This window comes from Pseudomonas sp. NFACC08-1 (genome assembly GCF_900106735.1).
Lineage (GTDB): Bacteria > Pseudomonadota > Gammaproteobacteria > Pseudomonadales > Pseudomonadaceae > Aquipseudomonas > Aquipseudomonas fluorescens_Q.
In genome coordinates, this window is record NZ_FNNL01000004.1 from 283,632 (window position 1) to 395,894 (window position 112,263).

At 60.0% G+C, this 112,263-nt stretch carries 110 protein-coding genes and 4 pseudogenes (2 of these 114 running past the window's edge); 56 read left to right on the forward strand and 58 right to left on the reverse strand.

The features are described from left to right. From BLU76_RS11030 to BLU76_RS11040, 3 genes are all read right to left on the reverse strand, one after another. Positions 1 to 1,379, reverse strand: the 5' portion of a protein-coding gene (locus BLU76_RS11030; RefSeq protein WP_063320512.1) for a TRAP transporter permease. The gene continues 649 nt to the left of window position 1, outside the view; 1,379 of the gene's 2,028 nt are visible here — the first part of the coding sequence; the start codon lies at positions 1,377 to 1,379; the stop codon falls past the left edge of the window. A gap of 81 nt (positions 1,380 to 1,460) precedes the next feature. After that, on the reverse strand, positions 1,461 to 2,411 hold the full coding sequence (locus tag BLU76_RS11035) for a TAXI family TRAP transporter solute-binding subunit (protein WP_092222719.1): 951 nt from the start codon (positions 2,409 to 2,411) through the stop codon (positions 1,461 to 1,463). A gap of 234 nt (positions 2,412 to 2,645) precedes the next feature. Further along, entirely contained in the window at positions 2,646 to 3,644 is a 999-nt protein-coding gene (locus BLU76_RS11040; protein WP_092144511.1) for a LacI family DNA-binding transcriptional regulator, read from the reverse strand. A gap of 166 nt (positions 3,645 to 3,810) precedes the next feature. Between BLU76_RS11040 and BLU76_RS11045 the strand changes: the two genes are divergently transcribed. The 3 genes from BLU76_RS11045 (at position 3,811) to BLU76_RS11055 (ending at position 7,534) form a co-directional block, all read left to right on the forward strand. Further along, positions 3,811 to 4,986, forward strand: a complete 1,176-nt coding sequence (locus BLU76_RS11045; protein WP_092222723.1) for a Gfo/Idh/MocA family protein — start codon at positions 3,811 to 3,813, stop codon at positions 4,984 to 4,986. Continuing rightward, complete coding sequence (locus tag BLU76_RS11050) at positions 4,983 to 6,062, forward strand: sugar phosphate isomerase/epimerase family protein (protein WP_092222725.1); 1,080 nt, start codon at positions 4,983 to 4,985, stop codon at positions 6,060 to 6,062. Before BLU76_RS11045 ends, BLU76_RS11050 begins: the two co-directional genes overlap by 4 nt. A 239-nt stretch (positions 6,063 to 6,301) precedes the next feature. Next, positions 6,302 to 7,534, forward strand: a complete 1,233-nt coding sequence (locus BLU76_RS11055) for a nucleoside permease (protein WP_092222727.1) — start codon at positions 6,302 to 6,304, stop codon at positions 7,532 to 7,534. 18 nt (positions 7,535 to 7,552) lie between these two features. Here the strand turns inward: BLU76_RS11055 and BLU76_RS11060 are convergent, their stop codons facing one another. Continuing rightward, entirely contained in the window at positions 7,553 to 8,209 is a 657-nt protein-coding gene (locus BLU76_RS11060) for a polysaccharide lyase family 7 protein (RefSeq protein ID WP_092222729.1), read from the reverse strand. Between the two features lie 246 nt (positions 8,210 to 8,455). Here BLU76_RS11060 and BLU76_RS11065 point away from each other — a divergent pair, with 246 nt between their 5' ends. Next, positions 8,456 to 8,791: a hypothetical protein gene (locus BLU76_RS11065; protein ID WP_063320519.1), complete on the forward strand. Its 336-nt coding sequence runs from the start codon at positions 8,456 to 8,458 to the stop codon at positions 8,789 to 8,791. Positions 8,792 to 8,952: 161 nt separating this feature from the next. On the opposite strand, the gene BLU76_RS11070 is transcribed toward BLU76_RS11065, so the two are convergent. From BLU76_RS11070 to BLU76_RS11095, 6 genes are all read right to left on the reverse strand, one after another. Beyond that, complete coding sequence (locus tag BLU76_RS11070; protein WP_092222731.1) at positions 8,953 to 10,716, reverse strand: L-lactate permease; 1,764 nt, start codon at positions 10,714 to 10,716, stop codon at positions 8,953 to 8,955. A 239-nt stretch (positions 10,717 to 10,955) separates the two neighbouring features. Then, positions 10,956 to 11,507 carry a thioesterase family protein gene (locus tag BLU76_RS11075; RefSeq protein ID WP_092144521.1) on the reverse strand — a complete coding sequence of 184 codons (552 nt, stop codon included), beginning with the start codon at positions 11,505 to 11,507 and terminating at the stop codon, positions 10,956 to 10,958. 265 nt (positions 11,508 to 11,772) lie between these two features. Further along, positions 11,773 to 12,153, reverse strand: coding sequence for a RidA family protein (locus BLU76_RS11080; protein WP_079301342.1), 381 nt, complete (start codon positions 12,151 to 12,153; stop codon positions 11,773 to 11,775). Positions 12,154 to 12,227: 74 nt separating this feature from the next. Next, a complete protein-coding gene (locus BLU76_RS11085; protein WP_092222733.1) occupies positions 12,228 to 13,106 on the reverse strand; it encodes an NmrA family NAD(P)-binding protein in 879 nt (292 codons plus the stop codon). Positions 13,107 to 13,123: 17 nt separating this feature from the next. Further along, the gene (locus BLU76_RS11090) at positions 13,124 to 13,807 is read right to left on the reverse strand and encodes an SOS response-associated peptidase family protein (RefSeq protein ID WP_092222735.1); all 684 of its coding nucleotides are present in this window, start codon (positions 13,805 to 13,807) and stop codon (positions 13,124 to 13,126) included. Between the two features lie 167 nt (positions 13,808 to 13,974). Further along, positions 13,975 to 14,928, reverse strand: a complete 954-nt coding sequence (locus BLU76_RS11095; RefSeq protein WP_092222737.1) for a LysR family transcriptional regulator — start codon at positions 14,926 to 14,928, stop codon at positions 13,975 to 13,977. Positions 14,929 to 15,028: 100 nt separating this feature from the next. On the opposite strand from BLU76_RS11095, the gene BLU76_RS11100 reads away from it, so the two are divergent. Continuing rightward, positions 15,029 to 15,892, forward strand: coding sequence for an aldo/keto reductase family oxidoreductase (locus tag BLU76_RS11100; protein WP_092222739.1), 864 nt, complete (start codon positions 15,029 to 15,031; stop codon positions 15,890 to 15,892). On the opposite strand, the gene BLU76_RS11105 is transcribed toward BLU76_RS11100, so the two are convergent. Then, the gene (locus tag BLU76_RS11105; RefSeq protein ID WP_092222741.1) at positions 15,889 to 16,671 is read right to left on the reverse strand and encodes an MBL fold metallo-hydrolase; all 783 of its coding nucleotides are present in this window, start codon (positions 16,669 to 16,671) and stop codon (positions 15,889 to 15,891) included. The genes BLU76_RS11100 and BLU76_RS11105 overlap by 4 nt on opposite strands. A 91-nt stretch (positions 16,672 to 16,762) precedes the next feature. On the opposite strand from BLU76_RS11105, the gene BLU76_RS11110 reads away from it, so the two are divergent. Next, positions 16,763 to 17,731 carry a GlxA family transcriptional regulator gene (locus tag BLU76_RS11110; RefSeq protein WP_092144724.1) on the forward strand — a complete coding sequence of 323 codons (969 nt, stop codon included), beginning with the start codon at positions 16,763 to 16,765 and terminating at the stop codon, positions 17,729 to 17,731. Between the two features lie 6 nt (positions 17,732 to 17,737). Here the strand turns inward: BLU76_RS11110 and kefC are convergent, their stop codons facing one another. The 4 genes from kefC to BLU76_RS11130 all read right to left on the reverse strand — a co-directional run bounded on the left by kefC (position 17,738) and on the right by BLU76_RS11130 (position 22,318). Next, positions 17,738 to 19,564, reverse strand: a complete 1,827-nt coding sequence (kefC, locus tag BLU76_RS11115; protein ID WP_092222743.1) for a glutathione-regulated potassium-efflux system protein KefC — start codon at positions 19,562 to 19,564, stop codon at positions 17,738 to 17,740. Position 19,565: 1 nt separating this feature from the next. Continuing rightward, positions 19,566 to 20,087, reverse strand: coding sequence for a glutathione-regulated potassium-efflux system oxidoreductase KefF (gene kefF / locus BLU76_RS11120; protein ID WP_092144533.1), 522 nt, complete (start codon positions 20,085 to 20,087; stop codon positions 19,566 to 19,568). 177 nt (positions 20,088 to 20,264) lie between these two features. Continuing rightward, positions 20,265 to 21,611, reverse strand: a complete 1,347-nt coding sequence (locus BLU76_RS11125; protein WP_092222745.1) for an ATP-binding protein — start codon at positions 21,609 to 21,611, stop codon at positions 20,265 to 20,267. Further along, on the reverse strand, positions 21,608 to 22,318 hold the full coding sequence (locus tag BLU76_RS11130; protein WP_092144537.1) for a response regulator: 711 nt from the start codon (positions 22,316 to 22,318) through the stop codon (positions 21,608 to 21,610). The genes BLU76_RS11125 and BLU76_RS11130 overlap by 4 nt, the downstream gene beginning before the upstream one ends. A gap of 223 nt (positions 22,319 to 22,541) precedes the next feature. Between BLU76_RS11130 and BLU76_RS11135 the strand changes: the two genes are divergently transcribed. From BLU76_RS11135 to BLU76_RS11150, 4 genes are all read left to right on the forward strand, one after another. After that, positions 22,542 to 23,330 carry an MlaA family lipoprotein gene (locus BLU76_RS11135; protein WP_092222747.1) on the forward strand — a complete coding sequence of 263 codons (789 nt, stop codon included), beginning with the start codon at positions 22,542 to 22,544 and terminating at the stop codon, positions 23,328 to 23,330. Further along, positions 23,323 to 23,559, forward strand: coding sequence for a hypothetical protein (locus tag BLU76_RS11140; RefSeq protein WP_063320533.1), 237 nt, complete (start codon positions 23,323 to 23,325; stop codon positions 23,557 to 23,559). The genes BLU76_RS11135 and BLU76_RS11140 overlap by 8 nt, the downstream gene beginning before the upstream one ends. Before the next feature lie 153 nt (positions 23,560 to 23,712). Then, complete coding sequence (locus BLU76_RS11145) at positions 23,713 to 25,014, forward strand: Nramp family divalent metal transporter (protein ID WP_063320534.1); 1,302 nt, start codon at positions 23,713 to 23,715, stop codon at positions 25,012 to 25,014. 69 nt (positions 25,015 to 25,083) lie between these two features. Next, positions 25,084 to 25,563, forward strand: a complete 480-nt coding sequence (locus tag BLU76_RS11150; RefSeq protein WP_092144542.1) for a VOC family protein — start codon at positions 25,084 to 25,086, stop codon at positions 25,561 to 25,563. 120 nt (positions 25,564 to 25,683) lie between these two features. Here the strand turns inward: BLU76_RS11150 and BLU76_RS11155 are convergent, their stop codons facing one another. Then, complete coding sequence (locus BLU76_RS11155) at positions 25,684 to 26,085, reverse strand: RidA family protein (RefSeq protein ID WP_092144544.1); 402 nt, start codon at positions 26,083 to 26,085, stop codon at positions 25,684 to 25,686. Positions 26,086 to 26,217: 132 nt separating this feature from the next. Here BLU76_RS11155 and BLU76_RS11160 point away from each other — a divergent pair, with 132 nt between their 5' ends. The 3 genes from BLU76_RS11160 (at position 26,218) to BLU76_RS11170 (ending at position 28,336) form a co-directional block, all read left to right on the forward strand. Next, positions 26,218 to 27,147, forward strand: a complete 930-nt coding sequence (locus BLU76_RS11160; protein WP_063320537.1) for a LysR family transcriptional regulator — start codon at positions 26,218 to 26,220, stop codon at positions 27,145 to 27,147. Continuing rightward, on the forward strand, positions 27,144 to 27,878 hold the full coding sequence (locus BLU76_RS11165) for a CPBP family intramembrane glutamic endopeptidase (RefSeq protein ID WP_092144546.1): 735 nt from the start codon (positions 27,144 to 27,146) through the stop codon (positions 27,876 to 27,878). The genes BLU76_RS11160 and BLU76_RS11165 overlap by 4 nt, the downstream gene beginning before the upstream one ends. Before the next feature lie 65 nt (positions 27,879 to 27,943). Further along, positions 27,944 to 28,336: a GFA family protein gene (locus tag BLU76_RS11170; RefSeq protein WP_092144548.1), complete on the forward strand. Its 393-nt coding sequence runs from the start codon at positions 27,944 to 27,946 to the stop codon at positions 28,334 to 28,336. 5 nt (positions 28,337 to 28,341) lie between these two features. Here BLU76_RS11170 and BLU76_RS11175 read toward each other — a convergent pair whose 3' ends face one another. The 4 genes from BLU76_RS11175 to BLU76_RS11190 form a co-directional block, all read right to left on the reverse strand. Next, a complete protein-coding gene (locus tag BLU76_RS11175) occupies positions 28,342 to 29,790 on the reverse strand; it encodes an aldehyde dehydrogenase family protein (RefSeq protein ID WP_092144550.1) in 1,449 nt (482 codons plus the stop codon). 203 nt (positions 29,791 to 29,993) lie between these two features. Then, positions 29,994 to 31,175: an NAD(P)/FAD-dependent oxidoreductase gene (locus BLU76_RS11180; RefSeq protein ID WP_092144552.1), complete on the reverse strand. Its 1,182-nt coding sequence runs from the start codon at positions 31,173 to 31,175 to the stop codon at positions 29,994 to 29,996. A gap of 164 nt (positions 31,176 to 31,339) precedes the next feature. Next, complete coding sequence (locus BLU76_RS11185) at positions 31,340 to 31,744, reverse strand: RidA family protein (RefSeq protein ID WP_092222749.1); 405 nt, start codon at positions 31,742 to 31,744, stop codon at positions 31,340 to 31,342. Then, positions 31,734 to 32,870, reverse strand: a complete 1,137-nt coding sequence (locus BLU76_RS11190) for a DSD1 family PLP-dependent enzyme (RefSeq protein WP_092222751.1) — start codon at positions 32,868 to 32,870, stop codon at positions 31,734 to 31,736. Before BLU76_RS11190 ends, BLU76_RS11185 begins: the two co-directional genes overlap by 11 nt. A 95-nt stretch (positions 32,871 to 32,965) precedes the next feature. On the opposite strand from BLU76_RS11190, the gene BLU76_RS11195 reads away from it, so the two are divergent. The 13 genes from BLU76_RS11195 to BLU76_RS11255 all read left to right on the forward strand — a co-directional run bounded on the left by BLU76_RS11195 (position 32,966) and on the right by BLU76_RS11255 (position 48,462). Further along, positions 32,966 to 33,850: a LysR family transcriptional regulator gene (locus tag BLU76_RS11195; protein WP_092222753.1), complete on the forward strand. Its 885-nt coding sequence runs from the start codon at positions 32,966 to 32,968 to the stop codon at positions 33,848 to 33,850. Between the two features lie 360 nt (positions 33,851 to 34,210). Next, positions 34,211 to 34,879, forward strand: a complete 669-nt coding sequence (locus BLU76_RS11200) for a haloacid dehalogenase type II (RefSeq protein ID WP_092222755.1) — start codon at positions 34,211 to 34,213, stop codon at positions 34,877 to 34,879. A gap of 36 nt (positions 34,880 to 34,915) precedes the next feature. Then, positions 34,916 to 36,190 (forward strand): NAD(P)/FAD-dependent oxidoreductase, encoded by a 1,275-nt coding sequence (locus tag BLU76_RS11205; RefSeq protein WP_092222757.1) that lies wholly within the window; start codon positions 34,916 to 34,918, stop codon positions 36,188 to 36,190. A gap of 86 nt (positions 36,191 to 36,276) precedes the next feature. Next, positions 36,277 to 37,920, forward strand: coding sequence for an ABC transporter substrate-binding protein (locus BLU76_RS11210; protein ID WP_092144564.1), 1,644 nt, complete (start codon positions 36,277 to 36,279; stop codon positions 37,918 to 37,920). Between the two features lie 43 nt (positions 37,921 to 37,963). Continuing rightward, entirely contained in the window at positions 37,964 to 38,920 is a 957-nt protein-coding gene (locus BLU76_RS11215) for an ABC transporter permease (RefSeq protein ID WP_014337747.1), read from the forward strand. Next, on the forward strand, positions 38,917 to 39,792 hold the full coding sequence (locus BLU76_RS11220; protein WP_063320549.1) for an ABC transporter permease: 876 nt from the start codon (positions 38,917 to 38,919) through the stop codon (positions 39,790 to 39,792). Before BLU76_RS11215 ends, BLU76_RS11220 begins: the two co-directional genes overlap by 4 nt. A gap of 1 nt (position 39,793) precedes the next feature. Continuing rightward, positions 39,794 to 41,638 (forward strand): ABC transporter ATP-binding protein, encoded by a 1,845-nt coding sequence (locus BLU76_RS11225; protein ID WP_092222759.1) that lies wholly within the window; start codon positions 39,794 to 39,796, stop codon positions 41,636 to 41,638. Further along, positions 41,635 to 41,943, forward strand: a complete 309-nt coding sequence (locus BLU76_RS11230; protein WP_072339509.1) for a (2Fe-2S)-binding protein — start codon at positions 41,635 to 41,637, stop codon at positions 41,941 to 41,943. Before BLU76_RS11225 ends, BLU76_RS11230 begins: the two co-directional genes overlap by 4 nt. Beyond that, entirely contained in the window at positions 41,925 to 43,316 is a 1,392-nt protein-coding gene (locus BLU76_RS11235; RefSeq protein WP_092222761.1) for an FAD/NAD(P)-dependent oxidoreductase, read from the forward strand. The genes BLU76_RS11230 and BLU76_RS11235 overlap by 19 nt, the downstream gene beginning before the upstream one ends. Next, positions 43,313 to 44,467: an NAD(P)/FAD-dependent oxidoreductase gene (locus BLU76_RS11240; protein ID WP_092222763.1), complete on the forward strand. Its 1,155-nt coding sequence runs from the start codon at positions 43,313 to 43,315 to the stop codon at positions 44,465 to 44,467. Before BLU76_RS11235 ends, BLU76_RS11240 begins: the two co-directional genes overlap by 4 nt. Continuing rightward, positions 44,464 to 45,621, forward strand: coding sequence for an acetylornithine deacetylase (gene argE / locus BLU76_RS11245; protein WP_092144570.1), 1,158 nt, complete (start codon positions 44,464 to 44,466; stop codon positions 45,619 to 45,621). The genes BLU76_RS11240 and argE overlap by 4 nt, the downstream gene beginning before the upstream one ends. A 263-nt stretch (positions 45,622 to 45,884) precedes the next feature. Next, entirely contained in the window at positions 45,885 to 47,342 is a 1,458-nt protein-coding gene (locus BLU76_RS11250) for an NAD-dependent succinate-semialdehyde dehydrogenase (protein ID WP_092222765.1), read from the forward strand. A gap of 40 nt (positions 47,343 to 47,382) precedes the next feature. Continuing rightward, positions 47,383 to 48,462, forward strand: coding sequence for a tartrate dehydrogenase (locus tag BLU76_RS11255; protein WP_092222767.1), 1,080 nt, complete (start codon positions 47,383 to 47,385; stop codon positions 48,460 to 48,462). Positions 48,463 to 48,606: 144 nt separating this feature from the next. Here BLU76_RS11255 and BLU76_RS11260 read toward each other — a convergent pair whose 3' ends face one another. From BLU76_RS11260 to BLU76_RS11270, 3 genes are all read right to left on the reverse strand, one after another. Next, positions 48,607 to 49,314, reverse strand: a complete 708-nt coding sequence (locus BLU76_RS11260; protein ID WP_092144574.1) for a cupin domain-containing protein — start codon at positions 49,312 to 49,314, stop codon at positions 48,607 to 48,609. A 41-nt stretch (positions 49,315 to 49,355) separates the two neighbouring features. Further along, complete coding sequence (locus tag BLU76_RS11265) at positions 49,356 to 50,213, reverse strand: GNAT family N-acetyltransferase (RefSeq protein WP_092144576.1); 858 nt, start codon at positions 50,211 to 50,213, stop codon at positions 49,356 to 49,358. Between the two features lie 225 nt (positions 50,214 to 50,438). After that, the gene (locus BLU76_RS11270) at positions 50,439 to 51,365 is read right to left on the reverse strand and encodes a 2-hydroxyacid dehydrogenase (RefSeq protein WP_092144578.1); all 927 of its coding nucleotides are present in this window, start codon (positions 51,363 to 51,365) and stop codon (positions 50,439 to 50,441) included. Positions 51,366 to 51,653: 288 nt separating this feature from the next. Here BLU76_RS11270 and gabT point away from each other — a divergent pair, with 288 nt between their 5' ends. The 3 genes from gabT to BLU76_RS11285 all read left to right on the forward strand — a co-directional run bounded on the left by gabT (position 51,654) and on the right by BLU76_RS11285 (position 54,224). Beyond that, positions 51,654 to 52,946 (forward strand): 4-aminobutyrate--2-oxoglutarate transaminase, encoded by a 1,293-nt coding sequence (gene gabT, locus BLU76_RS11275; protein ID WP_063320560.1) that lies wholly within the window; start codon positions 51,654 to 51,656, stop codon positions 52,944 to 52,946. A gap of 87 nt (positions 52,947 to 53,033) precedes the next feature. Continuing rightward, entirely contained in the window at positions 53,034 to 53,690 is a 657-nt protein-coding gene (locus BLU76_RS11280; RefSeq protein WP_092144580.1) for an HAD family hydrolase, read from the forward strand. Between the two features lie 45 nt (positions 53,691 to 53,735). Beyond that, positions 53,736 to 54,224, forward strand: coding sequence for an Lrp/AsnC family transcriptional regulator (locus tag BLU76_RS11285; RefSeq protein ID WP_003203167.1), 489 nt, complete (start codon positions 53,736 to 53,738; stop codon positions 54,222 to 54,224). Between the two features lie 128 nt (positions 54,225 to 54,352). Here the strand turns inward: BLU76_RS11285 and BLU76_RS11290 are convergent, their stop codons facing one another. The 4 genes from BLU76_RS11290 to BLU76_RS11300 all read right to left on the reverse strand — a co-directional run bounded on the left by BLU76_RS11290 (position 54,353) and on the right by BLU76_RS11300 (position 57,320). Then, entirely contained in the window at positions 54,353 to 55,306 is a 954-nt protein-coding gene (locus tag BLU76_RS11290; RefSeq protein ID WP_092144582.1) for an alpha/beta fold hydrolase, read from the reverse strand. A 212-nt stretch (positions 55,307 to 55,518) separates the two neighbouring features. Beyond that, positions 55,519 to 56,166: a VOC family protein gene (locus BLU76_RS11295; protein ID WP_092144584.1), complete on the reverse strand. Its 648-nt coding sequence runs from the start codon at positions 56,164 to 56,166 to the stop codon at positions 55,519 to 55,521. Between the two features lie 39 nt (positions 56,167 to 56,205). Further along, the gene (locus BLU76_RS31490; protein ID WP_158265810.1) at positions 56,206 to 56,358 is read right to left on the reverse strand and encodes a hypothetical protein; all 153 of its coding nucleotides are present in this window, start codon (positions 56,356 to 56,358) and stop codon (positions 56,206 to 56,208) included. A 161-nt stretch (positions 56,359 to 56,519) separates the two neighbouring features. Beyond that, complete coding sequence (locus tag BLU76_RS11300; RefSeq protein WP_092144586.1) at positions 56,520 to 57,320, reverse strand: DUF6630 family protein; 801 nt, start codon at positions 57,318 to 57,320, stop codon at positions 56,520 to 56,522. A gap of 215 nt (positions 57,321 to 57,535) precedes the next feature. On the opposite strand from BLU76_RS11300, the gene BLU76_RS11305 reads away from it, so the two are divergent. Next, positions 57,536 to 58,285 (forward strand): substrate-binding periplasmic protein, encoded by a 750-nt coding sequence (locus tag BLU76_RS11305; RefSeq protein WP_063320565.1) that lies wholly within the window; start codon positions 57,536 to 57,538, stop codon positions 58,283 to 58,285. A 40-nt stretch (positions 58,286 to 58,325) separates the two neighbouring features. Here the strand turns inward: BLU76_RS11305 and BLU76_RS11310 are convergent, their stop codons facing one another. From BLU76_RS11310 to BLU76_RS11325, 4 genes are all read right to left on the reverse strand, one after another. After that, entirely contained in the window at positions 58,326 to 59,735 is a 1,410-nt protein-coding gene (locus BLU76_RS11310) for a surface-adhesin E family protein (protein WP_256572670.1), read from the reverse strand. 229 nt (positions 59,736 to 59,964) lie between these two features. Then, a complete protein-coding gene (locus BLU76_RS11315; protein ID WP_086936753.1) occupies positions 59,965 to 60,531 on the reverse strand; it encodes an RNA 2'-phosphotransferase in 567 nt (188 codons plus the stop codon). A gap of 236 nt (positions 60,532 to 60,767) precedes the next feature. After that, a complete protein-coding gene (locus tag BLU76_RS11320) occupies positions 60,768 to 61,019 on the reverse strand; it encodes a hypothetical protein (protein WP_072339944.1) in 252 nt (83 codons plus the stop codon). Between the two features lie 132 nt (positions 61,020 to 61,151). Next, positions 61,152 to 63,314 carry a TonB-dependent siderophore receptor gene (locus BLU76_RS11325; protein WP_092144591.1) on the reverse strand — a complete coding sequence of 721 codons (2,163 nt, stop codon included), beginning with the start codon at positions 63,312 to 63,314 and terminating at the stop codon, positions 61,152 to 61,154. Between the two features lie 348 nt (positions 63,315 to 63,662). On the opposite strand from BLU76_RS11325, the gene BLU76_RS11330 reads away from it, so the two are divergent. Further along, positions 63,663 to 64,337, forward strand: coding sequence for a hypothetical protein (locus BLU76_RS11330; RefSeq protein ID WP_092144593.1), 675 nt, complete (start codon positions 63,663 to 63,665; stop codon positions 64,335 to 64,337). 149 nt (positions 64,338 to 64,486) lie between these two features. On the opposite strand, the pseudogene BLU76_RS31845 reads toward BLU76_RS11330, so the two are convergent. From BLU76_RS31845 to BLU76_RS31495, 3 genes and pseudogenes are all read right to left on the reverse strand, one after another. Continuing rightward, positions 64,487 to 64,564, reverse strand: a pseudogene (locus BLU76_RS31845) (tautomerase family protein); the annotation flags it as partial. Beyond that, on the reverse strand, positions 64,540 to 64,713 hold the full coding sequence (locus BLU76_RS31680) for a hypothetical protein (protein ID WP_158265809.1): 174 nt from the start codon (positions 64,711 to 64,713) through the stop codon (positions 64,540 to 64,542). The pseudogene BLU76_RS31845 and the gene BLU76_RS31680, both read right to left, overlap by 25 nt. After that, positions 64,667 to 64,807 carry a hypothetical protein gene (locus tag BLU76_RS31495; protein ID WP_158265808.1) on the reverse strand — a complete coding sequence of 47 codons (141 nt, stop codon included), beginning with the start codon at positions 64,805 to 64,807 and terminating at the stop codon, positions 64,667 to 64,669. Before BLU76_RS31495 ends, BLU76_RS31680 begins: the two co-directional genes overlap by 47 nt. A 294-nt stretch (positions 64,808 to 65,101) precedes the next feature. On the opposite strand from BLU76_RS31495, the gene BLU76_RS11340 reads away from it, so the two are divergent. Then, complete coding sequence (locus BLU76_RS11340) at positions 65,102 to 65,869, forward strand: SDR family NAD(P)-dependent oxidoreductase (protein WP_063320570.1); 768 nt, start codon at positions 65,102 to 65,104, stop codon at positions 65,867 to 65,869. 58 nt (positions 65,870 to 65,927) lie between these two features. Here the strand turns inward: BLU76_RS11340 and BLU76_RS11345 are convergent, their stop codons facing one another. After that, positions 65,928 to 66,806 (reverse strand): LysR substrate-binding domain-containing protein, encoded by an 879-nt coding sequence (locus BLU76_RS11345; protein ID WP_092144595.1) that lies wholly within the window; start codon positions 66,804 to 66,806, stop codon positions 65,928 to 65,930. 191 nt (positions 66,807 to 66,997) lie between these two features. Here BLU76_RS11345 and BLU76_RS11350 point away from each other — a divergent pair, with 191 nt between their 5' ends. The 3 genes from BLU76_RS11350 to BLU76_RS11360 are packed head-to-tail and all read left to right on the forward strand — an operon-like array spanning position 66,998 to position 71,070. Then, on the forward strand, positions 66,998 to 68,275 hold the full coding sequence (locus BLU76_RS11350) for a ribulose-bisphosphate carboxylase large subunit family protein (protein WP_063320572.1): 1,278 nt from the start codon (positions 66,998 to 67,000) through the stop codon (positions 68,273 to 68,275). A 3-nt stretch (positions 68,276 to 68,278) separates the two neighbouring features. Beyond that, positions 68,279 to 69,670: a four-carbon acid sugar kinase family protein gene (locus tag BLU76_RS11355; RefSeq protein WP_092144597.1), complete on the forward strand. Its 1,392-nt coding sequence runs from the start codon at positions 68,279 to 68,281 to the stop codon at positions 69,668 to 69,670. Positions 69,671 to 69,726: 56 nt separating this feature from the next. Continuing rightward, entirely contained in the window at positions 69,727 to 71,070 is a 1,344-nt protein-coding gene (locus BLU76_RS11360; RefSeq protein WP_092144599.1) for an MFS transporter, read from the forward strand. 216 nt (positions 71,071 to 71,286) lie between these two features. On the opposite strand, the gene BLU76_RS11365 is transcribed toward BLU76_RS11360, so the two are convergent. After that, the gene (locus BLU76_RS11365; RefSeq protein ID WP_092144601.1) at positions 71,287 to 72,852 is read right to left on the reverse strand and encodes a GMC family oxidoreductase; all 1,566 of its coding nucleotides are present in this window, start codon (positions 72,850 to 72,852) and stop codon (positions 71,287 to 71,289) included. A gap of 59 nt (positions 72,853 to 72,911) precedes the next feature. Beyond that, positions 72,912 to 73,685 (reverse strand): alpha/beta hydrolase, encoded by a 774-nt coding sequence (locus BLU76_RS11370; RefSeq protein WP_092144603.1) that lies wholly within the window; start codon positions 73,683 to 73,685, stop codon positions 72,912 to 72,914. 87 nt (positions 73,686 to 73,772) lie between these two features. On the opposite strand from BLU76_RS11370, the gene BLU76_RS11375 reads away from it, so the two are divergent. Beyond that, on the forward strand, positions 73,773 to 75,212 hold the full coding sequence (locus tag BLU76_RS11375; protein ID WP_092144605.1) for an HD domain-containing phosphohydrolase: 1,440 nt from the start codon (positions 73,773 to 73,775) through the stop codon (positions 75,210 to 75,212). A gap of 21 nt (positions 75,213 to 75,233) precedes the next feature. Here the strand turns inward: BLU76_RS11375 and BLU76_RS11380 are convergent, their stop codons facing one another. Further along, positions 75,234 to 76,142, reverse strand: a complete 909-nt coding sequence (locus tag BLU76_RS11380; protein ID WP_063320578.1) for a LysR family transcriptional regulator — start codon at positions 76,140 to 76,142, stop codon at positions 75,234 to 75,236. A gap of 105 nt (positions 76,143 to 76,247) precedes the next feature. On the opposite strand from BLU76_RS11380, the gene BLU76_RS11385 reads away from it, so the two are divergent. The 3 genes from BLU76_RS11385 (at position 76,248) to BLU76_RS31850 (ending at position 77,693) form a co-directional block, all read left to right on the forward strand. Further along, a complete protein-coding gene (locus BLU76_RS11385; RefSeq protein WP_092144609.1) occupies positions 76,248 to 76,580 on the forward strand; it encodes a nuclear transport factor 2 family protein in 333 nt (110 codons plus the stop codon). Next, positions 76,574 to 77,350, forward strand: a complete 777-nt coding sequence (locus tag BLU76_RS11390; protein WP_092144611.1) for an SDR family oxidoreductase — start codon at positions 76,574 to 76,576, stop codon at positions 77,348 to 77,350. Before BLU76_RS11385 ends, BLU76_RS11390 begins: the two co-directional genes overlap by 7 nt. Before the next feature lie 217 nt (positions 77,351 to 77,567). Further along, complete coding sequence (locus BLU76_RS31850; protein WP_256572671.1) at positions 77,568 to 77,693, forward strand: hypothetical protein; 126 nt, start codon at positions 77,568 to 77,570, stop codon at positions 77,691 to 77,693. On the opposite strand, the gene BLU76_RS11400 is transcribed toward BLU76_RS31850, so the two are convergent. Continuing rightward, entirely contained in the window at positions 77,687 to 78,298 is a 612-nt protein-coding gene (locus BLU76_RS11400; protein ID WP_092144612.1) for a glutathione S-transferase family protein, read from the reverse strand. The genes BLU76_RS31850 and BLU76_RS11400 overlap by 7 nt on opposite strands. Positions 78,299 to 78,418: 120 nt before the next feature. Here BLU76_RS11400 and BLU76_RS11405 point away from each other — a divergent pair, with 120 nt between their 5' ends. After that, on the forward strand, positions 78,419 to 79,210 hold the full coding sequence (locus tag BLU76_RS11405) for an MmyB family transcriptional regulator (RefSeq protein WP_092144615.1): 792 nt from the start codon (positions 78,419 to 78,421) through the stop codon (positions 79,208 to 79,210). 162 nt (positions 79,211 to 79,372) lie between these two features. Here BLU76_RS11405 and BLU76_RS11410 read toward each other — a convergent pair whose 3' ends face one another. Then, on the reverse strand, positions 79,373 to 81,358 hold the full coding sequence (locus BLU76_RS11410; RefSeq protein ID WP_092144617.1) for a M10 family metallopeptidase C-terminal domain-containing protein: 1,986 nt from the start codon (positions 81,356 to 81,358) through the stop codon (positions 79,373 to 79,375). A 198-nt stretch (positions 81,359 to 81,556) separates the two neighbouring features. Between BLU76_RS11410 and BLU76_RS11415 the strand changes: the two genes are divergently transcribed. The 3 genes from BLU76_RS11415 to BLU76_RS11425 all read left to right on the forward strand — a co-directional run bounded on the left by BLU76_RS11415 (position 81,557) and on the right by BLU76_RS11425 (position 85,512). Further along, positions 81,557 to 82,063 carry an RNA polymerase sigma factor gene (locus tag BLU76_RS11415; protein WP_092144619.1) on the forward strand — a complete coding sequence of 169 codons (507 nt, stop codon included), beginning with the start codon at positions 81,557 to 81,559 and terminating at the stop codon, positions 82,061 to 82,063. Next, positions 82,060 to 82,983, forward strand: a complete 924-nt coding sequence (locus tag BLU76_RS11420) for a FecR family protein (RefSeq protein WP_092144621.1) — start codon at positions 82,060 to 82,062, stop codon at positions 82,981 to 82,983. The genes BLU76_RS11415 and BLU76_RS11420 overlap by 4 nt, the downstream gene beginning before the upstream one ends. A gap of 129 nt (positions 82,984 to 83,112) precedes the next feature. Continuing rightward, positions 83,113 to 85,512, forward strand: coding sequence for a TonB-dependent receptor (locus BLU76_RS11425; RefSeq protein ID WP_092144623.1), 2,400 nt, complete (start codon positions 83,113 to 83,115; stop codon positions 85,510 to 85,512). 287 nt (positions 85,513 to 85,799) lie between these two features. On the opposite strand, the gene BLU76_RS11430 is transcribed toward BLU76_RS11425, so the two are convergent. Continuing rightward, complete coding sequence (locus tag BLU76_RS11430; protein WP_092222768.1) at positions 85,800 to 87,122, reverse strand: PIN domain-containing protein; 1,323 nt, start codon at positions 87,120 to 87,122, stop codon at positions 85,800 to 85,802. Between the two features lie 471 nt (positions 87,123 to 87,593). Further along, the gene (locus tag BLU76_RS11435; RefSeq protein WP_092144627.1) at positions 87,594 to 88,571 is read right to left on the reverse strand and encodes a hypothetical protein; all 978 of its coding nucleotides are present in this window, start codon (positions 88,569 to 88,571) and stop codon (positions 87,594 to 87,596) included. A gap of 285 nt (positions 88,572 to 88,856) precedes the next feature. Between BLU76_RS11435 and BLU76_RS32300 the strand changes: the two genes are divergently transcribed. The 7 genes from BLU76_RS32300 (at position 88,857) to BLU76_RS31500 (ending at position 94,815) form a co-directional block, all read left to right on the forward strand. Then, positions 88,857 to 89,093 (forward strand): GNAT family N-acetyltransferase, encoded by a 237-nt coding sequence (locus tag BLU76_RS32300; protein WP_371856943.1) that lies wholly within the window; start codon positions 88,857 to 88,859, stop codon positions 89,091 to 89,093. Between the two features lie 179 nt (positions 89,094 to 89,272). Beyond that, the gene (locus BLU76_RS11445; protein ID WP_092144631.1) at positions 89,273 to 90,823 is read left to right on the forward strand and encodes a TIGR04141 family sporadically distributed protein; all 1,551 of its coding nucleotides are present in this window, start codon (positions 89,273 to 89,275) and stop codon (positions 90,821 to 90,823) included. A 439-nt stretch (positions 90,824 to 91,262) separates the two neighbouring features. Then, on the forward strand, positions 91,263 to 91,574 hold the full coding sequence (locus BLU76_RS30665) for a hypothetical protein (protein ID WP_139199609.1): 312 nt from the start codon (positions 91,263 to 91,265) through the stop codon (positions 91,572 to 91,574). 264 nt (positions 91,575 to 91,838) lie between these two features. After that, entirely contained in the window at positions 91,839 to 92,276 is a 438-nt protein-coding gene (locus BLU76_RS30670; RefSeq protein ID WP_139199610.1) for a hypothetical protein, read from the forward strand. A gap of 490 nt (positions 92,277 to 92,766) precedes the next feature. Beyond that, positions 92,767 to 93,276, forward strand: coding sequence for a hypothetical protein (locus tag BLU76_RS30675; protein ID WP_139199611.1), 510 nt, complete (start codon positions 92,767 to 92,769; stop codon positions 93,274 to 93,276). Positions 93,277 to 93,810: 534 nt separating this feature from the next. Then, the gene (locus BLU76_RS11465) at positions 93,811 to 94,395 is read left to right on the forward strand and encodes a DUF805 domain-containing protein (RefSeq protein WP_092144635.1); all 585 of its coding nucleotides are present in this window, start codon (positions 93,811 to 93,813) and stop codon (positions 94,393 to 94,395) included. Positions 94,396 to 94,632: 237 nt separating this feature from the next. Further along, entirely contained in the window at positions 94,633 to 94,815 is a 183-nt protein-coding gene (locus BLU76_RS31500) for a hypothetical protein (protein WP_158265806.1), read from the forward strand. A 168-nt stretch (positions 94,816 to 94,983) separates the two neighbouring features. Here the strand turns inward: BLU76_RS31500 and cynR are convergent, their stop codons facing one another. Next, positions 94,984 to 95,871: a transcriptional regulator CynR gene (gene cynR / locus BLU76_RS11470; protein ID WP_092144730.1), complete on the reverse strand. Its 888-nt coding sequence runs from the start codon at positions 95,869 to 95,871 to the stop codon at positions 94,984 to 94,986. Positions 95,872 to 95,980: 109 nt separating this feature from the next. Here cynR and BLU76_RS11475 point away from each other — a divergent pair, with 109 nt between their 5' ends. From BLU76_RS11475 to BLU76_RS11485, 3 genes are all read left to right on the forward strand, one after another. Continuing rightward, entirely contained in the window at positions 95,981 to 96,640 is a 660-nt protein-coding gene (locus BLU76_RS11475) for a carbonic anhydrase (protein ID WP_092144637.1), read from the forward strand. Positions 96,641 to 96,679: 39 nt separating this feature from the next. Next, positions 96,680 to 97,150 (forward strand): cyanase, encoded by a 471-nt coding sequence (gene cynS / locus BLU76_RS11480; RefSeq protein ID WP_092144639.1) that lies wholly within the window; start codon positions 96,680 to 96,682, stop codon positions 97,148 to 97,150. Between the two features lie 111 nt (positions 97,151 to 97,261). Next, positions 97,262 to 97,516, forward strand: coding sequence for a DUF2790 domain-containing protein (locus BLU76_RS11485; protein WP_092144641.1), 255 nt, complete (start codon positions 97,262 to 97,264; stop codon positions 97,514 to 97,516). A 363-nt stretch (positions 97,517 to 97,879) separates the two neighbouring features. Here the strand turns inward: BLU76_RS11485 and BLU76_RS11490 are convergent, their stop codons facing one another. From BLU76_RS11490 to BLU76_RS11510, 5 genes are all read right to left on the reverse strand, one after another. Beyond that, on the reverse strand, positions 97,880 to 98,500 hold the full coding sequence (locus BLU76_RS11490) for a hypothetical protein (RefSeq protein ID WP_092144643.1): 621 nt from the start codon (positions 98,498 to 98,500) through the stop codon (positions 97,880 to 97,882). A gap of 135 nt (positions 98,501 to 98,635) precedes the next feature. Then, positions 98,636 to 99,085, reverse strand: coding sequence for a GNAT family N-acetyltransferase (locus BLU76_RS11495; RefSeq protein WP_092144645.1), 450 nt, complete (start codon positions 99,083 to 99,085; stop codon positions 98,636 to 98,638). 237 nt (positions 99,086 to 99,322) lie between these two features. Beyond that, positions 99,323 to 99,841 (reverse strand): addiction module antidote protein, encoded by a 519-nt coding sequence (locus BLU76_RS32070; protein WP_092144647.1) that lies wholly within the window; start codon positions 99,839 to 99,841, stop codon positions 99,323 to 99,325. 1 nt (position 99,842) lies between these two features. Next, positions 99,843 to 100,157: a type II toxin-antitoxin system RelE/ParE family toxin gene (locus tag BLU76_RS11505; RefSeq protein WP_092144732.1), complete on the reverse strand. Its 315-nt coding sequence runs from the start codon at positions 100,155 to 100,157 to the stop codon at positions 99,843 to 99,845. Between the two features lie 169 nt (positions 100,158 to 100,326). Continuing rightward, complete coding sequence (locus BLU76_RS11510) at positions 100,327 to 100,599, reverse strand: hypothetical protein (RefSeq protein ID WP_063320592.1); 273 nt, start codon at positions 100,597 to 100,599, stop codon at positions 100,327 to 100,329. Positions 100,600 to 100,940: 341 nt separating this feature from the next. Between BLU76_RS11510 and BLU76_RS11515 the strand changes: the two genes are divergently transcribed. Next, positions 100,941 to 101,900: a hypothetical protein gene (locus tag BLU76_RS11515; RefSeq protein WP_092144649.1), complete on the forward strand. Its 960-nt coding sequence runs from the start codon at positions 100,941 to 100,943 to the stop codon at positions 101,898 to 101,900. 91 nt (positions 101,901 to 101,991) lie between these two features. Beyond that, a pseudogene (locus BLU76_RS11520) lies at positions 101,992 to 102,255 on the forward strand (pyridoxamine 5'-phosphate oxidase family protein); the annotation flags it as partial. Here the strand turns inward: BLU76_RS11520 and BLU76_RS31865 are convergent. Both BLU76_RS31865 and BLU76_RS11530 read right to left on the reverse strand, forming a co-directional pair. Further along, positions 102,251 to 102,409, reverse strand: a pseudogene (locus tag BLU76_RS31865) (HIT family protein); the annotation flags it as partial. The pseudogenes BLU76_RS11520 and BLU76_RS31865 sit on opposite strands and share 5 nt — an antisense overlap. A gap of 384 nt (positions 102,410 to 102,793) precedes the next feature. Continuing rightward, complete coding sequence (locus BLU76_RS11530; protein WP_092144651.1) at positions 102,794 to 103,660, reverse strand: LysR family transcriptional regulator; 867 nt, start codon at positions 103,658 to 103,660, stop codon at positions 102,794 to 102,796. Positions 103,661 to 103,770: 110 nt separating this feature from the next. On the opposite strand from BLU76_RS11530, the gene BLU76_RS11535 reads away from it, so the two are divergent. Further along, the gene (locus tag BLU76_RS11535; protein ID WP_092144653.1) at positions 103,771 to 104,697 is read left to right on the forward strand and encodes a DMT family transporter; all 927 of its coding nucleotides are present in this window, start codon (positions 103,771 to 103,773) and stop codon (positions 104,695 to 104,697) included. A 175-nt stretch (positions 104,698 to 104,872) separates the two neighbouring features. Here BLU76_RS11535 and BLU76_RS11540 read toward each other — a convergent pair whose 3' ends face one another. The 8 genes and pseudogenes from BLU76_RS11540 to BLU76_RS11575 all read right to left on the reverse strand — a co-directional run. After that, entirely contained in the window at positions 104,873 to 105,415 is a 543-nt protein-coding gene (locus BLU76_RS11540) for a hypothetical protein (RefSeq protein WP_072406658.1), read from the reverse strand. A 77-nt stretch (positions 105,416 to 105,492) separates the two neighbouring features. Beyond that, positions 105,493 to 105,675, reverse strand: a pseudogene (locus BLU76_RS11545) (LuxR C-terminal-related transcriptional regulator); the annotation flags it as partial. A gap of 450 nt (positions 105,676 to 106,125) precedes the next feature. Continuing rightward, positions 106,126 to 107,199 (reverse strand): protein-glutamate methylesterase/protein-glutamine glutaminase, encoded by a 1,074-nt coding sequence (locus tag BLU76_RS11550; protein ID WP_003203057.1) that lies wholly within the window; start codon positions 107,197 to 107,199, stop codon positions 106,126 to 106,128. A gap of 2 nt (positions 107,200 to 107,201) precedes the next feature. After that, positions 107,202 to 107,699 (reverse strand): chemoreceptor glutamine deamidase CheD, encoded by a 498-nt coding sequence (cheD, locus tag BLU76_RS11555; protein WP_063320598.1) that lies wholly within the window; start codon positions 107,697 to 107,699, stop codon positions 107,202 to 107,204. After that, positions 107,696 to 108,532, reverse strand: a complete 837-nt coding sequence (locus BLU76_RS11560; RefSeq protein ID WP_063320599.1) for a CheR family methyltransferase — start codon at positions 108,530 to 108,532, stop codon at positions 107,696 to 107,698. The genes cheD and BLU76_RS11560 overlap by 4 nt, the downstream gene beginning before the upstream one ends. Next, positions 108,529 to 109,065 carry a chemotaxis protein CheW gene (locus BLU76_RS11565; protein WP_092144655.1) on the reverse strand — a complete coding sequence of 179 codons (537 nt, stop codon included), beginning with the start codon at positions 109,063 to 109,065 and terminating at the stop codon, positions 108,529 to 108,531. Before BLU76_RS11565 ends, BLU76_RS11560 begins: the two co-directional genes overlap by 4 nt. A gap of 39 nt (positions 109,066 to 109,104) precedes the next feature. Continuing rightward, positions 109,105 to 110,763, reverse strand: coding sequence for a methyl-accepting chemotaxis protein (locus BLU76_RS11570; RefSeq protein ID WP_092144657.1), 1,659 nt, complete (start codon positions 110,761 to 110,763; stop codon positions 109,105 to 109,107). A gap of 33 nt (positions 110,764 to 110,796) precedes the next feature. Further along, a protein-coding gene (locus BLU76_RS11575; protein WP_092144734.1) for a chemotaxis protein CheA crosses the window boundary here: on the reverse strand, positions 110,797 to 112,263 show its 3' portion. Its footprint extends 636 nt past the window's final position; only the last 1,467 of its 2,103 coding nucleotides appear in the window; its start codon lies off the right edge, out of view; the stop codon is at positions 110,797 to 110,799.

The window sequence follows — 112,263 nt, forward strand, 5'->3', positions numbered from 1 at the left end:
CTGCCCACCAAGGCGCAGGCGATCCCCACTGGAACGGCATGACGCGCGCCATCTACCAACGCATGCAAGCAGATGACGAGGGTTTCCCGAGTGCCTTGCATGAACCAGCAGGCCACCACCAACACGCCGATCACCGCAAACACGACACCGATGCCCAAGCGGAAAAAACCGACGCAAAGCAGCCCCAAGGCGATCCAGAAGGCGCAGCGCAACGCGTAGTTCGAGACTTTGAGAATGATCGCCGAGCCGAGAATCACGATGGCTGTCAATGCCAGGCCCACCATGCCGGAAAACAGGGGGGTGCGTCCGGAAAACAACAGGTAGACCAACACCCCGAGCGGGATCAGCAGGAACCAGCTGTCCTTGACCGCGCCCCAGGCGCTGGGGCATTGGTCCTTGGGCAAGCCCTTGAGGTCGGAGCGCTTGGCCTCCAGGTGAACCATCCAGAACACCGAGCCGAAGTACAGGCAGGCGGGTATCAATGCGGCCTTGGCGATTTCAACGAACGGCACATTGATGGTTTCGGCCATGATGAAGGCCACCGCGCCCATCACCGGCGGCATGATCTGGCTGCCCATGCTGGACGTGGCTTCCACACCACCGGCAAACGCGGCCTTGTAGCCGAAGCGCTTCATCAACGGGATGGTGAATTGCCCGGTGGTGACCACGTTGGCGATGCCAGAACCGGTGATGGTGCCCATCAGCGCCGATGACACCACGGCCACCTTGGCCGGGCCACCGAGCTTGTGACCGAACAGGCCCATGGCGAAATCGGTGAAGAGCTTGATCATGCCGGCCTTTTCCAGGAAGGCGCCGAACAGGATGAACAGGAAAATATAGGTGGCCGACACGTAGGTTGGCGTGCCGTACAGCCCTTCGGTGCCGAACGACAGCTGGTTGATGATTTGATCGAGGCCATAGCCGCGATGGGCCAAGTCGCCCGGTAAGTATTCGCCGAACAGGCCATAGGCCAGGAACAGGCCGCAAATGATCGGTAGTGCGATGCCCATCACTCGCCGCGCGGCTTCGAACACCAGCACGACCAGGACGATCCCCATGATCATGTCCGTGGTGGTCAAGTCGCCGGAGCGTTGGATCAGGTCCGACTCAAACACCCATTGATAAAGCGCCGTCGCCACGCCCCCCAGGCTCAAGACCCAGGCCAAGGGTTGCCAAGGGCGCTGCCTGCCATGCGCGGGGTAGCTGAGGAACACCACCCACAACAGAAAGCCGACATGTACCGCCCTCAGCACAATGCTGGAGACCGGAGAAAACGCGGCGGTGACGATCTGAAATATTGAAAACAGCAAGGCCACGTAGAACAGGGTCTTGGGCCAGTCTCGCGGGTCCGTGGCGATGCCGTGCTGGTCTTCACTCATGAGGTGCCTGCCTTCTGTTCACATTCAAGGGGCGAAAACACGACGGATCAACGGCGATGGGCGCCGTTGATACGCAGGGTGTTACAGCGCGCCCACTTCCTTGTAGTAGCGCTCGGCACCGGGGTGGAGTGCGATCGGCAGGTTCTTCGCGGCGTTTTTCAGGGTGATGTCCTTGGCCGCTGAATGGGAGGTGCCCAGGCGAGTGAGGTTCTCGAAGAGCAGCTTGGTCATCTGGTACGCCACCTCATCCGGGACATCCTCGCGGGTGACCAGGATGTTGGTGATGGCCACCGTCGGTACGGCCTCCGCCTGACCATCGTAGGTATTGGCCGGAATCATTGCGCTCTGATACGCCGGGTTGCCGATTTTCTCCACCACATCGGTGGGCACCGCTACGTAGCTCAGCGCCATGGTCGAGGCCAGGTCGCGAATGGCCGCCATTCCCAGGCCCGAGGACTGCAGTGTGGCGTCCAGTTGGCGGTTCTTGATCAAGTCCACCGACTCGGCGAACGGCAAGTACTGGACCTTCATGTCCTGGTAGGTCAGCCCCGCAGCCTTGAATATCGCCCGGGCATTGAGTTCGGTACCGGATTTTGCCGCGCCGACGGAAACGGTCTTGCCCTTGAGGTCGGCCAATGTCTTGATGCCGGACTCCTGGCTGGCGACGATCTGGATGTAGTTGGGATAGGCGCCAGCGATGGCGCGCAATTTGGTCAACGGCGCCTTGAAACCGGCGTCTTCCACGCCGTTCTTGGCATCCGCCACCGAGTCGCCCAGGGCCAGGGCCAGCTCACCACGACCGGCTTGCAGCAGGTTGAGGTTTTCCACCGAAGCCTTGGTGGCTTGCACCGATGTCTTGGCGTCCTGGATGCCGTTGCTGTAGATCTGTGAAAGCCCGACCCCGATCGGGTAATAAACCCCGCTGGTGCCGCCCGTGAGGATGTTGATGTACACCGGGGCGGCCTGGGCCGTGGTGCTGACCACCAGGGCTGCCGCGGCGGCCAGGAGGGTGAAGTGCTTGTTGACTCGCATGGGGACCTCTCCGTCTTGTTATGGCTTATGCAGAGTCTTTCCACTGTAGTTCAAGCGCGGGTGATGGCGAGTCGAGTGGCCGTAAAGGCTTCTGTGGCGAGGGAGCTTGCTCCCGCTCGGCGGCGCAGCCGTCGTAAAACCGACAAGCACGGTCTGCCTGAAAAATTGCGTCAGCCTCTTTCGGGGCTGCTGCGCAACCCAGCGGGAGCAAGCTCCCTCGCCACTGGTCCCTTGTTAGGCCTGGGGCGCCGTACTGCCTCGCACCGTCAACTCGAACGGCAACACCACATGCCGCTCGGCAATCGGCTTCTTCTCGATCAGAGCAATCAGCATCTGCACCGCTTTTTCCCCAAAGATTTCGGCAGGCTGTGAAATGGTGGTCAGGGGCGGGTCGCAGTAGGCGGCGAACGGGATGTCATCAAAACCCACCAGGGAAATATCCTCGGGCACCCGCAGGCCCATTTGCTTGATGCGCCTGAGCGCGCCGATGGCCATCTCGTCGTTTTCACAGAACAGTGCGCTGGGGCGGTCGGCCAGCGCCAACATCGCGCCGGCCCCGTCATCACCGGCCTTCAAGGTGAAGTCGCCATGGCAGATCAGGCTGGGGTCGACGGCGATACCGGCCTGGCTCAGGGCATCCTGGTAGCCGGCCACGCGATCCAGGGTCAGGGGGCTGCTGCGTGGCCCCTTGATGATGCCGATGCGGCGGTGGCCGAGGCCGATCAGGTGCTCGGTCATGGCCTGGGCGGCGGCGCGGTTGTCGAGGCTGATGGTCGGGTAGGGGGCGTTCTTGACCACTTCGCAGGCGTTGACCAGCGGCAGGCTTTCGATGCCTGCCGGCATCGATTCGAAAGGATCGCTGGCGCGCAACTGGATCACCCCGTCGGCCTGGTGGGCGTAGACCAGGGCGGCGAATTCCCGCTCGATCTGCGTCCGACCCTGGGTGTCGCACAACAGCAATCGATAACCCGCCGCCTGCGCGGCCTGCTGCGCGCCGCTGATGACCCGGGCGAAAAACGTGTTGGCGATGGCCGGCACCAGGATCACCAGGTTGCCGGTGCGCCGGGAGCGAAATTGCACCGCCATCAGGTTGGGCCGATAGCCGGCCTGTTCCACCGCCGCGTTGACCTTGTCCCGTGTTTCGGGGAGTACCCGCTCGGGCGATTTCAGGGTTCTGGACACCGTGGCCACCGAAACACCCGCCAGCCGGGCCACCTCACGAATGTTGGACAAAATCACCTCGGGGAACAGGGGGTACGGTGGGGAGCTTACCGCAGGTTGAGCGCCTCACAAATATTCCACGGTGAACCCTGTGGGTTTGACACGCGGGGAAACTGAGCCTAGATTTTCGCCATGATGTAACCGGTTACATCATCATCCTGACAGGAAGACAAACACGATGAATCCTGTAGCACCAAAAATAAGAATGGGCTTCGTCGGCGGTGGAGAGGGCGCGTTCATCGGCCAGGCCCACCGTCAGGCCGCGGGCCTGGATGGCGGTTTCGAACTGGTCTGCGGCGCATTCAGCCGCGACCCTCGCAACACTCGGCAGACCGGCGCGGCCCTGGGCCTGGCCGCGTCCCGTTGCTACCACGACTGGCAGCAGATGCTCGACACCGAAGCGCTGCTGCCGCTTGATCAGCGCATGGAATTGCTGGTCATTGTTACCCCCAATCATCTTCATGCACCCATCGCCAGCGAGGCCTTGAAAGCCGGTTTCCATGTGTTCAGCGAGAAACCCGCCGCGCTGGACCTCAACGAGTTGCTGGCCCTCAGGGAAGTGCTGCAAGGCAGCCGTTGCCTCTACGGGCTGGCCCATACCTACCTGGGTTATCCCATGGTGTGGCAGGCCCGGGAGATGGTGCGCTCGGGCGCGATCGGCCAGGTGCGCAAAGTGCTGGTCGAGTACCCCCAAGGCTGGCTCTGCCAGGATGTCGCCGCCCAGGGCAATAAACAGGCCGAATGGCGCGACGACCCCGGGCAGTCCGGCCTGGGCGGTTGCATCGGCGACATCGGCACCCACGCGTTTTCCCTCGCCGAGTTCGTCGCAGACCAGCCTATCCAGCAGCTATGCGCCACGTTGGGCACCCATGTGCCGGGCCGGCAATTGGATGACGACGTCGCGATGCTGTTCAAGATGGCGGGCGGTGCCAGCGGCGTGTTGATCGCCAGCCAGGTCTGCACCGGCGAAGAGAACCCGCTGAAGATTCGCGTCTACGGCGATAAGGGCGCCTTGGAGTGGCGCCAGGAAGAACCGGCGAGCCTGATCCATCGCGCCTTCGACCAGCCTTTGCGCATCCTGCGTAGCGGCGTCGGCCAGCCGTGGCTGTGCGCGGCGGCCACGCGGCGCATGCGCCTGCCGGCCGGGCATCCCGAGGGCTACCTGGAAGCCATGGCCAACCTCTACGGCGATTTCGCCCACGCTATTCGCAGCCATGTCGAAGGCCCCGACGCCCCAGGCGTACCCGGCATCGAGACCGGCTTGCGTGGCATGGCATTCATCGAGGCCGCCATCCTCAACCACCGTGGCGACGCGAAGTGGACCACCGTGCAAACCGGAGCATCCCTGTTGTGAATACCCTCGACACACCACCGAGCGGCCTGCGTGGCCCAGGTATTTTCCTGGCGCAATTCATGTCCGCCGAAGCGCCGTTCGATACCCTGGCCAACATCGCCCAGTGGGCGGCGTCGCAAGGCTACAAGGCCATTCAGCTGCCGACATCGGGCACCCAATACATTGACCTGGCCCGGGCCGCCGAGAGCCAGGCCTATTGCGATGAGCTCAAGGCCACCTGTGCCCAGGCCGGTGTCGAGATCAGCGAGTTATCGACGCACCTGCAAGGCCAGTTGGTGGCAGTGCACCCGGCGTTCGACGCGCTGTTCGATGACTTCGCCCCGGCCCATTTGCGCGGCCAGCCCCAGGCGCGGACCGAGTGGGCGATCGAGCAACTCAAGCTGGCCGCCCGTGCCAGCCAGCGGCTGGGTCTCAAGGCCCATGCGACGTTTTCCGGCGCGCTGCTGTGGCCGTATCTCTACCCTTGGCCGCAGCGGCCGGCGGGTCTGGTGGAGCAGGGGTTCGCCGAACTGGCCCGGCGCTGGTTGCCGATTCTCGATGCCTTCGACGTGGCGGGGGTGGACCTGTGCTACGAAATCCACCCCGGCGAAGACCTCCATGACGGCGCATCGTTCGAGCGCTTTTTGGAGGCGGTCGATCATCACCCACGGGCGGCGATCCTCTACGACCCCAGCCATTTGCTGCTGCAACAGATGGACTACCTGGGCTTCATCGACCGCTACCACGCGCGCATCCGCATGTTCCACGTCAAGGACGCCGAATTCCGCCCCGATGCCCGTTCCGGGGTATACGGCGGCTACCAGGGCTGGGTCGATCGGCCCGGGCGGTTCCGTTCGTTGGGCGATGGCCAGATCGATTTCAAATCGATCTTCAGCAAACTGACCCAATACGATTTCAGCGGTTGGGCGGTCCTGGAATGGGAATGCTGCTTGAAGGATTCACAACAGGGCGCCGCAGAAGGGGCAGCGTTCATCCAGCGGCACATGATCAGCAAGACCGGCAAGGCGTTCGATGATTTTGCCAGCGTCACGGCGGATGAGGATTCCAACCGGCGGTTGTTGGGCCTGTTGAGGTAACCGCTCCACCCCAAGACCCTGTGGCGAGGGAGCTTGCTCCCGCTGGGCTGCGAAGCAGCCCCTAAAACCTGACAACTCGGTGGATCAGGTAGATGTAGGCCGAGGTGACTGTTTTGAGGGCTGCTGCGCAGCCCAGCGGGAGCAAGCTCCCTCGCCACAAAAGCAGGCCACAAAAGCAAGCCACAAAAGCTGTGCAAGGCTTTTTTCTTCACAAGAACAACAATAAAACGGTGACGCTCATGACCACGATGAATGCACGCCTCAGCGTGATGATGTTCCTGCAGTTCTTTATCTGGGGTGGCTGGTTCGTCACCCTCGGCACCTTCCTCTCCAGCACCCTGGGCGCCAGCGGTGGGCAGATCGGCATGGCGTTCTCCACGCAATCGTGGGGAGCGATCATTGCGCCGTTCGTCATCGGCCTGATCGCCGACCGCTTCTTCAACGCCGAACGGATCCTGGCGGTGTTGCACCTGCTCGGCGCGGTGTTGCTGTATCAGCTGTATTCGGCGGCGGATTTCAGTGTGTTCTACCCGTACGTGCTGGTGTACATGGTGGTCTACATGCCGACGCTGGCCCTGGTCAATTCAGTGGCCTTCCGGCAGATGCGCGATCCGGCGCTGGAGTTCTCCCGTATCCGGGTGTGGGGCACGATTGGCTGGATCGTCGCGGGCGTGGTGATCAGTTTTGTGTTCGCCTGGGATTCGCGCGAAGCGATCTCGGCAGGCGGCTTGCGCAATACGTTCCTGATGGCGGCCATCGCGTCCCTGGCCCTGGGGCTCTACAGCTTCACGCTGCCGGCCACGGCGCCGCTCAAGGAACAGGCCCGGGCGGGCGGCGTCAGGCAGCTGCTGGGGCTGGACGCGTTGGGGCTGTTGAAGGATCGCAGCTATCTGGTGTTCTTCATCGCCTCGATCCTGATCTGCATTCCCCTGGCGTTCTATTACCAGAATGCCAACCCGTTCCTGGCCGAAACCGGGATGACCAACCCAACGGCGAAGATGGCCATCGGGCAGGTCTCGGAAGTGTTGTTCATGCTGCTGTTGCCACTGTTCATCCAGCGCTTCGGCATCAAGCTGGCGCTGTTGGTGGGGATGTTGGCGTGGGCGTTGCGCTACCTGTTGTTCGCCTACGGCAATAACGGCGACCTGGCGTTCATGCTGTTCACCGGCATTGCCCTGCATGGCATCTGCTACGACTTCTTTTTTGTCTCGGGGCAGATCTACACCGATGCCAAGGCACCGGAGCGCTTTCGCAGCTCGGCCCAGGGGCTGATTACCCTGGCGACCTACGGTGTGGGGATGCTGATCGGCTTCTGGGTGGCGGGGCAGGTGACCGATCACTTTGTCGTGGCGGGCGGTCATGACTGGCAGAGCATCTGGCTGTTCCCGGCCGGTTTCGCGCTGCTGGTGTTGCTCTGCTTCCTGTTTACCTTCCGCGGCCAGCAAGCGCTCGCTGCGTCGTCAAAGGCTTGAAGCAGGGCTGGGCGTCAGTCATTTGTGACTGACGTCCAGCTTGGTGTAGGTCACTTTCCCGCCTTCGTTGGAATAACCCTTGTTGTCCAAGGTGTAGACACCGGCCTTGAAATAGAAGTTATAGCCGTACCAGGACGGGTCCAACTTCACCTGTTTACCCGCGTTGCCGATCAGCACCGAGAGCTTGCCTTGCTTGTCCATTTGCAGCGAATAGGAGAAGGCCTTGTTCAGCGGCACGTTGGGCACGGTGTAGATCACCGGGCTCTTCTTGTCCTTGGGCTTGACCCGGTATTCCACGTCGATATTGCCGGTGCCCTTGGCGTAGCGGTACACCAGTTTCAACAACGGCGTAGGGGCGTCCTTGGCGTGGATCTGCGCCACTACCACCCGGCCTTCGGAAGGCACCTGGTTCACCGCCAGGGTGCCCTTGAGGGTATTGGTGCCGCTGTTGTAGCGCCAGTTGCGCAGCTTGCCGTCCTTGCTGGTTTCCCGCAGCTCGGAGCGCGGGTATTCGCTTTTACCGGTATGGGAACCGGTGACCGGCGCCCAGAAGACGATCCGCTGGCCGTTATTGTCGAAATACTTGTTTTTCAGGGTTGGCATGGCTTTGGTCGCCACGACCTGCGCCGGCGTTTGCACGGGCAGGGTAATGTTCCAGACAGTCAGGTCAATCATGATAAAACCCTCCAACGGGACCGGCCGTTACCTGGCGGCCGTCAAGACAGAAACTGCCTTCCGTGGCGCAGTTTTCATGTTATCGACGATGGGCTGTTTCGCTGGAGGTGCACCTGACGGATGGCTCTGCGATGAGCCTTTCAGGCACTGAATTGGGCGGATTATCGTGTGTCAATTTGTTGCTGATCGGTTAGAGTACGCGCCGCCCGAGAGACGGATCCCGGGCGTCTTTCCATGGAGCGTCAAATGAATCAAATCAGCAAAGTTGTCGCCTGCGCACTGTTCGGCCTGGCCCTGGCGGGTTGCACCGGCACCCCGATGAAAACCCAGCAATACGACAGCAGCCAATACACCGTTGTCGGCCACAGTGAAGCCAAGGCCACCGGCCTGTTGCTGTTCGGCGTGATCCCGATTCGCCAGAACAACCGTTTCGTACGCGCCCAGACCGCGGCGATCAAGGCCAAGGGCGGCGACGCCATGATCAACACCCAAGTCCAGGAAAACTGGTTCTGGGCCTGGGTCCTGACCGGTTACACCACCTCGGTGTCCGGTGACGTGGTCAAGCTGAAAAGCGTTCAGTGACACCCTGCTTTAGAGTAGGTGAGCGCCGGTTGTAAGGGCGCTTGCCTGTGGCGAGGGAGCTTGCTCCCGCTCGATCGCGCAGCGATCGCAAAAGGGCCGCTTCGCCGCCCAGCGGGAGCAAGCTCCCTCGCCACAACAGCCCGATCATGCCCGATCCTCTGTCACTGTCCTCCCACCACCATATGCGTGAACGGCGCCACATACGCCTGCAACGTCACCAGCCCGCCCACCAGAATCGCCAGCACCACCGAGTGGAAAAACACGTAGCGCAGGATTTCGCCTTCGTGACCGTACCAACGGGTCGCGGTGGAGGCGACCACGATCGACTGCGCGTCGACCATCTTGCCCATCACCCCACCGGAACTGTTGGCCGCGGCCATCAACACCGGGCTGATGCCCAGTTGCTCGGACGTGACTCGTTGCAAGCCGCCAAACAACACGTTGGAGGCGGTGTCCGAACCGGTCAGCGCCACGCCGAGCCAGCCCAGCAAGGTGCCGAACATGGGGTAGAAAATGCCCGTGGCGGCGAAGGCCAGGCCCATGGTCGCGTCCAGGCCTGAGTAGCGCGTGAGAAACCCCAGGGCCAACATTGCTACGATGGTAATCAGCGAGTAGCGCACCACCCAGAGCGTTCGCAGGTAGTGGTGCAGCAGTTGCGGGATGGAATAGCCCATCAGCAAGCCACCGAGAATCGCCGCCAGGAAGATGCCGCTGCCCGTGGCAGTGAACCAGTTGAACTTGTAGACCGCTTCCTCGGTTTTAGGCTGGGGCACCACGGGCGGGACTTTTTCGATCTGCTGGTGGATGGTGCCGAAGGTCAGCAGGGGCGAGAAGATCGGATTGGCCTCGCGCATCGGCTTGCCTTGGGGATCCAGTCGGGCCGATTGGGTCTGGGGGTCGATGGCCGGACGGGTGTCGAACAGGTTCTTGAAGCCTTGGGTGCCCCAGGCGAACACGAACACTGTGAGGATGATCCAGGGCATCCAGGCCCGTCCCACGGCGGAGCGGGTGTCGCTGGAAAATGCCGCGCTGGCGACGGGTTTTTCATCCTCGCTGGCGTCGATCTTCGAGTTGTCGACCCGCCCTGACAGCGCGGCGGAGGTGTGCACCGTGGCCGGTTTCCAGACCTTGAGGAAACCGGTGAGGCAGGCCATGGAAATCAGCGCGGCAATCACATCCACCAGCATCGGCCCGTGGTAGTTCGACACCAGGAACTGCGGGATGGCGAAGCTGACACCGGCCACCAGGATCGCCGGCCAGACCTCCAGCATCTTGCGCCACCCGGCAAACGCCCAGATCAACCAGAACGGCACCAGCACCGAGAAAAATGGCAACTGCCGACCGACCATCATCGACAGCTCCATTTCATCCAGCCCGGTGACTTTGGCCAGGGTGATGATCGGCGTGCCCAGGGCGCCGAAGGCCACGGGCGCGGTGTTGGCGATCAGCGCCAGGCCCGAGGCGGCCAAGGGGGAGAAGCCCAGCCCGATCAGGATCGCCCCGGTCACCGCCACCGGCGTCCCGAAACCCGCGGCGCCCTCGAAGAACGCACCGAAGCAAAAGGCGATCAACAGCAATTGCAGGCGTCGGTCGTCGGTGATGCGGGCGAGGGAATCCTGCAGGACCTTGAACGAGCCGTTTTCGGTGGTCAGGCGGTGCAAGAAGATGATGTTGAGGACAATCCAGCCAATGGGCAACAGGCCGTTGGCCGCGCCGTAAAGTGCCGCTGACCCGGCCATGCCGGCGGGCATGCCGAAGGCGAAGATGGCGATCAGCAAGGCCGAGGCCAAGGCCATCAACGCCGCCAGGTGCGCCTTGACATGAAAGAACGCCAGGGACGCCAGCATCACCACCACTGGAACCGCCGCCAGGAGCGTCGACAGCACCGCATTACCGAAGGGATCGTAGACTTGTTGCCAGACCATGTTCCACCTCTGCTTTTTATTGTTGGAAGTGCAGGCCCCGGGGGGATTGGCAGAGAAGTATAGGCGGGGATTGGCGAGGGGAATGGCGCAGAGGCCTGGGGTAAGCCCCTGTGGCGAGGGAGCTTGCTCCCGCTGGACTGCGCAGCAGGCCCAAGTTTTTTGTTTAAGCACAAATTCTTGGGGCGGCTTCGCCACCCAGCGGGAGCAAGCTCCCTCGCCACAGGTAAGTGGTGTGCTGGCTAGCGTGGGGGCTCACCTTCCTCCTGGCGAAGCTCGAGGCTCAAGCCGTCGCAGCTTTGCGACCAGGCGACCAGCCAGTCGGGCACGGCGGGCGATTGTTCGGCCAGGCCCAACTCGCGGATGAACTCAGCCGGTGCAATCGTGCCTTTGGCCGAGCGGAACAGGCCGCGCATGATCACCACCCCGACCACACGTCCCTGGCTGATGAAACGGTGCTCCATGAACGTCCATTTTTCGTCCCAACCGAGCAGGCGGGTGTGCACCTCGAACGCCTCGAACAGTTTCAATTCCCGCCTGAACTTGCCCCAGACATCCCCCACGATCGGCACCGCCCGGTTGCGCAACGCCACTTTGTAGGCGCCGCTGCGCAGCACGTAATCCATGCGTCCCACATCGGCCAACGTGAAGTAGCGTCCGTTGGTGACGTGGCGATTGAGGTCCAGGTCCAGCGGCCATACCCGCATGCGCACCACCGTGGTGTCCAGGGGCGCCGCCGGCTTGCGCCACGGGCGGCGGAACAGCATCAGCAACAGTCGAAACCAGAGATTCATAAGGAGGCCGTGAAGAGGGAAAACGGCGCACTTTAGACCCCGTGCAGGAAGCGGGCTAGGTGCGAAAGTGACGATTTGCGTGGCAATCGCGCATTTGGGGCATGTTCGAGCGGCTGTTGTGGCCAGGAGCTTGGGCCCGCTGTATGGCGAGCCGCTCCAAGAGTTTGGGTCGAAACAAAAGAACTGGGCCTGCTGCGCAGTCCAGCGGGAGCAAGCTCCCTCGCCACAAAAGCAGTGCAGCGCTACAAAGGTGCAAGGCGCTCGTTCAGCCCTTCGCCGCCATCGCCGTCACTTCCACTTTCATGCCTTCAACCGCCAGCGCTGCCACACCCACCGCCGCACGAACCGGCCAAGGCTTGGCGAAGAAGCGTTTGTAGACCTCGTTGAACGCGGCGCGGTCGGCCATGTCGGTCAGGTAGATGGTCAGGTGCAGGACCCGGTCCATGGAGCTGCCGGCGCCTTCCAAGGCAGTCTTGAGGGCTTGCAGCGTGCATTCGCTCTGCAGGGTGATGTCGCCCAGCTCCAGGCTGCCATCGGCGTGGGTGGGGATTTGCGTGGAAACCAGCAGGCCGCCGAAACCGGCGACGTCGGAGGAAATGGAGTCCGCATCCGGATCTGGAATAAACGTGATGTCTGGGTTGCTCATGCAAAACCTCATGCTGGAAAAGAAAAAGGAGCGCCGCAGTTTACCGTTCATTGCCGCGCCGTTCCTGCATTCCTTTATCCGTGCGCTCCCAGCCTGTTGTTTTGCACCAGTGCCTGGATGTAGGCCTCAAGCGTCATGGTGCCGTGCAAGGCGTCGTCGCCCACGTCGAAGCCGCTGTCTAGGCTGACGGCGCTCATGCGCCCATAGGATTGCGCCGCAGCGGGGCTGAAGCCGAGGCTCTGGAAGGTGCTTTCCCATCGGTCCCTGGGTATCACCTGTACCTCGACCGGTCGGTCGAGCGCCTGGGAAAAAGCCTGCGCCACATCGTTGGGCGAGTACAGGCCAGGCCCCTGCACGTTACGCACGCCAATGTCATCCACCGACGATAGCAATCGCGCGGCCGCCACTTCGCCCAGGTCCCGAGGCGCAACCATGGGGAAGGCCAGGTCGGCTGGAAACAGCGTCGGCAGCTTGCCGGTCTCGCGGACGGTATCGAGCAGGCTGTCCCAGTTGCTCATGTAATAAGCGCCGCGATTGATCGCCGCCGGGATCGACTGGTTGCGCAGCCCTTCTTCCAATTCCCACAAGACGCTGAGATCGCCGATACGCCTGCCAGGCTGGGCGCCGGCGGTGGATTGCACGACGATTTTCTCAAGACCCGATCCGTCGAGGGCGGCCAGGATGTTGGCGACCGTGCGCCGTTCCACCGCATCGGTATCGGTACTGGGAGCCGCTGGCGGGTTGAGAATGAATGCCCTGCGCCCGAGCCGAAACGCTGCGCGCAACGACTCGACGTTTTCGGCGTCCGCTTCGACGATTTGAGCGCCCCTGGCCCGCCATTCAGTGGCGTGGGTGGCGTTGCGGGTCATGATAATCACGGCATGCCCTGGCGCCAGCAAGGCGCGGCCTGTGGCCGAGCCAACGTGACCTGTGGCGCCCATGATCACGTACATGGCTTTATCTCCCGAAGTCAAAGTCCGCCCTGGGCCGGACGGTGGGTTGTCATTGCCGGTTCAAGGTGCGGTTGCGCGCCGTTCAGGCGTGCGGCCAGCTGTTGTGCCTGTTCCCATCCCAGCGCGGGCTCCAGCCATTCGAGCGCATCTTCGGCACTGAAGGCCAGTACCCGCTGCTGCTGGCTGGCGATGTCGCCATACGTCACCAGGGTCAGGCCGTCACAGCCAAACGGGGTCTCGCTGGCCTGGGCCAGGGCAGCCAGGAAAATCGGGACCGACTGCCGGGCGGTCGTGTAGGTGAGGCGTTGCGCCTGGGAGGGCGAGGCGGGGGCTTGTGACTCATACCAACCCTCCACGGGAACCAATACGCGGCCTTCGTGCTTGATGGGGTCGAAGACCTTGGAGCGCATCACCAGATGCAAGGGTAGATGGGTCAGGGGCGGCATCGTCCCGACCGACCAGATTGGCGACCAACCCCAGCGAACCTTGATGCACTCCAAGTGCCCACCGCGACGACGAATGGCGCTGACCTGCATGTTTGGCTTGATCAGACTCTGGCGCTCCTGGACCTTGGGCGGCGTTGTCACGTACAGGTCCAAGGGCGTCACGCTTGCACCGAAACGGCTGCCGGGCGTGTCTCGCTGGGCGAAATACGCCAGGGAGTCTTTTGAAGAAACGTGTTGAACAAGACCGTCACACATAACGAAAACTCCCGGCAGTGAACGCAAAGAAGCCTTGATCCACCCGCTGTTCAAGCCGTGACGTCGAAGCGCGTCAGCATGGCTTTCAGCGGTGTCATGTAGGTCCGAGCCGTGGCGAATGGCTTGGTTCGAAAATCCTTGCGGCGGGGAGACGAGCGGGCGGTGTGTCAGTTTGCAGAGAGGTTGGCTGTGCCGACGCCTTCGCGAGCAGGCTCGCTCCCACACTGTTGTGCGTTGATGTAGTCCACGAAAGCCCTCAATGGCGAGGGCAGGTAGCGGCGGCCGGGGTAGTAGAGAAATGGGCCGGTAAAGCGCTGCCACCAGGGTTCGAGTACCGGTTCGAGGGCGCCGCTGTCCAGGTACGGTCGTAACCAGTCTTCGAACAGGTAGACGATGCCCAGACCGTCTACAGCGGCTTGCACCGACAGGTCCACCGCACCGCCAATGCGCGTGATCAACGGGCCGCTCGGGTCGACGCTGATGGTTTCGCCGCCGCGCTCATACTCCCACAGCGGCATGGCACCGCTGGGGAACTTGCCCCGCAGGCACGCGTGTTCCAGCAGGTCTCTGGGATGTTCCGGCCTGCCCCGGGCATCGAGGTATGCCGGGGCGGCGGCCGTGGCGAAGCGCTGGAACCGTGGGCCGATGGGGATGGCGATCATGTCCTGCTCCAGGCGCTCGTCGTAGCGAATGCCAGCGTCACACCCGGCCGCCAGCATGTCGACGAAGCTTTCTTCGGTGACCACTTCCAGGCGGATGTCGGGATAGCTTTTCAGGAACGGCGTGATAATCGCCGGCAACACCAGCCGGGCCGCGCTGACTGGCACGTTCAGCCTGAGGGTGCCCGAAGGACGGTCGCGAAAGTCGTTGACCACGTCCATGGCCGCCTCGACCTCGCCCAGGGCCGGGACGATGCGTTCCATCAACCGGGCACCGGCCTCGGTCGGTACCACGCTGCGGGTAGTGCGATTGAGCAGGCGTACGCCGAGCCGGCTCTCCATCCGGCGTACGGCGTCGCTCAGGCTTGAGGCAGACTTGCCGCTCAGCCGCGCGCCTTCACGAAAGCCCTTCGCGTTGACCACGGCCACGAAGGCCAGCAAGTCTTGAATATCCGTCGCCATTGTTCTCTCTGCCGTACAACCTGTGCTGATTGCACCTGATTATCATGAGAATGGTCAACGTCTATAGTCGGCCCACGCACATTGATCCGAGGGCTACGAGATGAACATTGCAGGCAAGGCAGGCAGCTTTTTACTGGGCGATCGCACGGTCAATCGCATGGGTTACGGCGCGATGCAGTTGGCGGGGCCCCAGGTCTTCGGACCGCCGAAAGACCCGGCGGTGGCCGTCGCTGTGCTGCGCGAAGCATTGGCGAGCGGGGTCAACCACATCGACACCGCCGATTTCTATGGGCCCCATGTCACCAACCAACTGATCCGTGAAGCGCTGCACCCTTATGCCCAGGACCTGGTCATCGTGACCAAGGTCGGTGCCGTGCGCGGTGCCGATGCGTCCTGGAACCCGGCCCACAGCCCCGCCGAGCTGACCCGGGCGGTCCACGACAATCTGCGCAACCTGGATGTGGAGGTATTGGACGTGGTCAACCTGCGGGTGTGGGGCGACCTGCATTCGCCCACGGAAGATTCCATTGAGGAATCGTTCACGACACTGGCCGAGCTGCAGCGCCAGGGCCTCATCCGTCACCTGGGGCTGAGCAACGTCACGGCCGCGCAGGTCAAGCAGGCCCAAGGCATTGCCCAGGTGGTCTGCGTGCAGAACCACTACAACCTGACCCATCGCGACGACGAACACCTCATCGCCGACCTGGGCCGGCAGGGCATCGCCTACGTGCCGTTCTTCCCCTTGGGCGGCTTCACACCGCTGCAATCGCAAACCCTTTCCAGCGTGGCGGCGCGCTTGCAGGCGTCACCGCTGTGCGTGGCCCTGGCGTGGTTGCTGCAACGTGCGCCGAATCTGCTGCTGATTCCCGGCACATCGTCCCTGGCGCACCTGCGGGAAAACCTCACGGCGAGTGAGCTGAAGATCCCTGCGCCGATGCTTGCCGAGCTGGACGCATTGGCCTAGGCCGCCTGGAAAACCAACGTCTCGCCATCTTCCGGTATCAACAACCGGTCTTCGACACCGGCCTTCGCGGTGGCTGCGGCAAGGGCCTTGCGAGTCGTCGGGCAGTGGCTGATCGCTTCCAGATGATTGGCCACCACGGTCCCGCGGGACAAACGGGTGAATTCCAGCGTCTCGTCGATGCCCATGATGATGTCGCCGCCGATGTCGAATCGTGCCCCGCCCGCCGGAACTACGCTGACCTGTGGCTGGTGTCGCAAGACGAACTCGCACACGGTGGGGGTGAGCACGGTGTCGCCGGTGAGGTAGACACTCGGTTCGCCGGGCAGCTCGATCAGGTAGCCGACGCCATGCTCCATCAACTTGCCCACCAGGCCCCGCCCGTGGGTGCACCGGACCGTGCGAATAGTGCCGCCCAGGAATGGGGTGGGTTGGTCATGGGCCTGGGCGAGCGCCTGGACATTCAAGCCACGCTTGTTGAGATAGGGCGCGTCATGGGACGTGCAGATGACCGGGATCTGTTTTTCCCTCAGCCAGCGCTTGGCCGCGCGGTCCAGATGGTCGAAATGGCCTTTCTGGCAGTGGGTGATCAAGCAATGGGTGACGGTCTCTAGGGCCTGCGCTGTCGAGGCCGGAAGTGCCACCAGCGGATTGCGTTGCGTGGCGCCAAACAGGCGAAGCGGCGGCAGCGTGCCCTGGCCAGCCAGCATCGGGTCGACGAGCACGCGATACGGGCCGATTTCAAGAATGATCGTGGCGTTACGGATCTGTTGGATGTTCATGAGGCGTTCCTGTTGAGCGAGTGCTTCATGGTGCCGATCCGGTCCCGTGTGCATAATGGCCGGATCTGACATCTTTGATTCGTTTCAGGCCATGACAAACAAACTTCGAATCGGTTTGCTTCTATTTCCCGGCTGCATGCCCGCCGGCCTGTTCGCGTTCGCCGATCTGCTGCATGCCGCCAACCGCAGAAGAGGGCGGGCGCTGTTCGAGGCCCGCTACATCGCGTTGCAGGCCGGGCCGGTGGTGTGTGCCCATGGCGTGACCCTGCAGGCGGAAGCGGCGTTGGGCAGCGCCGGGCTGGATGCTGTCCTGGTTCCCGGTTTCTGGGCCGAGTCGGCCGAGCAGATGAATGCGCTGCTGGCTGAACAGACAGCCCTCGTGAGTGCGCTGTCGAACCATGCCCGATCGCTTCAGCTCTGGTCCTATTGCACCGGTGTCTGCCTGCTGGCCGCCGCCGGCCGATTGGACGGGCAGGGTGCGACGGTGACTTGGTGGCTGGCGCAGGCGATGCAGCAGCAGTATCGAAAAGTCCATTGGCAAAGCGAGCGGAACTGCGTGTTCAACGAGCGCACGGCGACCGCGTCTGGGGTGAACGGTTACCTGCCCATCGCCGAAAAACTCATTGAGCGAAGTGTCAGCAGCGACGTACTGCGCGATATCACGCGGCTCATGGTGCTGCCGCGCCCAGCCATTCCCCATGCGGCGTTCCAGGGCATTGCCCTGATCGAGCAACCCAGCGGATGGTTGCGGCAGTTGCATGGGTTGATCGAACAGATGCCGGCCGAGCGGGTCACTGTGCAGGCACTGGCCAGCCAGTTGGCGGTGTCCGAGCGCACCCTGGCGCGCAAGGTCAGCCGTGAGACGGGGCAGGCCGTCGCGGCCTACGCCCGGCGCATCAAGTTGAACCAGGTCAGCGAGCGTCTGACGTTGACCACGCTGCCCCTCGCCAGCATCGGCGCCGAGCTGGGGTTCAGCAGCAGCTCCAACTTGCAGCGGATGTTCAAGGCGTTGACCGGGCTGACGCCGATGGAATACCGGCGCAAGTTCGGGCGGGTATGACGCCGGTCAACCCGGCGTCTTGTCGGTTTCGTTGCGATGGTGTTCCTGCCAGTTGTCGACGGGGCGGGCACGGTCTTCGTTGAACATGTCCGTGAGCAGCGCGTTGGCGCGCCGATAGGCATCGTGGCGAAACTTGAGGTCGTCTTCCGGCTGGGCGACGATCTCCTCCAACATCTTGAGGTTCAGCCGGCGGAACTGATCCGCCCGTTCCCGCGCTTCGTAAGCCCCGACGCCCATGTGCTCCAGTGCACTGCGACCCAATGCCAGCGCGCTCTCGAAGGTTTCCCGCTCGGCCGCCTCCACGCCCATCTGTCGCAGGGTGATGAGGTGGCCCATATCCCGCGCCCGCACGATCAACTGCAACGCGGGGAAGTGCTCCTGGGCCAGCCGGGTCAGTGTCAGGTTGTCTTCTCGATCGTCGATCGCATTGATCAACACCACCGCTTGGGCCGCGCCGGCTGCGTGCAGCAGATCAAGGCGCGTGGCATCGCCATAAAAGACTTTCACGCCGAATTTACGCAGCGTCTCGATGTTGTCAGGGTCGTGATCCAATACCACCACTTCGACGCCGCAAGACATCAGCAGGCGACCGGCGATCTGCCCGAAGCGGCCGAACCCGGCGATGATCACCCGTGGATTCTGCTGGTCGACGAGGTCGGATTCGCGTTTGTTTTTCTTGGCGACGGACTCGAACCGATCCAGCAACACGATCAGCAAGGGCGTCAGGCACATGGACAGGGCCACCGCCAGGGTCAGGCTCTTGCCCCATTGATCGGTCAAGATGCCGGCCACGGTCGCCGCGCCAAACACCACGAAGGCGAATTCGCTGCCCTGGCCCAGCAACACCGCCTGCCAGGAGCGCTGGCCGGCGGGGACGTTGAGGAACCGGCCCGCCATCTTGATCACCAGCAGCTTGATCAGGATGAAGCCCAGGGTCAGGGTGACGACTTTCAGCGGTGCGTCGATCAGGGTGCCGAAATCGATCGACATGCCGACACCGATGAAGAACAGGCCCAACAACAGGCCTTTGAACGGTTCAATGTCGCTTTCCAGGGCATGGCGGTATTCGGAGCTGGCCAGCAGCACGCCGGCGAGGAACGCGCCCATGGCCATCGATAAACCGGCTTCCTCCAGCAGAAAACCGAAGCCGAACACCAGGAAAAGCGCCACGGCACTGAAGATCTCGCGCAAGCCTGACCGCGCGGCGAAGCGCAGCAGCGGTCGCGTCACGTAGCGCCCCAACAGCACGACGATGGTGATGGCAGCGACGATTTTGCCAATCGATAGCAACAGCGCCGTGCCCGAAGGCGTGTCGCCGTGGGCCGACAACAACGGGATCATTGCCACCAGCGGAATGGCCGCGATGTCCTGGAACAGCAGCACGGCGAAGCTGCTGCGCCCGACCGCGGTGGCGGTCAGGTTGCGTTCGTTCATCGCCTGCATGGCGATGGCCGTGGAGGACAGGCTCAGGGTCAGGCCGACCAGCAGCGCTGCCGTCCAGCTCAGGCCAAGGGCCGTGCAGAACAAGCCAATGGCAGCGCCACAGGCGAGCATCTGCAGGGCGCCACCACCGAACACCATCTTGCGCAGGGCCCAGAGCCGTTTGGGGTCGAGCTCGAGGCCGATGATGAACAGCATCAGCACCACGCCGATTTCAGCGAACTCCAGGATGGCTTTTACATCGGTAATCAGCTTCAGCCCCCACGGGCCGATGATGCACCCGGCCAGTAGATAACCCAACACCGGGCCCAGGCCAAATCGAACGGCAATCGGTACGATCAGCGTCGCCGAGGCCAGGTAGATGAGCATTTCAATCAGGCTGTGAGTTTCCACTTCAATCTTCCTTCCAGGCGGCCAGGCGAGCGGCATAGTGTTCGATTTGGACGTGTTGGGCATCCGCTTCGGCGGCATAGGCGCCATGCACGACAACCGGCTCCAGCCAGCGCATGCCGCAATAGAGGGCCGTGGCGTGGAGCGGTTGGGCCAGTGCGGCAAAGCCTGGGTAGCCGCCGATCTGGAAATGCCCCTGATCGCCACCGGTGGTCACGGCCCACAGCAGGGATTTGTCCTTGAGCGCCGTGGCGCCTTTGCCATAGGCCCAGCCGTGGGTGAAGACTTTATCGATCCACAGCTTCAGCAAGGGCGGTGTGCTGTACCAGTACATCGGGTGCTGGAGCACGACCAGCTCTGCTTGTTCCACCGCACGCTGTTCCGCCTCGACGTCGATATCGAAGTCGGGATAAAGCGCATAGAGCGAACGTATGACCACGTCCGGGTTGGTCGACACTCGCTTGAGCATCTGCTGGTTGACCCGCGATTTGTCGGGGTAGGGGTGCGCATAAATGATAAGAATCATCGGTGAATTCCTTGGTTTGGCTCCGTCGATTCCTGTCTGTCGTGAGCGCGAACGATGGCATTGAGTCGAGCGATACAAACAAGAGCGCCTTCCCGGAACAGGGCCCAGGCCGGAAAAACCGGACATCCTACCGAGGAAGGCGCTGATTGTTTAGCGCGGATCGTCACATCGGGCACTTCAGTCAAGCGGCAGCGAGACCCTGGCCTCCAATCCGCCGCTTTTTCGATTGCGCAGGGTCAGCGTGCCGCCATGCTCCAGCACCGTCGCCCGGGCCGCCGACAGGCCCAGCCCGACGCCGCCAGTGTGCTTGTTGCGAGAACCTTCGATGCGAAAGAACGGCGTGAAGACCCGCTCAAGGTATTGGGCGTCGATGCCCGGCCCTCGGTCCAGGATGCGAATGTCCACACGGTGGGCGTCGGCTTCGAGTCGAACCGTCGGCTGGCCGCCATATTTGATCGCGTTGTCGATCAGATTGACCAAGGCGCGTTTGATGCCGATGGGGCGGCCGACATAGACGAAGCGCTGGGCACCTTTGAACGCGACCTCGGTGCCGGCGTCCTTGAGGTCATCGACGATGGTGTGCAGCAGCTCAGCCAGGTCGAACGCGGTGGCGTGTTCAAGCCGGGCATCGTCGCGGAAGAACTCCAGGGCTGAGTTGACCATCGCCTGCATTTCGTCCACGTCCCTGAACAAGCGCGATTGTTGTTCGGCATCCTCGATGAACTCCCCGCGCAGGCGCATGCGGGTCAACGGCGCGCGCAAGTCATGGGAGATGGCGGCGAGCATCTGCGTGCGGTCCTGTAGAAAGTGCTTGAGCTGGGCCTGCATGGCATTGAACGCGAGGATCGCCTGGCGGATTTCGTGGGGGCCGATGACCGGAATCGGTGGTGCCTGGTGGTCGACGCCAAAGCGCCGGGCGCCTTTGGCGAAACGTTCCAGCGGTGCGGCCAGGTGCCGGGTGGCGATCAGCGCGACGATCAACGTCGAGAGCAGGATCAGCGCGATGATGATCCCGTTGCGCGCCCATTCGCCCAGCCCCCAACTGCGCGACGGCACGGAGAAGATCACCCACGAATGGTCGGCCAATTCGATGATCACCGCGTAGCGTGCATCCGGTTGGTCGGCCGGCCAATCGCCCGGTTCGTAGGCTTCGATCCTGGCGTCCGGCCGACCCAATTGTTGGCGCAGGAGCGTCGAACCTTCACTGAACTCCGGGTCGTCGATCACCGGCAACCGCGCGTCTTCATGCCGTTGCAGCCATTGTGCGTTGAACGCCTGGTCGCTGGCGGCCCTGGCAATCGCGGGACGTTGTGCGGGGGCGACGGAGTCAATGATGCGGGTGATGGCGGCGGCCTTTTCCATCAGGCCGGTTTCCATCAGGGGAGGGCGCGCCCAGGCACCGGCCAGCAGGCTGAACAGCTCATTGAGGGCCAACAAGGTCAGCATGGCGATCATGGTGGTCAGGGCGATCCAGCGCGCTACCGTGTCCCGTGGACGTTGGGAGCCCGAGCGCGAGGGCTTCATCGCTTCACCACATGGGGGCTGAAAAGGTAGCCGCTGTTGCGCACGGTGCGGATCATCGACGCCCCGGTGATGTCGGTCTCCAACTTGCGCCGCAAGCGGCTGACCTGGACGTCGATGCTGCGGTCAAACGCCTCGAAGGTTTCGCCGCGGGCCAGGTCCAGCAACTGCTGGCGCGTCAGCACCCGGCACGGGTGTTCGGCAAACACCAGCAGCAGTTCGAACTCTCCGGCGGACAGCGGGATCATGACCTTGTCCGGTGAGCGCAGTTCGCGCCGGGTAACGTCCAGTTGCCAGTTCTCGAACTCCAGGATCGGCCGGGAGGCGTCGCTCGACGCGTCCCTGGCTTCACCAGTGCGCCGCAGGACCGAACGCACCCGGGCCAACAGCTCCCGGGCGTCGAACGGTTTGGTCAGGTAATCGTCCGCCCCCAGCTCCAGGCCGACGACGCGATCACTCAATTCGCCCATGGCGGTGAGCATGATAATGCCGACCGTGTGCTCGGCCCGCAGTCGTTGGCAGAGCACCAGCCCATTGTCGCCCGGCAGCATGACGTCGAGGATGACGAGGTCCGGCACCCGACGCTGCACCGCCTGCCACAGGGCATTGCCGTCGGCGGCCACCTCCACGCTGTAGCCATGTTGTTCGAGGAACTTGCGCAAGAGGGCGAGGACTTCGAGGTCATCGTCCACCAGTAATAAATGGCTCACGGTGGGCACGCAGGGTAATGAATACAGGAGGCGATACTAGGGGCAATCCAGGGCCTGCGTCATATATTTCAATCCGGCAATAAAGTTGCCGACGGGCAATATTCCGGAAATCTCCAGGCAAAGAAACAGCGGCAGGATGGCCCCGATGTCAGTCAGTTAAACAGCCAGTGTTCGGCTTTTAACCGGCATAGGCAGCCCCCATTCCTCGCCGAGATCACCCTGTATGCCGATCACCAGACCCGCTCCGTTGCTTGTTCGATCCACCGTTGTGGTTGTATTGACGGCATTCGCCAGTGGTTGCTCCAGCACACCCGCTGCAAAACCGGGCGTGTGTGAGCGCGCGGCCTATACCGTTCACGATCCCGCAGAACCGGTCAACCGCGGCATCTTCGCGTTCAACCGGACCGTGGATGACTATGTGCTGGCCCCGGTCGCCCGTGGTTATCTCAAGTTGCCGGAGATGTTCCAGGCCGGCGTCCACAACTTCGTGGCGAACTTCGGTGAGCCCAAGGTGTTCATCAACGACCTGCTGCAAGGCAATGCACAACGCTCGGTCAACACACTGGGGCGGTTCGTCATCAACACCACGGCGGGCATCGTCGGGCTGATCGACGTGTCGGGCGAGCTGGGCATCGAGCGCCATAAGGCCGATTTCGGCCAGACCTTCGGCGTCTGGAACGTCGCCCCCGGACCGATCGTGGAACTGCCGTTGCTGGGCAGCGCCAACCTGAGGGACGCGTCGGGCAAGGTGCTGAGTTTTGCCGTCGACCCGTTCGGCGACAACAGCAGCACCGTCGACACCCTGGGTACGATCAACACCGTCGGTGGCGTTGTCGATGGCCGCGCCGAGGCATTGCCGCTGACCGACCAGTTGCAGGCCCAGGCGGATTACTACGCGGCGCTTCGCGATGCAACGGCGCAGCGGCGTGCCGATTTTGTCGCGCAAGGGAAGTTGGGGGCGGTAGTGCAGGACCATCCGCAATGCCAGGACGGAACCGCCGCTGATGAGTAGCGAGGTGTTGGTCCTGCATCGGCGAATGCGCACGCTCGATCCGGATGTGCTGCATTGCCGTGAGGTTGAACTGCGGTTGGCCGAGGATGGCCGCCACGTGCTGCTCAAGCGTTATGTCGAGTTGTATCGCCATGAGCACGTCAGTTGGTGCGCCATCCAGCAGCATCGGGTGCCGTTGGCGAGGATGGTGCGCTGGATGGTCGATAACGGCGAGCAGGAGAGGGGTTAGTGGCAATTTGCTCTTGGAATGCAACGGTATCTAGGGAGCGGATACCATGAAACATTTCTACATAATTAGGCAACAATAATGGTTGTACGACGTCGTATCTAATATGTTCGACTGTGGCCGTTTCTCACAAAAAAAATAACGGAGATTCCATCCATGACGAGCATTCCTTCCGCTGAAGGCCAGGCTGCGGCGCCCGCGCAAGGCCGTTTTGTACGCCTGCTCAAGCTTCTCGGCCCCGGCATCATCGCGGTCCTTTCCTGGCTGGGCGCAGGCGACTTGATCACTTCATCCGTGGCCGGCGCGAATTATGGCTACGCGATGATGTGGGTACTGGCGGTCTCTCTGCTGCTGCGTTACCTGATCGTCAACATCATTGCGCGCTTCCAGCTCTGCAATAACCAGGGCATGACCATCTTGCAAGGCTATGCCCAGCTCAATCCGTTTTTCGCCTGGTTCCTGTTGGTGTATGCGTTGCTCATGGGGCACCTGATGAACGCTTACATGATCAAGGGAGCTGGCGAAGCCTTGGCCATGTTGCTCAAGGTCGACTATCCACTGCTGTGTTCGGTGGCGGTGGTGTTGGCGGTGTGGATGCTCGTCGGGCGCAATATCTATTCGATGATTGAAGGCGTGATGAAAGGACTGCTGGCGATCATGACGCTGGCGTTCCTGGCCCTGGCGGTGATGTCCGGCCCGGATGTCGCCGGCATCGTCAGAGGCACCATCGGCTTCAGTATCCCGCCCGATGAAGGGGTGCACGGCGCGTTGCTGGTGGCCGTCTCGGTGATCGGTGCGGTGGCCGGTTCCATCGCCAACTTCGTTCATCCGTATGTCATGCGCCAGAAGGGGTGGGTGGGGCCTGAACACAAGCGTATCCAGCGTAACGACCTGCTGTTTGCGGTGTTTGTCGGGATCGTCATCAACCTGGCCATCTGGATCGTCGGTGCGGAAATCCTGCGACCCAACGGCATCGAGGTCAAAACCCTGGGCGATTTGGGCAAGGCCTTGGAAATGTTCTTCGGTTCGATCGGTTGGTACGTGTTCTTTATCGGTGTGTTTGCCACGCTGTTCGCCAGCATATCCGGCAAGACCACGGCGTTCCCGATGCTCATCACCGACGCCTTCCAGCACGTACGGCCCGAGCGCCGGGAGCGTTACGGCAAAGAGTTCCACCGTGACCCGATGCACAAATGGTTCATGCTGTTCATCCTCGTGACACCACTGATCTGGTCGCTTCCCGGCATGCCGGACTTCGTCACGCTGACCATCGGCGTCAATGCGCTGAACATCATCGGCTTGCCGGTGATTTCCCTGGGCCTTCTGATCATGTCCAACCAGAAGTCCCTGCTGGGCAAGGAGTACCGCAACAACCTGTTCGAGAACATCGCGTTGATGTTTGCCACGGGCCTGGCGTTGTGGGTTGCGTTCCAGTTGGGGGTCGATCTGTTTACCTGAGGCCCGGCCATCTGCAACTTTCGGGGGGACTGCTAGACTTTATCGTCCAGTCCCTTTCGGAGAAGCGGAATGAACAATAAAAACAGGATCTGCCTCTGGTACGACGGCAATGCCCAGGAAGCTGCGCAGTTCTATGCCAAAACGTTTCCCGACAGTGAGGTGAACGCCGTCTACCAGGCCCCGAGCGATTATCCGTCGGGCAAGGAGGGCGATGTGATCACGGTGGATTTCACGGTGATCGGCATCCCTTGCATTGGCCTCAACGGCGGGCCGGTGTTCAAGCACAGCGAGGCCTTTTCATTCCAGATTACAACTGAAGACCAGGCCGAAACGGACCGCTTGTGGAACGCGATCATCGACAACGGCGGCCAGGCCAGTGCCTGCGGCTGGTGCAAGGACAAGTGGGGCTTGTCGTGGCAGATCAGCCCGCGTGTGTTGCTTGAAGCGGTCGCCAGTCCTGACAAGGCCGTTGCCAAGCGGGCCTTCGAGGCCATGATGACGATGACCAAGATCGACATTGCGGCGATTGAGGCGGCGGTGAAAGGTTAGCCGGCGCAGCACTTCCATTCCCTTGTGGGAGCGAGCTTGCTCGCGATGGCGTCGGCACAGCCAACAGTGATGCAAGCTGACCCACCGCTATCGCGAGCAGGCTCGCTCCCACACTCGATATCACGAGGTGGTTTCGGGCAACCTGGCAATCACCTTGATCTCGAACTGAAACCCATATAGCCACGTCACGCCCACCGCCGTCAGCGTCGGATGCGGCGCGCTGCCCCAGAACTCGGGTACAACGCTCCAGACCCGCTCAAAGGTCGATTCGGGATCGACCATGAAGACCGTGACGTCCACCACATCGTCAAAACTGCAATGGGCGGCAGCCAGAATCGCCTTCAGGTTGTTGAACGCCAGCCGAACCTGAGCCTCCAGGTCTGGCTCTGGCGAGCCCTCGGCAGTACTGCCGACCTGTCCCGAGACGAACAGGAAACCATTGGAACGAATCGCCGGCGAATAGCGATTGCGCTCATAGAGTGCCTGGCGTCCAGGTGGGAAAACCACGTCGCGCTGTGTCATGAGTACCTCCATCAAAGAGTGGGTTCCAAACGTTGAACGCACTCTAGGGGCTTGTGTCCTGGCGATAAACGAGCAACCTTGGCGATCACTGTTTGTAGAATCCAAACAATCGGATCGACACCCGAGGCACAGATGGATCGTTTTGATGCAATGCAAGCGTTCGTTCGAGTCGTGGAGGCGGGCAGCTTTACCAAGGCGGCTGAAACCCTGCACATGAGCAAAACCACCGTGACCCAATTGGTGCAGCAGCTCGAGGCACGGTTGCGGGTCAAGTTGCTCAACCGCACCACGCGCAAGGTCAATGTCACCGCCGACGGCGCGGTTTATTACGAGCGGGTGATCCGGCTGCTGGCCGACATGGACGATGCCGAGACCAGCGTGTCCGGCGCCCAGGCGCTACCTCGCGGGCGACTGCGTGTGGACGTGCCGAGCCCGCTGGCCGCGATGATCCTGATACCGGCCTTGCCGGCGTTCTACGCGCGATACCCGGACATCCAGATCGACATGGGCGTCAGTGATCGCATCGTCGACATGCTCGATGAAAACGTCGATTGCGTGGTGCGCGGCGGTGAGTTGAGGGATCAGTCGCTGGTCGCCCGACGCGTTGGCGATCTCGCCCTCGGCGTCTTCGCCGCCCCGAGTTACCTGGCACGATTTGGCCTGCCCGCGCATCCGCGAGAACTGGAAGATTCGCACCACCGCACCGTGGGTTTCCTGTGGGCACGCACCGGCAAATCCTTGCCCTACGCCATGCGCCGTGACGGTGAGCTGCTCCACGTCAAAGGGCGTTACTCGCTAGCCATCGACGACGGCAACGCCTACCTCGCGGCTGGTTTGGCGGGGCTGGGGGTGCTCTGGCTGCCCAAGTACATGTCCAGGCCTCATGAAGCGCAGGGTGAGTTGGTGCCGCTGTTCGAAGACTGGCACCTCGAGCCGATGCCGCTGTATTTGGCTTATCCTCCGAACCGGCACATCAGCGCCAAGCTGCGAGTGTTCATCGATTGGGTTGTGGAACTGATGGCGCAACATGCGCCGGTTGACGCCAAGGGAAGCGCGCAATGATCGCCGAAGGACTCGTTGTACTGCTGGACTACACCCTGTATCTGCTGCCGGGCCTGGCGCTCTTCGGCCTCTGGTTCGCGTTGACGCCCAAGACCCAGACAGCGTTGCGTATCGTGATTGTGCTATTGGCGTTCGTGTTGATGCGCGATGCGATGACGCCCTTGGGCATGTGGTCCCTGAACGGCGATCTGCAGATTGGTTTTCTGGCCAACCCGTTCGTCCTGGCGATGTTGGGCGCTTTGTCGCTGCTGTTGGTCGCGTTGAGCGCGCGCCTGTTGCCGGACTTGTGGCAACTGGTCGTTCTATTCAAAGGCAATCGATTGGCTGGCCTGGTCCTGGGCATCGCCGTGGGTTGCTTGATCGGCTTGCCGCTGCGGCTTTATCAAGGGGCTGAAACGGCGATTCCAGGTTATTGGGCCTGGCTGTTCGGCATGACGGTGCTGGCCTACGGAGCCAACGCCCTGGAAGAAGTGTTGTTTCGTGGTTTCCTGCAGGGCTACCTCGAACTGCACGTCAGCGCCTTGCGAGCAGCGCTGATCAGTGCCGTGGCGTTTTCGGCGCTGCATGCTTTTCTCGCCTTGAGCGTCACCCCACTCGGTTGGCCCGTGTTGCTGTTTACACTGATAGAGGGCCTGGCCTGCGGGCTCATTCGCATGCGCTACGGCGTCGTGGCATCGAGCGCTACCCATGGGACGGCAATATTGCTGATCGCAGTGCCGATGATGAGTTAAACCAGGAACAGGCAGGCGCGGTCGAAGGTTGTATCTCGATCGCTCGACGACAGAGGAGACCCACCATGGACCGATTCACCGGCGGTTGCCTATGCGGCAACGTGCGTATCGAGGCCTCGGGCCGTCCGTATCGGGTTGGCCTCTGTCACTGCCTCGACTGTCGCAAGCATCACGGGGCGTTGTTCTACGCGGCTGCCGTGTTCCCCCAGGATGCCGTGACGATCGAGGGCGAAACACGGGATTACGCCGGGCGCTTTTTCTGCCCTCGCTGTGGCTCGTCGGTGTTCGCCCGTACCGGCGATGAAATCGAAGTGAACCTCGGCACGCTGGATGCCCCCGATCAACTGGTGCCCACCTACGAAAGCTGGACCGTGCGCCGTGAGGCCTGGTTGCCGGCGTTTCCGTTCAGCCGACATTACGCGCATGATCGCGAGGGCACCGGGCGGGCTGAGGAGTAGGGCGCTCATTCGAAGCCGACAATCGCCTTGGTCTCCAGATACTCCTCGAAACCGTGAACCCCATACTCACGACCATTGCCCGAACGCTTGTAGCCACCGAACGGTGCCATCGGGTTCCACGCCGGGTAGTTCAACAGCACTTGCCCTGCGCGGATACGCGACGCAACGGCGCGCACAAGATCAAGGTCCTGACCCTGGACATGCGCCCCCAGCCCATAGACGGTGTCGTTGGCGATGGCGACGGCTTCATCCACCGTGTCATAGGCAATGATGCACAGCACCGGGCCGAAGATTTCTTCCTGGGCGATGCGCATGGCGCTGTCGACCTGCGAGAAAACCGTGGGGCGGGTGTAGAAGCCTTGTTCAAGACCCTCCGGGCGTCCTGGGCCACCGCACACAAGCTTGGCTCCTTCATTCATGCCGACTTCAATCATGGCTTGCACGCGATTGAACTGGGCCTCGTTGGCGATGGGACCGAGTACGGTTTCTTCCAATTGCGGATTGCCCACGATGATCGCGTTGGCGGTGGCGGCAGCCAACGCCTCGACTTCTGCCAGCCGATTCCTTGGCACGATCATGCGGGTCGGTGCGCTGCACGATTGGCCGACGTTGCGAAAAGCCGACATCACGCCCGACGGTACGGCCTTGGCGAAGTCGGTGTCGGGCAACAGCACGTTCGGTGACTTGCCGCCCAACTCTTGGGTAACGCGCTTGACCGTAGGGGCGGCTGCCTGGGCCACCAGTGCGCCCGCCCGGTTCGAGCCGGTGATGGAGATCAGGTCGATGTCGGGATGCGCCGCCATGGCCGCGCCGACCTCGGCACCGCTGCCGTTCACCAGGTTGAAGACGCCGGCAGGCAGGCCTGCGTCATGCACCAATTGTGCGAAGAGCAGGGCGCTCAGGGGCGACAGTTCGCTGGGTTTCAACACCACCGTGCAACCGGCGGCAATCGCCGGGGCGACTTTGGCGGTGATTTGGTACAGCGGCCAGTTCCACGGCGTGATGAGGCCGCAGACGCCAATGGGTTCGCGTTGAATGGCCGTGCCATGCTCAATCTTCTGGAAGGTGTAAGTGGACAGCACATCGCGGGCCACTCGAACGTGTTCGGCGGCCAGCGGCACTTGCATGGCCCGTGCGAAGCCGATGGCCGCGCCCATTTCCAGCGAGAGCGCCTGGGCCAGTTCTTCTTTGCGTTCAAGGATCAGTGCATGGATCTTTCCCAGGATTGCCACGCGGGCATCCACCGCAGTCGAAGACCAGCCGGCAAAGGCTGCGCGAGCCGCCGCTACGGCGCGGTCAACGTCTTCGCCGGACCCTCGGGCGACCTCGGCAATGACGTGCTCGGTAGCGGGATTGACCACGGGCAGCGTGGCCGGGTATGCCGGAGACAGCCAGTCACCATTGATATAGAACTGCTGGGACGTAGGCGAGGTGTTCAAAAAAGGGGTGGTCATCCAACGGGCTCCCATAGAGCGGTGATAGCACTGCCGGCGACAGATCCTGAGGCCGTTTTCTTCTCGATAAACTAACAAAGCGGCCCGGAAGGGATATGCCGTTCTCAAGCCTGGCAAAGAAGAATCTGCTGTATCTGCCGGGCTAACTTGGCAAAAAAATGGCGACGCCCGTCCAGGGCAAAAAGGGCGCCCAGTCGCCTGTGTCAAATGAGTCTGCCGGTGCCGGGCGTGCTCATCTGAGGCATTGTCAGAGCGGTCGGTTCGGTGAACCTGCGAATATCGAAGGGGCTGATCAGGGTGCGGGTGCTGCCGGTGCTGATCAGCTCGGCCATGACGTCGCCGACGCCCGGGCCGAGCTGGAAGCCATGCCCGCAGAACCCAAAGGCATAGAACAACCCCTTGACCTTGCCGCTTGGGCCCATGATCGGCAGCGAGTCTGGCGTATAGCTTTCGATGCCGCTCCACACCCGGATGATGTTGAGGTTCGCCACCCCGGGCAGCAGGCGGCTCATCTGTTGCATCTGGTTGAGCAGGCTCTCGGGCTTGAAGTAGGCGCGACGGTTGATCATGTCCGGTTTGCAGCGGTTGCCGCCGCCGATGATGAGATTGCCTCGGGGGATCTGCCGGAAATAAATCACCTCTTCCTTTATCTTGGTGAACACGCCGATCACGGTCGGCAAGGCATAGGGCACAGGTTCGGTGACCGACATCTGTGGGCCATTGGCTTCCAACGGCACCGCTTCGTCGAATTGCTCGGACAGCTTCGCCCCCCACGCGCCCGCCGTGATCAGCAGTTGCTCAGCGATGAATAGCTGGCCGTTGGTGGTGGTCACGTGGAAATGGTCATTCTCCTTTCGTACCGTGGCGACTTCCATTCGCTCGCGGATGCTGGCCCCGGCCCGTGTCGCCGCGCGGGCAAATGCCGGGGCTGCCAGGCGCGGGTTGGCGTGGCCGTCGTGCGGGGCGTACGAGCCGCCCTTGACCTGCGCGCCGAGGAACGGGAAACGCGCGTGCAACGCCTTGCCGGTGATGATCTGCAAGTCCAGCTCCCGGGCTTCGGGGGCGGCGGCGTAGGCTTCAAGCTCGGCGATTTCGTCCTCGCGATAACAGACGCGCATATGGCCGCTGGGGATGAACTCCAGGTCATCGCCAATCAACTCGGGGAGCCGTTTCCACAATCCGTACGAGCGATTCGACAGTTCCAGTTGGCCGAGGAATCGCCCTTGGCGTCGCACGTTGCCGAAATTCACCCCACTGGCGTATTGGCCGATCAGATCGCGTTCCAACAGGGTCACCGAGTGCCCACGCTGGCGCAGAAAGAACGCCGACGCCGACCCCATGATGCCGCCGCCGATAATCAGTACATCGCTTTTTTCTGGCTTCATGATATTCCCTCGAAAATCCTCGACCGCGGTTCAATAGCAATACAAGACCTGGCCAGCCCCCTGTGGTGAGGGAGCTTGCTCCCGCTGGGTCGCGCAGCGGCCCCAAAAAAAGCGGTGAGCGCTTCGCACTCAAGCGGGAGCAAGCTCCCTCGCCACAGGTTCATCTAGGCCGTCGGGAAGGCGTGCACACGTGCCAGCGCTTCGATTTCGATCAGGTACCCATGGTGCAAGGCCGGGACGGGCACTACCGCGCGCGCGGGCCGGTGTTCGCCGAGATAGTGGGCGTAGATCCGGTCGAAAGCCGGCCAGCGTTCGATGCCGACGACATAGACCGTCACCTTCAGCAGGTCATTGGGGCTGCGGCCTGCCGCGCCGAGAATCGCCATCAGGTTGTCCAGGGCGATGGCGGCTTGCACTTCGAACGGTTGGTCGACGCTGTGGCTGCCATCGGCGCGTACCGGCAGTTGCCCGGACACGTACAAGACGCCCTGGTGCAAGACCGCCTGGGTGTAATGTCCGCCCGCTGCGGCCGCCTGGGTCGTGTGAATCAACTCGATTTCACCAGCCATGCAGACGACTCCAGGTGTGCACCGCGCCCGAGGCATCGCAGGCGCGGTAGTCAGGGAATTGCGCACCGGTGGCGCAGGCGTGGTTGGGCAGGATGCGCAGGCGACTGCCGATGGAAAACCGCTCGGTGATATCGATGTCCCCGGGACTGGAAAGGGTGACGATACCGTGCTCCTGGTTGGCGCTGCAGAGCAGGGCGCCCTCGATCCAGTCGCCGGCTTCGCTGCACACTTGCCCATACCCGAAATCCCGCTGCTGGCGCTGGGTACCCCGATCACGACTCATGGCCATCCAGCCGGCGTCGGTGATGATCCAGCCTTTGTCCGGCTGATGGCCGATCACGGTGGTCAGTACGCTCAGGGCCAGCTCATCCGCCTGGCAAACACCGATGTTGTGCATCACCAGGTCGAAGAACACATAGACGCCAGCGCGCACTTCAGTGACGCCCTCCAGGCTTTGCGCCGAAAGTGCCGTGGGTGTGGAGCCGATGCTGACCTCGGGGCAGGCCAGCCCGGCTGCGCGGATGCGCTGGGCGGCGCTGACGCAGAGGTGGCGTTCTTGTTCGGCCAAGGCTTGCAGCGCTTGGGGGGTATCGAGCTCGTAGCTGGACCCGGCGTGGGTCATGACGCCGCAAAGCTGCATGCCACCTTCGCTGAGTCGCCGTGCGATGTCGACGAGTGCATCGTCTTCAGCGCGCACGCCGGAACGATGGCCATCGCAATCGATCTCGATCCAGACCTCGAAACGCTCGTCGTGCTGCCTGCCGAAATCGACGATGGCCTGCGTCGTCGCCAGGCTGTCGGTCAGGATGCTCAATCGACAGCCCTTGCGCCGCAGCTTCAGGGCCTGGGCCAGTTTGCCAGGTGCCATGGATACGGCATAAAAGATGTCGCGGATGCCGTCGGCGAAGCAATGCTCGGCTTCCTTAAGGGTCGACACGGTGATGGCGTTGGCGCCTGCTGCAAGCTGCGCCCGGATCACCGGCAGGCATTTGCTGGTCTTGATGTGCGGGCGCAAACGCACGTCCAAGGCATCCATGCGTTGTTGCATGCGCTGGATATTGCGCTGCATTCGCGGCATATCGATGAGCGCGACTGGAGTATCGAGGGAAGCAATTGAGACTGGCATGAACGAGGCTCGCGGGTGAAAGACAGGCTCGACTCTACTCAGTCATCGTAAAGCCGTGGTTCAATGCGCTGTCATCAATCATTAAGTTGAACTGAATGATCAGCCTCGAAGACCTGCGTATGGCCGTGACGCTGGCACGCTGCGAATCGTTGAGCGCCGCTGCCAGGGCCCTCAATGTCTCGCCACCGGCGCTGTCCATGCGCTTGCGCAAACTGGAGACGCTCCTGGGCCTGACCTTGGCCAATCGCGACGCCCGGCGGCTGAGCCTGACCGCCGACGGCGAGCGTTTCTCGCGCCAGAGTGCGCTATTGCTGGAACAGCTGGAGGCGCTTCCCGAATCGTTCAGGCAGCAAGATGATCAACTGGCCGGCACCCTGAGGCTGGCGGCACCGTTCGGCTATGGACGCCAACGCCTCGCGCCGCTGCTGGCCCGTTTTGCCAGGTTGCACCCGCAGCTATGCCTGCATCTGGATCTCCGGGAAACGCCCTGGCCTGACCGTCATGACAGCGATGCGGTGATTCACATCGGTCACCTGAGCGACAGCCAGTGGGTCGCCCGGCCCCTTACGCAAAATGACCGTTGGCTGTGCGCGAGCCCCGCTTACCTGGAGCAGAACGGCACACCGTTAGCGCCGGAGCAACTCGCCGAGCATCGGTGTATCTGTATTCGTGAAAACGATGAAGATGTCACCCTGTGGCACCTGCGCAACGCGCACGGGCGCAAGACCCTGCGGATCAAGCCTGTCTTGTTGAGCAACGATGGCAGCGTGGCTCGACGCTGGGCCGAACAGGGCCTGGGGCTGGTGCTGCGTTCGCAATGGGACGTCAACAAAGCCATCGCCGACGGCCGCCTGGTACGGGTGCTCGCCGATTGGCAATTCGACAGCGCCCCAATCAATCTGCTGGTGCCCTCGCGCAAACTGCGCAGTGCACGGGTGCAGGCGTTGGTGAGTTTCCTGGAGGCCGAACTGAAGGTCTGAACAGGACACTGTTGCTACCGACCCACCGCCATCGCGAGCCCATTCACCAGGGATGCTGAAGCTGCTGCGCCAAGCGCAGATTCTGCCGAAAACAACTCTTTGCAGAGCCGTTTGGCGCACCATAACTGCCCGCAAACCCAAAGAAACACGGGCGCGACGCCCACGCCTGGAGCATCCCGCAAAGTCTGCTGAGCGAGCCCCGCAAAACGGTGGTTTGTACCAAGCGGCCGGTATTTTTAACGATTTATCCACGGTCTCATGGTGTTGTAATGAAAACGTGATGCAGCGTTGCACCGATGCCTCACGAAAGGCGCCATGTTCGCCTCGTCGAGCCTTCAACAACCATCCAGGACCGCACTCATGAGCTTTCTTCGACCCAAGTACATCACCTTCGACTGCTACGGCACGTTGACCAATTTCCAGATGGGCACCATGACCCGCGAGCTGTTCGCCGACCGTGTCGATGCCGGGCAGATGGACCAGTTCGTCAAGGATTTCTCCGCTTATCGCCTGGACCAGGTGATGGGTGACTGGCGGCCCTATGATGAAATCATCAAGACCTCCCTGATGCGGGTCTGCAAGCGTTGGGGCGTCGAATATCGTGGCGAAGGCCAGCTCTATTACGACGCCGTGCCAACCTGGGGCCCCCACGCCGATGTACCGGCGGGCCTGTCGAAAATCGCCGACAAGATCCCCCTGGTGATTTTTTCCAACGCGATGGACGAGCAGATCATGTCCAACGTCGACAAGCTCGGCGCGCCTTTTTACAAAGTCTTCACCGCCCAACAGGCCCAGGCCTACAAGCCGCGCCTGGCCGCGTTCGAATTCATGCTCGATAACCTTGGCTGCGGACCGGAAGACGTCCTGCATGTGTCGTCGAGCTTCCGCTACGACCTGATGTCGGCCCACGACATGAAGATCAAGCACAAGGCCTTCGTCGCCCGCGGTCATGAACAACCGGCCAACGCTGCCTTTGGCTACCAACAGATCCCGGACATCGGCGGGTTGCCCGCTCTGGTCGGGCTCTGAGTCTCGACGCACGCTTGAAGGCGAAAGGGGTTAGACATGGGCAGTGAGTCCTATTGGCTCGACACCGCACCGGCGTTCACCGGTGCTCAGCTCGGCGGATTGCCCGGGCAGGTCGATGTCGCCATCGTCGGTGGCGGCTTCACCGGCCTGGCGGCGGCGCGGGCCCTGGCCTTGAAGGGGGCCAGCGTGGCGGTGCTGGAAGCGGGCAGGGTGATTGGCGAGGCGTCGGGGCGCAACGGTGGGCATTGCAGTACCGGCGTGGCCCAGGATTACGCGGCGCTCACCGCCAGCCTCGGCGCCGACAAGGCGCGGGCGTATTACCAAGCCTATGAAAACGCCGTGCACAGCGTTGTGACGCTGGTGGAGCAAGAGCAGATTGCTTGCGACCTCAAGCGCAACGGCAAGCTCAAGCTGGCTGCCAAGCCGATGCATTACGAAGGGTTGGCGCGCACCTGTGAATTGATCCGCAAGGAAGTCGATGCCGAGGTCGAGTTGCTTTCGGCCCAGGAGACGCGGGCGGAAGTCAATTCGGCGCAGTTTCATGGCGGCTTGTTGCAGCGCAATGGTGTGCAGATGCATGTCGGGCGTTTCGGCGTCGGCCTGGCTGAAGCGGCCGCCCGTCACGGTGCGTTGATCTTCCAGGGCGTAGCGGTGCAGGACTGGAAGGCCAGTGCCGGCGGCTATCGAGTCAACACCAGCAAAGGGGCGCTGCAAGCCTCGCAGATCCTGCTGGCGACCGGTACCTGTCAGCAGGGTGGCCTGGGCTGGTATCGGCGGCGAATCGTGCCGGTGGGCAGTTTCGTGATCGCCACCGAGGTTTTGCCCCAGGCGTTGATCGACAGCTTGCTGCCGGCACGCCGCTCCTATGTCACCAGCCGCATGATCGGCAACTACTTTCGCCTGACCCCGGACAACCGTTTGCTGTTTGGCGGCCGTGCGCGGTTTGCCATGTCCGACAGTGTTTCCGATGCCAAGAGCGGCAAGGTGTTGCAGGCCGCCATGGTGCAGATGTTCCCGCAGTTGGCGAACACCCGGATCGACTATTGCTGGGGCGGCCTGGTGGACATGACCTCCGATCGCCTGCCCCGGGCCGGCCAGCATGGCGGGGTTTATCACTCCATGGGCTACAGCGGCCACGGTGTGCAGATGTCGGTGCACATGGGCCAGGTCATGGCCGAGGTCATGGCCGGCAAGGTCGAGGCCAACCCTTGGCGCGAACTGGACTGGCCGGCCATTCCCGGGCACTTCGGCAAGCCTTGGTTTTTGCCGCTGGTCGGCGCGTATTACCGCTTGCAGGACTACCTGCACTGAGTTTCACCGCGTTGTTTGGCGTTTCAACCACGTTGCGTTAACGCAACGTCATCGAGCCCTATCATTTTCCGAAAGGTAGAACTGACATGAGTGACACTAAAAACGGCATCAAAGACCAGTTGATCACCGGTACAGAAAGTCTGCGTGTTTTCGAAGGGCTCAATCGTGGCATGTCACGCCGGCATGCCTTGCAAATGCTGGGGCTGGCCGGTGTGGCCGCGGCGGGTGCCGGCAGCCTGTTCGGCGCCGCCGGCAAGCTGCTTGCCGATGAACAGGCGAGCCCCGGCAAAGGCAAGCCCGGCGGGCGTATCCGGGTCGCCGGTATCTCCAGTTCCACCGCCGATACCCTGGACCCGGCCAAAGGCTCATCGTCCACGGACTACGTGCGCCATTACATGTTTTACAACGGCCTGACGCGTTTCGACAGCCACATGGTGCCGCAACTGGAACTGGCCGAGCGCATGGACACCACCGATGCCACGCTCTGGGTGATTACCCTGCGCAAGGAAGTGACCTTCCACAACGGCAAGGGCCTCACCGCCGCCGACGTGGTGTTTTCCCTGATGCGCCACAAGGACCCGATCACCGGTTCCAAGGTCTTGCCGCTGGCCGAGCAGTTTGCCGAGGTCAAGGCCACCGGTACCCATGAAGTGCAGATACGCCTGAGCGGCCCGAATGCCGAGCTGCCATCGATCCTTGCCATTTCCCACCTGTTGATCGTCCCCGAGGGCACCAGCGACTTCAACCAGGGCATCGGCACCGGTCCATTCAAGGTCAAGGAGTTCAAGCCTGGGGTGCGTTCCATCGGTGCGCGCAATACCAATTACTGGAAACCTGGCCTGCCGTACCTGGACGAAATCGAATTCATCGGCATCGGTGACGAGCCTTCACGGGTCAACGCGTTGCTGTCGGGCGACGTGCAGATCATCAACGAGGTCAACCCGCGCTCGACCACGCGCATCAAGGACAGCACCACCCATCGCGTAGTGGATTCGCCGTCGGGTAACTACACCGACCTGATCATTCGCCAGGACCAGATGCCCGGCCAGAGCCCGGAGTTCACCGAGGCGATGAAACTGCTGCTGGACCGCGAACAGGTCAAGTCGGCGATCTTCCGTGGGTTCGCCAGGGTCGGTAACGACCATCCGATCGCCCCCGGCGCACGCTTCTACAACGCCGACCTGCCGCAACGGACCTACGATCCGGAGAAGGCTCGTTTCCTGCTGAAGAAGGCCGGCATGGAAAGCATCAGCATGCCGGTGATGTGCTCGCCAGCCGCCACCGGTTCGGTCGACGTTGCCGTGCTGCTGCAGCAATCGGCCAAGGAGGCCGGGCTCAAGCTCAACGTCAATCGGCTGCCGAGCGACGGCTACTGGTCCAACCACTGGGCCAAGCACCCGCTGAGCTTTGGCAACATCAACCCACGGCCCAACGCCGACATGATCTTCTCGCAATTCTTCCAATCGACCGCGCCCTGGAATGAATCCGGCTGGAAAAACCCGCAGTTCGACCAGTTGCTGATCCAGGCCCGGGGTGAAACCGATGAGGTCAAGCGCGGCAAGATGTACGGGGACATGCAGGCCCTGGTGCATGAACACAGCGGCATCGGCATTCCGGTGTTCATCAGCAACATCGATGGCGTCGACCAACGCGTCAAAGGTTATGGCACCAACCCGCTGGGCGGTTTCATGGGCTATATGTTCGCCGAGCAAGTCTGGCTTGACGCTTGATGCGTGTTGTCTTGCGGCGTGACATGGCACAAGGGGTAGGGCGATGAATAGCAACACACTTTGGTTGATCGGCCGGCGCCTGGGCGCTGCGGTCGTGACCCTGTTGATCGTATCGATGGTGGTGTTCGCCATTACGGCGGTGTTGCCGGGAGACGCGGCGCAACAGTCCCTTGGACAGTTCGCCACGCCTGAGCAAGTGGCGGCGCTGCGGGTGAAGATGGGCCTGGACCAACCGGGTGTGTTGCGCTACCTGCACTGGTTGATGAGCCTGCTCAGCGGTGACATGGGCGTGTCGATCTCCAACGCCACGCCGGTCAGCGAGTTGATGGCTGGCCGGGTGCCCAACACCCTGATGCTGGCGGCGGCCACGGCGCTGGTGTCGGTGCCCGTGGCGTTGATCCTGGGCATCGGCTCGGCGATGGGGCGAGGGGGACGCATCGACGGCTTCCTGAGCTTCTTCACCCTGACGATGGTGGCGGTGCCGGAGTTCCTGGTCGCCACCCTTGCAGTGCTGATTTTCGCGGTGAACCTGGGTTGGCTGTCGGCGCTGTCCTATTCCAGCGAGATCACTTCGCCTCTGCAATTCATGCGTACCTACGCCTTGCCGGTGATGACCCTGTGCTGCGTCATCGTTGCGCAGATGGCGCGCATGACCCGGGCGGCGGTGATCGATCAACTCGACAGCCCCTACGTGGAAATGGCCCGTCTCAAAGGTGTGAGTCCGGTGCGGGTGGTGCTGCGCCATGCCTTGCCCAATGCCATCGGGCCGATCGCCAATGCCATCGCCCTGAGCCTGTCCTACCTGTTGGGTGGGGTGGTGATCGTCGAGACGATTTTCAACTATCCCGGCATCGCCAGCTTGATGGTCGATGCCGTGACCAACCGCGACATGGCGTTGGTCCAGGCCTGCACCATGCTGTTTTGTACGGCGTACCTGGCGTTGGTGCTGGTGGCTGACCTGTGCGCGATCCTGTCCAATCCGAGGCTGAGAAACCAATGAACAATCTCATTGTGAAATCCCCGCCTGCGGCGCCCGAACCGGCGTTGGTCAAGGTGTCGCGCAAAACGCCCTGGCTCGGCCTGATCGGCGCCGCGATGTGTGTGATCTGGTTGCTGGTGGCTATCTTCGGGCCATGGCTGGCGCCGCACCCGGTGGGTGAAGTGGTCTCCGACAATGTCTTCGACAACCTCAGCGCCACTTATCCGCTGGGCACCGATTATCTGGGCCGCGACATGCTCAGCCGCATTCTCGTGGGCGCGCGCTTCACGGTGGGCCTGGCGCTGGTGGCGGCGGTGCTGGCCAGTGGGCTGGGCACCAGTTGCGCGCTGCTGTCGGTGGTTTCGCCGAAGTGGCTGGACGAGCTGATCAGCCGCCTGATGGACGCTTTCATTTCAATCCCGAGCAAGATGCTGGCGCTGATCATGGTCTCGGCGTTCGGTTCGTCGGTGACGCTGCTGATCTGCACGGCGGTGCTCAGTTTCATGCCGGGGGCGTTTCGTATCGCCCGCAGCATGGCGGTGAACATCGAGGCCCTGGAATACGTGCAAGTGGCCCGCACCCGTGGCGAACGCCGGCTGTACATCGCTTGTGTGGAAATCCTGCCGAACATGCTCAACCCGGTGCTGACCGACCTGGGCCTGCGTTTCGGCTTCATCGTCCTGCTGCTTAGCGGCATGAGCTTCCTCGGCCTGGGCGTGCAACCGCCGGATGCCGACCTGGGCTCGCTGGTGCGGGAAAACATCGGCGGCCTCAACCAGGGGGCGCCGGCCATCGTGATTCCAGCCCTGGCCATCGGCACCCTGACCATCGGCGTCAATCTGTTTATCGACCGCTTGTCTTCGCGGCGCAACCGACGTACGGGAGGCCATTGATATGAGCCAATTGATCCGAGTCGAGAACCTGCGCGTAGTCGCCTGTGGCGAGCGCAGCGAGGTGGAGATCGTCAAGGGCGTGAGTTTTTCCCTGGAGAAAGGTGAAGTGCTGGCGCTGATCGGCGAGTCCGGTTCGGGCAAGACCACCATCGCCCTGGCGTTGCTCGGTTATGCCCGGCGCGGTTGTCGCCTGGCCGGCGGCGTGGTGCAGATTGGCGAGCACGACATGCTCGCCTTGAGTGAACGCGAGCTGCAAGGCCTGCGCGGCAATCGGGTGTCGTACATCGCCCAAAGCGCCGCGGCGGCGTTCAACCCGGCCAAGAAACTCATCGACCAGGTGGTGGAAGGGGCGGTGATCCATGGCCTGGGCAGCCGTGCCGTGCTCGAAGCCAAGGCCATCGAACTGTTCCGCGACCTGGCGCTGCCGGATCCCGAGCGCATCGGCCAGCGTTATCCCCATCAAGTGTCCGGCGGGCAACTGCAGCGGGTGATGGCGGCCATGGCGCTGATCAGCGACCCGCTGCTGGTGGTGCTCGATGAGCCGACCACGGCCCTCGATGTGACGACCCAGATCGACGTGCTGCGCGCCTTCAAGCGGGTCGTGCGCGAACGTGGCGCGACGGCGGTATATGTGTCCCACGACCTGGCCGTCGTGGCGCAGATGGCCGATCAGATCGTGGTGCTCAACGGCGGGCAGATCTTTGAACAGAGCGCCACGGCGCCGCTGCTCAAGGGCCCGGCTCACGCCTACACCCGCAGCCTGCTGGCGGCGGCACGGCCAGACACGACGATTCGCCCACCCTGCGGCGTGGCCGAAGACACGCCGTTGCTGACCATCCAAGGCCTGGTCGCAGGCTACGGCAACAAGAACCAGCAGGGCATGCCGGCGATCCGGGTGCTCGAAGACATCGACCTGACGGTGCGCAGGGGCCAGGCCATCGGTGTGATCGGTGAGTCAGGCTCGGGCAAATCGACCCTGGCGCGGGTGGTGGCCGGGCTGTTGACCCCGGCCCTGGGCGGGCTGACGTTTGACGGTCAGCCACTGGGTGGCAGCTTGTCCGAACGCACGGACGAACAGTTCCGGCGTATTCAAATGGTGTTCCAGAATGCCGACACCGCGCTCAACCCGATGCACAGCATCAACACCATCCTGAGCCGGCCGTTGAAGATGTATTTCGGCCTCAAGGGCGCGGCGCTGCGTGAGCGTATCGGCGAATTGCTCGACCTGGTGCGTCTGCCACGGGACATGGCCGAGCGCCGCCCGAGCGAACTCTCCGGTGGACAGAAACAGCGGGTCAACCTGGCCCGGGCGCTGGCGGCCAAGCCGGATCTGATCCTGTGCGATGAAGTGACCTCGGCCCTCGACACCGTGGTCGGCGCGGCGATCCTTGAACTGCTGCGCGACTTGCGCCAGCAACTGGGGGTTTCCTACCTGTTCATCAGCCACGACATCTCCACGGTGCGGGCGCTGTGCGACGACATCGTGGTGATGTACAGCGGCCACAAGGTCCAGGCGGGCACCCGACAATCGTTCGCCCAGGCGCCGTTCCATCCCTACACCGACCTGCTGATCCACTCGGTACCGGAGATGCGTCAGGGTTGGCTGGAAAGTTGTGGCGCCACCACCTGCGGCACGCTGCCGGTGTTGGGCGCGCGCGCCGAGGTGCCGGACCTGTGCACCTTCCTCAATCGCTGCCCGGTGCGGGTCGACGGCCTGTGCAATCACACCGCGCCGCCCCGGCGGATCATCGATGGCGGCAGCGAGGTGCTCTGTCATCACGACAGCGCCGAGCTGCTCAAGCGCCAACAGGATTCAAACAGCATGATCGTGGGAGCCTACGCATGAACGCGCGTTTCGTGAGGTTGGCCGAACAGGGCCGGCCTGTCGTCAAATTGAAAGTGGATGGCGTCCCGGTCGAGGCGTTGCAGGGCGACACCTTGATGGTCGCCTTGCTGACCCACGGCCCGGCGTTGCGCCAGTCGGAATTCGATCCGGGCAGCCGTGCCGGTTTCTGCCTGATGGGCGCCTGCCAGGATTGCTGGGTCTGGACCCGCAGCGGCGAACGCCTGCGGGCCTGCTCCAATGAAGTACGCGAAGGGCTGGACATCATGACTCAACAACCGGAGGCGATATGGCCACTGCGCGGCTGAACACGCATCGAGTCGTCATCGTCGGCGCCGGGCCGGCCGGCATCCGTTGTGCCCAGACCCTGGTCGCAGCGGGCTTCAAGCCGATCCTGCTCGACGAAAACCGTCGCGATGGCGGGCAGATCTATCGGCGCCAGCCCGAAGGGTTCACCCGCAACTACGCCACGCTGTACGGCACCGAGGCGGACAAGGCCCGTGACCTGCACGAAAGCTTCGACCGCCTGCGCCCGCAGATCGACTACCGTCCGGACACCCTGGTGTGGAACCTGACACCCGGGCAATTGTGCTGCGTCAGCCAGGGCCAGCACACGACGGTGGATTACGACGCGCTGATCCTCTGCACCGGCGCCACCGACCGCTTGATGCCCATCGAGGGCTGGCAGTTGGGCGGCACCTACAGCCTCGGCGGCGCGCAGATCGCCTTGAAGGCCCAAGCGGTTTCCATCGGTCATCGGGTGGTGTTCATGGGCAGCGGGCCATTGCTGTATCTGGTCGCCAGCCAATACCTCAAGGCCGGCGCCAATGTCGCAGCGGTGCTGGACACATCGCCGCTGGGCCAGCGCATCAAAGCCTTGCCCAAGCTCATGGCGCGCCCGGGCTTGCTGTTCACCGGCATGAAATTGTTGGCGCAGTTGTATCGGGCGAAGATTGCCGTGCACCTGGGCATTTCGCCGCTGCAAATCCTGGGAGAGGCGAGCAGCGGCGTCAGCGGCGTGCGGGTTCGTACCGCGAGTGGGGAAACCTTGACGGTGGCGTGCGACGCGGTGGCGCTGGGTTATCACTTGCGCCCGGAAACCCAACTGGCTGACCTGGCGGGCTGCCGCCTGCGCTTTGACGAGGCCTCCAGTCAATGGCTGCTGGACACGGACGAAGAGGGGCGGACCTCGGTCAGCGGTGTCTACGCCGCCGGTGATGGTTCGAAGATCCGTGGCGCCGATGCCGCCGAGCACGCCGGACGCCTGGTCGCCCTGGCATTGTTGAGCGATCTGCAGCAGCCGGTGGACGCCGCACTCGTCGCCGAACAGCGCCAGGCGCTCAAGGTGATGGACGCGTTTCGCCTAGGCTTGGCCCAGGCGTTTCCGTGGCCGGCGGCACAAGCCAAGGCCTTGCCGGACGAAGCCATCGTCTGCCGCTGCGAGATGATCAGCGCCGGCGAACTGCGCCGCACGGTCAGCGAAAAGGGCGCCTGTGAAGTCAATCGGGCCAAGGCGTTCAGCCGGGTTGGCATGGGCCGCTGCCAGGGACGTTATTGCTCCCAGGCCGGGGCCGAAGTCATTGCAGCAGCAGCGGGTGTCCAGGTGCAGGAGGTGGGTCGCCAGCGCGGCCAGGCGCCCGTGAAACCCCTTTCGATGCTCACTCGGGAGGTGACGCCATGACGCTGAATAAAGCTGATGTGGTGATTGTCGGCGGCGGCCTGATGGGCTCGGCGGCAGCGTTTTTCCTGCGCCAGCGGGGGCAGTCGGTGATCTTGCTGGAGCGTGACCAGATCGGCCAGTACGCCAGCGGCGTCAACTTCGGCAACGTCCGGCGCCAGGGACGTTTCCTTGGGCAACTGGAACTGGCGAACCGCTCCTGGGCGCTGTGGAAACGCCTGCCGGAGCTGATCGACGACGACCTGGAGTTCATCGCCAGCGGGCACATGCGCGTGTGTTATCGCGAGGATGAGATCCCTGAGCTCGAGGCTTATGCGGCCGCCCCCGAAGCGGCGCAACTGGACTTGCAGATCTATCGCGGCAGCGAGCTTCACGCGCGTTTTCCGTTTCTTGGCAAGGACGTCAAGGGCGGCTCCTATGCGCCCCACGACGGTCACGCCAACCCGCGCCTGGCCGCCCCGGCGTTCGCCCGGGCGGCGCGGCGGCTCGGGGCACGCATCGAGGAGCGCTGCGAAGTGGCCGAGGTGCAGAAGGTCGGTGAAGGGTTCGGTATCAGCACCACCGATGGTCGCCAGTTCAGCGCCGCGCAACTGTTGATTACCGCAGGCGCTTGGGGCCAGAAGCTCTCGGCGCAATTCGGCGAGCCGGTGCCGCTGGAAACCAACGGCCCGCAGATGGCCGTCACCGAACCGGTGCCTTACGCCTTGCCGACGGTGATCGGGGTGTACACCAAGATTCCTGAAGAAGTGATCTATTTCCGCCAGATTCCCCGGGGCAATATCATCATCGGCGGCGGCTATCGCAGCAAGCCGGACATGCTCAACCGCCGGGCCTATGTCGAGCCGCGCAGCATCCTCAACCAACTGGACCAGATGCGTCGGCTGCTGCCGGGTGTCGGCAATCTCAACATCATCCGCGTGTGGAGCGGCATCGAAGGCTACCTGCCCGATTCCCTGCCGGTGATGGGGCCCAGCGGCAACGTCGATGGCTTGTACTATGCGTTCGGCTTCAGCGGCCATGGCTTCCAGCTCGGTCCGGGCGTTGGCGATGTCATGGCTGAACTGATCAGCACCGGCAGCACTCGAACCTTCATCGAGCCGTTCTCCATCCGCCGGTTCGCCCTTTTCGCCGAGCAACGGAGCAAGGCCTCATGAAACCCCGCGTGTTAGCCATTTTCGAACGCCTGCTGGCGTTTGAAACGGTCTCTTCAGAATCGAACCTAGCCCTGATCGAGTACGTGCGCGAGCTGTTGCTGAGCAAGGGCATCGAGTCGCTGATCGTCAAGGATGAGAGCGGCAAGAAGGCCAACCTGTTCGCCAGTACTGGCCCGCGTGACTTGCCCGGGGTCCTGCTGTCCGGCCACACCGACGTGGTGCCGGCGGCGGGGCAGGCCTGGACCGTTCCGGCGTTCCAGGCGACCGTGCGCGATGGGCGGGTCTACGGGCGCGGCAGTTGTGACATGAAAGGTTTCATTGCGCTGGCCATCGACGCCATGCTCGATGCCGCCGACCATTCGTTGAACCGGCCATTGCAACTGGCGCTTTCCCACGACGAAGAGATCGGTTGCGTGGGGGTGCGGCGCTTGCTCGACGTGCTGCACCTGGCGCCGGTGCGACCGTTTCTGTGCGTGATCGGCGAGCCAACCAACATGCAATTCGTGCTAGGCCACAAGGGCAAGGGTTCCTATCGCACCTACTGTCGCGGCCTGGAAGCGCACTCATCGCTGGCGCCGCGCTCGGTCAATGCGATTCACGTGGCCTGCGATTTCATCGCGGCGTTGCGCCAGAGCCAGCAGCAATTGCAGGAGCAAGGCGCCCAGGACGCGGATTACGACGTGCCCTACAGCACCGTGCATGTCGGGCAGATTGTCGGCGGCAAGGCACTGAACATCGTGCCAAACCTGTGCACCCTGGATTTCGAAGTGCGCAATTTGCCGGACGATGATCTGGACCTGTTCCTGGAGCAACTGCGTGAGCGCGCCGAGGTGATCGTGCGCGAGGCGAAAAAACTCTCCAGCGTCGCGGACATCGAGATCGAAACCCTGAATGTCTATCCGGGCCTCGACACCCATCCGAGCGTCGAAGCCGTGCGCTTCCTGAAAAACTTCGCCACCCCGGACACCGGCACCGCCAAGGTCTCCTTCGGCACCGAGGGCGGCCTGTTCAAGCAGCGTCTGGATGTCCCCGTGGTGGTCTGCGGCCCAGGCTCCATCGAACAGGCGCACAAGCCTGACGAGTTCATCGAAATCAGCCAGATGGACGCGGGGGAGCGGTTTCTGGAAGGGTTGTTGGGGTCGTTGAAAATCTAAGCTGTTCTCAAGTGAAATTACCTTCCCCTGTGTGCGAGCTTGCTCGCGATGGCGGTGGTTCAGTTGGCAATGATGTTGAATGTGCCGCCACCATCGCGAGCAGGCTCGCTCCCACATAGGCTTCAGTGGTGACGCTGACACCTCGGTAGAGCCTGCCGTCCCACCTCGAAATTTCAGCATCCAACACTGCCCAATCCCCGCTTTCAGCATCCTGCCCCGCGGCATCTCCCTAGACTGGAGCTACCTCGGAACAGGACGCGACCATGCTCAAGAATCGATTGAAAGACCCCAGCCTATTGGCAGAACTCGCTTACGTCGACGGTCAGTGGATCGGTGCCGACAACGCCGCCACCCTTGACGTCATCGACCCGGCCACCGGCCAGTCGCTGGCTCGTGTACCCGCGATGCAAGGCGTGGAAACCCGGCGTGCCATCGAGGCTGCCGAGCGCGCCTGGCCAGCGTGGCGCGCGCGTCCGGCGGCGGAGCGGGCAGCGCTGTTGGAGCGCTGGTATCAGGCCATGATGGACAACCTCGACGACCTCGCGCTGATCATGACGTGCGAACAGGGCAAGCCGTTGAGCGAAGCCAAAGGCGAAATCCGCTACGGGGCCGGTTTCGCCAAATGGTTTGCCGAAGAGGCCCGGCGGGTCTATGGCGAGACCATCCCGGCGCCCAGCGGTGACCGACGCCTGCTCACGCTCAAGCAGCCGGTGGGGGTCTGTGCCGCGATCACCCCATGGAATTTCCCCAATGCGATGATCACTCGCAAGTGCGCACCGGCCTTGGCGGCGGGGTGCCCGGTCATCGTCAAACCCTCGGACCTGACTCCCTTGTCGGCCCTGGCCCTGGCGGTGCTGGCCGAGCGGGTCGGGATTCCGGCCGGGGTGTTCAATGTCGTGACGGGTATGCCCGCCGGTATCGGCGAGGAACTGACCGGCAACCCGACGGTGCGCAAGATTTCCTTTACCGGTTCGACGGCGGTCGGGCGTTTGTTGATGCGCCAGAGCGCCGAGCACATCAAGCGCTTGAGCCTGGAGCTGGGCGGCAACGCGCCGTTCATCGTGTTTGACGATGCGGACCTGGAGCAAGCCGTCGCCGGCATCATGCTCAGCAAGTTTCGCAACGCCGGCCAGACCTGCGTCTGCGCCAACCGCATCCTGGTGCAGGACGGTATCTACGAACGCTTCGCCGCGCGGCTGGTGGAGGAGGTGGGCAAGCTCAAGGTCGGCAATGGGCTGGAGGCTGGCGTGATGATCGGCCCGCTGATCAACCTCGCTGCGGTGAACAAAGTTGCCCGGCACATCGACGATGCGTTGAGCCAGGGCGCGCGCCTGCTCTGTGGTGGCGTTCCCGAGGGCGACAGTCAGTTCGTCCAGCCAACGGTACTGGGCGAGGCCCACGCCGGAATGTTGCTGGCCAACGAAGAAACCTTCGGCCCGGTGGCTCCGCTGATGCGCTTTACTACAGAAGAGCAGGCCCTGGTCCTGGCCAATGCCACGCCGTATGGCCTGGGCGCTTACTACTTCACCCAGGACCTGCGCCGCTCATGGCGTTTCGGCGAGGCGCTGGAGTTCGGCATGGTCGGGCTCAACACCGGGATCATTTCCATGGAAGTCGCGCCCTTCGGCGGCATCAAGCAGTCGGGCCTGGGGCGCGAAGGCAGCAAGTACGGCCTGGACGAATACCTTGAAGTCAAAGCCTTCCACATCGGTGGGTTGTGATGCGACCGTCATTTGAACAGACACCAGGGAGCCACGATTGATGAGCAAACCATTTCGAATCGCTGCCATTGCCGGCGATGGCATCGGCAAGGAAGTCCTGCCGGAAGGGCTGCGGGTACTGGAGCAAGCCGCGAAAAAGTGGCAGTTGTCGCTGGACATCGAAGTGCTCGATTGGGCCCATTGCGATTACTACTTGGAACACGGGCAGATGATGCCCGCCGACTGGTTCGAACAACTCAAGGACTTCGACGCCATCTACTTCGGCGCCGTGGGCTGGCCGGACAAGGTGCCGGATCATGTTTCCCTGTGGGGCTCGCTGCTCAAGTTCCGTCGCGACTTCGACCAGTACGTGAACATCCGCCCGGTGCGGCTGTTCCCGGGCGTGCCGTGCCCCCTGGCCGGGCGCAAGGCGGGGGACATCGACTTCGTGGTGATTCGTGAAAACACCGAGGGCGAATACTCTTCCGTCGGCGGCAAGATGTTCGAGGGCACCGAGCATGAGTTCGTGCTGCAGGAATCGGTGTTCACCCGGCGCGGGGTCGACCGGATCCTGAAGTTCGCTTTCGACCTGGCCCAGACCCGACCGCGCAAACGGTTGACAGCGGCAACCAAGTCCAACGGCATTTCCATCAGCATGCCGTATTGGGACGAGCGCACGGCGTTGATGGCCGAGCGGTACCCGGATGTGCAGTGGGACAAGCAACACATCGACATCCTGTGCGCTCGCTTCGTTTTGCAGCCCGACCGGTTTGATGTGGTGGTGGCGTCGAATCTGTTCGGCGACATCCTTTCCGACCTGGGCCCGGCCTGCGCCGGCACTATCGGCATCGCACCGTCGGCCAACCTTGATCCGGAACGCCGCTACCCGTCGCTGTTCGAACCGGTGCATGGTTCGGCCCCCGATATCTATGGGCAGAACATCGCCAACCCGATCGCGATGATCTGGTCCGGCGCCTTGATGCTCGACTTCTTGGGTAACGGCGATGAACGCTACCGCGCGGCCCATGATGGGATTCTCAAGGCCATCGAACAGGTGATCGCCGAAGGCCCCATCACCCCCGACCTGGGTGGACAAGGCTCGACCCAGGCTGTTGGCCAGGCCATCGCCGCGGCGCTCTGAGACTTGATCCAACCTGCGACACCTTTTGCCCGCCCACACGGCGGGCTTTTTTTATTCCAGATCGACCACCCACTTCACACCCGCCACCAATCCCTTGTGGGAGCGAGCTTGCTCGCGATAGCGCCAGTGCAGCCGTACACCGGATTACTTGACGACGTACACCTTGCGCACATAAACGCTGCTTTTCCAGGCACACGGGGCATTCAGCGGGACGAATACGGTATCGCCGGTGTTGACCGTCAAGTCGCTGCCATCGGCTGCCTGTAAGGTGACGCTGCCTTCGAGCAGGTGCATCAGTTCATGCAGTTTGTGCGGTCGTGACTTGCGGGTGTAGGGCGTCGAGTCCCAGATACCGATGCGCAGGTTGCTCACTTCTTCGACAAACAGATTGTGCGAGCGACATTGCGGTGGCGGGCTGAGCAGGATCTCGTCATCCGGGGCTGCGGAAGGCGAGAGCAGGGTGTGGGCGGGGAGTGCCGTCAGTCCGGGAAGGTGCGCTTCGATGCGCTGGGTGTCGGCACAGAAGGCCCAAAGCGAGCCGGGTTGCGCCTCGACTTCAAGCGCGGTCCCCCGACCGATCACCGCGCTTTCACCTGGCTTGAGCTGCAGCGTCTGCCCCTGGCTGCGCAGCGTTACTGCGCCGGCATGCACCACGAGCGTCTCACTGAAGGGGTATTCATCGACGCTGAACAGCCCGCTCGCCCGGACCACGCCGGCAGTCATGCCATCCTCCCCGGCATAGGCGATGAGTCGGTCGAACGGATCCTTGGCGCCCAGTGAACCCGGGGTGAACGGGGTTGAGGCAAGACTGCCATTGGCGTGTGCCAACAGCACTGCAGTGGGTTCGAGCATGAAGATGATTCTCCAGGGAGCATTGAGGGAAGTGTGGGTTTTCAGCCAATGGCCTGGGTCACCGGCGCAAATTGCCGAACCGCACCGGTAGCCTGCGGGGGCGTGCCCCGTGCCATTTGGGCGACGGTGTCGACCTGCTTGAGCCCGGCCTCTTCCAGCCAAGGGGCCAGACCGCTGTTTGAGGGGATGTCGATGCGAACGAATGCCCCCGGCACTTGGGCCAGCAGCACGGCGATCAAGTGCTGAGCCTGTTCCAGGGTCTGGGCGATGACTGGGCCAATGCAGCGACCACGGCCAAAGGGGCGCAGCAGGGCGAAAGCGCACAGGTGACCGTCCTGTTCGATACCCACGCAATGTTCAACGACACCGAACAGGTCATTGAGTACGGCGGTTCGTTCCAGCCCGCTCCCGGCATTGGCCAGTTTGATCAACTCGGCGTGATCGGCTTCGTCCAGCACGCGGCAGCGTTCACCGGTGGCCAGTTCTTGCGGGGCCGGCACCAGCGCTTGCCCTTGATGCTGCTGGATATGCCCAAAATCAACGAACCCCTGGCTGGCATACAGCGGGGCACCGGCCAGCGTCGCATTGAGGATGGCGGTTCGCGAGCCGCAAGCTTCGATTGCCAGTTCCATCAGTTTGCGACCGATTCCCCGGCCTTGATATTCATCGTCGACAATCACCAGGCCGATCGTGGCGTAATCCCCCTGGGCGCAGGTGAACGCCGTGCCAATCAAACGGCCCTGGTCTTCCACGACAAAACCCTGGGCAACACGTTGCAACATCGCCCAGTCTTCCAGGCGATGGGGCCATTTCAATTGCACGGACAAGGCATGGGCCGCAGGCACATCGGCGGCGGTCATGGCGCGATAGAAGTAAGTAGGGCGTTGCGAAATGGACATGGCAGATCACCATAAAATAAGGGGCGAAATCGGATGGATGTGTGCGCTGAAAGTCTTTGTATCTCACCTGCCATCGGGCCTGGCAAGGGCGGCAAATCGATTCGGTATCTTCCGTAAGCAACGGCTCTGCCGGCCACATTTCTTGCTCAAATCAGACGCTTGGCCAGCAGTAAATACCGGGTCGTTTTTTCGCTGTTCAGATCGAAACCAGAGGTCATCGAGGGCTCAATAGTTACGCTCACGATCAACCAGGCCCAGCATCGATTTTCCCCGTTGATGCCGGCGGATGTTCTCCAACAACACGCCAAAGGCACTTTCAGGCTGAGTCATCGCCGCGATGTGCGGCGTCAACAGTATCTGTGGATGGTGCCAGAAGGGGTGATCCATCGGTGCCGGCTCCTGCTCCAGCACGTCCAGCACCGCGGCGCTGAGTTGGCCGTCGGCAAGGGCTTCAAGCAGGTCCGCTTCCACCAGGTGCCCACCTCGGCCCATGTTGACCAACGCTGCGCCCTTGGGCAGGTGTTGGAACAGCTGGCGGTTGAGGATCCCCCGGGTCTGCTCGGTCAACGGCAGGACACACAGCACAATGTCGCATTGACCGAGAAAGGCCGGCAATTGCTTGTCGCCAGCAAAGCACGCGACGCCCTCGATGTCATGCTCGCTGCGGGCCCAGCCCGATAAGGCAAAACCAAAGGTCTTCAAGGTGGCGAGTATCTGCCGTGCCTGCAAACCCAGGCCCATGAGGCCCACCCGGCGTTGCCCGGCGGGCACCAGCCGGTGCGCTTGCCAGCCCCGTTCGGCCTGTTGCTGGCGATAGCGCAACATGTCCCGGTGCAGGCTGAGCACGGCGAAACTGGCGTATTCGCACATGCCCTGGCTGATGCCCGGGTCGAGCAAGCGCACCACCGGCAGCGTCGTAGGCAACCGGCTCAGGTCAAGTTGATCCACGCCGGCCGACAAGGCAAACAGCACCTGCAGATTCGGCAACAGCGTTTCGACGTCGTCCGGTGCCTGCCAGGCCGCCAGGTACCGGATATCCCGCGGGTCGCCGATGTCTGGCCAGGCACGCCATTCAATGTCCGGCGCGTGTTCGGCGAATAGGCGCCGCCAGTGTTCGCCGCGTACCGGGTCAGCTTTATAGAGCAGGGCCATGGGTCACTTCTCGCCTGAAATCAAGGAGCCCCTAGCATGCCTCAACGCCAGAGCAGGATCTGTCGAAAGGGCCGGCGTAGCAGCATCGCACTGCGTTGCAAGGTGCCTCTTGCGGCAGATTCCATGGGGCTGGAATGCCTCTGGAGGATTCTGCTGTTTGCCGGGGTGTAAACAGTCGATCCGAATTTCTCAACGACCAAGTTCGGCTTAGACAATCGCGTCGAACGCTTAACCTGTGAACACACCGCAGCCGCTTCCTGGGTGCGAGGCTCACGATGGGAAATGCCAATGAACAGTAAAGTCGAAGAAACCCCAAGTTTGCTCCGTCAGCGTGATCAATTCGTGCCACGTGGCCTGGTCACCGCGCACCCGTTGGTGATCGATCGGGCCCAGGGTTCGGAATTATGGGACGTGGATGGCAAGCGCTACCTGGACTTCGTCGGCGGCATCGGTGTGTTGAACATTGGCCACAATCACCCCAAGGTCGTCGCGGCCGTGCAGGCCCAGTTGCAGAAGATCTCCCATGCCTGCTTCCAGGTCGTGGCCTACAAGCCTTACCTGGACCTGGCCCAGCGCCTGTGCGAAATGATCGGCGGCCAGCACGCCTATAAAGCGGCATTTTTCACCTCGGGTGCCGAAGCGGTGGAAAACGCGGTGAAGATCGCCCGGGCCCACACCAACCGCTCGGCCGTGATTGCCTTTCGTGGCGGATTCCATGGCCGGACCTTGCTCGGCACCACGCTGACCGGCATGAGCCAGCCGTACAAACAGAACTTCGGCCCGTTCGCCCCGGAGGTCTTCCACACGCCCTATCCAAATGCCTATCGCGGCGTCACCAGCGCCATGGCGCTGCAGGCGCTGGACGAGCTGTTGGCCACGCAAGTGGCACCTGAGCGGGTCGCGGCCATCATCATCGAGCCGGTGCAGGGCGATGGCGGTTTCCTGTCGGCCCCCGCCGAGTTTTTGCAGGGCCTGCGCGCATTGACGCAAAAGCATGGCATTGTGTTGATTCTCGATGAAATCCAGACCGGTTTCGGTCGTACCGGTAAATGGTTCGGTTTCCAGCACGCCGGCATCCAGCCGGACCTGGTCACGGTCGCCAAGAGCCTCGCCGGTGGCTTGCCGTTGTCGGGTGTGGTCGGCAAGGCCGAGATCATGGACGCTCCACTGCCGGGTGGCCTGGGCGGTACGTACGGCGGTAATGCGCTGTCGTGCGCGGCGGCGCTGGCGGTGATCGAGGCGTACGAGCAAGAACAGCTGCTGGCCCGTGGCGAAGTCCTGGGTGAGCGCTTGCGCCAGGGCCTGCTGCATCTGCAAACGCGTTATCCGCAGATCGGCGACGTGCGCGGCAGCGGCTTCATGCTGGCGATCGAACTGATCAAGCATGATGAGGCGCGGACCCCGGATGCCGACCTGAACCAACGCCTGATCGACGAAGCCCGGGCCGGTGGTTTGCTGGTGATCAAGTGCGGGGTGTACCGCAACGTCTTGCGCTTCCTGGCGCCGCTGGTGACCAGCGAAGCGCAGATCGACGAAGCGTTGCAGATTCTCGACGGTGCCTTGGCACGCGTCCTGGGCTGATGCCCGCGTTCATGACGTTTGCCGGGGCAAGCGTCAGTGGCGGTTAATGGAGCGTTGATCGATGGGACATCATCGGAGGCTTTACAGATGAGGCTGACTGAATATCGGGCGTTGTTGATCGACTGCGATGAGGTCTTGGTGGATCGGGACTCCGGCGTCTGGACGGCGTTGCAACCGTTGCTGGAAAACCATGGCGAGCCGTTGGACAAAGCACAGGTGCTCGCCGATTTTGACGAAGTACTGCAAGCCTTGTACCCGCGTTTCGGCGAATTGGGTTTCAGCGGCTTGCTGTGTTTCGCCCACCGTCAATTGGCCGAGCGCTGGAAGCTCAAAATCAGTTGGGAGGAGGGCATGAGCTTCGCCCGCTCGGCTGCCGGTTGGACGCTGTTCGAGGATGCGCCGGGTGCGATGCTCTACCTGCGCAAGTTCTATCGGTTGTTGGTGCAAGGGGATCGCGATGCCGAGGACCGGGGCGTGTTGTGCGAGCGCCTGGGCATCGAGCCTGATGATTTTATTTCGCTGGCGAGCGACCCGTTGCAGGATCACGATTGGCTGGCGGCCAATGGCCTGAGCGCCGAGACGATTCTTCAGGTGACCCGTCCTGGCGCCCGTCCACGGTCGGTTGGGGCTGTTTGCCTGATCTGCCGCAACGCCGATAGGTCGCCCGCGCCCTGTGCGGCGGACTACTGCATCAACAGCATGGCTGATCTGGTCGCTCAGCATCAGCTGTCCTTACGACGCTGATTTTGTTAGAAGATTGTCTTACAAACGGCAGGCAAGAGGTATGCGATGGAAGGTTTAGCGAAACTGGACCGGATCGACATCAGCATTTTGGTAGAGCTTCAAAAAGATGGCCGCATGACCAACGTCAGCCTGGCCGATGCCGTGGGCTTGTCCGCCAGCCCGTGCCTGCAGCGGGTCAAGCGACTGGAGTCGTTGGGGTACATTTCCAGCTACAAGGCCCATCTGAACCTGGCCAAGATTACCGACTCGGTGACGGTCTTCACCGAAGTCACCCTGAGCGACCACAAGCGTGAGGACTTCGCCAAGTTCGAATCCAACATCCGCCTGGTGGATGAAGTACTCGAATGCCACCTCATCAGCGGCGGCTACGACTACCTGGTGCGCTTCATGACCCGCAGCATCCAGGACTATCAGGACGTGATGGAAAGCCTGCTGGACAAGAACATCGGCATCTCCAAGTACTTCAGCTACATCGTCATCAAGTCACCGGTGCGCAAGGATGAGATTCCATTGCGCAAGTTGTTGCGGCATTGAGTTCGGGAACCATCCTAAAACAACTGCGGGAGCGAGCTTGCTCGCGAAGGCTTCGGCAGATTCGGCATTGAGGCAAGCTGATCCACCGCCATCGCGAGCAAGCTCGCTCCCACAAGGGATCTGGGCTTTTATTCCTTGAGGAAGGTCAGCAGATCCTGATTGAGACGATCCTTGTGCGTCTCGGTCAAGCCGTGCGGCGCGCCAGGGTAGACGATCAGTCGAGCGCCCTTGATCAGCGCCGCCGAGGCCCGGCCTGAAGCGTCGATAGGCACGATCTGGTCGTCATCGCCATGGATCACCAGCGTCGGCACATCGAATTTCTTCAAATCGCCGCGGAAGTCGGTAGCCGAGAATGCCGCGATCGAGTCATAGGTATTCTTGCTGCCACCCTGCATGCCTTGCACCCAGAACGACTGGATCAACCCCTGGGATGGCTTGGCGCCCTTGCGGTTGTAGCCGTAGAACGGGCCCGAGGCAATGTCCAGGTACAGCTGCGAGCGGTTCTCCAGGGATGCCTTGCGCAGGCCATCGAACACCTCGATAGGCAAGCCACCGGGGTTGGTGTCTGTCTTGAGCATCAACGGCGGGACAGAGGACACCAGCACGGCCTTCTTCACTCGAGCGGTGCCGTGACGGCCGATGTAGCGAGCCACTTCACCGCCCCCTGTCGAGAAGCCCACCAAGGTGACGTCCTTCAGGTCCAGCGCTTCAATCACCGCCGCCAGGTCATCGGCATAGTGATCCATGTCGTTGCCTTCCCAAGGCTGGCTGGAGCGACCGTGGCCGCGACGGTCATGAGCCACCACGCGATAACCCTTCGAGGCGAGGAACATCATCTGGCCTTCCCAGCTGTCGGAGTCCAGTGGCCAGCCGTGGCTGAAGGTCACGACCTGACCATCGCGCGGGCCCCAGTCCTTGTAATACAGCTGGACGCCATCCTTGGTGGTGATGTAACTGGCGGACTGAACCACGCTGCCGACAGCAGACGCGCTGGCAGCGGACTGGACAGGTGACGCGGCTTCGGCGCTGAGGGTGGCCAATGCCAGGGTGGCGACAGCGAGGGTGCGGTTGAATGTGTTCATCGTTTCTCTCTCCATAAGGTCAGTTTGATCTGCGGCGATCGTCGTCGATCGCGTTGGTGGGCAGATTAGAGAGAGAGGCCGAGGACGAGAACGGCGCCGGTATCGATAGCAACTATGGGAAAATCGGATAGCTGCGTTTCGCTTCGGTTGAGAAGTGAATATTCGTGGCGAGGGAGCTTGCTCCCGCTGGGTGGCGAAGCCGCCCCAAACGGTCACACGTGTAAAAGCGGCAGTGTCTTCAGGCCATTTGGCGTTTGAATATGCGCAACCAGGGAGGGAGCCGAAGACGCTTGCCGTGCATGAAGATGAACGGGGCCAGAAAAGTTCATGGCCGTCAGGATCGCGCTGACTTTTTCCGGATCCGTATGGAAGATCTCCAGCGCCAATAGCGCGCACCCCTTGTCCTGGAGCATGTCCGCAGGATGAGGCCCAGGCGCCCATTGAATGAGGGTGGGGACTGATCCAGCCATGGGAAGGCTTCCATCAGCCGGTATGGTGATTTGCCAATTCAGTGCTCCTCTCGTCATGGGTTCGACATCTCCGACAAGGCCAGGGCAGGCATCACGAGCCGTATGGATATCATCGGTGCGTGCTACCCAGGTCGCCAGGCGTGCCGGCGAATCGGGGGCCAATTGATCGAGGCCGAACCAGCGTGCCCGGTGCGGACGTAGGGCGGACGGGTCCACGGCAATCACTTCGAGGTAGACCCCGGGGCCAAGGTGCAGCAGCCTGTTATGGGTGCCCATGCGTGAGTGGACGCCACCCGGCTGAAGGTCGACGCCCAGCGCGTCAGTCACGAACGCGCAGCCGGTATCGAGGTCCGTTGCCACGATGACGAGGTGATCAAGGGTGGTTTTCATGTGTTCATCCATCCGTGGGTTGGGAAGTGTCTGTCGCCATCAACCAAAAGAAGGCATCGGCCCCAGCGAGTGCAAGATCCACATGACCGCCGCCACTGCTGCCAGCGCGGCGACCACAATGCCGATCAGCACCCATTTCAGGATTTTCTGCCCTTTCGACGGCTGGGACCTTGGCCCGTGTGCCTCGACCATGTGCCGAATTTCTCCGGCGCATCGCGGGCAAACAGCGGTGTCGTAAGGGAGGAGGGACCCGCATTGATCACAGTTTGTCATGTCGTCACTTCGAGGCTCAAAGGAGGGGGTGCCCTTTATGGGCTCGTAAAAGCGGACCGAACATGTGTGGCGTCAGTCACTTAATATTTGTAGACGATGCCCAGCCTGCCCATGATCTCCAAGGCATTGATCAGGCCCAGGCCGTTCATGGGCAGGCAGGCGAAGGCCTGGTATTCATCGAAGTGCGTGCCGATGGCCAACAACTTCAAGTCATGGGCCTCCAGCTGGGCGTTGAAGTACTGCAGGAGCGCACGCTCCCAATCGTTGGCGCGGTTGATGGCATCGATGGCGTTACGCTCGGGCACAGGGATTTCAATGCCCAACTGTCGCAGCGGGGCGAGGGCATTGACGGCATCGATCCCGCAGGACGACCACTCCTTCCATTCGAACCCGGCCAACTGATTGGTCTCGGTGAGTGCTGACTCGACCTGCGTCCAAGCCCAATCCCACTGCCCGGTAGGCGCCGGGATGTTCTGAATGAGCGCCTGCGCGCGCGCCTCGTCGAACAGGCAACCAAACAGATCGGCCAGGGTATCGGCCAAATCGGGCTGCGGCCCGTGTCCCTGGGTGTCCAGGTCGTGGCTCAAGCGCTGCCATAGACTGCTCAGTTCGGCCCAGTCCTCGTCGTCCATGTCGTCATCGATCACCTGGGCCTTATGGCCGCGCAGGTAGTTATCCAGCCGTGTCTTGCGCACGCGTACGCTGCCCTCGGTGAGATCGACCTCATAGCTGCGGTAATCCAGGTAGTTGGTCTGGAAAACGATGCGGTCAGCAAACACCTCATGGGCGAGGCTTTCCTCAGCGTCGAAATACGCCGCGCCTTCGCAGTTGCCATGGGCGGTGATGATGCGTTGAAACGACAGTGGGTCGATCGGATTCATGTGGGCGGGTCACAGGGAGAAGGGCGAAACGGAAGCGCGGCGTACGCTGTCCGATATCCGGATCGCGCTGATCGTACACCAAGGCCTGGAGATTGCTAAGGGGCGGAATGTGGGCGACGTCAACTGGCGGGCGCGTGTTTGGGTCTATGCTTACCTTGCCCCCTTGAACCAAGCCCGTCCATGCACAAACACCGAACAATCCGCCGGGAGAACATGTGAGACATTCGACACCGGTTGCAGCGCTGATCTGCCTATTGCTCGGCACGGTTGATGCCAGGGCCGAGGAGTATCAAGTCATCACCGAAGAGTGGGCACCGTACAACTATCAGGAAAACAATCAGCTCACCGGCATGACCACCGAGATCGTCCGGGCCATCATGGCGCTCACCGGGAATGACTTCGAGGTGCTGTTGCAGCCGAGTATGCGAGCCACCCAGGTACTGAAGACGCGACCCAAGACCATCATGTACTCCCTGTTCCGCACACCGGAGCGCGAGCCGTTGTACAAATGGGTCGGACCGATCGTGGAGGAGTCCATCCACCCCTATCAACTGGCCAGTACGCCGCCGGTGAACTCCCTGGAACAACTGCTGCATGCCCCGCAGATCACCACCCGTCACGCCGGCCTGGTGCCGCAGATGTTGCAGTCGCTGGGCTTCAACAACCTGGATAAAAGCGCCACCGAGAGCAAGTTGCTTTACCGCATGCTGCTTGCCGGGCGCACCGGCATCATCATCGGTGACACCGATGCGGGCGTGGCTTATTACAGCCGTCAGTTGAACATCGCGCCGGGCACCTTGCGACGGATCCCTATCGAACTGTATCGCTCATCGCTGTACATCGCCTTCAGCCCTGACAGTGAGGATGAAGTGGTGGCGGCGTGGGCCAGTGCGTTGGAGAAGTTGCGGCGTTCCGGGGAGTTGGAGCGGATTCAGCGGCGGTATGAGGGGGCGGTGGGGCAATGAGCGCGCGGAACCGGCGAAAGCCGGCCCCGCAGACCTGCACTCACTTCACGCTCTGCACATGCATGTCGATGGATATCGAGTCATTTTTGTCAGTACTGGCGTGATAGAAGAACCCATAGTCAACCAAGTAGTAATAGTGCGTCAGCGGCACGACTGTTGAGCTTGGGCGCTGTTCACGGCAGCTCAACGCCTTGGCGTTACCGCTCAAGGCTGGGTTCAGTCGTTTGGCTGGCCCTTCACTGTCGACGGTACAGTCGAAGGTTTTCGGTTCCTTGCCCACGGTGCCGATCAGATTGCTGGTGAGGCTGCCCTGGCGGGTAAAGCCCAGCTGACTGCCCACAGGCATACGCTGCCAATCGCCACGGAAACTCAGGCTGTTGACCACCTCGGTGTTCTCGGAACGCGTGGCCTGCTCTGTGCCCGATAGCCTGATCAGGCCGCGCCAGTTGATCTGGCGGCCATTGAGGTTTTCGCTTTTGTGAACAATGCTGAGCTGCCGGGTCACAGGGTCAGTGGACAGGAAGTACTCAGTACGCTCCGGCCAACTTTCTTGGGCATGACTGGCGGTGCCTGCCAACTCAATATAAGTCAGCGTCTTGACCGGGGCAGGCATGTGAAGTTGCTCAATGCTCCTCAATACACCTGGGTTGATGTCGGGCAGAGCATCCGCCGCGATCGGTGCTTTGGTACGAGACTTGAACGTCGGCAGAGTGGCAATGGTCGTAGGCGCGTTGCACACGAGTTCAAAAACCTTCAACTGATCCTGATCGGCCGCTGTCATCGCCTTGGCCTCGGGAAACATTTCGATTTTTCCGTCAGTGACCTCGTTACTGGCATTGAGGTAATAACGGGCCAACAGCGTGACCTTTCGCGCTGCGCAGTCCAGCGTGTACTGCTCGCGGGTCTGCGTGAAAGGAGACCTACTCAGCGGGTTCAGGCGGGTCTGCGGCTCGTCGTACGCCATCCAGAACTGCACCTGTTTACCGTTTTTGCGCACGCTGCTGTTATCCAGCAACAGCCACCGTTCAGCGTCCCCCTTCATCACCTGGCGCCAATCCGGAGCGGGGAGGTTTTTACACGCCTGGGTGAACTCCCGGTTGTTCATCAGCGTGGCGTGATAACGCTCGGGCAACGCTGTTGGCGGGGCATAGTGGCCGCTATTGTTGGCGTAGGAGCGGCGGAGCATGAACGAGTAAACCTGGTTGACCTGAGGTCTGGAGCAGGCCGCCGAAAACTGAACCGTTTGCCAGAAGGGTATGTTCGGTTCGCGGGGGGCGAACACCTGGAAGTTGATGACGTCGCCTTCGCGCATCAGGCTATTGGGCGTCAACGGCTGAGCGAGCAGGGTGGCTTGCTTATCGGCTGGTGGCTGTTGGCTGGCGCAGGCGGTTAGCAGCACTGAGGCGATGAGAAGGGTAGGGCGTTGCACAGATGTCTCCGGTAAGTCCATTGAGGGAGGCGGGGTGGGGCGATGTCTTGGGGCTGGGGGCTTAGGATAGAGGGAGTGATTAGCTGATGCGAGCCCTGGCCAGCAATCAGGCCGGCCAGCGTCGGTGAAACGACGACTACCGGCCTGTGGCACTGCATCGAGCCACAACACGGGTTGGGGCTTGACGGAACGTCCAATGGGTAACTGGTTTACCTACGGGCTCCAGGCCAAAGGTATAACACGGACCCATTCATGTATGAGTTTTATCCTCTACCGTCTTCAAGTAGGCCGCAGGTACCGACTCCACAAGCCAAACGCCATTGTCCGCCTGAAAGAACCGAACCCCTGCCTGTTTCATACCCTGTACATCAACAGCGAGTAGAACAGGTTGTCCATAGCGCTTGCCAACGGCCATTGCCGTTTCGGGACTTTCAGTCAGATGGACATGGTGCCGACTGCCTGGGATCAAGCCCTGCACCTCGATGGAGGCCATGAAGCGGCTGGCGGTTCCATGATAGAGCTGGGCAGGTGGTGTTTTTTCGACGTGTTGCACCTGGACCTGCCCGGTGCTGTGACCTTGTGCGGCTCGAATGCGTTGGCCATCTTCAGAGAGCGTGAAACGCTTCTTTTCGTTGGTCTCGACCACCTCGTGCAGCATCTGGTAGTCGAAGGTATGGCCATGTTGGTGGGCGTTCGAAATCAGATTATCAATGTCGGCCCAACCGTCGCGGTCCAGGACTAGCCCCATGGATTCGGGGGCGTGGCGTAGTACGTAGCTGAGGAGCTTGCTGATGTCGTCGCGTTGTTTCTTGTTCAAGGAAAGGTCCGTTTTCATTAGCTGATTGCAAATAGTACTGTGCTTGGTTGTATGGCGGCACTCAAACGAACGTTGCCCGCAAGCCGACGCGGGCAGTTTCGTCGGCTTTGGCGCACAAGGTAAGGGATTCCCACGGTTTCGCAGGCGTTGTGATGGCTGCGCGGGGAAACGGCGTATCGACTGATTTCGGGGGGGCGTGAGGCAGGCGCATGATGAAATCACTCGCGGCAGTCTTTCTACCGCGCTTGATAGTACTGCGCTCTACGCCTGGCTTCTTCCCGCTCCATTTCTTCATAATGCTTGCGTTCTTCCCGCTCCCTCGCTTGATGGCGCTCGCGGTGTTTCCTGTCTGCTGCTCTATCCATTTCGCGCTGGTGTTCCCAGTGGCGCCTGTTTGCCTCTCGATAGTCCTGGTTCCGATCACCGGCAAATGCGCCCGCTGAGGTGAAGCCAATCCAGGTGAGTACAAAAATGGCAGCCATTTTCATGTGATTGTCTCTCTAGCGCAGAGGTAGGTAGGGGGGCCATTTGCGGCTTCCGGTAGACCATAAGGATGGTCGCAAGTGCACTGCTTTGGGTTGAAAGGGGGCGCTCCAAGTTACGTCCCCTTTTTCTGCTTTCTAGAAACTGTACTTGGCGGTCAACATCATGTTGCGAGGGTTGCCGTAGGCATCACCGCCGTAGCTCACGGAGTTGGCGATGGTCGAGTAGTACTTGCGGTCGAAGATGTTGTTGGCGTTGACCTGCAAGTCCAGGTTCTGGCTGACCCGGTAGCCGGCCATCAGATCGGTGATCGCGTAGCTGCCCTGTTCGAGGCGGTATGTGCTGCCATCAGCCAGCGAGATGTCGTTGTACATACGGCTCTGCCAGGAGACGTTGCCGCCCACGCGCAGTTTTTCCAGCGGGCCCTGGAAGTGGTAGCTGGTGGTCAGCTTGAACAGGTGCTCCGGCGTGTCGGTGTCGAACTGCTTGTTTACGTTCTGCGGGTTCGCGGCATCCTTGATGGTGTGAGTGCGCGCGTAGGTGTAGCCACCGCCGACTTGCCAGTTTTCGGTCAAGGCGCCTTGCAGTTCGAAGTCGATACCCTGGCTGCGAATCTCGCCGGAGGCGTCGTAGCAGGTTGCCTGTGGGCAGTTTGCGGTAAACAGCTGCACGGCGCGGTTTTCCTGGTCGACGCGGAACAGCGCCACGCTCGCATTCAGCGCGCCATCAAAATATTCGCCCTTGATGCCGACCTCGTAGTTTTTGCCGACGATCGGCTTGACCGGGCTACCGGAAGTATCCTTGGAACTCTGCGGCGTGAAGATATCGCTGTAGCTGACGTAGACCGAATGATGTTCGTCCAGGTCGTAGATCAAGCCGGCGTAACGGGTGAGGTTACGGGTGACCTTGTAGTCGCCGTCGCCATCCCGGTTATCGTAGTCGTACCAGTCCAGGCGCCCGCCGAGAATCAGCTTCAACGGGTCCGCCAGGCTCAGGCGTGTGGTGAGGTAGACGCCGTCCTGAGTGGTCACTTCGCGCTGGTTGCTGGTGTGGACGAAGTCCGGTTTACCCGCATTGAGCGGCCAGTTGGTGTCGTACGGGCTGTAGTTGTGGGTGGTCATGTCGTAGATGCGCTTGCTGGCGCCCACCACCAGTTCATGGGTACGCCCGAACGCTGCGAAGGGCCCACTGGCAAAGGCGTCTATGCCGGTCTGGTTTTCATCGAAGTCGGCCTGGTAAACCGTGCGGGCCAGTGTGTTGTTGACCCAGCGCGATTGGTAAGAGCCGGAGAATAGCGCGTTCTGTTCGGCGTAGTTGGCGTTGACCTGAAGGTTCCAGTCGTTGGCCAGGCGATGACGGACTTCGGCGAATACGGTGTTGATCTCCTGATCCTTGTTCTCCCAATCCGTGCCCGGATTGTAGGAGCGTGGCAGATCCAGATGATGGCCGTCCTGGCCGATCATCGAAGAGCCCCAGAAGTAATTGGTCTTGTCCTTCTGGTGGGAAAAACCCAGGGTCAGGGTGGTGTCTTCGCTCAAGTCCGCTTCGGTGACCGCATAGAACAGGCCATGATCTTCTTCGACATTGTCGATGAAGCTGTTGGCGTCCTGATAAGAGGTCACGACCCGGCCGCGCAGCGTGCCGCTGTCGTTGAGCGGGCTGGAGGCATCGACCTCGCCACGGTAGTCGTCCCAACTGCCGGCGGCACCGGTCAGGGTGACTTTTTGCTCGGCCAATGGCCGCTTGCGAATCAGGTTGATGGCGGCCGAAGGGTTGCCTGCACCCGTCACCAGGCCGGTGGCACCGCGCACCACCTCGACCCGATCGAACATGGCCAGGTTAGGCTGGGCGCCAACGTTAACGCCGTTGTAGCCACTCGGGATGCCGTCATACATCAAGTTGTCGATTTCAAAACCGCGCGCCTTGTAGGTCTGCCGACCAGGACCAGAGGAAAAGTCCAGGAACAAACCGGGCGTCGCCTTGACCACGTCGTTGATGTCGGTCATCACCTGGTCATCCATGCGCTGGCGCGTAATGACGGTGACGGCCTGTGGGGTTTCACGCATCGTCAGCGGGAGTTTGGTCGCGGTCGACATCGCGCCGGTGGTGTAGGACTCGGTGCCTTCCGTGGTATTCCCCAGTTGGCCACTGCCGGAGACCTCGGTTGCGTCTAGTTCCAGGGTGGCGGGTGGGGTGTTGTCATCGGCGTAGGCGGGGGCCATGGAGATCATGCAGACAGCCATGGCCAGAAGATTGCGGGCAGGAGTGAAGTGACGCGGCGGGGTGGTGCGAGTCGACATGAGTTGGTCCTGATTTACTAATGCTTGTGAGAGTGATTCGCATTAAGTATTGCAGGGTTTGTTTGTGGGATAAAGCTTGTTGGGGTTGGGCGCGCTGATGCGTGGAGGGTAGGGCTTCAATGCCCAGTGGGGCCGAGGGCTCTTCTTTGTCGAGAGTTTCCTAGGACTGACCCCCGGAGTCGTTTGAACGAAGCGCTGCTTGATTTTTACGCCGGCAGGTAATATTTTCAATGCACGGCAGCCAACCATCAAGTACGTGAGCGCTTGCATCCGGTCTTAGAAAAAACAGCATATTCATTAATGCTGACTTTGTAATTGCTCACATTTTAAGTCGGCGTGGAGATGAATATGTTTAACTCTGTCATCGTTTCTGACATCCCTTTTTATACATCCGTTCAGGATGCACGAAAGGCGAATTCTGTAAATTTGAACCATCTCAAGGAATCATTAGCATACGGGCTTGGTTTTAAAACCTTGGCTGCGCACGCTGCTCATTTTGACGCTTTATCAAAAGGTGAACATGGCATAGCCAAGGTCGCGTTGTTTTCCAAGTCGCGCACAATGTCTAGACTTATGGAGCTTGGATATACTAAAGATAAGTGTGAAGTGATGGCTGATGTCGTGGAAAGTTCTTACCAGGAAGCCCTTTCTGAGCAATTTTTCTTTGTTCCTTTTAAGCCCGATAACGGCCCATTTGATCCATTCCGCGCAGATGCGTTTGATCGGACAAGAGTTTGGCTTCATGGCGGTAGCCGCGACGATATCTGTAATAAGGACTATCTAGAAGCGCTTTCCGATGAGTCAATGTCTAATGCAGCTATGGAGTGGCTCCATTCTAAAATATCCAGCTTTGCTTTCCCTACCATTCTTGACAGAAGAAACTATCAAGGCGGCATCATTATCAGGTTGCGCGACTTGAATATAGAGAGCTATCCACTTGCTGGTTGGAGCAAACTTAGTCGTGCAGGTATTTTGGAATACGGCTCAAGTGCTGATACTTTTCTTTGTGCTCCGATGAAATAAAGAAGTATTCGGCTGGCCTTGCAAGGCCAGCCGAATACTTCGTGAATTGGGCGGGGTAACGGCGTGAGCCTGACCAAGGTTATCCAAGATATCGGCAGCGCTCGTACGTTGATAGGTCAGCGAATAATGGCCGTCGTACCCTGACAAGGCTAGTTGCCCCGGCCATCACCAAACGACCACTCATCGCTGGCCGTAGTGGTGATCACCACCATGACATCTTCCGCGTTTCCAGACCCGCCATCGCCGCTCTGGCCAGGGAAATCGCCGGATAACCCTGCCCGGCATTGATCACCGCTCCGCCCAGCGCCGCCCCCATCGCGTTGCCGAGATTAAAGGCACCAATGTTCGCCGCCGGGGCCAGAGTTGTCGATTTCAAAACCACGCGCCTTGTAGATCTGCCGACCAGGACCAGAGGAAAAGTCCAGGAACAAACCGGGCGTCGCCTTGACCACGTCGTTGATGTCGGTCATCGGTTTTCATGTCGTGGAGCGAGGGTTTCCGGTCCGTCGGGGTGTAACGCATTGAGAATGCGTTGATGCAGAAAAACCTGAAGTGCGGAGCATGAATGCCCAGGGGAGCAAGTCTCTGCGGCTAATTAATCCAGATGCGTTGCATCTGGGCTGAGGTACTGAGACCAGGCACGGTGATCAGTGAGTTTTTGTGACAGCCGAGCGAATTTTTATCGATTGCTGGATTGACAGCGCCTTCTTAGGATTTCCACTGACCAACTGGGCTTGGCAACGATAATAAAAGAGGAATTCTCGATGACGCTTGCAAACAAGAAAGTCGCCGTAATTACCGGCGGCGCTATGGGTATCGGAGCGGAAGCGGCAAGTGCGCTGGCGAGTGATGGCCACCATGTAATCATTTGCGACATCAATACCACCGAGGCCGAACGTTTCGCGCAACAGCTGCGTGACCAAGGTTTCTGCGCCGATGCCTTCCAGATCGATGTCGGTACACCTGCCTCTGTGTCTGCTGCGTTCGAATGGGTTGAGGCCAAGTTTGGGCGCTGCGATGTGTTGGTCAATTCTGCAGGCATCGCCAAGACCATGCCTTTCCTGGAATTTGATGCCGATGTCTTCAACCGGACAATGCTGATCAATGTCACGGGCACGTTCTTGTGCTGCCAGCTGGCGGCACGCATCATGCGTAAGCACGAGTTCGGCCGGATCATCAACATTGCCTCCGTTGCCGGGATGCGCGCAGTGGGCAAAGGCCGGACGGCCTACGGCACATCAAAAGGTGCTGTGATCGCGCTGACAAGGCAGATGGCCGTCGAACTGAGCGAATACGGAATCACCGCAAATGCCATCGCCCCTGGACCGGTCGATACGCCGATGACCAAAGAGCTGCACAGCGATGAGTTCCGTAAGGCTTACAGCAACGCCATCCCAGCGAAACGTTATGGCACCACGCGTGAAATCGCCGGAGCAGTCAGCTATCTGGCGTCTGACGTCTCAGCTTACGTCAACGGAATTGTCCTACCCGTGGATGGTGGTTTCCTTGCGTGGGGCGCTGGCGATATCTGAGTTGCGCTGATACGAATAAACGGGGTGCGTAATGACTAGGCACTCCCTGTGCGGCTGATCATTCGGCCGCCATTTCTTCTACGATCCACTTCACCAGGTCTGCTGTGTCGGCCCGCGCTCTGGCGTTGGGCGAGATCCACAGCACCAATTTTTCCGGGCCTTCAACACAGCCAAACGGGGCTACCAGCGCGCCGCTCTCCAGTTCCGCTTGCACCAGCATCCGCGGCACACAGGCAAATCCCAAGCCGACCTTAGCCGCCTGAATCAGCAGATAGAAATGCTCGAAGTATTCCAATTCAGGGGGGGCGGGCATGGTCATCTGCAACGCTGAATACCATTCTTTCCAAGCATGCGGGCGAGTCTTGGTAGCCAGCAGCTTTTTGCCGCTCAAGTCGCTCACTTGCTGCACACCTGAAGCCTTAAGGTAATCAGGCGAGCATATAGCCCCAATCCATTCATTGGCCAACGGGATCGGCGCGATGCCGGGAGGTGGGTCAATGCTTTCCAAGCGTATTGCCACGCTGACGCCATCTTGGACAAAGTCGATTGGACCGTGTCCGGTTCTCAAGCCCAGCTCCATCGTCGGAAAGTTGCTATGCAACCCGGCAAGCCTGGGTAGCAACCAATGCATCATGATCGACGCCGAACATGACAGCTCCAGCGGTTGAGGGCGCACTTCGTCAATACTTTGCTGGATCAAGTTGAATGCGCGGCTCAAGCCAGCGGCAAGGCGCGCGCCTTCTGGAGTCAGTTTAGTGCCATGCGCATTGCGCGTGAGCAAGACGACCCCCAGCACATCCTCAAGCGTCCGAATGTGTCGGCTGATAGCACCGTGAGTCACGGAAAGGGCATCAGCGGCTTCGCCGAAGGTGCCTTTCCTCGCAACCATTTCGAAAGCTCTGAGTGCATTGAGAGACGGTCGCGGAGGGGATGACATGTGCGCACCTCGTGAGCAGGCCATGGCGACCAGAGCGCCGGTCGAACCAGAAGCCTAATGTGAGTTTTTCTCAACTTAGCGGGAAATCATATCGTTAGCCCGTCAGCAGGGTCAATGTATATTCGAGGTGAAGGCCGCCCCTGCAAAAGCGGCCAATGAATATAAAAAAAGTAGAGCCAAGGTGATTATCGATGGTCGATCAAACAGCCGGGCGCGAAGAGTTTACGGCCCGTTTCTTCGTAGAGAGCAGTTACCCGATTGAACGGGTCGGCGAGGTCATCGCTGGCGAGCAATCCAGCGGTACATTCATTGCCTTGCCCGGCGAATCAGCTGAGTTGAAAGAGCGTTCACGGGCCCGTGTGGTGTCGGTCAAGTCTCTTCCAGCGGTCACCAGCGCTTCGTTACATAGCGAATACCTGGCTAGGCACAATCCTTCGGCGACGTACTATCGCGGCGAAGTTGAAATCGCTTTTCCAACGGCCAATATTGGTCCGAATCTTCCTGCATTGCTGACCACCATTGCCGGCAATCTATTCGAGATAGGTGAAGTCAGCGGTTTAAGAGTGCTCGATGTCGATCTTCCGGCAACATTTGCCGCTGGCTTCTTGGGCCCACAGTTCGGTATTGAAGGGACTCGTAAACTGTGCGGCGTTCATGACCGTCCAATCATTGGCACCATCATTAAACCCAGCATCGGCCTGACACCTGAGCAGACCGCTACCGTGGCCGATGAGCTGTGCGCGGGTGGTATTGAGTTCCTCAAAGATGATGAACTCTTGATCGACCCGACCTATGCATCCTTCGATGCGAGGTTAAATGCTGTCATGCCTGTACTTCACAAGCATGCAGATCGCCTCGGCAGGATGCCAATGTACGCGATCAATATTTCTGGGAGCATTGATGAAATGCTTCGCCGCCACGACGCCGTACTGGAGTCGGGGGGGACCTGCGTCATGCTCTGCCTGAACTGGGTTGGGCATTCGGGGGTCGAGCATATCCGCAAGCATTCCCAACTACCTATTCACGGCCATCGTAACGGTTGGGGTGCCTTTACCCGCAATCCACAGCTGGGCTTTTCGTTTGAGGTCTATCAGAAAATCTGGCGCCTGGCTGGCATCGATCATCTGCACGTCAATGGCATTCAGAGCAAATTCTGGGAGCCGGATGACTCAGTCATTGCCTCGGCACTGAGCTGCCTGACCCCGTTTTCGGGCGTCCAACCGATCCTGCCGGTCTTCTCTTCCGGCCAATGGGCTGCGCAAGCGCCAACGCTGTTCGAAAAGCTGCAGTCGGTGGACCTCATGCATCTGGCGGGTGGTGGAATTATCGGCCATCCCCTAGGTATCGGTGCCGGCATTCAGAGTATGCGCGAAGGATGGGAAGCGGCAACTCAGGGCATCCCCCTGCAACAGTATGCAGAGGGCAGACCCGCACTAACCGCCGCCTTGGCAAAATTCGGAGGCGTATAAATCATGCGTTCAGCCAATACGCCCAGGCTTCGTCTGGTGTTTTACGGTGATGATTTCACCGGCTCGACCGATGCTCTGGAAGTCCTTACCGCAGCCGGCCTGAGATGCGCACTGTTTTTGGCGCCACCGTCGCCCGAGTTGTTAGAAGAGCTGGGTGGTTTTGACGCTATTGGCATCGCTGGCGATAGCCGCGCGTTATCCAATGCTGAAATGGATGAAGTACTTCCAGACATCTTTGAAGCACTCAAGCGCCTGTCCCCCGATCTTGTGCATTACAAAGTTTGCTCCACGTTCGACAGCGCTCCCGACGTGGGCAACATTGGCCATGTCATTGAACTCGCATCACGCGCCTTTGGAGTAAAAGGAGTGCCAATCGTCGCGGGTAACCCGGCCCTGGGTCGTTACTGCGTGTTTGGCAATTTGTTTGCGCTGTCCAAGACCGACCACTGTGTACACCGGATCGACCGCCATCCCGTCATGCGGGCGCACCCCATCACGCCTATGGGAGAAGCCGATCTGAGTGTCCATATCGGCCAGCAAAAGCATTTATCGATTGCCAAAATCGATATCCTTCAGCTTGACCAAACTGCCGACCTGGCGTCCTTGGTCCGCCAAGCCGCTCTGAGCCATGACTCGGTTCTGATCGACGGCACTACCACTGCTCATATGACCCTTGCAGGAAAAGCACTTACGGAGATCTCCAGCAGCTCGGCGCCGTTATTCGTGGTTGGCTCTTCAGGTGTCGAGTATGGATTAACGCAGCACTGGCATTCGGTGGGGCTGATAGATGCCTACCAAACTCAGGTCATTGCGCTGCAGCCCGCCAGACAAGTGTTGGTCATTTCTGGAAGTGCATCCCCGTTAAGTCGCGCTCAAATCGATACCGCTATCGCGAGTGGATTTGTCGAACTGGCGGTGGATGCGGCAGCGATCCTCGCAGAGTCACATAAAGGCGGGAGGGTCCAGGATGTGGTGGCGACGGCAGTCGCGCACCTAAAAAGCGGACGCTCCGTGCTGATCCACACGGCAAAAGGCCCGGACGACCCGAGAATCGAACAGATGATCGAAGCGATGACCGCCAAAGGACTGCTTCGTGACGAGGCAAAAATCCGCGGCGGTAAGCAATTGGCTGTCGAAATGGGCTACATCGTCCTGGACATTCTTAAGGCGTATCCGCTCGAAAGACTGGTTATATCCGGCGGTGATACGTCAAGTCAGATCACCAAGATTCTCGCCCCTGATGCATTGGTCATCAAATCCGATCTTTCTCCCGGTGCGCCCCTCTGCCAGGTGCGCTCAAACAAACCGTACTTGGATAACTTGGAAATCGCCTTGAAAGGCGGGCAGATGGGTGACCAGGACTACTTCGTAAAAGCGCTCACAGGTAGGCGCTAACTTCCGTTCCAGGACAGGAACACGCTTGCATATTTACAATAACAACAGGTGAAACTATGCAAACCTCACTCTTAAGTAACAGCGAGACTCATCATGAACATGTTGATGATGAGAAGAAAAAATCCATGAAAAATGTTGTTGCCGGAAGTCTCTTCGGCACAGCGTTGGAAACCTATGACCTCTATTTGTACGGTACCGCGGCGGCGCTGATCTTCGCTCCTCTGTTCTTTCCTGGCACCGATGAAGCTGTCTCAAGACTCGCCTCGCTAGCGTCCTTCGCCATATCATTTGTCGCACGGCCGCTGGGTTCGCTGGTGCTTGGACATTTCGGCGACCGGATAGGCCGCAAGAAACTGCTCTACCTCACGTTGATCATCATGGGCTTGAGCACCGTAGGCATTGGCTTGCTGCCTACCTACGCGAGCGTAGGAATCTGGGCACCCATCATGCTGTGTGTGCTGCGCTTCATCCAGGGCTTCGCTTTTGCCGGAGAATACAGCGGTGCAGTGCTCATGCTACTTGAGCATGCGCCCCGGCGAAAACGTGGTTTTTATGCAGCCATCAACAATATTGGTCCGGTATTCGGATTCATCGCCTCGGCGGGGTTGCTGCTGATCGTCAGCAGTTTATTGTCGGTGGAGGATTTCTATAAGTGGGGATGGCGCATTCCATTCATTGCCAGTCTCGCCCTGTTGGTCGTTGGCGTCTTCGTACGGTCTAAAGTTGCCGAATCTCCGGTGTTCGAAAAGACCGCCGAAAAACGCGCGGTAGCCAAGGGGCCGGACCTATCACCGGCCATGCGCCTGTTCACCAAGTACCCTAAACAGTTACTTTTGGTCGCAGGTGCCAACATTTGTCACTTTTCGACATTTTATCTTTTTACCGTATTCGCATTGAGTTACGGTCAGAAGGAACTGGGCCTTTCCAATGCCTTTGTGCTCTCGGTAGCGATGGTCGCTATCTGCACGCACCTGGTAATCGTTCCCTTCGCCGGCGCAATGGCCGATCGACTGGGTCGACGCACCATGATGTTGATCGGCTTCGCGGTGACTGCGCTGGCCGCGTTTCCCTTCTGGCACCTATTTTCCACAGGCCAGTTCCTACCCATGGTCTTGGGCTCATGCCTGTTCATGGCCGGCTACGGCCTGGTATACGGTGCTGTGCCTTCATTCACCGGCGAGGCATTCGGACCCAGCGCACGATTCACCGGGTTCGCCATGGCCACCAATGTCGGTGGCATCATCGGTGGCGGCACGGCACCCATCGTCGGCGCCTATCTGCTCAGCCATTATGGCTCGCCCTATGCCATCTCGGTCTACACGGTAGTGCTCGCGGCAATCTCTGCCTTGTGCGTCTACCTGTCAGCCGAAACCAGAACGATCAATATCACTGACGAGTAATGACCCCCGCGTGCGGCTTGTCCACATGTGCCGCACGCTTGTTCGACTCGGCAAGCGTAACGCCCTCCAGGCATAAGCGGGTGCAGACCACATTTATCAGTAAGCGGGTCAGACCACGTTCATGAATCGTGGTCTGACCCATACCCTCCTGGCGAATATGATGATTCGATCAGCACCGGTGGCATAGGAATCCGGTGTCTCGAGAGGTTCGTGGTTTTAACTGGCCAGAGTGATCACACCCTGGGCAGCGAGGACGAGGTCTGCTGCCCGCTCGCCAATGACCACGCAAGGCGCCATGGTGTTGCCGACGGTGATTCGGGGCATGACCGAGGCATCCGCGATCCGCAATTTCTCGATGCCATACACGCGCAACTGATGGTCGACCACAGACATTTCATCTCGGCCCATTTTCGCGGTGCAGGACGGGTGCCAATAGGACACGGCGGAATTGCGGATGAACTGCTCCATGGCGCGGTGCGCTTTCGGCCCGGGCACCACCTCGCGTTTTACCAGGTCGTTGAAGGTTTCGCTGTTCCCGAGTGCCCTGCAGAGGTCGATCGATGCAAACGCCGCCGCCATGTCCTCGGGCGCGCTCAGCGAGTTCGGCTCGATGAGTGGAGCATCCGACGGCCCGGCGCCCGATAGGCGCAGGCGCCCTCGACTGACAGGCCTGGCCAGCCCTGCGAACATCGTCCAACCCTGTTGCGGTGGCTGGATACCCACTTCAGCAGGAGAGGGCACCGCAAATTCAAGCTGGCAGTGCAGCAGGTCTGGCGCGTCCAGGCGACTGTCGCTTTTCCAGTACAACGTGGTTTCACAACCGCCGCCACCAACCGCCTGGGGTTGCAGGTACTCCCAGGTACAGCCAAAGGCAACATGATCCTGAAGATTCTGACCCACACCGGGAAGGTGACTGGCCGGGACGATGCCATGGGTGCGCAGTTCACTCTCCGGGCCGATGCCTGACTGCATGAGCACCTTGGGCGTGTTCACCGCGCCCATGGACAAGACGACTTCGGCTTCGGCATAGAAGCAGTGCCGTTGCCCTTCGATGATCACTTCGACACCGACAGCTCTTGTGCCCCTAAGCAGGACACGGGCCACCAGCGCGCCGGTGAGGACGGTCAGGTTCGGTTGGTGCAGCCGTGGTCGGACATAGGAATCGTAAACGGATTCGCGCCTGCCCTGGTTGATGCGTAGATCGGTGATCGCAGCCCCGCCGGGGCCTTCCATCATCGCTCCGTTGGGACTGTCATATCGGGGGATACCCAGGCGGCTGGCCGCTTCCAGGGTTGCCCAGGCGAGGGGTTGAGGCGAGGCCGGCTGCTCGACATGCACGGGGCCACCTGAACCACGCCGTGCGGCATCCGGGCTGCCGTGCCAGTTCTCGATCCTGCGGTAGTAATCCAGCACCGAATCGTATCCCCAGGCGTAGTCGCCGGACTCGGCGGCGAAGTGATCCCAGTCCGATCGATGCCCGCGTGCCCAGACCATCACGTTGATGCTGGAGCCACCTCCAAGCCCCTTGCCCATGTTCAAGGAAAGACGACGCCCGTTGAGGTGCGGGTTGGATTGTCCTGCGAATGCCCAGTCGCGCTCTGAACCGAGGTTCAGCGGCCACTGCGCCGGCTCTGCAACTTCAGGGCCGGCGTATTCGTTGCCTGCTTCAATCAACAACACGCGTGCGTTGTCCTGTTGGGCAAGGCGGGCCGCAACCACGCAGCCGGCCGTACCCGCACCACACACGATGAAGTCGTAGTTCCGATCACGCCGATGATTCATGCGTCCGTCCATATCGATGCAGCGGCTGGGTTCAGGGTTATCCGGGGGGGCCGCGGCGATCACTGTTCGCCAACGCTTTTCACGGCATCGAGAATCACCTTGGCCACTTCGGCTGGCTGCGACTGCTGGGGCACGTGGCTGGTGTGCACCTGCGCCAGGGTGGCGCCGATACGCTTGGCGGCGGAGCGCTGGACATCGGGATGGATCATCCGGTCCTCGGTGGCGAGCAGATACCAGGACGGTTTGGTCTTCCAGGCAGAGACGGTCGTTTTGTCCTCGAACGCGGATGCCTTGATGGGGCCTTGCGTCGCGGTCATCACGGCGGTCTGCGCCGCTGGAAGATCCTGGGCGAAGTCCTTGGCCATGCCTTCCGGGGTCAAGTAGAGGAAACCGTTGCCGTCAGCCTTGATCTGACTGATACCCGGGGGAGTGGGCGCGCCTTTGCCTTGTTCGCCGCTGGTTTGACCGGCATCGGGAGCGAAGGCGGCGACGTACACCAGGGCACGGACTTTCTTGTCGCTGCCGGCCTGGGTAATCACGGTGCCGCCCCAGGAATGACCGACCAGCACGACCGGGCCCGGCTGATTGTCCAGCGTTCTTTGCGTGGCAGCGACATCGTCGGCAAGCGAGGTGAGCGGGTTTTGCACGACCGAAACGGCGACCCCCTTGGCCAGCAGAAGCGGCACGACCTTGGCCCAATCGGAGCCGTCGGCGAATGCGCCGTGTACGATGACCACCGAAGGCGTTGTATCTTGGGCCTGGCTGATACCGGCGGCCAATGTGCTTGCAAGGGCGAAGGCGACGGTGACGGCTTTTGATCTGAATGTTTTCATGGCATGAACTCCTGTGTGGGGGCTCAATTCTGCTGACTGGCCTGCTTCGTGGGCATCGGTCATTTATCCGACCCCAAGGCATTTTTCATGGATAGTGCGTTGCAACTGGACATTTCATTGAGCGCGGCGCTGCAGGCGATCGGCCAGGTCGGGGACCTCAGCATGGGCCAGCCACTCGGGCATTCCCGACGCGTTGCCGCACTGGCGCGCAGTCTGGCGCAGGCCTCACACGGCGATGGCGAGCACCTGAGGGTGGCGGAGCAGGTCGCCTTGCTGCGCTGGTCCGGCTGCACCGCCAACGCCGAAGGGTTTGCGGATCTGCTCGGTGATGACGTCGATGGCCGCCGCGCGATGCTCGACCTGACCCTGGGCAAAGAGGCCATGAACGCGGTGCATCAGGCGACCCCGCTGGCCGTTGTGCACTGCGAGGTCTCTGGCGAAGTCGCGAAAACCCTCGAACTGGGGGCCGCTGTCGAGGCAGGCTTGTGCCGCGTATTCGAAACCTACGATGGGACTGGCCGGCCGCTGGGCTTGACCCATGAGCACATTCCGGAGGTCGCCTATCAGGTGGTGCTTGCCGGTGATCTGGATATTCTCAGTCGAGCACATGGCTTGGACGCGGCGCTGCGCTGGATCCGCGACCAGTCGGATCGGCGCTATCCCGCTGCCCTCGCGTCGTTGCTCATGGATAACGCCAGGGCGTGGCTGGCAGACCTGGATGGCCGCTCTCAAAACCCGGTCCATGGGGAGGCCGAACGCTCCGTCTCGCTGACCTTGGTGGGGGACGTGATTGACTTGAAGCTACCCTGGCTGGCGGGGCATTCGCGGCGGGTGGCGCATGTCGCCATGGAGACTGCGCGCTTGTGGGGGCTAGGTGAACCCACCCTGATAGCGCTCGGAAAGGCGGCGCTTGTCTACGGTCTGGGTCGGGCAGCCGTTTCCAACCAACTCTGGAACACCGCCGGGGCGCTGCCTTATAGCGCCGCGGAGCGGGTGCACCTGGTTCCCTACTGGACGCAACAGGCGCTGAGGCCTATCAGTGAACTGGCCGTGCCTGCCGAGATTGCCGCCCATGCCTACGAACGGCTCAACGGCAGTGGCTACTTTCGAGGTGTGATGGGGGATGCACTGTGTGCCGAGCATCGACTGTTCGCCACTTCCGTAGCCTGGGTCGCACTCAGGGAAGCCAGGCCCTGGAGGGCGGCCTACGGCGAATCGGAGGCGGCCAGACTGCTGGAGCAGGATGCCGCCAGTGGTTTGTTCGACAAGGCTGTATGCGAAGCGGTTATCGCCGCTGCACGTGGCGAGCGTCGGACTCATCAGCCGAAGAGTTCGTTACTCACCGCACGGGAGTGTCATGTGCTCCTGGAAATCAGCCGTGGCGCCAGTAACAAGCAGGTGGCGCGACTGCTGGACATCAGTCCGAGCACCGTTCGCACACACATGGAAAGCATATTTCGCAAACTGGAATGCTCGACCCGAGCTGCCGCGACTCTGAAAGCATTGACGCTGGGCTTGATCTCCTGATGCCAAGGCGCGGCAGATCGATCATTCTTGGGCGGACGGATTGGCGCGAGCCAGGGCGATGAATGCCTTGACCGCGGCAGAGGGGTTGCGACGGTTCGGGTAGTACAGGCAAAGCTTGTCCCTGGGCGGTGTCCAATCTTCCAACACTCGCTCGAACTGTCCGGCCTGGATTTCATCCTGAACGTCCTGCTCCATGAAAAAGCCGAGCCCCATGCTTTCCTGCACCACTGCCTTGACGACGCTCGGTTCATCGAGCGTGAGCGGGCCGCTCACATCGAGCCTGGTCACTTCCCCATCGCGCTCGAAATGCCAAGGAAAAATCGCCCCATTCGGCAAACGAACACGCAGGCACCGATGGTTGAGCAGATCAGGCGGCGTCCGTGGCCTACCGTATTGCTCGAAGTACGCCGGTGTACCGACCACGGCATACCGCTGCGGCAGGCCGAGGGGGATCACGATCATATCGCTCGGTACGAGGCTCGCGGAACGGACGCCGAAATCGAAGCCGTCAGCGACGATATCCACCAGGCGGCCTTCGGTGACAAGGTCGATGTGTACCTTCGGATGATGCCGCAGGAATTCCATCATCAACGGCAGCAGTGCCGCTCGAGCTGCGCTGGCGAACGCATTGATGCGCAGCGTGCCCGAAGGACCGGCATTGTGAGATCGCACCGCGTCGAGCGCAGTACGCAAATCCTGCAGGGCCGGCCCCACCTGCTCCAGAAAGATCCTGCCCGCTTCGGTAACGGCCACGCTACGCGTCGTACGATTGAACAACCGCGTTTCGAGGCTCGCTTCCAGCTTGGCGATGGTGCTGCTTAGCGCGGTGGTCGAGACATTGAGATCGATGGCGGCTTGTCGGAACGAAGCCCTGCGGGCAACCGCTAGGACAGCGTCCAGCTCGCTCAGGCCTAGACGAGTATCTGACATGAATTATCCTGAATTTTGGGATAGGCCATAAAGTTTATCCCAGTTGAGCAAACTATCGGTCAGGTAGCAAGATCGCTCCCAGCAATCCATCCAGGAGACCGGCCAATGAGCCTTCAGCTTCCCGACGTCGTTGAGACGTACTTCAATATCAGCAATGGCGGCGACGTATCACAGCTTGCGAGCTGCTTCTGCCCACAGGCCACGGTGTTCGATGAAAACCAGACGCATGAGGGCATTCAGGCCATCGAAGCTTGGCAACAGGAGGTCCGGCGGACGTTCTCCTTTGACGTTCAACCTTTGCAGGCGCTGCTGGGGGAGGGCAAGTTGACTGTCATCGCACGGCTTACTGGCGATTTTCCTGGTAGCCCGGTTCATCTGAGTCACGTCTTCACTCTGGAGGGCGATCGAATAGGTGCTCTGGAGATCACCCCATGCTGAACCTTGGCTTGAGTGGTAAGCGAGTCCTCGTCACCGGAGGCACCAAAGGCATCGGGAAGGCTGTAGTCGAGCTGTTCCTGGCGGAGGGCGCGCAGGTGCTTACCTCCGCTCGGAAGGCAAGCGGTACGCTGCCGGATAACCTCTTGGTCCAGGCCGATCTTTCGACCCGGGAAGGCTGTGATGCGGTCGTCGCCGCGACCAGGCAGCGATTGGGCAGTGTGGACATCATTGTCCACGTCCTGGGTGGTTCCTCGGCACCCGGCGGCGGCTTCGCGGCACTGGACGAAGAGCAGTGGCAACGTGAGCTCAATCTGAATCTGTTTCCGGCCGTGCGTCTGGATCGCGCCTTGCTACCGGATATGCTGGAGCGAAAGGAAGGGGTCATCCTCCACGTGACCTCCATCCAGAGTCGGCTGCCGCTGCCGGAAGCTACGACAGCCTACGCAGCGGCCAAGGCTGCGCTTTCGACTTACAGCAAGAGCCTATCGAAAGAGGTTTCGCCCAAGGGCGTCCGTGTTGTCCGGGTTTCGCCGGGCTGGGTGGAAACCGAAGCCTCGGTCGCCTTGGCCGAGCGACTCGCGCAGGAAGCCGGTACTGACTATCAAGGCGGCAAGCAGATCATCATGCAAGCCCTGGGAGGCATCCCGCTCGGGCGCCCCTCGTCCCCGTCAGAGGTGGCCGACCTGATTGGCTTTCTGGCTTCGCCGCGAGCTTCATCTATCACGGGAAGTGAGTTTGTGATCGACGGCGGAACGGTGCCGACGGCCTAGGCGGTGTTTCGGCCGAGACATTACGATGCATCCCGGCGCTGAGCGAGGACGCAGGAACCAGTCAAAGTGTTTTGTGATCAACGGGCTCACGATAAAGACAATGAGGCTTACGGTGATCGGCGTTAGAACCAGTGTTCGATGCCACACAGCCCAATTGTCGGCCAGCGGACTCAATGCGTAGAGCAGGAGCGTCACGATGGGGTAAACGAATACAGTCATGACGATTGCCATTCTGATTCTGGAGGGTCTGATCGGAACGAAGACGGGGCCGTCGCTTGCCTTCAGTCTCTTTGAGTTGCAGTTCATGGCCTTGGGCGTGTTCAAATCACTGGCCTCTCAGTAGTCGGCGCTCGGCCGCTGGCGAAACTTCTTGTACCAGGCGTCAAGGCGCGGATGAGCGGAGCCGAAAGGGTGGTCGAATCTCTCCCGGCATGTTTGAAAAATTGAAAATACCGTGCAATCCACGATCGAAGGCTTGTCTCCTGCCAGGAACTCGTTATCTCCGATCGTCGTCTCCAGGACATCCAGTATTTCGGTGACGTACCCAAAGAGCTTTTCAGCAACCTCCGGTGACGGGGACGGCTCCTTGGCAGGAAAGGATGGGGTCACGTTCCACAGCCAAAGCTGAGCCCGGACTACCAGATCAGTGCCCAGGCGTTCAAGCGACCGTATCTTTGATCGAGAAATGGCGTCCGTCCCAATCATCGGCGTGTCGGGATACAGCTCCTCCAGATATTCGACGATGGCGGCGGAGTCGGTGATGGGCACACCTTCATCGGTGAGGAGTGTCGGGGCTCGTCCGCTGGGATTGATTGCGAGGTATTCGCGCGACTTGTGCTCTCCGCCGGCGTAATCAAGTTCATATCGCGGAACGTCAATCCCCTTTTCGCTCAGGTAGATGATAACGCGCCGCGGATTCGTGCCCTTTTGAAATTGGTAGAGGAGCATACGATCCAACCTCCCGAGTTTGGCATCCGATCACTTCGTGCCCCAGAGATTACCCGCAATACATCCTGTTACAATGGGGCATTTATGCTGTTACTAAAGTGATGCTTTAGGAGGTGTGAAGTGACGTCTGATCGATTAACGCGTGTGCCGGCCAGACAGGCGCTTGCAGACTTCATCCGCCAATGTCGCGAGCGCACGTCTCCAGAATCGCTTGGCCTGCCGCAGGGGCGCCGCCGTCGAACAAAGGGCCTGCGTCGTGAAGAAGTCGCCGCGTTGGCGGGTGTCGGCTTGACCTGGTACACCTGGTTTGAGCAGGGACGCGACATCGCGGTATCGGACGACTTCCTCCAGCGATTGGCGCGAGGGCTTCGGCTCGACCGAGCCGAACGGGAGCACCTTTTTGCCCTGGCCGGCCGTGAGACATTTGCGGATGGAGCTGAAAGTGCCGAGCTTCCTCAGTCGCTCGTAAGGATGATCAATGCTCTCGATCAAGCCGCCTACATAATGGACAGCTCTTGGAATGTGCTGGCCCATAACGAAGCGGCAAGGATCCTGTTTGAAGACTTCGCATTGCCGCGACCGAATATGATCCTCATCGTTTTCTTTTCCGACCACTACCGGCAGAAGATTCAAGACTGGCAGTTCGCCGCGAGGCTTGTCCTGCTCAAGGCGCGCCATGACTATCTGACGGGAGGGAAGAGCCCGATTCTAAAGTCCATCCTCAACGAGGTTCTTCAAGCCGTCCCACAAACGATGCAATGGTGGGATGACCCCGAAATCCTCCCCATCGGCGATACGGACATTACGCTGCGTGATGCACAGGGCCGTTGGCGAAGCTATCGCATCAATATCCTTGTCTCCAAGGACAGGCCCGGACTTCGCATCGCCTTCTACGATGAAAACGTAGCTTAGAGCGGAATGTACCGAACGGATCCCCTCTTTGAGCGAAGAGGTTCGCCACGGCTTCAGGGCCGCCCTCGCCAAGCCCACCATCATCACAAGAAGCGAAGACCCTGATGGCGCCTTAGACCGCTCGGGATGCGGCCCAAGGCAAGGAATGACCAGGCTTGCGTTCTACACCCATAAGTCAGTCACTCCGATCAACTGAAAGACCTCCTCTGCCGGGGGCTCGGCGAAAGTGATGTCCAAGTCACGGTAACCGGAGTGGTCCCCGACCAAGCTCAACTCGAATCGAGCCCCATCGGCGTCGGCTTCGTAGCTCTTCAAGTAAGTCAGGTTCTTGGTTTCATTGAAAACCACGTCCAGCGTGCCGTTGTAACCGTTTCCCAGCCGGGTAAAGCCCAAGGCGGACAAATCGATCGTGTCTTCACCCGCGGTATAGTCAACCAGGCGATCAGTGTGGTTTTCGGTGGCGGTACGGTAGCTGTCGCTCAGTACGTCGAAGCGGAACACATCGTTGTTGCCGCCACCCGTCAATAGGTCCCGGCCCTCTGCGCCAACCAATACATCATTGCCTAGCGCTCCATGAAGGCGATCATCGCCCGCGAATCCTTCGATGATTTCGCCGCGAGCGTTGCCTTGTAAACGATCGGCCTCTTCGGTGCCCATCAGCCTGGCTGGCTGGAACAGGAGGTTGGTTTCATTCAGCGCTTGGCTCAAGTCACCGTCGAAGACCACTTCGAAGCGTTCCCCATCCGCGTTGGCATCGAAACTCTTGAGGTAGGTCCGCGTCCCGCTTTCATTGACTCGAATCGCCAGCGTTCCGTCATGTCCATTGCCCAGCCCGAGGAAGCCCAGGGAGGCGAGGTCGATCGTATCGGTGCTGGGGTCGAAGTCGGTGATGCGGTCGCTATGGGCCGCGGTTGCGGTTCGGTAACTGTCTGTGACTGACTGGTAGCGGAACGTATCGGCCCCGGCACCGCCCGTCAGCAGGTCGCGACCTTGCTGGCCATCGAGCAGATCGTTGCCGGCCCCGCCGAAGATCGCATCGTCGAACGAGGCGGTGCCGAGCAAGAAGTCATCATCGCGGCCACCGTCAAGGTGGTAATAGCCGTCGTCGGGATTGCCAAAGCTGTGGTCCAGGCTGCCGTCGGGGTTCAACTGGACCAGGGCGGCCAGATAGCCGTCCGCGCTGGTACCTTGGCTTGCGCCAATCAACAGCTTGCCGTCGGCCAGTACGACCATGTCGGCTACGGCGAAAGGCGCGCTTTGCGAGCCCCAACTTACCCGACCCTGATTACCGAAATCGGTGTCGAGCGAGCCATCGGCGTTGAGCCGGATGACGGTCGCCACGCCGCCCGAGGCGCCCGCCAGGAGGATTTTGCCGTCATCCTGGAGGACGAGGGCGTCTGCGTGAACATCCAGGGCCAGGCTGCCGCCGTTGGCAAAGCTGCTGTCCAGGGTACCGTCCTGGTTGAGGCGGGTCAGGGTATCTTGCCCCGTGACCAATACCTTCCCGTCTCCCTGCAGCGAAACGTCGATCGTGCGGCTGGGTTGAATGCCGACGGACGCTGGCAGGTGCAGGATCCCGGCCTCTGCGAAAGACGAGACCAAGGCCCCCGTCGCGTCGAAGCGGGCGATATAGATATCCCCAGAGGGATACGCGGCGCTGGCGAAAAAACTGCCGTCGCGTTGCACGGAGAACGACGCTTGCTGGCCTAGAGAGTCATTCCAGTAGAAAGGCACTGTCGCGGTGCCGCCATTCCCGAAACTCGTATCGAGGCTGCCGTCAGCCAAGGTACGGCTTACGCCCGACACCCAGGTGTCGCCTACTTTCACGTATTGCGCCACCAGGTAACCCCCTCCCGGCTGCACCGCGGCATTACCGCCGTCCTCGATATCGAGCGCCACAGGCAGGAGGGATTTACCGTCGCCACTGAAGTGGCGGTCCAGGCTACCGTTGGCATTGAACCGGACCAGGCTGCCGGTGAAGCCTGAATCCTCTTCGCCGCCGAGTCCCAGGCGACTATAGGCGCCAAGCCAGATAGCACCGTCCGGATCGACCGTGATACCGCCGATTTTGTCCGAGCCCCACAAGGACGTGGCGACCATGCCTGTTTTCCCCACGGCTGAAGCGGCGGGCGAAATGCTCTGATTCATGTCCATGCCTCCGATAGCTATTCCGTCGCCAAAAACAATAGACAGGGTTCAGTCTGGTTGCCAGCAGCGGCGACGATAGGGTCGTTCCAGGGATGGCCATACTGGAAAAGGAGGACGAAATGCCGCAGGCCTGTCAGTAATTGAAAGTCATTATCATCTGATATATTCTCGCGACTCCTCCTCGCTTGAGTCGCTTGCGTGTCCAGGCCATCCGATCCTCATTCCACCGACGGCCAGTTCGAGAGCCATTCGAGCGAGCTGCTGCACTTCCTCACACGGCAGGTGAAGTGCGCAGAACTGGCGGCCGACCTGCGCCAGGAGACTTGGCTGCGCTTTCGCCGGCGCGAATCCGGGCAGGAGATCGGCAACCTTCGTGCGTTCCTCTATCGCATCGCGCGCAACCTGATCATCGACTACCGCCGTCAGCAAAAATCCCGTCCGGTCGAGGAGGAGCTATCCATCGAATTGGTCAGTGCCCAGCCGGGTCCGGAGCGAGCGGCAAGCGACGCCCAGCGCCTGGAGCGACTGCAGCGCGTGGTCGAGGGTTTGCCCCCGCACCTGCGCCAGGCGTTGTTGTGGAATCGCCTGGACGGGCTGACCCAGCGTGAGATCGGCGAGCGCCTGGGTGTCTCGGAAAGCATGGCCGGACGCTATATCCTGAAGGCCCTCGAACACTGCCAGCAGCAGATGGACCCGCAGCCGTGAATCATCCTTCGCTTCTCGACCAGGCCCGACAATGGCAGGTGCTGCTGCATTCTGGCCGCGCCACCGCTGCCGATCGCGATGCCGCGCAGGCCTGGCGCCAGGCGGCGCCCGAGCACGAGCAGGCGTTGCGTGAGGTGGAAGGGCTGTGGTCGTTGCTCGGCCAGATAGAACGTCCGGCCGAGCAGCCCCAGGTACGCGTGATACGTCGCCATCGACTGTGGGCGGCCCCGCTTGCCTGCGCTGCGATGCTGTTGCTCGCCCTGTGGTTACCGCGTGGCACCTGGATTGGCCTGTATGCCGACATCAGCACCCAACCGGGGGAGGTGCGCGAGGTGCGGCTGGCCGATGGTTCGCTGCTGACCCTCAACGGCGATTCGGCGCTGGACTGGCAGTTTGTCGACGGTCGCCGCGAGGTCAGGCTGTACCGCGGCGAGGCGGATTTCCAGGTCGCCCATGACCCGGCTCGACCGTTCACTGTCAGGGCCGGCGAGGCGCGCATCCGCGTCACTGGCACGCGCTTCGATGTGCGTCTGGAGGAGGGCGGTGTCGACCTCGCGGTAAGCGAGGGCCGCGTGTTGGCCTCCAGCGAGGGACGCGAGCCGCTGCCCGTGGTCGGCGGGCAGCAGGTGCAGTGGCGCGGCGGGGCGCTGCAGGCGCCGCAGGCACTGGATGCACGCCAGCGCTTGAGCTGGCAGCGCGGCAAGCTGGTGTTCCGCGACCAGCCGCTGGAGCAAGTGTTCGCCGAGCTTGAGCGCAGCCAGTCTGCGCGAGTGCTGTTTGTCGACGAAGCCGCTCGCCGGCTACAGGTGACCGGTGTGTTCGCCCTTGACGACCCACAGGCGGTGTTGAGCGCTGTGGAAACCACCTTGCCTGTGCGTCTGGTGCGCCTGCCGGGGTTGATCCTGGTCACGTCCCGCTGAGCCCCGCGCCGCGCCTGTACCTTCAAAAAAAGAAAATATTTAGGCGGCGATGGTTCAGAAATCATCGCCGCCTTCGTCTTCCGTTCCTGCAAATGCGACTTCTTCGTATTGAAAGCCAAGGACATCAGCATGCGGTCGACTTCCTTCCTCGCGGCGCTAGCCGTTCTTCCCCTGGCCATGGCCGCCGCACAGGCGCGAGCCGTCGAGCTCGACGTGCCTGCCCAGCGGCTCGACGCGGCGCTCATCGATTTCGCCGAGCAGGCCAACGTGCGGTTGCTCTATGACGCCGGCCTGACTCGTGGCAGCGCCATGGTGCCGGCGCTCAAGGGCGACTATTCGGTGGTCGACGGCCTGCAGCGGTTGCTGGAGGGCAGCGGCCTGACCTTCCAGGCCGGCAACGACGGCACCATCACCCTGGTGCCGCTGCCCGAGCAGGGCGTGCTGGAGCTGGGCCCGACCACCATCAGTGGGCTCGCCGAAGACCGTGTCGACCTGCCGGCCGAGTACGCCGGCGGGGAGGCGGCGCGCGGTGCCCGCATCGGCGTGCTGGGCAACCAGGACATGCAAGATGTGCCCTTCGCCTTCTCCAGCTACACCTCCGAGCTGATCGAGAAGCGCCAGGCGCAGACCCTGGCCGATGTGCTGGCCAGCGATCCGGGTGTGCGTCAGTCGTTTGGCTTCGGCAACTTCTCCCAAGTGTTCGTCGTGCGCGGGTTCCAGCTGTTCAGCGACGACATTGCCTTCAACGGCCTGTACGGCATTCTGCCGCGCCAGATCATCTCCACCGAGTCGGTCGAGCGGGTCGAGGTGTTCAAGGGGGCCAACGCCTTTGTCAATGGCGTATCGCCGTCGGGCAGCGGTGTCGGCGGGGCGATCAACGTGGTCTCCAAGCGTGCCGAGGACACCCCCACGCGCAGCGCCACCCTGGACTATGCCAGCGACAGTCGGGTAGGCGGGCACCTCGACCTGGGCCAGCGCTTCGGCGAGGACAACCGCTTCGGCGTGCGGGTGAACCTGGCCCAGCGCGAGGGCGAGACCGCGGTGGACGATGAGCACTCGCGCTTCAGCCTGGCCACCCTCGGTCTGGATTACCGCGGTGACCGTCTGCGCCTGTCCGCGGACCTCGGTTACCAGAAGCAACGGGTCAATGAGGGACGCTCGGTGGTCTACCTGACCACGACGGGGCCCACCAGCACACTCAACGGCAAGACGCCGTCGGCACCCGACGCCGACCACAACTACGCGCAACCCTGGAGCTGGTCGCAGCTCGAAGACACCTATGGCATGTTCAGCGCCGAGTACGACCTGTCGCCCACATGGACCGCCTACCTGAGCGCCGGCGGCAAATACACGCGGGAGAACGGCGTCTACGCCTCCAACTACGTCTATGGCGCGAATGGCGACGCCCGTATCGGCCGCCTCTATTCGCCGCTGGACCAGGAAACCCTCAGCGCCGTCACCGGGCTGCGCGGCGAACTCGCCACCGGGCCGGTCAGCCACCGCATCAACCTGGCCGCCAACGGTATCTGGCAGGAGAAGCGCAACGCGTTCGAGTCCACCGCGGCGGGCAGTCGCGGCTTCGGCAATCTGTATGAGGGCCAGCCCGTCGCCGAGCCGCCGGCCACCAGCGTCTCCGGCGACATTCACGACCCGGACACCACCGCCAAGGTACAGAACCGTAGCCTGGCGGTGTCCGACACCCTGGGCTTGCTCGACGACCGCGTGCTCCTGACCCTGGGTGTGCGCCGCCAATCCATCGGCGCCGACGCCTGGAACGCGGCCAGCGGTGCCCGCACCTCCAGCTATCAGGAAAGCATCACCACGCCGGCCTATGGCCTGGTGATCAAGCCCACCGAGTTCCTGTCGCTCTATGCCAACCGCGTCGAGTCGCTGCAACAGGGCCCGACCGCGCCGGCCGCCGCGCTCAACAACGGCGAGATGTTCGCGCCCTATCGCTCCAAGCAGACCGAGGTGGGCGCCAAGCTCGATTGGGGCACCTTCGGCGGCAGCCTCAGCCTGTTCCGCATCGAGCAGCCGCAAGGCGTGCTCGGCGGCGACGGCTACTACCGGGTGGATGCCGAGCAGCGCAACCGCGGCGTGGAACTGAGCCTGTTCGGCGAACCGCTGGACGGCCTGCGCCTCCTGAGCGGCGCCACCTGGACCAAAGCCGAACTTAGCGGCACCGCTGGTGGGCGCGACGATGGCAACCAGGCGGTGGGGGTGCCGAAATTCCAGTTCAATCTGGGCGCCGACTGGGATGTGCCCGGCTTGCCCGGGGTGAGCCTGAACGGCCTGCTACTGCGCACCGGCGGCCAGTTCGTAGACAGCGCCAACGAATACAGCATCCCCGCCTGGACCCGCGTCGACTTGGGCGCGCGCTATCGGACGAAAATGGAGGGCCGCGGGGTGACCTTCAACGCGATGCTGGAGAATGTTGCCGATGAGAATTACTGGGCCTCGGCTAATGGTGGTTATCTGACCCAAGGGGCGCCGCGTACGTTGAAGGTGTCGGCTACTGTTGATTTTTGAGGTTGCTGGCGTTAAAGAGGCGCCGTTGCAAGTTGTGTGATTATGCTAAAGGCGGTTTTGCCAGACGCTCTGAGAGGCTGCATTTGCGGCCTCTGTTGTTATTGATTTGATTGGAGTCTTGCGCGCTAGACAGGAATCGGCCCAGAGTGTGTAAAAACGCCTTCGCAAACCCTTGCTATGATTTCTGAAGATTTCATCGAAAGGATCGCCCATGAAGCGTTCCATACAAGGTGAGCATCGGGGCCAAAGCACGTTGCTCCCCGAAAGCCGAAATTTCAACTCTAAGCCTACGGTGCTCGCACGGTCTGACCCGGACCAGAAGCCCGATAACTGAAGACTACCTCATCCTGATCAGAACCTCGTGAGTCATCCTCAATTTTCAATATCCGGGCCGCCAGAGTACTTCCATCTTCATTTCTAGCTAGGAAGACTTCGCCCGTACGAACGGTGTACACACGAGAACTGCTATCGTAGCCCTCAAATAAAAGGGGTGAATGTTTTTCAGCACCTTTTACACGAGCCACTCTTGTACCACCAGTAGAGTAAACGTGAATTGACTCGTTGCTTGCCTTGCTGAAGTGGAGTTTGAATGCGCCTACATTCGATACCAATACTACGACCTCCCCATTTTGAGTTGAGTAGTCGAATCCAATTACATTCTCAGAATACGAATTTTCGTACTCCGCGCTCGCAGGGCTCGACGCCTCAGCTTCTCTTACATCCTCGACGACAGCCGCTTCTACACCGACTTGAGCAAGGAGCTCCGCCAACTTCAATAATTCTAGGTTCTTCCCCCCGGAAGCTCTACGGTATTCATCAATTAGTTCAGGTCGCGGGTAAACACCTTGATGATTGGATCCTACTCGCCAGTCAGCTTTTTCATCGCCGGTCACGAAAATAAGATCTTGTTGCATTGTCTTGCCGATATCCAGGATCGTTTTCCAGATGAGAAAATCGCCCAAACCTTTATCAGATTTTCTCTGATCCTTATATCCAGGAGGTATCTTCGAAGCTCTGCGGACCTCCCATTCTTTTTCTATATCTGCACGGACATACTCAAAATCAACTACAACACCTTGTTTGAATATTTCTTGGTATGCCAACGTAACAGGGTCGTCTCCACGCCAGCCCTTCATACGACTGATCAATTTTTGGAGAACTTTTGCATACTCGCTTCCTGCTTCACTTAGTTTTGCACCGGCTGCTTGAGCAGGACCAGCTTCCTCCAAGTCCTTAAAAAAATGAGGCAGTGTCGCAACGACACTCCCAACGCCGCTCGTCTTGTCGTGAACGTTCTTGAGTATACTTGCGAGCTTACCATCTCGGTTTTTGAGATATTCCCGAACAACACGGGCTGGCACCCTTAATCGCCCTTCGCCAGCAAGCCTGCCTATCAGTGATTTAATTTCTTTGAATTCCCGACCGCCGATGGTGAAAGGGAGCAGCAAGACATTTGTATCCAAAACAATGAGAACGTCGGCATTCGCAGCAGACAGAACAGACGCGTTCAGGAGATCATCGACCTTCGGATAAACGTCCTCAAGAGCCCAAATTGAGTCTGGAGCATCGTCTGCGTCCACGGCCGCTTTCAACGTTTCAGATTTAGCCATAAAACATTCCTTGTCAGATAAGGGGGGCATAGTCACCGAAGCGAAAACCTTCAGTAGCGATGGCCTTTTACTCCGATTAAACCAATGCTGCAACAGGTTATAATTGCTCCGCTTCCAAAGTTTAGTGTCGTCAAGAGCGGAAAGTAATCGCACGGCAGAGGTAGCTTTTGGCCGATTTCTGTCTGTAAAAAAGGGCATCAGTCGACCCCAAGCGGACATCCAGACGCTCGAATGCTATCGCGTTTGCGTGAGCTTGGAAAAGACTTCGTGCCTAATTGACCTTGAGCTCCGACTTCGGCAACCTTCTACGGCGCCCTCAATTGCCTACTATTTGGTGTAATAGAAATACTACTAGGAAGAATATGGACTTTAAAGATCTAGCCACTCTCCGGCGGGAGCTACAGAGTTTTAGCTGTGGAACAATAGGGTAGCCATATTTTTCTGATAACAAGTCTGTCCCACTTTTTCATGTCATATTGGACAGGAACTAGGTTTTGTTATCTGAAGGGTTAGAGAGGTTTGATGATGACCAGACATCTTTATCTCACCACTTTGTGGGTCAAGAACCAAGTCGCTAAGACCTGCTGGATATGATTCATTTGTTGAAAGCCGAACTACTGGGAAATAGCCCTCTCTCAAAAATGACTGATATGTTTTTGATTTCGTGCCGGTTTGAAGCAGCGTAAAGTTGGCCTTCATTACAACGTCGTCTTGTTCATTTAGCTGATAAAACACATCCGCGAATAAATCGATCGCCTGTGTCCCAATCGCAACATAGCCAAAAGCATCTAGCGTGGCCCCATTAACGCCTGCAGCAACAAAATCCTTGAAGGTTGTTTTGCTACCCTCTGGCAGCTGAGCGTTGATAATCTTCGTAGAATCTGTAATGTCCTTTTTGACCTTCGTAAGCTCGTCATGATCTTTTTCCGATACATACAGGCTGAAAGTGATAGGGCCGCCATAATACTTTCGTGGGCCGTACAAAATCAGATTATCCACAGTCAGAGGGCGACTCTTGAGTTGGCCTTTCGATTCATGGATAGAAAGCTGTTTACCGGGGGCGGTTGTTCCTGCTGGTAATTCAGTTGGCGTCTCGTAAACCTGAGAGGTAAAGGAAATCTCGTTTCTAGTTTTATCCTCACCTATCAAATTTCTCTCGAACCAAGTCTCGAAGTTTTGATTCAGGTTGCCGGTATTCATGACGACCATGATACAGTCCCCGGCATGGAATTCATCGCCCTGAAGATTAGCTTTAGCAACATTTGGATCATATGACGGCAAAAAATTCGATTTTCCTCCCTTTGGTATAGGCGGGCTCAGTGAGTTCGAGTCCACAGGTACGTAAGCAACGAAGGAGTTGGACTCCAGTTCGTTGAATTTTTCTTGATAAAAAGTGCATCCGGAAAGCACGGTTGTGCCAATTATTACCAGCAGTGCGGCTCTTTTCATCGCTCTCTCCCATACGATTCATACCGAAGACTGGATAGCAGTACAGCACAGATTCGGCAAAATGCCACTATCTGAGCGTGAGTCAAATCACTGGTGCATCAGCTCTTTCAGGATGAGATGAGGTTTGGCCGTTTTGGAGCATTGGAAGGCTTATCGTGGTTTTCAAGCATTGCAGGTGATGAGAAGCCAAAACCTATCGAGCGGTATCACTTCTTAATTCCATAAAACCCAGAGCAGTCCAACGCCAAAACTCAGCGGCGTCGAAGCGTCTGCTGCAGTGCCTTGTTGGGCCTGCGATATAGGATTAGATGCAACTTAGAGCGGGCTGATCGCCAACTGGTGGGCGTCGGAGGCCTGTCTGCTGATCCGTTCACGCATACCCGCACAGGAAGGCTGCGGCGTGTTTATGCGACTCCTGCGTCACGGAGGCAACAGTTTGGCAGGCGGCTGGTTAGCGCTTTGCTTGCCCACGCCGCTTTGCACTTTGAAAGTGTGCGTCTTTACACCGACCCTTCTGAGTGAAGCACTTTTCACCTACGCTGCGGCTTCAGACGAACTCAAGATGCTCATGCGACGCATGTCGTGCAGCTAAGAAACCTCTGACTCTGGCAGATATCGGCCAGAAGCGGTCAGTGTGTGCCTTGACGGAAAGAGAGGCGGATGCCAATTTAACATCAAAGCGAGAGGTCAAGGAGTGACGCGTGAAGATCACTATTAACGTGTTCCTGCTCAAGGAAGGGCGAACCGCTCAGGACGCACTTTCCGATGAGGTCAACTTGCGACCTATTGCTTTTTCATTGGGCGATGTTGAGTGCCTTTTTTACCATCAGAAAAACCCTTCCCATCCGAAGTGGACGCAACTATTTGGTGCCATCCCAGAAGTGGCTGGCCTCGACCTTACAGGCAGATCGCTCAAAGCCCTTCTTGTTCTGGCAGTCAACGACAGGGTTTTTTGCTTCACTTTTGGCCACGCCAGGCACTTGATCGATCAGCTAGCCATTGAGCGTTATTTCGGGCTGCGCACGGCGCTTAGCTTGACTGATCCACTACTGATCAAGTCCGTGGAAAAGTCCAATATTGATCGCACACCGCTGCGCTCAAAGGCGCAGTCATCAAGGCTGCTGTCGATTTCGGAGTTCGATTTTAAGTTCGATTCGGAGATCCTGAAATCGCTAACCGGCATCGTGGAAAACGATCAGAATGAGGGCGAGTACGTTAGCGGTTCGGACTCATTGGCGTTGCATTCCGATGTAAAACTCGAAGACTTCCCGGAGATCGCGCTTCGACTGTTGACGGCGTATGAAGACGAGCACTGCAAGGAAAAATATCCCTGGATGGACTTCATCGTCCCGGTACGTGACTCCACACTGATGGTCCAGCTGGACGGGCTTCTAGTGGCTGCGATAAATATAGAACAGTTCGACCGAGTCCGCGCGGCGCCACCTGAGCTACTTAGCAATGACATCAGCGGCTTCGGATATGTGAAACACAGCGCCCGATCTCGCAACGGCCCAACGATCGCATTCGACCTCGATCTGCGGCAGGCATTGCTCGCTAAGCACCTTCTGCGAGGTATCACCCGCCAGGCGCTGGCATCCGAACGCATCTACCTTTACGGTGCAGATGAGCAACGGCTTGCTGCGTGGCCTATGTATACGTGCCTTGAGGCGGAGATCGAACACGAAGGAAAAATCTATTTGCTCAGCGAGGGTGATTGGTACCAGATTGACCGCGATTACACCGAACAAGTGAACCGCTTCTTTGACGCTGCAGTTCCATGCAACTTGGTGTTTCCTCCGTATGGAACCGACCACGAGGGCGCTTACCTCAGACGTATTGCAGACAACATAAATTTCTATCTGCTCGACCAGAAGTTAGTGAGGTTGCCGGGGGCTGGTGGCCCATTCGAATTTTGTGACCTGCTCACGCCGGATCACCACATCATCCACGTCAAGAAGTACTCATCGTCGAGCGTGCTGAGTCATCTCTTTTCTCAGGCCTATGTTTCCGCTGAAGCTTTGATCAACACCTCCGATGTCGTTACTCAGGTGAACGGCTATCTGGCGGAGTTGGGTAATTTTCAGTTCACCTTCAACCCTGTCACGCAACCGCGCAACAAAATCGTGTTCGCTATCATGCAACCCAACGATACGTTGCACATGCCGTTTTTCTCGAAGGTTAATTTCCGGCAGTTTGCCCAGCGGCTTGGTGCAATGGGCTATCAGGTTGAGGTTTGTAGAATCGGTAATTGACCCATCTGGCCACGGTCAATCAGACCGACCAACACATCTCAATGGGATAACAGTGATGCCCGGCACCGAAAAGTGAGAGGATCTCGACACCGGCCTCAGCATGTCTGGCGCACGGATCGATCAATTCGCCTTTTTAGTGCTTCATGACTGCTACTGTGGTCGTTTTCTACCTTTTCCGACCGGCAGAGAACGGCCAGGAGCGGACGTATCCCCGATTGCCTACCCGCGTCTTCAGAGCTAACCTCATCCCTTCTCCACTCCACGCGCAGAGGGACTTGCCGTCATGGTGCATAACTGCCTTACCCCCCAACGTCTCGAATGCCGTATGGCAGAGCTGCTTTTTGTGCTGCCTCTTCAGAGTGTTATCTACCAAGCCCCACTGGGGTGTTTTTCCCCAGTTGAGGTCTATTTCAAGTTAGAAGACTGAGACTATGCGCCCATGAAAGCTAAAGCCATAAAAAAAGCGCGAGACCGGGCGCTTAAAGAGCGAGAGAACAGAATAAAAAAGTCCGAAGATTCGGCCGCAAAACGACGCAAGCTAGAAGTTGAGAACAGGGAACGCCAGAAAAGAAAATTTATCAATGAGTTAAAGGCAGGAAAGGTAAAATTAAAACCTCGTTCACCAGAGCCAAACCAACCGATATTTGCCCATAAAAAAATCATGAGAACAGAGGTCATTCTCGATCTCCAAACGACACCCAATAAATCAAACAGCGAATATAGGCTAGATGGCGATACGAAATGGATATAACTTATCTTCTAACAATGCGCTCACTGGGACCGGCTAAAGCCGGCCCCTTAGCTTAATCGTTATGTATCACGGAGCTAGCATAAAAGATCGCAAGTTATACTTCCTCGTAAAATTTGCTCAGTACAAGTTTATGAAACAACTCTTTGATACTGGCTTCATCTATATGCAAAGGCTACGTGCGCTTCAAGATATCGAACATGATCAGATTGGCGACAAAAATGAAGGATTAAGTCATGCGCTCCAGCCTGATCAAGTAGTTTAAAAGTGAATGATTTGGAAATTGAAGGGAACGCTGGCCCAATTCGTATTGTGGAGTCCAATGCATACAATCCGTTAATTTTCTGCTTGTATGGCTTTACCGATGATTGCATCGACAAAAACAACAACCATATCGACGCTCGTTGTTGTGAATTCGGTGATTATGCTGTTGTAATCACCGATATAACCAAGTTTTATCAGATGATTGGCAATGCCTTCAAACAGGTAGGCAACGGAACAATAAAGGCACAATTAGTCGAGTATGTATCTTACAAAGAACATCACGGTGAAATGGGGCCATTCAGAAAATATGATAATTTTGGCCGCCAGAGTGAATTCAGATTTGTGTACGAAGATAACGGTAAAGCATCTATTGATACATTAGAAATAGGCTGCCTTGATGGGGTGGAAATATTGTGCCCATCGGATCAAGTCAATGGTTAATACAAGTAAATGCATAACAATTCGTTCAGTTGCGCGCGCAAAATACGTGCGCCGGACGGCCTACGCTGTGCACTTCGTGCGCAAAACGCTCCGGCCGGCGGTTATCAAAGACGTTAGGGGATGTCATGAGAAAGCTGCTGGTGTTTTCGCAATCGTGCTTTGTGGGTGCTCAGGCTCGTACTCGGACTGGACCGCCTTCGTATACCCCGATATAGAAAACATTCCTGGCCCTGAACAAGCCCAGAATTACACCATAGGAAATTACAGCTCTTTTGAGGAATGTCAGGTCGCAGCCATTAATCGCTTGCGAAGCAATGATTCACAAAACGGGAAAAGTGGTGATTACATGTATGGTTATAAATGCAGCCACAGAGAAAATCTTGGAGGGTTGCTGGTATGCGAAGAAAAGCGCAATTGATCCGCCCCCTAACAACTCGTTCAAGGCCGACGCGCTCCGCGCGCGGCCTTAACTCCAAGTTAGGCACTAAAGATGACTAAAGATCTCCCGGAAGAAGTCAAAGAACGCTTCAAGCGTTTTGATGCTCACCTGCCATCGTTAGGCGATCCAACACTAATAGTGCTTAAGGGGCATCTTTTGGCGGAGGAAATTCTAGAGAATCTAATTAGAGCCAAATGCCGTCTTCCTGAAGCTCTTGATGGCATTGAAATAGGATTCTTCTTGAAAACAAAACTTGCGCGCGCCCTAATCGGGAACTCTCATCCAAACGGTCTAATTCTTCCCGAGAGCGTGTGGGGAATGCTTGATGCTTTAAACTCCTTGAGAAATGAGCTTGCTCATGCGCTTGAACCTAAAAAATTAGAAGCGAAAATTCAAAGGTTTCTTTCCTTCGCACCTAAATCCAACAAAGGAAATAAATCAAAGCAAGAGTCCAATGCTGCTCTTTACTCAGCGATTGCAAGCACTCTCTCATACCTAGCATGCTTCGAAACAATAGCATTGACTGGTGAAATCCCACCGAGACTACCTGAAAATGCTTAACAAACGGTTCAAAGTTTGTTCGCTTCGCTCACTCGGGACCGGTTAAAGCCGCCCCCCTTAACCTGACGTTATGAATGTCTGCAAAGGGTCGATTACAGTCCTCCGCAACAGACAGCTATCGGCCGATTGTGTTGAAAAAGTCGGTTTTTCCAGGCTGCCCGTGTACTGAGTGCTGAAAACGCCTTTCTTGCGCGCTGCTACGTGAAATATGAGCCCGAAGCCCTCTGCTCAAAATAAAGATTTCAATCTCAGGCGCGTACTTTTCTGCCGTGGAAACGGTGGTCCACTTTTTCAACAGAATCGGCCAGAAGCCGTCGTTCAGAGTAGGGACATGACCCGCCTTCTTACTAGCGGCAAAACACTTCATAAGGTGTACTGCGCGCACCATGCGACAGACCCCCACATGCTGTGGTGCGCACAGCCCCCCTTACACGATAGCGTTTCCTCTTGAGTTTGATGCCGGCCTTCGATTAGATACCAAGCGTAAACGTTGTGACGTGAATAGCACCATCAAACACAAGGAAATAGCACTAAATGGCAAGGATAGAACCCGTTTTCGGCAGCATCAGCAGCGAAATCGAAAACCCATACCAACCGGGCGACGCCCAACTGATTGACGACGAGGTTGTCACGTTTTCAAAACCCCAGATTTTTGATTTTTCCGGGCGTATTTCTCTGGCGCGCTTCTGGCTGATTCGTGTGCCCTTGGTGCTGGTTCTTCCGTGCATTTTGCTGTCGTTCTTTATGGTGGGGTTGCGCCATCAACTGGTGGTTTTGCTGATAGTCGGTGTCACCGTTGTCGTTCCTGCCATCCTGCTCGACGTGTCTCTATTGGTACGCAGGGCACGTGATCTAGGCTGGAGTCCGATATGGGGAATTCTCTGGGTGTTCCCTGTTATCGGCTTTGTGATAACGCTTCCGCTCATCATGCTTCCGGGGCGTAAAGCGATTAATAAATACGGCCCGCCCAATCCACCTCTCTCGACGTTGGTAAAGCTACTTACCGCGCTGTTGGTGGTTCTGGTGCTTGTAACTTCAACCGTGCTAGCTGCGTATTTTCCCCAATACCACCCACAGGCACTCTACGAGTGGTTCGTTAATGCATTGGTTCAGGCATAACGTTAGCGTACGCGAAGTCCATGCTTCGCCTCATTGCGCGGCGCCAAGTGCTCAGGTGCCTTTGTAGAGAGCGCTGCGCGCACCACGCGATAGCCCTGCGTACGCCGCGGTGATGTCCAAGTAAAAAAGGGGACTGATTTATTTGCTTGAAAATAGTTTCGTTCCCTTATCGGGCCCCCTTTTGTTATTTGTATTGCCAGCACCGGGCAGGTTTGGAGGTCTTCCGATGCGCCAAGCTTGACCGCAGCTGATTTTCTCGCAGAGGATTTTGCTATAGGTTTTGATGCGGCGACCGGTGTTTTTCCAGCTTTTGGAGCCGCAGCTTTGGAAGTCACCGCTAATGTTGTAATGGAAAAAAACGGGACAAAAAAATGGGACAGGCTTATTTTTTCTGATAATAAATCTGCCCCCTTTCCCTAGACCGGCTGGAGCCAGCCAGAAACCGCCACTGCAATCGCAGCGTCCGAGCATATCTTCGTGCGGACAGCAGCGTTCCGAAAAAAGGGGCAGTCTGTTGTTTTCCAACAAGCCTGCTATCAACACGGCACAGGCTCGGCTCAGCCCCGTCAAGCTCGACGAGCACAGGTATTACACGTTCAGTTGAATGGATACCTCTTTAGCCACCTCGATGAAAACTCGCATCGCTGCGCTCTGAAAGGCATCCTTGCGCCGCATAAGGACGGCGGTGCGTTGCAAGCGCTCGGGCTCCAGTGCGATAGCCACCAGATCATCATGGGCCAACGCTATTTTGGCAGGCAACAAAGTCGATAGATTTGTCCTGCGAACAATTTCGATCACGGCGCCGAGGGCATTAGCCTCCATCTGCACCTGAGGGTGAATCGCGTGTTTGCGGAAGTAGCGGTCGATTTGTTCGCGGGTTGCAAACTCTGGACTGAGCAGAATCAGGGATTCAGCATTCAGGTCCTGCAATCCAATGGACCGCTCCTCGGCCAAGCGGTGTTTGCGACTCACCACCAAAGCGAGGGTTTCGTTCAGCAAAGGGACGGCATCAATGTTCGGTGTATTTATTTCATCGAACGCGATCCCCGCGTCCAAATCTCCTGCCAAAAGCTGCTCCTCAATGCGCTCTTGGGAAATCTCCTTCAGGTTGAGAGTGATTTTAGGATGCCGGGAGTGAAATGCTTCGATCACCGGCCCCACCAGATAGGTCGTGAACGTCGGCGTCACGGCCAGGCGTAATGAGCCGCGGGTGAGGTCGCTCACATCATGGATGGCGCTTTTGGCTTCCCGCAATTGCTGATAAGCACGGCGCGCATACAGAAGATAGACATCTCCCGCGTCAGTCAAACGGGTTGTGCGTCCTGAGCGGTCGAACAACTGGGCTCCAAGGCTTTCTTCCAACTGCCTCACCTGCTGCGAAAGGGCTGGCTGAGAGACGTGCAGCGCCGCTGCGGCCTTCGTAAAACTGAGATGTTCCGCAACCGCGAGGAAATATTGGACGTGCCGAGCAAGCATGGTTTTTGCCATAAGGTAATCTGATCCATCTCATAATAAATGAGACTTTTACCTTATGTAACGCGTTGCTTAGTCTTTGTTTCACACCCGCGACATTGAGACAGCAACCATGAAAGCGATCATCGATGGTTTTCTGAAATTCCAAAGAAACGCCTTCCCTAAGCGAGCCAAATTGTTCAAGGACCTGGCCAATCAGCAGAGCCCGAGAGCGCTGTTCATCTCCTGTTCTGATAGCCGCTTGGTGCCGGAACTAGTCACCCAGCGCGAGCCAGGCGATCTGTTTGTCATTCGAAATGCCGGCAACATCGTGCCGTCGTATGGGCCAGAGCCGGGCGGCGTTTCTGCCTCGGTTGAATACGCAGTCGCCGCACTTCAGGTCGCAGACATCGTGGTATGCGGCCACTCCGACTGCGGTGCGATGACCGCCGTGGCAACTTGCAAGTGCCTGGATCACATGCCTGCCGTCGCCGGATGGCTCCGTTACGCCGACTCGGCCAAGGTCGTTAACGAAGCCCGCAAACACCCGGATCTGCCGAGCAAAGTAGCGTCCATGGTGCGCGAAAACGTCATCGCACAGTTGGCCAACGTCCAGACACACCCATCCGTTCGCCTGGCTCTCGAAGAAGGCCGCCTGACCCTGCATGGTTGGGTCTATGACATCGAGAGCGGGCATATCGACGCCTTCGATGGCGATACCGGGATCTTCGTGTCCCTCGCCGAGAACCCCGAAGTTCACGCCGTTTCCCAACACGCCAGGCACGTTGCCTGAAGCCTGTACCTGCACCGTTGCTAACCCAGGAGATACGCCATGATCCAGACTCAAGCCACCCGCACCGCTCGCCAGGAGCTGACTGAAACCATCATTCTGGCTAAGGCTCGCAAAGACCTGTCCTTCGCCGAAATCGTTGACGGCACCGGCTTGTCCGAAGCCTTCGTCACTGCTGCCTTGCTCGGCCAGCATCCGCTGCCTGCCAGCGCCGCCAATGTCGTGGGCAGGAAACTCGACCTCGATGCTGATCAGATCGCCTTGCTGCAATCGATGCCAATTCGCGGCAGCTTTTTTGACGGCGTACCGTCCGACCCGACCATCTACCGTTTCTACGAGATGATCTCGGTATACGGCACCACCCTCAAAGCTCTGGTTCACGAAAAGTTCGGCGACGGCATCATCAGTGCCATCAACTTCAAGCTGGACATCAAGAAAATCGAAGATCCGGAGGGCGGCCATCGCGCCGTGATCACCCTGGACGGCAAGTACCTGCCTACCAAGCCTTTCTGATGTAAGGCAGCCCGGCGTCTGGCGGCGACCGGGCTACACCCAAACCTTTATTACGACTGAGCACAAATTGAGTGCTTTGGCCTTCTCACGCCCTCATTACAGGTGATTGCTATGAGACTGTTACTCGTTTTATTCCTGGGCTGCCTTGGCTCTGTCGCCATGGCCGATGAACAGGATACTCAGGCAGCGCAAGTTAGGGTCGAGCCCTATCGTTATTCTCAGAACCTGGATATCGCGCACATTGTGGCGATGACTCCAATACCCAATGTCTGCGACGTAGTGCCGGTGCGGATGACTTACGACGACTCCAAGGGCGATCGGCACATCATGGAGTACCAGGTTATAGGTACTGGGTGTACCAATTGACTCCTCTGCCGTTGACTCACCTGGCGCTTGATCACTCGGCGCCGGGGGAGGGCGGCAAACATCCGCCGACCCCTGTGCTTTTTGAGGGCAATACCCTTCGCTACTTGCGCCTCGCGCCACGCTTGCTGCTTCTACTCGTACGGTATTCTGGAGAAAGGAACAGATTTGTTTTTCTGATAAAAAATCTGTTTCCTTTTTTGCAGGTGAATTCAAAATCGTGGCCTGTCCCCAGCCTCACCAGCTTCACGAGGGCGGCTGTCGCGAGCCGAGCCACCGGGGCGTCTCGGCCCTTCCGGCTTCATCCTTCATACCTACGGGCTTCGGCCTGCGCGCACCGCTTGCGAGGGAACGCACCACTCCTTGTTAATCTGTAACCTGCTGGCAAGGGTTAAAAACCTCGGTTACGTCGAGTGTTGTATGCCACGGAATGGCAGTGCCTGACACCATTCCGCCTACGGTTTGCTGTCGACCCGACTTGCGCACATATCCGCCATCCGCTCCAGTGAAGACTTGCTGCCCTGGCTTCGTCAGGTAATCAAAGAAACTGACTTTCACAGGCACATTCATTTGTCCACCAGGCGTAATGACGGCGAGCATGATCGCTCGGTCTTTGGTGAATACAACGAACGGTTCGACTCCAGTGCGACCACCAACTGTCTTCACGCACTGCACTTGTTCTGGGAGGATGCGTGCGGTTTCAGTGTAGGTGTGGTTGTTGTAGAGACTGAGGATCAGGCCTTTGCTGGTCAACACTCCCAGGCCTTGAGTGGCTTTGCAGCTGCCTTCGCTTCCATATGGGAACAAGCACCAGTTCGTTTCCGACACGGCTTGAATATCCGATGGTGCAATTTTCAGATCGCGCTGGATTTGGGCTTTTGATTCCGGCGTGTCATAAGGGATCATCACGCATCCCCCGACTGTCACTGCTGCGATGAGGCCTATGGCCGCAGCTACGTTTTGGATTGATGATCTGAAGGTGTTCATTGTTCGCTCTCTTTGCTGTATTGCCACCACTGGAAGGCTGTGGTGATTTTGGTAGCGAACCTTACGGCATGGGCGGCAAGCAGTCATCCTCATGCTGATAGCTGGATCGGTAGATGACTTAACTGGACGCTTACCCTACAGCCGCTTCTCCATAACGATGGTGCGCTCCGCCCCATGAAACTCCTCTCGGATTTTCTGATAACCCAACGCTGTATAAAACCTTTCAGCTGTAATCGACGAGGGCACACGTACAGCTCCAACTCCTGCGCTGGCAGCAGTTGTATGAATGACATCCATCAAATGCCGCCCGATACCGCCTTTCTGGTGAGCCGGGTCAACGAAAACACTTCTGACCACATCACCGTCGAGACCGGCAGTGCCAATAATGTTTTCGCCCAATAAGGCTACGAAGACCCTACGCTTCGTAAGCTGTGTGGTGATGGCTTCAGGAGAAAAGCTCTGCTCAACCTGAGCGATCACATCAGGCGGATAGTCCTGTGAATTTGACTCACGCAGGGCGGCAATAACTACGCGGCTTATCGCTGCTGCATCTCTGCTCGTGGCGGGACGAACGTGACATTCCATGCTGGGACCTCAATCCTAAAGGATTACAGCTTAGCGCATCGCAATGTGCCTTCCCCGGACGCTGACACTCATGTTTGCACTTCCACTGGTCAAGGGGGAAGTCAACATCGCAGATGTTCATGCTTATTGAAGGACTCAGGGTGCTATATCCGAAGCTTCATGCAGCGATTCGCGACAACGCAGATTTGTTCTTAAAAGGGGAGCCCCGTGAAGCTGTGCGAGGTTTCGCAGATGGATTCAAAATCGTGGTCTGTCCCCAGCTTCCCACCCAGCTTCCTCAGCTGATTTTCTCGCAGCAGGTTTCGCGTCTGTTTTAGCCGCCGGTACGGCTGGTTTTTTCGCAGCGGATTTTGCTGTAGGTTTTGATGCAGCGACCGGTGGTTTTCCAGCTTTTGGAGCCGCAGCTTTGGAAGCCACCGCTAATGTTTTAATCGGTTGTACCGTGAGTTCCACACCCATCGCGGTCATCAATTTCCTGATGGTTTCAAACCGCGTTTTTGCTCCAGATTTCAGCACCTTATAAAGGCTTTCACGATTAACTCCGGCATCTTTGGCGACTTTATTGACACCTTTAGCTTTTGCGACCTCGGCCAACGCATGAATAAGACTCTCTGTGTCATCGGCTTTCATACTTTCAGCCAGATAAGCCGCTATAGCTTCTGGGGTATCGAGAAAACGCGAAGCCTCGTAACGAGTCGTACCGGTAGTGCCGAGGCTAAGGACCGGCATATCCTCAGGATTGAATTTGTCGCTCATGTCATTGACCTCTCAGGGCATCAAGAATCACTTTGGCTCTCTTAATGCCTCGTTTTTGATCTGTTTTATCGCTTCCGCTGAGCATCAAGTACTCTGCGGTCCCCGAGCGTACAAAGTAGATTCTGTACCCCGGTCCGATAAAAACACGCATTTCGCTCACCCCATCGCCAACCGGTTCGCAATCACCAAAATTGCCATTTCGGGCGCGATCCAGGCGGGCCAAGATGGCCGCTTTTCCTTGAGCATCCTTCACACTGTCAAGCCAATCCTCAAAATCGGGCGTCTGGTGGATCTCGTACATTTTCTTATCGATCATAGTCTCATTTGTAGCCATATGGCTACTCCTGATAGATGGGAGGATTGACTGCAGATCATGGTTCTTTTCATCGAACATAGAGCCGATGGTGTCGCTCTGGCTGGCAGTAGGCGCTATTTGTATGCTGCAGTTGCGTGAAAACGGGCGCTCTCAGGCGCCCGTCGTTCCATTAGTTTTCGACCTGCGCCTGAAGTCGCCTACCAATCACCTCCAGCAAATCACACCCATCCCGCAGCGGAATCACCAAAAGCTGCGCGAAATCCGAAAGCACCACCGTATCGCTGGCAATCTCGGAGCGAAACGCGATGTTTTCCAATACCTGGGTCACGGTACGGATACGGTAATCGGCAGTTGCGTGCAGGACGTCAAGGGGGGCTTGGGTGTCGATAAGCAGGGCGGCTGGGGTGCAGTCGATGCCGGTGATGGGGATGTATCTCTGCATGGGATTGCTCCATTTGGTTAGAGGGCTTATCCGATACGCAGGTCGCCAAACCTGATCACCATGGTTGGCGACGGAAAGAACTATAGATTTGCGCCCCCAAGACGAACAAGGTGAGAGATTCCGACGCCTTCGTAGGAATCATGAGAATTCTCCAAGGAAACGAATCGACGTGATCCATTTCCGTAGGACCAATTGCTCACACCGCAGAAAACCCACCCGATTCCTGAGTCTCCCGGGCATCAGGTATTCTCCGCCCCCTGAAACCCCACCCTGGCCCGAGGCGTTCAATCGTCATCCCAACCCCTCGAACAGTCTGCAAAGCAACGCAACAGGAGTCATGCATGTTGATAGGACATCGGTTCGAGCGCACGGCGCAGGGTGACCTGCACATCCATTCGCGCAACGTGGTGCAGAGCTTGGTCGTGTTGGTGATAGGGGCGTTGGCCTTTATCTTGCCAATGGCGTTCGCCGTGTTCGTGATGGTTGACGGGGCCTCGTTGATGGCTGAGGTGGATCCACTGTCCGCTCTATTGATGGTGCTGCTGTGGCTGCTGATTCCTGCCCTTGGCCTGCTGCTGGTGGTGTACACCGGCGTCCACGAGACGTTGGTGTTGTCGCGGGCCGACGGCGAAGGCAAGCACCTGACCCGAAACTTTTTCGGGCGCCGCGAGCGTGTGCAATCGGCCTTCCAGATCGAGGCTGCCAAATTCCTCGAACTACGCCGCCTCCCGCAGGCTGGGCGAGCTCGCACCCAGCTGTGGCTGATACTGCGCGATGGCACCGCGCACCGCCTGACCACCGACAACGTTCCGGTGGTGCCGGGCACTCAACGCACGGACTTGTGGCTGCGGGAGCTGGCCGACTACCTGGGCGTGGCGCTGCCCACCGAGGTGGTCGAAGGGGCGGCGCCGGTTGTGAAGGTGCCCTATAGGCCAACTCCGGCCCCTACCAGCGGCAAGGCGGTAAGGGCAGCCCGTCAGCGCCGGGAAAACGGCGACGCTCCTTCGCCTGAGCCGACCGAGAAACTGGGCATGCCCGCACGAGCCTTGCTCATGCTATTGGGCGCCTTCTTTGCGGTGTTGGAACTGACCAACATCATGACCTTGGTGCCGGCCATTTTTACCGGACGGCTGCGCGTCAGTGGTTTTCGAACGGGCTCGACGACGTTCTATTGGGCCGAACAGCCGCTGAGCTTTTCCTTCAACTTGCTGGTGGGTGTCGCCGAGGGCGTGATCGTCGGCTTTATTGCCTGGGGTTGCCTGCGCGTGGCGATCCAGGGGCGCATGAGCTCCAAGACCTGAAAGCGGTCGATTCGGTCGTCGTTGGGTCGGAAGGTTGAGAGGGCGCGGCGCAACTGAATGCGATTTTTAAACAGCTACAGAGGAGATGAGCATGGAACGCCAGAACGACAGCAGCGCCTACATCACCACCACCCAGGCGCTGGAAAGCCTCTACGGCCCCGTCGCGACACCCTCGATCCTCAAGGAAGTCGACCATATCCATCCGGTTTACCAGCCCTTCATCGAGGCGGCATCCTTTGTGATCCTCGCTTCCTCAGGCCCCGGAGGGCTGGATGCGTCTCCGAGGGGCGACGCGCCGGGGTTCGTTCATGTCCATGACAGCAAGACGCTGTATCTGCCCGACCGCCCGGGCCACCCAGTTCCGCTAACGCCGGGGCGGGTAATTGGGTCAATGAGTTCACATGAGCCTTGGCGCCGAGCATGAGGTAGCCGGGTAGGGCGGACGCCAGGTGATGGTTGACTGTCCAATGGTTCGTTTCATGGAGGATAAACGGTGGTGCTAGTTCCAAAGCTGACTCCCTGTCGTAGTGCGGTTAGGACCGATCCTTCAACTATGTAACATTTTTTCAGCCGTGCGCTGACAGGCGAGGCTGATGAGGACCCGTGGCGAGGGAGCTTGCTCCCGCTGGGCTGCGCAGCAGCCCTAAAAACTACCCCGCGGTGCATCAGGCAGAACGCGTTCAGCTTGGTTGGGGTCGCTTCGCAACCCAGCGGGAGCAAGCTCCCTCGCCACGGGGTTTTGTGTTGTCCGGGCACCGAGGTGAAAGCTTTAGGGCCGCTTCGCGGCCCAGCGGGGATAAATCCCCTCGCCACAGGGATGCATAAGAATGCACAAGGATGGTCAGCGGGATGCCGTTCAATGCAGTTCAATGGCTTTTGTGGCGAGGTTGTAACTAACCTTCGAACTCCGCCTGCAACATCGCTAGAAACGCTTCCCTGGCAGGATGCCGGCCAGCGTTTTCATGCCAGTAGAACAGGTTGTCGATGCCCGTCAATCCAGGGAACTCATACCCTGTCCAGCCAGCGCCCTGGCGGTATTGCTCATAGATCCCACGCGGCACCAGCGAGATGCCGGCACCGGCACTGACGCAGCCGACGATGGCGCCATAGCTGGCGATGCTGATGATCGGTTGTACTTGGTCATGGCGTAGCAACCACTGCTCCAGGGCAAAGCGATACGGGCAGCCTGGGGGCCACATGAAGATCGCCTTGCCTTGCAGGTCTGCGGCATTGCGCAAGGGGCCGTGGGATTCGGAGGCGATGAGCATCAGGTCTTCGCGGTACATTACGGCGCGCTTGAGCCCCGGCCGTTCCACGTCGACCGCCACGATCACACCGTCGAGCCGGTGGTGCTGGGTATCGTCCAGTAACTGCGCCCAAGTCCCCGTGCTCAGTTCCAGCGACACCTGAGGATACTGCGCGTGATATTTGGCCAATAACTGCGGTAGGCGCCCCGTGGCGCTGGATTCGATGGCGCCAATGCGCAACGGTCCGCTTGGCGTGTGGCTGGGGTTTACCGCGCGGCGGGCTTCTTCCGTCAGGCCGAGGATTTTTGTCGCATAACCCAGGAACACCTCGCCCGCCGGGCTGACCTGCAAGCCGCGGCCTTCGCGGAAAAACAACGGTGTACCCAACTCCCGCTCCAGGGATTTGAGTCGTGCCGTGATGTTGGACGGTACGCAGTGCAGGACTTCGGCGGCGCGGGCGATGCTGCCGGTGTCGCAGACGGTCTTGAACATGCGCAGTTGGGACAGTTCCATAACTCACCCAAAGTGAATGGTTGGCTGAGTTTAAGTCACTTGTATTGAGAGTGGGTGGTTTTGATACTTCAGGGTAAATCGACAAGACGCCCAGTGCGCAGGAACTCTGAATGGAAACCCGTTGTGTGCCGTTTGAGGGCTTGAAGAACCCCAGACCCCGCGTAAAAGTGATCCTGGCGACCACGTTCGTGATTCTTTGTTGGGCCTATTCGCCCATTGGTATTCGCATCGGCTTGCAGGCCTACGAACCGGGTCAACTGGCGTTGATGCGGTTTCTCATCGCTTCGGTGTTCATGGTCGTCGTCGCGATGGCGAAGGGTATTGCCTGGCCGCGTCTCGGGGATTTACCGTTGCTGGCGGTATTGGGTTTCTTTGCCGTGAGTCTGCACCACATCGCCCTCAACTACGGCCAACGGGGCGTCAGTGCCGCGGCGGCGAGTGTGTTGGCCCAGTCCACGCCGTTGTTCAGCACATTGCTTGCGCATTTTGTCTTCAAGGAAAGAGTCGGCGCTTGGCAATGGGGCTGTGTCCTGTGCGGCTTGCTTGGCGCAGCCGTGGTCGTCACGGGGGATCGAGGCTTGGGTGACATGGACGCCCATGGACTGTTGATCCTGCTGGCGGCGCTGTCCTGGAGTGTGTATTTCGCTTTGCAGAAGCACCATGCCCATCGCTACGACGGCTTGACCCTGGTTTGCTACACCGTCTGGTCGGGCACACTCCTGTTGTTCATTTTCGCACCGGGGATGTTGAGCGCGGCGCGACAGGCTTCGGCTTCGGTGAACCTGGCGGTGTTGGTTCTCGGTATTTTCCCCAGCGCGCTGGCGTACCTCGCCTGGGCTTACGTGCTGGCTCACAGCGACGTGAGCCGAGCCTCCATGGCGCTTTACCTGATACCGCCCAGCGCGATGTTGATGGCTTGTCTAGTCCTGGCCGAACGCCCAGCGGCGATGGTGATTGTTGGGGCGGTTATCGTGTTGGCGAGTGTGCTTGCGTTGAATTTTGAGCCGGCGAAGGTGGCAAAAGCCGCCGCTGACTGAGGATTACCTGACCGGATGGTGATGTGCCAGGCCGGCTGACGCGGATCGATCGTTCCCATGCTCCCGCGTGGGAATGCCACCAGGGACGCTCTGCGTTCCGCCCTTGGCATGTGACGCAGAGCGTCACGGGATGCATTCCCACGCGGAGCGTGGGAACGATCAACGCAGCGCCACCTTATTTTTTAACCTGATAATCCTGGCCCCACACGCGCACGGTGTTGATTTTCTCGTTCAACCCTTCAAACACAAACTTCTGCCGCACGGCCGTCTTCGGCGGAATGGTGACTTCATCCGGGTTTTCAAACCCTGCCAGCCTGTTGGCGTAACCGGCCTGGTCGATGGCGAGCAAGGCGCCCGTTTGGCCGAGGTTGATCAGGCGCAGTTGCGTGTCGGTGCTGTTCTTGAAGCCGAGGGTGACGCTGAAGGTGTCGTCGACGGGCTCCAGCTTCAGGACTTCGATGGAGACACGGTCTTTCAGTTGCTCGTTGGAGGAAATGATCGCCGCGCCGTCGGCGCCCTGGGCCGATTCGCGGCCATCGAGCACGCCTTCGCTGACGCCACCCAGCAAGTTCTTGCCAGCGGTAATGAAGCTTGAGACGGCTGCCTTGGTCGAGTCCTTGATGAGGCTGCCGTCGGTTGGCTCGCCTTCGGCGAAGCACAGCGAGCTGAGCAAAAGGCTGGAGACGAAGAGGGTGGAGCGTGACGGCAGAAGGTTCATACCTGAGTCCTTGAGGGGGGGCAGCGACATCGCCTGGCAACAGGGCGAACGGCAATGATAGCCGTGATCATGGGCCGCTAGCGATCGGCTTCCTTGAGTTTTTCCGACATCTTCACCAGCGTTGCCAACGAGTCCGCATTCATCTTGCGCATCAACGACCCGCGCCGCACTTTCACGGTCACCTCGCTCAAGCCCAGTCGGGCGGCCACCTGCTTGTTCAACAGCCCTGACACGACCAGTTCCATCACCTCGCGCTCGCCGTCAGTCGGAGAGAGAACTTCGCGGTATGGCTTTAACTTTTTTCGCCTATTGAAAGTTGTGCGACGAGGGAAGGCGTTCGTCTGATCCGTATTTTTCTGCGCCAGGTGCCTCTGTAATGACCCCGGGCCCAGCTCCAGAATAATCACGCGGCTGGCCTATCGGGCTACCCGTGTACTGCAATTTTTTGGTCCAGGAGTGCTCATGGCGAAGATGGCGATTTTTCTAGGTGGGTTTTTGGCACTGACTCTTTTGATCGGCGTGCTGGCGACGATTTCGCCCGTGTAGGCACAGGCTGCTGGAGCGCCTGTGGCGACAAGCCCACTGCGGTCGATCATTCCCACGCTCTGCGTGGGCAATGCATCCCGTGATGCTCTGCGTCACTTTCCAGAAAGCGGAGCGTGGGGAGCGATCATTCACCTGATCAAGCTCCACTGTAGGGACGGTCGTTGTTACCGATGCAAGATCACCTGCGCAATCTCCTGCAACCCCATCACCCGTTGCGCCGCATTGAGTTTGATCGCTTCCTTGGGCATGCCGAAGACCACGCAACTGGCTTCGTCCTGGGCCACGGTGGTGCTGCCGGCGTCGAGCATTTCCTTCAGGCCGCGGGCGCCATCGTCGCCCATGCCGGTCATGATGATGCCGGTGGCGTTGCGGCCGGCGAATTTGGCCACGGAGCGGAACAGCACATCCACCGAAGGGCGGTGGCGGTTGACCAGTGGGCCATCCACCACCTGCACGTGATAGAACGCGCCGCTGCGGGTCACCATCATGTGTTTGCCGCCTGGTGCGATGAGTGCCAGGCCCGGGTGGATGCGGTCGTTGTTGCGGGCCTCGCGCACTTCGATCTGGCACAGGCTGTTCAGCCGGGCGGCGAACGAGGCGGTGAATTTTTCCGGCATGTGCTGGACGATGACGATGCCCGGGCACACTCGCGGCAGGGCGGTGAGCACCGCTTCCAGGGCCTGGGTACCACCGGTGGAGGTGCCCAGGGCGACGATGCGTTCGGTGGTCTGTGCCATGGCGTGGCCGTTGGCGGCGGGCAGCATGGCGTCGGCGGTGAGTTTGGTCGCGGGCGTCAGCGCGATCGGGGCGGGACGCTTGCCCAGGTTGCGCACGTTGACCTGGGCGGCGGCACGGATCGCCGACACCAGTTCCGGCGCCGACTCCAACAGAAAGTTCTTCAGGCCGGTGGTGGGCTTGGTGATGATTTCCACCGCGCCAGCGGCCATCGCCTGCAAGGTGGTTTCCGCGCCCCGGGGCGTCAGGGACGAGCAGATCACCACCGGAGTGGGGCGCTCGCTCATGATTTTTTTCAGGAACGTGATGCCGTCCATGCGCGGCATTTCCACGTCCAGCACGATCACGTCGGGCCATTCCTTGGCCAGTTTGTCCATGGCGAAAATCGGGTCGGACGCCGCGCCCATGACGTGGATGTCCGGTGTGTCGCTGAGGATCGCCAGCAACACCTGGCGAACCACCGCAGAGTCATCCACCAGCAGTACATTGATCTTTTTTGACATAGTCAGTGCCGGGTCCTTATAGGTTGGTGCCTGACCCATACATCGCCGCTGCAAAGGTCGAAGATGATGCTTCGGTGGCCGGTGCTACCCATGTCCTGGGCGATCAGGTCCAGGCGGTAGAGGGCAGCGATTTCCAGCGCCGCATTGACGTTCAACCGCGCCACATCGCCGTAGGGCACATGGCGTTGCAGTTCGGGGAACATCTCGCCGCCGCCGAACAGCTTGAGTTGATAGTCCTCGGGTTCGGTGTGATGGGCCCTGGCCTGGCGGATGAACAGCTCAATGGCTTCATCGGCGTACAGGCCGTTCAAGGCCTTGGAGCAACGCACCCGACTGGGCAGCATGAAGTGGCACATGCCGCCGATCTTGCGTTCGGGGTGCCACAGCGTGATCGCCACGCAAGAGCCGAGAATCGTGCGCAGGCGGGTCGGGCAAGTGGCAAAGCGAAACTCCCCCGGCGCCAGGTACACCTCGGCCACTGCCCTCATTGCGGTGTTCATGGCTTGCGATAAATCGAAGGGGCCACCAGTTTCAACGCATCGGACACACCGTTGAGACTCTCCGAGTGGCTGACGATGAAATACCCGCCGGGCTTGAGTCGGGGGATCAAGCGGGCGACCACTTTGCTTTTGGTGGGTTGGTCGAAATAGATCATGACGTTGCGCAGGAAGATCACATCGAACTCCCCCAGCTCCGGCAAGGTGTCGTTGAGGTTGACCTGGATGAAGTTGACCCGGTTGCGCAACGCCCGGTCGATGAGGAACGTGCCTTGCTGGCTACCGGTGCCCTTGAGGCAATATTTCACCAGCAGCGGCTGAGGCAGGGTGCGGGCGCGTTCCATCGGGTAATGCCCGGAGCGCGCCTTGGCCAGTACCTGGCTGCTGATGTCCGAACCGATCACTTCCCAAGGCGTGGTGCCCAGCCCTTCGGCCAGGGTCATGGCCAGGCTGTAGGGCTCTTCCCCGGAAGAGCTGGCCGCGCTCCACAGGCGGAAGGTCTTGCCCGGCGTTGCGTGGGGCAGTACGTGTTGGCGCAGGAAATCGAAATGTTTGGGCTCGCGGAAAAAGTAGGTCTCGTTGGTCGTCAGCAGGTCCAGCGCCACTTGTAACTCATCGGTGCGCTGGCCGTTCATGATCAGCTTGAAATACTCGCCATAACTGTCCAGCCCATAGTGCTTGAGGCGCTTGAACAAACGCCCGGCCACCAAGGCTTTCTTGGCCTCGGACAGGCTGATGCCGGCGGCCTGGTACAGCCAGGACTGGAACTGGCCGAACTCTCGGTCACTGAGCGCCAGCGCGTTCGCCGTGCGTTCCTTGCAGGTATCGGCGTTCACGGGGCATCCACTTCCAGCACGTTCGGGCTGGCTTCGGCGAGTTGGGACATTTCGTCGATGGACAACACGCGGTCCACCTCCAGTACGATGACAAACTTGCCATCGACCTTGGCCATGCCACTGATGAAATCGGCCCGGATCTTCGCGCCGAAGCTCGGTGGCGGCTCGATCTGCGAGGCCGGGATTTCCAGCACCGCCGACACCGTGTCCACCAGCAGGCCAATGTCCTGGGCCTGGCCGTCGGCGCTGGACGCCTCGATGATCACCACGCACGAGCGCCGGCTGATCGCCGAATTCGGCCGGCCGAAACGGGCCGACAAGTCCACCACCGGCACGACGGCACCGCGCAGGTTGATCACCCCGCGCACGAACGTCGGCATCATCGGCACCACGGTCAGGTTGCCGTATTCGATGATTTCCTTGATGCACAGGATGCCGATGGCAAACATCTCCGTGCCGAGCATGAACGTCAGGTATTGCGCTTCTTCCTCGACCGCGATGGCGGTTTGACGTGTGGTCGCGATGGCGCCCATTGCTTTTTCTCCTTTAAGCAAGCCTGTGGAACCGGGCCATCAGAACCGGGTGAATTCCGATTCGTCCGGGGCACTGGCCATGTTGTAGGCAAACGCCTTGGGCATGATCGGTGCCGGTGTCCGCGTCGGTTTGCGGCCGGAGGAACCTGGGGTGTTGTCGACCCTGGCAACTTGCACGGCAGACTTGGGCGGCGTGTCCAGGGTGAAGAAGCTCATGGCCTGTTGCAGCTGTTCGGCCTGGCTGCTCATTTCCTCGGCGGTGGCGGCCAGTTCTTCGCTGCTGGAGGCGTTTTGCTGGGTCACCTGGTTGAGCTGGGTCATGGCGGTGTTGATCTGCGCCACACCGGCGGCCTGTTCTTCGGAGGCGGCGCTGATTTCCTGCACCAGGTCCGAGGTCTTGTTGATCGAGGGGACCATCTCGTTGAGCAGGTTCCCGGCCTTCTCGGCCATATCGACGCTGCTGGAGGACAGCTCGCCGATTTCCTGGGCGGCCACCTGGCTGCGTTCGGCCAGCTTGCGCACTTCGGCGGCGACCACCGCAAAGCCTTTGCCGTGTTCACCGGCGCGGGCGGCTTCGATGGCAGCGTTGAGCGCCAGCAGGTTGGTCTGGTAGGCGATGTCGTCGATGATGCTGATCCGCTGGGCGATTTTCTTCATCGCCACCACGGTCTGCTGCACCGACTCGCCGCCGTCGGTGGCTTCCTTGGCGGCCTTGCTGGCCATGCCGTCGGTGACCTTGGCGTTCTCGGTGTTCTGGTTGATGCTGGCGCTCATCTGCTCGATGGAGGCGCTGGTTTCCTCGACGCTGGCTGCCTGTTCACTGGTGGCCTGGCTCATCGATTGCGCGGTGGCGCTGACTTCTTCGGAAGCACTGGCCAGGTTGTCCGCAGCGTTACGCACTTCGCCAATGATGTGCGAGAGCTTGCCGATCATATTCTGCATGGCGTTGAGCACCATGCCGGTTTCGTCTTTGGAGCCGCCGTCGATTTTTGCGTTCAGGTTGCCTTCGGCCAATTGCTCGGCGACGGTCGCGGCCTGTTTCAAGGGGCGCGAGATGATGCGCGAGATGAACAGCGCCAGGCCCAGGCCCACCAGCAGGGCGGCAATCAGCACGACGATGATCGACAGGCGCGATTTTTCAAACAGCGCTGCGCCATGCTCGCTGGCGGCGCCAGCGCCCGCGTCATTGAGTTCCACCAGTTTTTGCAGGTCGTTGACCACCAGATCGAATTGACGCTTGGATTGGCCCTTGAGCAGTGCATGGGCTTGCTCGGTCAGGTTTTGCCGAGACAGTGCAAGCAGGTCTTTGCTGACTGCGAGGTAAGCGACCCAGTCATTGCGGGTGGTTTCGAACAGCTGGCGATCTTCCGCGCTGGAGAGCAGTTTTTCATAGGTCGCCATGCGGGTTTCAAACCCCTTCCTGGCGTCTTCCGCTTCTTGTTCGACAGTGAGGCGTTCCTGTTCGGAATCGGCGGTAATGTGGCGGTTTTCCTTGAGGCGATAGTTTGCCGCGTAGAAACGCATGCCCGAGGCCGCACGCATGGACGGCATCCAGTTTTCCCTAATATCGACGGTGGTGCTGTTCACCTCGCCCAGTTGGATGATCGCGAACACTCCCATGACGGCGGTCAGGGCCAGCACCACAAGAAATGAAGTGATCAGTTTGGTGGCGATTCTAAGATCGTAGAACCATTTCATTGGGAAGTACCTCTCCATGGAATTGCTTAAGCGTCAGCGAGCGTTGGCTTGTTGTAATTGAGTCGGGGTGTAGCGGTTTTCCACTTGGGCGATCTGGGTGAGCAACGCCGGTACGTCGAGAATCAACGCCACCGCGCCACTGCCCAGGATGGTCGAGCCACTGATACCGCGAAGGGCACCAAACAGCTTGCCCAGCGGCTTGATCACGGTCTGGAATTCACCCAGCAAGTCATCCACCACCAACCCGGCCTTGAGTTCGGCGTAGCGCACCACCACCACGTTCTGCCGGCGAGCGGGCGGGCCTTCGTGGCTGAAGTGATCGCGCAGGTAGACCAGGGGCAGCACCTCGCCGCGCAGGTCGAGATAGCCTTGTTCGCGGCTGGCGACCCCATCGTTCTCGCTCAGCTCGATGCATTCCTGGACCATGTCCAGCGGAATGACATAGGTTGACTGACCGATGCCCACCAGAAATCCATTGATGATCGCCAGGGTCAGCGGCAGGCGGATACGCACCACGGTACCCTTGCCGGGCTGGCTGTCGAGGTCGACGGTGCCGCGCAGCAGGGTGATGTTGCGCTTGACCACGTCCATGCCCACGCCACGCCCCGAAAGGTTGGTCACGGCCTGGGCGGTGGAAAAACCGGGCTCGAAGATCAGGTTGTAGATCTCCTGGTCGGTCGGGCTCGCGCCGGGGGCGACCAGGCCGCGCTCCTGGGCTTTTTCCAGGATCCGGTCGCGGTTCAGGCCGGCGCCATCGTCGGCGATTTCCAGCACGATGCTGCCCGAGTCGTGATAGGCGTTGAGGTGCAGGTGCCCCTTGGCCGGTTTGCCCGCCGCCAGCCGGGCCTCGGCGGTTTCAATGCCGTGGTCCATGGCGTTGCGCAGCAGGTGCATGAGCGGGTCGCCGATTTTTTCCACCACGGTCTTGTCCAGTTCGGTCTCCGCGCCGCTGATGATCAGGTCGATGTCCTTGCCCAGTTCCTGGCTGACATCGCGCACCACCCGACGGAACCGGTTGAAGGTTTCGCCGATGGGGATCATGCGCAGGCGCAGGGCGCCATCGAGGATTTCTTCCACCAGTCCGGAGACTGACGAGGTGGCCTCCTGCAACGGATCGTTCTGGCAGGTGCGGGCCAACAGGCTGGCACCGGCGCTGGCGATGACCAGTTCGCCCACCAGGTTGATCAGTTCATCGAGCTTGTCGGCATTGACCCGCACATAGGTGCCGTCCTTGGCCTTGCTGTCGCTGCTCACCGCTTGTTTGTCGGTGGCGATCTGGGCGGGCATGCGTGGCGTCTTGCGCTGGTCGGACAACAACTCGCCGGTGGCGACCAATGCGGTGGTTTCCTCGGCCGGTTCCGGCGACGTCGTGACCAGGCCGGTGTTGGCCTGGGGCGCGATGTCGTCGTCCTGGGCAACGATCTCGATCTCGCAGTCTTCCCGGACGAAATCGAACACTTCATTGATCGCGCCGTGGCTGGCGGTCGAGCGAAACTCGAT

Coding starts and splice junctions, on each gene's coding strand:
- BLU76_RS30675 (WP_139199611.1), top strand. CDS start 92,767: ATGACTAAAGATCTCCCGGAAGAAGTCAAAGAACGCTTCAAGCGTTTT.
- BLU76_RS11135 (WP_092222747.1), top strand. CDS start 22,542: ATGCCGATCACCAGACCCGCTCCGTTGCTTGTTCGATCCACCGTTGTG.
- BLU76_RS11190 (WP_092222751.1), bottom strand. CDS start 32,870: ATGCCAGTCTCAATTGCTTCCCTCGATACTCCAGTCGCGCTCATCGAT.
- cynS (WP_092144639.1), top strand. CDS start 96,680: ATGATCCAGACTCAAGCCACCCGCACCGCTCGCCAGGAGCTGACTGAA.
- BLU76_RS11365 (WP_092144601.1), bottom strand. CDS start 72,852: ATGAATCATCGGCGTGATCGGAACTACGACTTCATCGTGTGTGGTGCG.
- BLU76_RS11295 (WP_092144584.1), bottom strand. CDS start 56,166: ATGAAAACCACCCTTGATCACCTCGTCATCGTGGCAACGGACCTCGAT.
- BLU76_RS11150 (WP_092144542.1), top strand. CDS start 25,084: ATGAACAATAAAAACAGGATCTGCCTCTGGTACGACGGCAATGCCCAG.
- kefF (WP_092144533.1), bottom strand. CDS start 20,087: ATGATTCTTATCATTTATGCGCACCCCTACCCCGACAAATCGCGGGTC.
- BLU76_RS11260 (WP_092144574.1), bottom strand. CDS start 49,314: ATGCTCGAACCCACTGCAGTGCTGTTGGCACACGCCAATGGCAGTCTT.
- BLU76_RS11310 (WP_256572670.1), bottom strand. CDS start 59,735: ATGGACTTACCGGAGACATCTGTGCAACGCCCTACCCTTCTCATCGCC.
- BLU76_RS11370 (WP_092144603.1), bottom strand. CDS start 73,685: ATGAAAACATTCAGATCAAAAGCCGTCACCGTCGCCTTCGCCCTTGCA.
- BLU76_RS11235 (WP_092222761.1), top strand. CDS start 41,925: ATGGCCACTGCGCGGCTGAACACGCATCGAGTCGTCATCGTCGGCGCC.
- BLU76_RS11280 (WP_092144580.1), top strand. CDS start 53,034: ATGAGGCTGACTGAATATCGGGCGTTGTTGATCGACTGCGATGAGGTC.
- BLU76_RS11375 (WP_092144605.1), top strand. CDS start 73,773: ATGGATAGTGCGTTGCAACTGGACATTTCATTGAGCGCGGCGCTGCAG.
- BLU76_RS11080 (WP_079301342.1), bottom strand. CDS start 12,153: ATGAGCAACCCAGACATCACGTTTATTCCAGATCCGGATGCGGACTCC.
- BLU76_RS11185 (WP_092222749.1), bottom strand. CDS start 31,744: ATGGCTGGTGAAATCGAGTTGATTCACACGACCCAGGCGGCCGCAGCG.
- BLU76_RS11360 (WP_092144599.1), top strand. CDS start 69,727: ATGCAAACCTCACTCTTAAGTAACAGCGAGACTCATCATGAACATGTT.
- BLU76_RS11330 (WP_092144593.1), top strand. CDS start 63,663: ATGTTTAACTCTGTCATCGTTTCTGACATCCCTTTTTATACATCCGTT.
- BLU76_RS11215 (WP_014337747.1), top strand. CDS start 37,964: ATGAATAGCAACACACTTTGGTTGATCGGCCGGCGCCTGGGCGCTGCG.
- BLU76_RS11465 (WP_092144635.1), top strand. CDS start 93,811: ATGGCAAGGATAGAACCCGTTTTCGGCAGCATCAGCAGCGAAATCGAA.
- BLU76_RS11425 (WP_092144623.1), top strand. CDS start 83,113: ATGCGGTCGACTTCCTTCCTCGCGGCGCTAGCCGTTCTTCCCCTGGCC.
- BLU76_RS11045 (WP_092222723.1), top strand. CDS start 3,811: ATGAATCCTGTAGCACCAAAAATAAGAATGGGCTTCGTCGGCGGTGGA.
- BLU76_RS11175 (WP_092144550.1), bottom strand. CDS start 29,790: ATGACCACCCCTTTTTTGAACACCTCGCCTACGTCCCAGCAGTTCTAT.
- BLU76_RS11125 (WP_092222745.1), bottom strand. CDS start 21,611: ATGAAGCCCTCGCGCTCGGGCTCCCAACGTCCACGGGACACGGTAGCG.
- BLU76_RS11110 (WP_092144724.1), top strand. CDS start 16,763: ATGACAAACAAACTTCGAATCGGTTTGCTTCTATTTCCCGGCTGCATG.
- BLU76_RS11105 (WP_092222741.1), bottom strand. CDS start 16,671: ATGAACATCCAACAGATCCGTAACGCCACGATCATTCTTGAAATCGGC.
- BLU76_RS11340 (WP_063320570.1), top strand. CDS start 65,102: ATGACGCTTGCAAACAAGAAAGTCGCCGTAATTACCGGCGGCGCTATG.
- BLU76_RS11515 (WP_092144649.1), top strand. CDS start 100,941: ATGTTGATAGGACATCGGTTCGAGCGCACGGCGCAGGGTGACCTGCAC.
- BLU76_RS11270 (WP_092144578.1), bottom strand. CDS start 51,365: ATGGCCCTGCTCTATAAAGCTGACCCGGTACGCGGCGAACACTGGCGG.
- argE (WP_092144570.1), top strand. CDS start 44,464: ATGAAACCCCGCGTGTTAGCCATTTTCGAACGCCTGCTGGCGTTTGAA.
- BLU76_RS11510 (WP_063320592.1), bottom strand. CDS start 100,599: ATGCAGAGATACATCCCCATCACCGGCATCGACTGCACCCCAGCCGCC.
- BLU76_RS11085 (WP_092222733.1), bottom strand. CDS start 13,106: ATGTACGTGATCATGGGCGCCACAGGTCACGTTGGCTCGGCCACAGGC.
- BLU76_RS11400 (WP_092144612.1), bottom strand. CDS start 78,298: ATGCTCCTCTACCAATTTCAAAAGGGCACGAATCCGCGGCGCGTTATC.
- BLU76_RS11390 (WP_092144611.1), top strand. CDS start 76,574: ATGCTGAACCTTGGCTTGAGTGGTAAGCGAGTCCTCGTCACCGGAGGC.
- BLU76_RS11320 (WP_072339944.1), bottom strand. CDS start 61,019: ATGAAAATGGCTGCCATTTTTGTACTCACCTGGATTGGCTTCACCTCA.
- BLU76_RS31850 (WP_256572671.1), top strand. CDS start 77,568: ATGACGATTGCCATTCTGATTCTGGAGGGTCTGATCGGAACGAAGACG.
- BLU76_RS11505 (WP_092144732.1), bottom strand. CDS start 100,157: ATGATCGATAAGAAAATGTACGAGATCCACCAGACGCCCGATTTTGAG.
- BLU76_RS11160 (WP_063320537.1), top strand. CDS start 26,218: ATGGATCGTTTTGATGCAATGCAAGCGTTCGTTCGAGTCGTGGAGGCG.
- BLU76_RS11430 (WP_092222768.1), bottom strand. CDS start 87,122: ATGGCTAAATCTGAAACGTTGAAAGCGGCCGTGGACGCAGACGATGCT.
- BLU76_RS11220 (WP_063320549.1), top strand. CDS start 38,917: ATGAACAATCTCATTGTGAAATCCCCGCCTGCGGCGCCCGAACCGGCG.
- BLU76_RS11535 (WP_092144653.1), top strand. CDS start 103,771: ATGGAAACCCGTTGTGTGCCGTTTGAGGGCTTGAAGAACCCCAGACCC.
- BLU76_RS11255 (WP_092222767.1), top strand. CDS start 47,383: ATGAGCAAACCATTTCGAATCGCTGCCATTGCCGGCGATGGCATCGGC.
- BLU76_RS11075 (WP_092144521.1), bottom strand. CDS start 11,507: ATGAATCTCTGGTTTCGACTGTTGCTGATGCTGTTCCGCCGCCCGTGG.
- BLU76_RS11285 (WP_003203167.1), top strand. CDS start 53,736: ATGGAAGGTTTAGCGAAACTGGACCGGATCGACATCAGCATTTTGGTA.
- BLU76_RS11100 (WP_092222739.1), top strand. CDS start 15,029: ATGAACATTGCAGGCAAGGCAGGCAGCTTTTTACTGGGCGATCGCACG.
- BLU76_RS11435 (WP_092144627.1), bottom strand. CDS start 88,571: ATGAAAAGAGCCGCACTGCTGGTAATAATTGGCACAACCGTGCTTTCC.
- BLU76_RS11090 (WP_092222735.1), bottom strand. CDS start 13,807: ATGTGTGACGGTCTTGTTCAACACGTTTCTTCAAAAGACTCCCTGGCG.
- BLU76_RS11250 (WP_092222765.1), top strand. CDS start 45,885: ATGCTCAAGAATCGATTGAAAGACCCCAGCCTATTGGCAGAACTCGCT.
- BLU76_RS11290 (WP_092144582.1), bottom strand. CDS start 55,306: ATGAACACATTCAACCGCACCCTCGCTGTCGCCACCCTGGCATTGGCC.
- BLU76_RS11265 (WP_092144576.1), bottom strand. CDS start 50,213: ATGTCCATTTCGCAACGCCCTACTTACTTCTATCGCGCCATGACCGCC.
- BLU76_RS11380 (WP_063320578.1), bottom strand. CDS start 76,142: ATGTCAGATACTCGTCTAGGCCTGAGCGAGCTGGACGCTGTCCTAGCG.
- BLU76_RS31495 (WP_158265808.1), bottom strand. CDS start 64,807: ATGACCGACATCAACGACGTGGTCAAGGCGACGCCCGGTTTGTTCCTG.
- BLU76_RS11225 (WP_092222759.1), top strand. CDS start 39,794: ATGAGCCAATTGATCCGAGTCGAGAACCTGCGCGTAGTCGCCTGTGGC.
- BLU76_RS11240 (WP_092222763.1), top strand. CDS start 43,313: ATGACGCTGAATAAAGCTGATGTGGTGATTGTCGGCGGCGGCCTGATG.
- BLU76_RS11385 (WP_092144609.1), top strand. CDS start 76,248: ATGAGCCTTCAGCTTCCCGACGTCGTTGAGACGTACTTCAATATCAGC.
- BLU76_RS11195 (WP_092222753.1), top strand. CDS start 32,966: ATGATCAGCCTCGAAGACCTGCGTATGGCCGTGACGCTGGCACGCTGC.
- BLU76_RS11475 (WP_092144637.1), top strand. CDS start 95,981: ATGAAAGCGATCATCGATGGTTTTCTGAAATTCCAAAGAAACGCCTTC.
- BLU76_RS11300 (WP_092144586.1), bottom strand. CDS start 57,320: ATGAATCCGATCGACCCACTGTCGTTTCAACGCATCATCACCGCCCAT.
- BLU76_RS11565 (WP_092144655.1), bottom strand. CDS start 109,065: ATGGGCGCCATCGCGACCACACGTCAAACCGCCATCGCGGTCGAGGAA.
- BLU76_RS11165 (WP_092144546.1), top strand. CDS start 27,144: ATGATCGCCGAAGGACTCGTTGTACTGCTGGACTACACCCTGTATCTG.
- BLU76_RS11145 (WP_063320534.1), top strand. CDS start 23,713: ATGACGAGCATTCCTTCCGCTGAAGGCCAGGCTGCGGCGCCCGCGCAA.
- BLU76_RS11140 (WP_063320533.1), top strand. CDS start 23,323: ATGAGTAGCGAGGTGTTGGTCCTGCATCGGCGAATGCGCACGCTCGAT.
- BLU76_RS31490 (WP_158265810.1), bottom strand. CDS start 56,358: ATGGTCGAGGCACACGGGCCAAGGTCCCAGCCGTCGAAAGGGCAGAAA.
- BLU76_RS11230 (WP_072339509.1), top strand. CDS start 41,635: ATGAACGCGCGTTTCGTGAGGTTGGCCGAACAGGGCCGGCCTGTCGTC.
- BLU76_RS11180 (WP_092144552.1), bottom strand. CDS start 31,175: ATGAAGCCAGAAAAAAGCGATGTACTGATTATCGGCGGCGGCATCATG.
- cheD (WP_063320598.1), bottom strand. CDS start 107,699: ATGAACACCGCAATGAGGGCAGTGGCCGAGGTGTACCTGGCGCCGGGG.
- BLU76_RS11550 (WP_003203057.1), bottom strand. CDS start 107,199: ATGTCAAAAAAGATCAATGTACTGCTGGTGGATGACTCTGCGGTGGTT.
- gabT (WP_063320560.1), top strand. CDS start 51,654: ATGAACAGTAAAGTCGAAGAAACCCCAAGTTTGCTCCGTCAGCGTGAT.
- BLU76_RS11095 (WP_092222737.1), bottom strand. CDS start 14,928: ATGGCGACGGATATTCAAGACTTGCTGGCCTTCGTGGCCGTGGTCAAC.
- BLU76_RS11490 (WP_092144643.1), bottom strand. CDS start 98,500: ATGAACACCTTCAGATCATCAATCCAAAACGTAGCTGCGGCCATAGGC.
- BLU76_RS11035 (WP_092222719.1), bottom strand. CDS start 2,411: ATGCGAGTCAACAAGCACTTCACCCTCCTGGCCGCCGCGGCAGCCCTG.
- BLU76_RS11570 (WP_092144657.1), bottom strand. CDS start 110,763: ATGAAATGGTTCTACGATCTTAGAATCGCCACCAAACTGATCACTTCA.
- BLU76_RS11170 (WP_092144548.1), top strand. CDS start 27,944: ATGGACCGATTCACCGGCGGTTGCCTATGCGGCAACGTGCGTATCGAG.
- BLU76_RS11155 (WP_092144544.1), bottom strand. CDS start 26,085: ATGACACAGCGCGACGTGGTTTTCCCACCTGGACGCCAGGCACTCTAT.
- BLU76_RS11495 (WP_092144645.1), bottom strand. CDS start 99,085: ATGGAATGTCACGTTCGTCCCGCCACGAGCAGAGATGCAGCAGCGATA.
- BLU76_RS32070 (WP_092144647.1), bottom strand. CDS start 99,841: ATGAGCGACAAATTCAATCCTGAGGATATGCCGGTCCTTAGCCTCGGC.
- BLU76_RS11485 (WP_092144641.1), top strand. CDS start 97,262: ATGAGACTGTTACTCGTTTTATTCCTGGGCTGCCTTGGCTCTGTCGCC.
- BLU76_RS11065 (WP_063320519.1), top strand. CDS start 8,456: ATGAATCAAATCAGCAAAGTTGTCGCCTGCGCACTGTTCGGCCTGGCC.
- BLU76_RS11410 (WP_092144617.1), bottom strand. CDS start 81,358: ATGAATCAGAGCATTTCGCCCGCCGCTTCAGCCGTGGGGAAAACAGGC.
- BLU76_RS11055 (WP_092222727.1), top strand. CDS start 6,302: ATGACCACGATGAATGCACGCCTCAGCGTGATGATGTTCCTGCAGTTC.
- BLU76_RS11205 (WP_092222757.1), top strand. CDS start 34,916: ATGGGCAGTGAGTCCTATTGGCTCGACACCGCACCGGCGTTCACCGGT.
- BLU76_RS11530 (WP_092144651.1), bottom strand. CDS start 103,660: ATGGAACTGTCCCAACTGCGCATGTTCAAGACCGTCTGCGACACCGGC.
- BLU76_RS11200 (WP_092222755.1), top strand. CDS start 34,211: ATGAGCTTTCTTCGACCCAAGTACATCACCTTCGACTGCTACGGCACG.
- cynR (WP_092144730.1), bottom strand. CDS start 95,871: ATGCTTGCTCGGCACGTCCAATATTTCCTCGCGGTTGCGGAACATCTC.
- BLU76_RS11325 (WP_092144591.1), bottom strand. CDS start 63,314: ATGTCGACTCGCACCACCCCGCCGCGTCACTTCACTCCTGCCCGCAAT.
- BLU76_RS11210 (WP_092144564.1), top strand. CDS start 36,277: ATGAGTGACACTAAAAACGGCATCAAAGACCAGTTGATCACCGGTACA.
- BLU76_RS11345 (WP_092144595.1), bottom strand. CDS start 66,806: ATGTCATCCCCTCCGCGACCGTCTCTCAATGCACTCAGAGCTTTCGAA.
- BLU76_RS11540 (WP_072406658.1), bottom strand. CDS start 105,415: ATGAACCTTCTGCCGTCACGCTCCACCCTCTTCGTCTCCAGCCTTTTG.
- BLU76_RS11350 (WP_063320572.1), top strand. CDS start 66,998: ATGGTCGATCAAACAGCCGGGCGCGAAGAGTTTACGGCCCGTTTCTTC.
- BLU76_RS30665 (WP_139199609.1), top strand. CDS start 91,263: ATGAAAGCTAAAGCCATAAAAAAAGCGCGAGACCGGGCGCTTAAAGAG.
- BLU76_RS11060 (WP_092222729.1), bottom strand. CDS start 8,209: ATGATTGACCTGACTGTCTGGAACATTACCCTGCCCGTGCAAACGCCG.
- BLU76_RS11070 (WP_092222731.1), bottom strand. CDS start 10,716: ATGGTCTGGCAACAAGTCTACGATCCCTTCGGTAATGCGGTGCTGTCG.
- BLU76_RS11355 (WP_092144597.1), top strand. CDS start 68,279: ATGCGTTCAGCCAATACGCCCAGGCTTCGTCTGGTGTTTTACGGTGAT.